Raw genomic sequence first — 112,323 nt, forward strand, 5'->3', positions numbered from 1 at the left:
ATGCGGCCAGTCGTTCGCGGTGACGACGGCGGCCGTGTGCGGGGCGTGACGCAGCGGGTTGTCCTCGCGATCCGAGCGGCCTTCCTCCACCGAGCGGATTTCGTCGCGGATCGCGATCATTGCCGCGATGAAACGGTCGAGTTCCTCCTGGGATTCCGATTCGGTCGGTTCGACCATCAGCGTGCCCGGTACCGGGAAGCTCATCGTCGGCGCGTGAAAGCCGTAGTCCATCAGGCGTTTCGCGACGTCGTCGACGCTGATGCCGCTGGTTTCCTTGAGCGGACGCAGATCGAGAATGCACTCGTGCGCGACCAGTCCGCCCGGGCCCGAATACAGCACCGGGTAGTGCGGGGCGAGGCGCTTCGCGATGTAGTTCGCGTTGAGGATCGCGGTTTCGGTCGCGGCGGTGAGGTTCTTCGCGCCCATCATCGCGATGTACATCCACGAGATCGGCAGGATCGACGCCGAGCCGTACGGCGCGGCCGAGACGGCGCCGATGCCGGCTTCGTCGCGCTGGTAGCCGGTCGAGCGCTGGTTCGGCAGGAATTTCGCGAGATGCGCGCCGACCGCGACCGGGCCGACGCCCGGGCCGCCGCCGCCGTGCGGGATGCAGAAGGTCTTGTGCAGGTTCAGGTGCGACACGTCGCCGCCGAACTGGCCGGGCGCCGTGAGGCCGACCATCGCGTTCATGTTCGCGCCGTCGACATATACCTGGCCGCCGTGCGCGTGGACGATCTCGCAGATCTCGCGGACGTTCTGCTCGAACACGCCGTGGGTCGACGGGTAGGTGATCATGATCGCGGCGAGGTTCGCCGCGTGCTGCTCGGCCTTCGCCTTCAGGTCGGCGATGTCGACGTTGCCCTGCTCGTCGCACGCGACCACCACGACCTGCATGCCGGCCATGTGCGCGGACGCGGGGTTCGTGCCGTGCGCGGAGGCGGGGATCAGGCAGACGTTGCGATGCCCTTCGCCGCGCGACTCGTGGTACGCGTGGATGATCAGCAGGCCCGCGTACTCGCCCTGCGAGCCGGCGTTCGGCTGCAGCGACACCGCCGCGTAACCGGTTGCCGCGACCAGCATCTGTTCCAGCTGGTCGATCATCGTGCGGTAGCCGGCGGTCTGTTCGGCCGGTGCGAACGGGTGGATCTGGCCGAATTCGGGCCACGTGACGGGCAGCATTTCCGACGTCGCGTTGAGCTTCATCGTGCACGAGCCGAGCGGGATCATCGAGCGGTCGAGCGCGAGGTCCTTGTCCGACAGGCTGCGCAGGTAGCGCAGCATTTCCGTTTCCGAGTGATGGCGGTTGAACACCGGGTGCGTCAGGTAAGCGCTTTCGCGCTGCAGGCCGGCGGGCAGTGCGGGCGTGCCGGGCAGGCCCGCGTCGAGTGCGTCGATGTCGGGTGCGCCCGCGCCCGCCGACTGCGCGAACAGCGCGAGCAGGTCGGCGAGATCGCCGCGGGTGGTGGTTTCGTCGATCGAAATGCCGACCCGGTTGGCGCCGACGCGGCGCAGGTTGATGCGGCGGGCCGCGGCGAAATCGTGCAGTTCGGCCGTGCGGGCGCCGGTTTCGACGGTCAGCGTATCGAAGAAGGTGTCGTTGGCGAGCGCATAGCCGAGCTGCTTCACGCCGGACGCGAGCAGCGCCGCGATGCGGTTCACGCGCAGCGCGATCGTCTTGAGGCCGTGCGGGCCGTGATAGACCGCGTACATGCTGGCCATGATCGCGAGCAGCGCCTGCGCGGTGCAGACGTTGGACGTCGCTTTTTCGCGGCGGATGTGCTGTTCGCGCGTTTGCAGCGCGAGGCGCAGCGCGGGCTTGCCTTGCGCGTCGACGGTCACGCCGACGAGCCGGCCCGGCATCTGGCGCTTGAATTCGTCGCGCACCGCGAGGTACGCGGCATGCGGGCCGCCGAAGCCGACCGGCACGCCGAAGCGCTGGGTATTGCCGATCGCGACGTCCGCGCCCCACTCGCCCGGGGGCGTGAGCACGGTGAGCGCGAGCAGGTCGGCGGCGACGACCACGTGGCCGCCTGCCGCGTGGATCGCGTCGGCGAGCGCGCGGTAGTCGCGCACGTCGCCGTTGACGCCCGGATACTGGAGCAGCACGCCGAACGCGTTCGCGCCGGCGGCTTCCGAGGCGGGGCCGGTCTTCACGTCGATGCCGACCGGCGTCGCGCGGGTGCGGATCACTTCGAGCGTTTGCGGCAGCACGTCGTCGGCGACGTAGAACACGTTCGACGTCGGCCGGCCGGTGCGCTGCAGCAGCGTCATCGCCTCGGCGGCGGCGGTGGCCTCGTCGAGCAGCGATGCGTTCGAGATCGCGAGGCCCGTCAGGTCGGCGACCATCTGCTGGAAGTTCAGCAGCGCCTCGAGGCGGCCCTGCGAGATTTCCGGCTGGTACGGCGTGTATGCGGTGTACCACGCCGGATTTTCGAGTACGTTGCGCAGAATCACGGCGGGCGTATGCGCGTTGTAGTAGCCCTGGCCGATGTACGAGCGGAACACCTGGTTCTGGTCCGCGAGCGCGCGCAGCGCGGCGAGCGCTTCCGCCTCGCTCTTCGGCTGCACGAACGGGCCGAGCGGCAGCGTGTCGTCGCGGCGGATCGAGGCCGGGATCACGGCGTCGATCAGCGCGGCGCGCGACGCGAAGCCGAGCGTGTCGAGCATGGCCTGCTGGCTGGCGGCGTCGGGGCCGATGTGGCGTTCGGCGAACGCGTCATGCGTTTCGAGCGCGGCGAGCGAGAGGGGCGTGCGGTTCATCAGACGATCCGGGTGTTCGAGCTTCATGGCAATCCTGCGGGCGCGGGGCGCGGCCCAGACGGCTGGGCCGGCGCGCGCCGCGCGGTTCGTGAGTGAAAGTTAGTCGATCAGCTTCGTGTAGGCGGCTGCGTCGATCAGCGCGGAGGTCGAGGCGCCGGCCGCGAGCTTGATCTTGAAGAGCCAGGCGTCATAGGCGTCGCTGTTCACTTCCTCGGGGGTATCGACCACGTCCGAGTTGATGGCGATCACCTCGCCCGTCACGGGCGAATAGATGTCCGACGCCGCCTTCACCGATTCGACGACGCCGATCGCGTCGCCCGCCTTCACCTGCGTGCCGACTGCCGGGAGTTCGAGGAAGACGATGTCGCCGAGCGTGGTTTGGGCGTGATCGGTGATGCCGATCGTCAGCGTGCCGTCCGCCTCGGTGCGGATCCATTCATGTTCGTCGGTGTATTTCAGATTAGCCGGGACGTTGCTCATCGGGTGCTCCTGGTTTTGAATTCGTTAAGTTAGGGTCGGGCGCCGCGGACGGCCGTCAGACGGCCAGCACCTTGCCGTTGCGCACGAACGGCAGTTTTACCACGCGCGCGGGAAGCTGTTTGTCCCGGATCCGGACGTGCACCGTGTCGCCGATCGCGACGCCCGTCGGCACGCGCGCGAACGCGATCGACTCCTGCATCGACGGCGAGAACGTGCCGCTCGTGATTTCGCCGTCGCCGTGCGGCGTGACGACCTTCTGATGCGCGCGGAGCACGCCGCCCGCCTTGCCGTTTTCCTTCTGCAGGATCAGCCCGACGAACGCGGCGCGCGTGCCGTTCGCCTCGAGCGCGTCGCGGCCGACGAACGCGCGCGGCGCGCTCAGATCGACGGTCCACGCGAGGCCCGCGTCGAGGGGCGACACCGTGTCGTCCATATCCTGCCCGTACAGGTTCATGCCGGCTTCGAGGCGCAGCGTGTCGCGCGCGCCGAGGCCGCAGGGGCGTACGCCGTTGCGCTGCAGCGCGTTCCACAGCGCTTCCACCTGATCCGCGGGGACGATGATCTCGAAACCGTCTTCGCCGGTGTAGCCGGTTCGCGCAACGGTGAGGTCGCCGAACGGCGTGCCCGCGACTTGCGCGGCATTGAACGGCTTGAGTTCGCTGGTGGCGGCGCGTGCGGCGGGCACCGTGTCCCACGCCTTCGCGCGGGCGTTCGGACCTTGCACCGCGACGATCGCGAGATCGGTGCGCGGCGTGATCGCGAGGCCGTGGCCGCCTTCGGCGTTGAGCTGCGCGAACCACGCGAGATCCTTGTCGGCCGTGCCGGCGTTGACGACGACGCGGAAGAAATCCTCGGTGAAGTAGTAGACGATCAGGTCGTCGATCACGCCGCCCTGCGGGTTCAGCAGGCACGAATAGAGCGCCTTGCCGGGGGTCTGCAGCTTCGCGATGTTATTCGCGATCGCGTGCTCGAAGAAGGCGCGCACGCGGCTGCCGGTGAAGTCGACGATGCGCATGTGCGACACGTCGAACATGCCGGCGTCGGTGCGCACGGCCTGATGTTCTTCGATCTGCGAGCCGTAGTTGACAGGCATGTCCCAGCCGCCGAAGTCGACCATGCGGGCATTGAGCGCGCAATGCGCGGCGTGGAGCGGGGTGTGTTTGAGTGCGGTCATCGAGGCCTCGGGCAGTGCGCCGGCGCGTGCGGCGCGGGCGCTGGAACAAAACGGCGATGCGGTGAAGCGCCGGGGCGAGATGCCCCCTTGCGATTCGTTGCATGCCCCTCTGTCCTCGATACCTGAGAGATTGCGCCGCGGCGATGAGCCGGCGGGCGCGCGCCCCTTCGGTGGGCAGCTTGCGGGACGTTCAGGTCCGGCTACTGCCGCTCTCCAGAGTGCGAAAAACAGCGCCTGAGCCTATTGCGGACAAGCGGGTTTTTCGACGCGGTCGGTCCTTTTGCCTGAGAGTTTGCGGGTATGCCCCTTCGGCGGCGCGACCGGCCGGAAACCGGCGATCACGCGCTCTCCCGACGCGTGCGGGCGAATGTACGCGAGCGCGTGAGGGTTGTCAATTTGAGCAAATAAATGTCGTGTGGCGACAAGCGGCGGCGCTTTGCGCCGCCGCTTGTCCGGGCCGGAAGACGCCGCCCGGCGCGGTGCGCCGCTTACTCGCCGATCGCGCGCGCGGCGGTGTCGAGTTCCTGGTTCAGCACGCGCTGTTCGTCGCCGGACAGGCCGCCGCCGTGCTGCGCGGACATGTCGCTGGCTTCCTGGCGGATCACGTCGAGGCGGCGGTGCAGCGCGCTGCCCTGCGGCGGCGGATAGTAGCCGGCATTCACGCGGGCATCGATGCGATGGCTCAGGTTGTCGATGCGGCCCTGGATCTGCTGCAGGCGCTCATTGGCGACCACCTGCGGATTCGGGCGCGGAGGCGGCGGGGCCGGACGGGGCGGCGGGGCGACCACGCACGCCGCGAGCGAGGAAGCCAGGACGCAGCACGCCGCCGCGCGAATCAACCGTTGCATTGCATTCTCCTATTGTCGGTATGTCGGTGCCGGATGGGCTGTACGAAGAACGCGCCAGAGCGGATTCGAGATGACCGGTGCGCCGCAATTGTTTGTAACGGAGTATTGAAGCTGACAAATCGTCAGCCTGCGGCGCGCGGCGCTTTCGAATCGCTTGTGAACGAGGCGGATCAGACCGCCGCGCGGACGAACGGCACGCGGCGGCCTTCGCGCTCGCTTTGCTCCGCGAGTTCGATGATCGTCATCACGTCGACGGCGTCCTGCGCGGCGACCGGGAACGGCGCGCCGTCGTGGATCGACGCGGCCAGCGCGCGGTAGAACTCCGCGTACTGGCCGTCGAGCGTCGGCACCGGGCGTTCGGTCTCGATTTCACCGTCGAGACCGCGCAGCACGCCCGGCGGATTGCCGCCGCCGAATTCGACGTCGCCGGGCGTGAGGCCCGCCTTGAGCTGGTCTTCCTGGGTGTCGAGGCCGTGCTTCTGATAGCCGCCGCCGGTGCCGAGCACCGTGAAGCGGGCCGGCTCGATCGCGGCGAGCGCGCTTGCGTGCAGCACCACGTCCTTGTCGGGGTAGCCGAGCTGGAGGTGGACGAAATCGGGGGCGCCGCCGTCGTCGCGGCGGGTCTTCACCGTGGCATTCACCGTATCGGGCGCGCCGAACAGCGCGAGCGCCTGATCGATCAGGTGCGGGCCGAGGTCGAACAGCAGGCCGCCGCCGCGCTGCGCGTCCTCGCGCCAGCGGTTGCGCACGTGCGGGCGGAAGCGGTCGAAGTGCGATTCGAAATAGGTGATTCGGCCGAGTTCGCCGCTGTCGACGAGCGCGCGCACGGTCAGGAAATCGCCGTCCCAGCGGCGGTTGTGGAACGGCGCGAACACGCGGCCGCGCTCGGCGGCGAGGCGGGCGAGGGTGCGCGCGTCGTCGGCGCTCAGGGTGACGGGCTTGTCGACCACCACGTGCCGGCCTGCGTCGAGCACGCGTTGCGCCAGCTCGAAATGGGTGTCGTTGGGCGTCGCGATCACGATGCATTCGACGTCGGGCAGCGCAAGCAGCGCTTCGAGGTCGGGCACCACGGCGGCGTCGGGATAGGCCGCCCGCGCGCGTTCCGGCTGGCCGGTGGCGATCGCGGCGACTTGCGCGCGGCCGCATTGCGCGATCACGGGCGCGTGGAAGGTCGCGCCGGCGAAACCGAAACCCATCAAACCAATCTTGAGCAATGACGACATGAGCAATCCAATCCTGTCAGCGGGGGATACGGAGGGACGGCCGCGGCCGGACAGCCGGCGGCGAACGGCTATTGTGGCACGGACGGATGCGCGGCGAAGGGCGCATCTGAGGCGTTGGCCGCCCGGACAAGGCAGGGCGGGACGTGCGACCGGGCGCGCGCGCGTCTCTCGCGCGTCCCTTAACGCGGCGTTCGCGCGTGGCTCGCGTCGGCCCGCCGCCGGATCGCCGCCGCGATCTGCTCCGCCCACATCGCGCATGCCCGTTCCCCCGGATGAAAACCGTCCGACGCCATCGCGTGAGGTTCCAGCGGGAACCCGAACGGCAGGAATTCGCACGCCGGATGCTGCCCGGCCCACTCGGCGAGCACGGCGTTGAGCCGCTTCGCCCGCATCCCGAGATACCAGCGCAGCGGCTGCGGCAGCGCGGGGAAGCGGTGCATCGGCGGCACCGCGGACAGGATCACGTGCGAAGCGCCGAAGCGCGTCGTCAGCAGTCGCACGAGCGCCGCCTGCCGATGCAGCCAGCGTGCGGGCGGGACGCCGTCGGTCACGTCGTTGACGCCGAGCGACGTGACGACCGTGTCGACACGGCGCGCCGGTTCGGCGGCCAGCCAGTCGAGCAGATCCTGGGTGGTGGCGCCGGTGCGCGCGAGCAGGGTCCAGGTCACGCGGCGGGACGACGACAGCGCGCCCACCAGTTGACCGGTGAGTGCGTGCCGCTGGGTCGGCACACCGACGCCCGCGGCCGCGGAGTCGCCGAGCACCAGGAGACGCAGCGGCGGACCGTCGCCGTCGACGCCGTCGCGGGGGCCGTCGGCTTCCGCCAGACGCGGCGTGACCCGCCGGACGTGACGCCCCTGAACCAGCAGCAGCGGGCCGAGTGCGGCGGTAGCGAATTGATATCCCATGCATCCTCTTCGATGAAATCCGTGCGGGCCGGCGCGGCACCGCGCATTCGGGCGCGGCGGCGCTCGCGTCGCCGGAGCCGCCGCCCGCCGGACCTCGCCTGATCGCGTGACGCCGGCGGCTTCCCCGTTTCACATTCCTGCAAGAATCGTCCGTCGCCGCCGTGTTAACATGCGCCCTCCCGCGAGTGCCCGCACATCGGCGTGCGCTCCCGCTCGCGGCACCTCTTCGGCTTCGCCGCCGTCCACCGTACCACCATCCGCAACCATGTCCGCAGGTCTGAATCCCGCTCAAAACGAAGCGGTGCGCTATCTCGACGGTCCCTGCCTCGTGCTCGCCGGCGCGGGCAGCGGCAAGACGCGCGTCATCACGCAGAAGATCGCGCACCTGATCGAGGCCAAGGGCTTCGAGCCGCGCCATATCGCCGCCGTCACGTTCACCAACAAGGCCGCCGCCGAAATGCGCGAACGCGTGTCGAAGCTGCTGGAAGGCAAGACGCTGACGACGCCCGGCAAGGAAGGGCGCAAGGTGCCCGTCAACCAGCTGACAGTGTGCACGTTTCACTCGCTCGGCGTGCAGATCCTGCGGCAGGAGGCGGAACACGTCGGTCTGAAGCCGCAGTTCTCGATCATGGATTCCGACGACTGCTTCGGGATGATCCAGGAACAGATCGGCACCACCGACAAGGGCCTGATCCGCAAGATCCAAAGCATCATTTCGCTATGGAAGAACGGCCTCATCATGCCCGACGAGGCGGCGACGATCGCGGCCAACGAGGACGAGCATCAGGCGGCGCTCGTCTACCGCAACTACGTCGCGACGCTGCACGCCTATCAGGCGGTGGATTTCGACGACCTGATCCGGCTGCCCGCCGAACTGTTCGCGAGCAACGAGCAGGTGCGCGACCGCTGGCAGAACAAGCTGCGCTATCTGCTGATCGACGAGTACCAGGACACCAACGCGTGCCAGTACGAGCTGCTGAAGCAGCTCGCCGGGCCGCGCGCGGCGTTTACCGCGGTGGGCGACGACGACCAGGCGATCTACGGCTGGCGCGGCGCGACGCTCGAGAACCTCGCGCAGCTCGGCAAGGATTTTCCGAGGCTGCACGTGATCAAGCTCGAACAGAATTACCGTTCGACGGTGCGGATCCTGACCGCCGCCAACAACGTGATCGCGAACAATCCGAAGCTGTTCGAGAAGAAGCTGTGGTCCGAACACGGGATGGGCGACTCGATCACCGTGACGCCGTGCAACGACGAGGAGCACGAAGCCGAATCCGTGGTGTTCCGGCTGTCCGCCCACAAGTTCGAGCGGCGCACGCAGTTCCGCGATTACGCGATCCTGTATCGCGGCAATTTCCAGGCGCGGATCTTCGAGCAGGTGCTGCGGCGCGAACGGATTCCGTACGTGCTGTCGGGCGGCCAGTCGTTCTTCGACAAGGCCGAGATCAAGGATCTGTGCGCGTACCTGCGGCTGATCGCGAACGCCGACGACGATCCCGCGTTCATCCGCGCGGTCACCACGCCGCGCCGCGGCATCGGCAACACGACGCTCGAGGCGCTCGGCTCGTTTGCCGGGCAGGCGAAGGTGTCGCTGTTCGAGGCGGTGTACATGGGCGGCATCGAGGCGCGCCTGTCCGCGCGGCAGGTCGAGCCGCTCAGGATGTTCTGCGATTTCATCCAGCGCCTCACCGATCGGGCCGACAAGGAGCCCGCCACCACCGTGCTCGACGACATGATGGAGGCGATCCACTACGAGGCTTATCTGTACGACGCGTTCGACGAGCGGCAGGCGCAGTCGAAATGGCAGAACGTGCTGGAGTTCCTCGAATGGCTGAAGCGCAAGGGGACGAAGCCCGAGCCCGATCAGGCGGTGGATGGCGAGGCGACCGGCTTCGACAATGCCGACGGCCTCGCCGATACCGGCAAGAACCTGCTGGGCCTGATCCAGACCGTCGCGCTGATGTCGATGCTCGAAGGCAAGGAGGAGGACCCGGACGCAGTGCGGCTGTCGACCGTGCATGCGTCGAAGGGGCTCGAGTATCCGCACGTGTTTCTGGTCGGCGTCGAGGAGGGCATCATGCCGCATCGCGGCGGCAGCGACGACGGTCCGATCGACGACGAGCGCATCGAGGAGGAACGCCGGCTGATGTACGTGGCGATCACGCGCGCGCAGCGCAGCCTGCATCTGAATTGGTGCAAGAAGCGCAAGCGGGCGCGCGAGACCGTGGTGTGCGACGTGTCGCGGTTCGTCAGCGAGATGGGGCTCGACGAAGCGCCGCCGCCGACGCCCGAGGAGGCGCCGATGTCGCCGAAGGACCGGCTCGCGAGCTTGAAGGCGCTGCTGCAGAAGTGAGCGCCGGCTAGCGGCCGGCGGCCGGTGCCGCCAATGAGAAACCCCGCGTCTGCGTCGCGCAGCGCGGGGTTTCTGTTTTCCGGCGGGGGATCGGAGCGGCTTACTTCGCCGCCTTCACCATGTAGTCGACGGCGGCCTTCACGTCGGCGTCCGAGGCGGTCGAACCGCCCTTCGGCGGCATTGCGCCCTTGCCGTGCAGCGCGTAGTTGTAGACCGTGTCCATCGAATCCTTGAGGCGAGGCGCCCAGTCGTCCTTGTTGCCGAACTTCGGAGCGTTCAGCACGCCGGTGGCGTGGCAGGCCTGGCAGGTCGAGTCGTACAGCGCCTTGCCGGCCGATGCATCCGCGCTGGTCGCGACGGGGGCTGCGCCGGGCTTGGGCAGGGCTGCGATCGCGGCCATCGCGGCGGCGGCCTGGACATTGGCGGCCGCGGCGGCGTCCGGGACGCCGGAGGCGGGCGCCGCGCCGGCGGCACCCGATGCGGCGGCCGGTGCGGCGCTGGCGGCGGATTCGACCGGGTCGGCGAACTTGGCGCCGTCGTTGTTTGCCATGTAGACCACGGCGCGGGCGATTTCGAAGTCGCTGTAGTCGTCGGGACTCGTGCCGCCGCGCGGCGGCATTGCGCCCTTGCCGGTGAGTGCGACGTGGAGCAGCGTGTCGTAGCCTTGCGAGATGCGCGGTGCCCAGTCGGCGGCATTGCCGAACTTCGGCGCACCGGCAGCGCCGGTGCCGTGGCAGGTCACGCAGACCGCCTTGTAGACTTCCTCGCCGGTTTTATTCACGCGCGGCGCATTGGCATCCTTCACGTCGACCTGCGCGAGCGGTGCGATGCGCTGGGCGACGGCTTCGTCGGTGAGGCCATCGGTGCCTGCGCCGATCCGGAACGCGTGGTTCGCGTAATTGGCGAGCAGGATGATGATCACGATCGGGATCGCGAATGAGGCGATGACAACTGCGATGAGTTGTCCGGGCGTTTTGATAGGGGCTTCGTGGGGTGCTTCGCTCATGCTTGCCTCGTCTCCGTGATTAGGAATTTTGAGCGGTACGGCAATGGCAGAATGGCTGTTCAGTGAAGCACGGACGATTATAGACGGAACGTTTACATGACGGGGAACGATCGAATGGCGCGTGTTTACCCGCACGGAGGCAGGCTGGGCGGGGACTAGCGGCGAGCGGTGGACGGTCTGGGTGAAACACGGTATTCTCTCGTTCTTGCCAGCGCTGGGTCATTTTATTAGGGCCGCAGCACTGCGCCGCAAGCGCCCGTAGCTCAATGGATAGAGTACTGCCCTCCGAAGGCAGGGGTTGCTGGTTCGATCCCAGCCGGGCGCGCCAACTGCTTGTTTTTCTTGGGCTTTCTCAGCCGCATCTGCCGGTTTCGAGGTCAAGCTCACTACGGCGGTGGCGCCGAGCACCACGGTTGCCGCTACACCCGCCGCACGCAAATTTCCCAAAGCACGTTGCCAAACTGACGCACGTTCGCTGTTGATCTGGCTTTCGATCTCCGCCAGCGTCTCGAACGCCGGCAGGCCGGCCATTTCGGCCAGCAGCATGATTTCGGTCGCGTCGGGCTTATACCGTCCCGACCGCCAATGCGACAGCTTGGTGTAGTGGTAGCCCAGCTTCTCCGCGACCGCGGCGTTTGAGCCCTGTTTCCGCTTCGCGGCATCCAACAGTTCAGCGATATCCATACTTTTTCCTTGACGCATGTGGCGTTTTCTCCATATCATTTGATCGTGGAGAAAACGCCACTTTCGTGGAGTTAACGAAGTCTATCAGCCCGTGGGGAAAGGTAAACCCCGTACTAACGGGGCCGGATTGCAACCAAGCAGGGGCGTAGTGATGGAAAGAGCGAAATTTAGCCGGCTGGTGACGCTGACGTATCGCCAGCCGGTGACGGACGGAGTTCGTGCGGAATGCGATTGCCTTGCGTTCCGTAGTGAGTTGGAACGGCAAGGGCTTGCGTCGGCGGGGTGGCTGAGGCGTCATCAAAGCGGCGGGTTGAGCCTGCATTTCGTTGCGAATGGCCGTGTTGACCGGCGAGCGTCCCGGGCGTACTGGCTAGGCTTGGTTGATGGCGGTGTGCATGTACTGCGTGTGCGGAATCCGTCGATGATCGAGTCGTACCTAGCTGATGATGTTCGCGTGTATTAATCGTCGTAGAGCCCGATGAGGTCCAAGTAGTCTTGGAGATGGCCGGGAGACTGGGGGAATGTTGAGAAGCTCCAAATTTCTCCGAATACACGGTTGTCGTCATCTTCGATCGCTATCGCGACCTCATCCTCGTGTTTGCGCAGTTCGGTGTCGAGGAAATGCCAAGCCTGCTCGATGTCATTTTGATGTTCATCGATGTCGAGTCCGGCGGTGCCGACGAAGATGCGGGCAATGGTGGCCTGTGTCATCTCGGAATGTCGAATAGTTGTTGAAGTCGTCACTATAGCGCGGACGGATCACGCTTCTTTTCGAGGCAAACCAAACGGGGGTAGGTGGTGCCGAAATATCAAGTCCATGCCTACACGCAGTGCGGTCATAACCGCGTTGCTGTCATCGATGTGAGTGCCCGGAGTGCCGATGGTGCTCGCGAAAAAGCCCGCGCCAAGCTGTTGTGGGAAGGCCGCAATCCGGACATGTGCACGTTGGTCCCGGTCGAAGTCTCAGCGGCCCGCAACCCGTTTCCCCTGTAGTCCGCCGCGCCAACATTCACCCTCGGATGGCGCGGTGTTTTGTGGACGGCTGATCAAGCGTCCACCTTTTTATTCGTAGCGCGTTCGCCGCGCATCGTGTCGGAGCCTGACGGCTCTATTCATTGTAAATAGCAGTCCTAAATCAAAGGAACAGTAATGAACAAGCAAAAGTTGACCATTCTCCAAGTGATCGAACGCAGCGGCACGTCGAAGCGCACCGGGTTGCCCTGGAAAATGCACACCGCTCAATGCGTGATGGAGCAAGAGGGTAAGGACGGTAAGGAAATCCTCGTCGGCACGATCAACCTTCCCAAGGAGCTGAGCGAGTCTCCCGCTGGCGACTATCTTGCCGAGTTCTCGCTTGCCCAGTCGATGGAGGGCAAGCTCGAGCCTCGCATCGTGTCTCTTCTGCCGTATGGTCGGCCGACCGCCAAGCCTGCGGCGAACGCTTCGTAACCCGTCAAGGAAACCGGGTCGTTCGAAGCTGGCCCATGCGAACGGCTCTCTACAACCGGGCCTGAACCTGAGAGAGAAAACATGAAGAAACTGTTTGCAGCAGCAATGGGCGTGACGAGCGCGGGCGCATTCGCAGCGGACACCATTCCGACGATGGATGTCACCCAGGTCGTGACGGCCATCAATGCGGTGGGGCCTCAGATCGTTCTTGTCGGCACGGCGGTGCTCGCCGTCACGGTCGTGACGTTCGGCTACCGTGCGGTGAAAAGCTTCATCGGTCGCTGATCGGATGTGACCTCTGGCCCCCGGACTGTCTGAGTGCACCGGGGGCCTTTTTCATGCGTCTAGCGTAAGGGGCAACGGCATGAAGTGGCTGTTGTATGTCGCGCTGATCTGCGGCGCTGTTGACGCGAATGCAGCGCAAGGAATCGACGTTGTCGTGTGCGGCGCGAAATCCGAGACAACGGTGGATGCTCAGCAAGTGCCGTGCAAGCTTTCGGATGGATCGACAGGCGTGCAGCAAGTGGCACACCTCACGCTTGTCAACGGCGGGGTAGCCAGTGAAACCCCGATCAATGGCGGCGTTGACGCGGGCGCTGCGGTCGGCAGTGCCGTGTTTCTGGTGCTCGCGATCGCGTTCGGGCTGCGGTCACTGCGACGCTTCATTGAATCAGCCTCGGAGAGTTAATCATGCTCTGGTACTGCATCGAGTTCGCGGTGGTCGTCGTGACCATGTATTCGGCCGCCATGATCGTGCTGTCATGAAGAGGCTCGCACGTCTCGTCATCGTGACTCTGCTGGTCGTCTCGTTGACGACGGCCCGCGCTGCGCCACCGGTGAAACCAGCACCTGCTCCCGTTCATCTCGATCCGCGTGGAAACATCGTTGTCGAGCCCGGGGTAACGGCGAAGCCTGCTGGCCTATTCGATCGCGTTGTGCAGGGAACCGAAGCGACGCCGCCGCTTGACCGGGTTGTCGCTGCGACCGAATCACGGGCATCGATGCAGCTTGCGGGCGTGATTGCTGCGACGGAGGCGAAGCGCGGTTACGAGGTGGCCGGTGCCCAGGCTGAGGCGACGGCGGCGGGAATCAATGCAATTACCGGGGCGGTAGGGTCGGTCGTCGGCGGCATGGCGACTGGTATGTGTACATTGGGGAGTGGATTTCTCGGGGTGGCTGTTTGCTATGCGATTGGTGCGGTCATTGGCGTGGGCGTGCAGGTCGCGCTGGATGGCATTGCGCGCTGGCTATTTCCGTCGAAACCGTCAGTTTCCCTGGATGATGTTGTGACCGCGACGGAAAGACAGTGTCCGACGCATGGCATGGTTACGTGGCGGTACAGTTGCGTCAGCGAACATCCACGAACGGGCTGCCATTACGATCCGAACGGGTATGCGAGCTATGACGTTCAGGTAGAAGAGTTGCCCAAGTATCTGCAATTTGAGGTTGGCAAATCAACGCTAATTTCGATGTCCGATATATTTCCCGCCTGTGCTGGCAGCGGAAAAATCAGCACCGGTGACGCGTTCCAGAAGCTGCCGACAGAGGATCTGAAAAAGCCGGTGAACCCCGCAATCGTTGCAGCGCTGGCTAATGCGCTGTGGCAGCAGGCGAGCAGCGAGCCCGGTTATAAAGGGGTGCCGTTCGATCCGACGAATCCCATTGGCGCAGACGATGTGAGCGCGTGGAACCGCCAAAATCCCGATTGGGTTCCGAATGTGCAGGAGTTCGGCACGGTTAGCCCGGGCGACGGCTCGATGGGGTTTCCTCGGCCGAACGGCAACCCCGGCGGAAGCCCAGGAACCAACCCGGGCACGAATCCTGGGGGCAACCCGGGCACGAATCCCGGGACCAATCCAGGTACGAACCCGGGCGACAACCCGGGCACGAATCCCGGCACTAACCCCGGAACCAATCCGGGCACCAACCCCGGGGGCAACCCAGGTACGAATCCAGGAACCAACCCGGGAACCGGTCCGGGCACGAACCCGGGAACCGGCCCCGGTACGAGCCCGGGTGATACTGGCAAACCGCAACCTGCCCCGGACGTGTGCGCGCAGCACCCTGACATTTCCGCGTGCGCGAAATTGGGGAGTGCGGATAGCGTTGATGTGAACCGCGACACGAAAGGTGTCTCGATCACGCCCATCTCGGTTGGCCTGAAAAACGGTGTTTGCCCTGCGCCTTACGTGGCCGAAGTGTTCGGCCAGCCGCTCCGATTCAGTTTCGATCCGATCTGCCAATTTGCAGAGAAGCTGCGACCGCTCGTGGTGGCGCTTGCAGCGCTTCTTTCGCTGATCATCTTCGTGACGGGGTTAGCCGCATGACATGGGCAAGCTTGCTGGTTTCGCTGGTGGGACCGATCGTGACGCGTGTCCTCGTCGCGCTCGGCATCGGCTTCTTGACCGTGACCGGGTTGGATCTCGTGATGACGCAAGTCACGCAATGGATGGCCACCGCGATAGGCGGTCTCGGTGCTGATATCGCCAATGTGCTGGCGCTCGGTGGCATCGGTGACGGTATCGCGCTGGTGCTCGGCGGTTTGTCGGCCCGCGTGTCGTTCTACATGCTCACGTCGGCTACGAGGATGGTGTTCAAATGATCACGCTCATTACTGGGGTGCCGGGGAGCGGCAAGACGTTGTATGCGGTCTGGCTTCTGACGAAGTTGAGGGGGCGGCGGGTATTGGTCGACGGCATTCGCGACCTTGCTATCGAGCACGTCGAGATTGACGAACCCTGGTTGCGGCAGTGGCACGAAAACGCCCAGGCGCAAGACTTGATTGTCATCGACGAAGTGCAACGGATCTATCCGCCGACGACGGCGAGCCAGAAACCGACGCCCGATGTTGAGAAGCTGCACGTGCACCGGCACATGGGCGTCGATTTCATCATCATCACGCAGCACCCTCAACGGATCAGCAAGACGGTGCGTGACCTCGTTGGCCGCCATGTCCACGTGCGCAACCTGTTCGGCCTCAAGCGGGCGATGCTGTACGAGTGGGATCACTGTCACAACCCCAGCAGCCTTAAGGATGCGGTCAAGACGATGTGGGCGTATCCGCGCGACGTGTTCAAGCTCTATACCAGCGCCGAAGTGCATACGAAGAAACAGGCTGTCGTTCCAAAGGCACTGTTCATCCTGCCGATCGCCTTGATCGTGCTCGTCGTGCTGGCGGTGAAGATCTATCACAAGACTCGCGAGGGGTTCGGCGTGGTGCCGGAGCACCCGGTCGAATCAGCGGCGACGCCTTCGGCCACGCCTGCGACACGCCGGGCTGACACGGCTACGTCATCCGAATGGCGGGTAGCGGGGCGTTACGCGGTGTCCGGGGCGGGATATGTCGTGCTCGCCGCGGCTGACGGACGGTTGCGAGTGGTTCCGTCGTCCGAGTTTCGCGGCGAAGGCGTGCGGCTGGCGGGCGATGTGGACGGAAAGACGGTGAGCGGATGGACCGGTACGAAAGCCGGAAAAACAGAACAAATCGGGGGTGTGCGATGACGCGGAGTGCTGCGCTGGCGGGACTGTTGATGCTGTCGAGCGGATGGGCTGCAGCGGCGGGTGCGATTCCGCCGATTCCGACGTTGCCCGTTGAGGCGAGCATGGCCGGGGCGACTGCGCCGGCGACACCGCTACCGATCTCGCCGGCGGCACCGGTGCTGATGCCGTTGAAACATGTGCGCGGCACGGCGTTTGACCTGCGATTCGTGACGGTCGCGCAAGTGGTGGATCTGATCTATCAGGACGCGATGCGCACGCCCTATGTGCTCGGTCCCGACGTGCTGACAGACACCCGCCTCGTATCGTTCCGCCTTGACGATCAGAGCCGCGATGTCCGCGACGTGATGGTCGATTTCCTCGACTCGCTCGGCTTCCAGGTGGTGACGAAAAACGGCGTCGATTACGTGACGAGGAAGCCGGGCGCGGTGCTCGCGAAAGTAGATCGCGACGTGTTCGTCTACAAACCGAGATACCGGAAAGCCAGCGATCTGCGGGAACTGATCGAGCCGCTGATTGGTGCGCGTTCGATGCTACCGCCCGCGCCCGTTGTGCCGGCGATCAGCGAGTCGACAGGCGCGGTACAGGTGCCAGGCGCGCCGATTTCCACGTCGAATAGCGCGCCCGTCGTTCCGCCGGTTGCCGGTGGTGTTCAGGCGCGCGGCGGTGAGCTGGTGATCGTCGGTTCGCGCGATGAGGTTGCCATGCTGCGCAAGGTGGTTCCCGAGCTGGATACGGCGCCCGGTGAGGTGGTGGTGCGCGGATGGGCGTATGAGGTGACGAACAGTGATTCGACCAATTCGGCTTGGAGCATTGCCGCGAAGGTGCTCGGCGGCCAGCTCCGCATCGCGAGCGGGGACACGTCGTCCGATAAGAGCGCGATTCGCTTCACGGGGCCGGGCGTCGATGCGGCGATTTCGGCGCTCAACGCCGATTCCCGGTTCAAGGTCATCAGTTCGCCACATGTGCGGATCGTGTCGGGCGAGAAAGTGCGGTTGAACGTCGGCCAACAGGTTCCCACGCAGTCGAGCGTGAGCTACCAGGGCGCGAGCGGCACGCCGGTTCAGTCGATCACGTATCAGGACGCCGGGCTGATCTTCGATGTCGAGCCTATCGTGATGCGCGACGCGATCGAGCTGCGCGTGCATGAGGAGATCTCGGATTTCGTGGCGACGAAAACCGGTGTCGACGCATCGCCGACGAAGAACACCCGCCAGTTGCAGACCGTGACGCGGATGAAAGACGGTGAAGTCGTCGTGCTCGGCGGGCTGATCCAGGATCGCAACACGTCGGCGCGCAGCGGCTATGCGTGGCTTCCCAGCTTTCTCGACGGCCGGTCCAGTTCGAAGCAGCGCACCGAGGTTCTGCTCGTTCTCCAGGTGCAGCGGATATGAATCAGCTTGTGCTTTCGCTCTTCCCTGGTATCGATTTGTTCGGCCGAGGTTTCGAGGAAGAGGGGTTCTGTGTTGTCCGGGGCCCGGATCTGATATTCGGTGGTGACGTGGTGCGGTTCAACGCGCCTGCCGGGCGCTTCGATGGCGTCATAGGTGGCTCGCCATGCCCGGATTTTTCGCGCGCTCGACGTGGCGTACCGTCAGGCGACGGTATTCGCATGTTGGGCGAGTTCAGACGTGTGGTCGAGCAAGCGCGGCCCGCATGGTGGTTGTTGGAGAACGTACCGGGTTGCCCGGATCTACGGATCGATGGGTATGGATATCAGCGCATCGACCTGGACGCGCGGGACGTGGGCATGCGGCAGCGTCGCTTGCGTCACTTCCAGTTCGGGCACGTCGACGGTGTACCGCTTGTTCTGCCCCGCACGTCGTCGGCTCGGACTGGTGGGGAAGCGACCTGCGTTGCGGTTGAGGCGGGCAAGTCGGATCGCCGGGATTGGTCGACGTTTTGCGAGCTGCAAGGTTTGCCGCGCTCGTTTGAGCTGCCGTCGTTCACCCTTTCCGCTCGGTATCGAGCTGTAGGCAATGGTGTGCCGGTGCCGATGGCGTGTTTTCTTGCGCGTGCGGTGCTTGGGCTGGGAGCGACGCCCGAAGTCCGGTTATGCGAGTGTGGTTGCGCGCGCCCGGTCGATGGGCGGGCTATGTACGCGGGCGTGTCGTGCCGGAAGCGTGCGCAACGGAAGCGTGACGGTGCCGGCGTAACCGGCGGCAGCTCGGTCACGGTGACCGACCTGGTGTGACCCAGCTGCGCGATGTCACGTGGATTGCGTCACGACGCGCTGTGACTGACCTGGCGTGACTCGCCGGCGCCGGGCCACGATCGCCGGGTCACGGCTGCGACTAGCGTCAGGAGTGTCCGGCCGGTGAACGCAGCGACGTAGAGCGGCGGCCGTGATGCGGAGTCGTGGCGGTTGTCGCGCGGCTCAGCGCGGCTTGCCGGACCGAGTAGCGGGTATTCGCGATGACGTGCAGCGCAGGCAGGGCATGGAAACACCCTCCCCCTGCAAGCCCGCTGCGGCGGATGGGGTCCAGGCGCGGCAGGAAAGCACGTGGGCGGTTGCGAGCTGAGGGGTAGGGGGTTGACTGCGTGCGGCTCGCCCAGCGCAGCAGAGCGCGCCGGGCGGGCCGCGCGCAGCGCGGCCCCTAAACTTGTATCAGGGACACTTAACGGAAGGAGCTAGTGATGGACGTAAGAGCAGGGTCAGGAGTCGAGCGTGACCAAGACGCGTTGTTTGTAGGATTCGCGAATTTTGCCCACACCAGTGGCTGCAAGAGTGTCTTTGCCTTTTCTGCAAAATGCTCCGTTATCGGAGACCCGCGTGATTTCGAGTTCAATGAGAGGCTATTTTTCTATGAGATGGATTCGCAGGAGCGCAAGTCGTTTGATCTCCACCTCGGCGGTGCGTGCGTCGATGGTTGGTTCAAGTGGGTAGGTGTTAAAGACGAGTTCGACTCGCATATCGTTGCTGAGGCGACGACGTGGCTTCTTGAGGAGCGAGGATGCTATGTGACGAGAGTTAGTCTGCCGCTAAGCGGTTGAGACGCCCAAGAAAAAAAAAGCCCTGAACGCTGGCACGGTCAGGGCTTGGTACAACAGCGCATGCAAAGGTGATTGCGATGCACAACGAGAGTATAGGCGATTACTCGCCGTTCCGTAGAGAGTGGGTGATCCGTGGCCGGAATTTCGGCGATGGACAGGTCGAGGTGACGGCGACGCGTTTTGATCGGTACATGGGCGCCCTGTCGCTGAACGCGATGCCCAAGGCGAAGCGCGGCGAGTCGGAAAACAGTGAGTCGAACCTGATGGACGCAGCCAAGCGTGCCAAGCAACAGGTACGGCTCCGCTGTAAAGCGATTGGAGCGGACAGGATGATTACGTTGACGTATCGGGAGAACATGCAGGACAAGGCCCGTCTCAAGCGCGATTTCGATGCGTTGCGCCGCCGTCTGTCAAAGCTGTCCAGCTTTCAGTACGTCGCGACGCCGGAACGACAGAAGCGGGGCGCGTGGCACCTACACGTCGCCGTCAAGGGGCGGCAGAACTATCGCGTGCTGCGTTCGATCTGGCAAAGCATCGTGGGCGCGGGTAACGGTCAGGTCAATGTGCGGAACCCGTTCAAGGAAAAGGGGCTCCGGCACAAGTTGGCGGCCTATCTTGCGAAGTACATCACCAAGGATTTCGCGGAGCACGCGCTCAACGAAAAGCGGTACTGGACGAGCCGAGGCGTGGTGGTGCCGGAGGTAATGCCGATCGACCACATCCTCTCGGATGATCCTGCCGAGGCGTTGAAGGTGGCATTCAAGGCGGCGTTACGTGTTGGCGCGACGCTCGACCGGTGCCAATCGTATTGGCGGCAGGAGCTGGGCGTGTTCTGGTTATCGACACGGGAGAGTTGAGCGTGGAGATTTGTAACGAGATTTAAGCGGAAGGAGGGGGTGCCGATATTCGCGGGATTCAACAGCGCTAAGGGCGTGACGAATGACTTTCGATGAGGTAATCAGTACGTATCTGTCGGCAAAAAATCATCGCAGCAAAGAGCGAGACCTCTACTCGCTTAAACGGCTTCAACCATATTTCGGTGGCCGAATTGTATCAACACTGAAACGAATGGATGTTCGCAAGTATGTGACTGTCCGTCTCGCAGACGGTGTTCAAGAATCAACGGTCAAGCGTGAGCTGAAGTTCTTCTCGGCGGCGATCAATTTCGTTCGTTTGGAGTGCGACTGCGTCGAGTTGTTGAACCCGGTGCAAAGTCTCGGCCTGGATGGTGGCGAGCATCGAATTCGCTGGATCTCACGCAAAGAAGCGTCTGAGCTGGTCCTGTCGGCTGGGGCCTACGCGAAGCGGCCGCACCTGCCGAATTTCGTTCGCTTGGCGCTTAGTACGGGTTGTCGGAAGAACGAATTGCTCGGCCTGGATTGGGCGCGGGTGGACTTCGAGCGTGCGACGCTGACGTTGGAGGCCAAGCATACGAAGAACGGCAAACGGCGTATCGTTCCGTTAGGTAGTGGTGCGCTTTCGGCGCTGCGTGATCAGCAAGATTGGGGGCAGCGGCACTGTCAGGGTTCCGTGTGGGTGTTTCCTTCCTGGACCGGCGAGCGGCGTATCGGTACCTTGCAGAAGGGCTTTGATGCGGCGTGCGAGCGGGCCGGGATCGAAGACTTCCGCATCCATGACCTGCGGCATACATTCGCTTCGTGGCTGGTGATGGAAGGCGTATCGCTCTACGTGCTCAAAGACCTGTTGGGGCATTCGTCGATTACGGTAACGGAGCGGTATGCGCATCTGTCGCCTGACCAAGGTCGTGATGCTTTGCGGAGATTGCCGCTGTTTTGAGTTGTAACGGACCGACACAATCAGTGCTGCACGAACCTTGGAATGGTTCGTGCAGGTGTCGTATCGACAGTGCTATCTGCCCCTCATCTTCATCGTTACTGCAGCGGCGGAAAACATGATGACTGAAAATATCAATACGCTGACAAGCCAGCGACTGATCGTTACTTCGCCGTTGTTAATGAGTCGAAGAAGAATGGGGAAAAGCACTGCAAAAATAATGCTGGAGATTAATGCTTTTCCGTAATTTAAGCGATTTAACATAGGTCCACTCACTGTTAAATTGGTCGATAATATTACTTGCCCGGCGGAAACTTGGGCGTAGTGATTTGCAGGCCGCCTGCAATGCAACCGCCAACGGCACCAATGGTAGCTCCGATGACCCCCCCGGGACTCCCTGCGATCGCTCCACCAATCGCGCCGGCGTCGCAGCCGCCGACACTCCAGCCTACACTATAACCGCCGCCGCCGCCGCCGGAAGAGGTGGGCGGGGCAACTTGATCTTCGATGCCACCGCCGACTTGAAGAATTTCGTGTGCATTCAGTTCTTGTGCTTTATGAATCTGCATACGGTGCTCCAAAATGGAATCGTTTGTATTTCGTAAGATTCCCACGAAGTCGCGATGATGGCGGTTGGATCAGGGTTGATCGCTTGCGCGATCTAATCGCTGTTCGAGGGATCGTAACGAAGTGGTTTTTGCTGGGCCAGCTAATGAGACTCTCGGATAGCCCGGCGAGCCAAGAATGGCGGAGATAGAAATATTTGGCAACACAATTTATAATCCTTTCAATGCTGAAATAATATGTTGGATGTTAGAAAGAAATTTCGATGTCGAAATAATAAAGCAGGTGCTTATAATTCGTAGAAAATTGATTGATTATCGATTGACGGAGCTGTGTTGAGGGAGTGGCCTGTCAGATTTGGCAGGTCATTAAAATGGTGAATATGGGCTCTATTTCTCGATGGTTTCCTCTGCATTGGTATATCGAAAATAGACGTGCATCGGATTTATTTGGATGGGGTTGGATGTTTGTTAGAGCAGTTACTCCGTAATCTGGAAATTGTGTACGCGGCGCGTCGTCCAGGCGTTACGTTAAGTCGGTGAGCCAGTGAACCCTTACTTGGTTGCCAAGTAGTAGATGTTTGGTAGAATGTCGGGTAGATGATTGGCAACCGGGAGAACCCGTCATGGCAAGCTCGCTCGACACGATCGATCAACACACCCTCGAACAACTGGTGCAGGCCAACAGCGTGCGCGGCGCGAACGTGGTCGCTCAGGCTGGCGGTTGGGGCGTCGTGATCCAGTACGGCATGACCGAGCGGGTCCTGGCGGTGCGGCGCGGCAACGTGCGTATCTGGCCGAGGCTCGACACGCTGGTGGCCTTTCTGCATCGCATCGGGATCGCGCGTTTTCAGGTCGACGCGACCAGCTTCGACATGTCCGCCAAACCTGTCCGTGCTCGCGTCGATGCGTCCGAACGGTTGCGTCATGCGCATGAAGCCGCTGCCTATGACCGCTGGTTCCGTGAGCAGGTGCAGGAGTCACTGGACGACCCGCGCCCCAATGTTCCGCATGCCCAGGTGCAACAGGAGATGGCCGTTAAAAAGGCCGCGCTGCGCAAGCGACTGGCACGAGCCGGGAGCTAAGTTTTGATCGTTGAATGGCGTGAGATCGCGCGTGAAGAACGTATCAATGTGTTCGACTACATTGCGGTAGACAATCCAAGCGCCGCGCTCGACCTGGACGATAAGATAGAACGATTGACCGACGCCTTGCCGAAGCATCCGGAGTTGTACAGGGCCGGCCGTGTGCGAGGTACGCGTGAGATGGTTCTGACGCCCGGCTATGTGCTGGTTTATCGGGTCAGAAAGGCGGTGGGGGTAATCGAAATCGTGAGGATTATCGGTGCTCGACAGAATTATCCCGGCGACCGGTAAGCATTTATGCGTGGGCAGGGGCAACGGCGCGAGGAACTGCGAAGCGTAGCGCGGATGCGGCAGCGTTTTGGAGCCAATGAATCACTGTTGAGAACACTGCTCTCCGAAGGCAGGGGTTGCTGGTTCGATCCCAGCCGGGCGCGCCAAGTCTTTGTTTTCTTGAGCTTTCTCAGCCGCATCTGCCGGTTTCGAGGTCAAGCTCACTACGGCGGTGGCGCCGAGCACCACGGTTGCCGCTACACCCGCCGCACGCAAATTTCCCAAAGCACGTATCCAAACTGACGATCGGTCGGATTCCAGCGTCGTTTCGATGGCCGCAAGCGTCTCGAACACCGGCATTCCCGCCAGTTCAGCGAGTTCAGCGATATGGGTGGCGTCGGGCTTGTATCTACCCTTCCGCCATTCAGACAGCTTGGACGGCGGCACTCCCAATTTCTCCGCTACTGCCGTCAGGCTTCCTTGAGCTCGCTTCGCGGCGTCCAGCAGTTCTGCAATCGTCATAACTTTTCCTGGGCTGATTTACCAATTTCCTAGGTGCTGGAAATTAGGGAATTGGTAAAAATTTGGCTTATTCCTAAAATCGCAGTCTAGCAGGCTCCGGGGGAAGGCAAAATCTGGCTCCTATTTATGGTTCAACGTGGACGACGGAACTGTTTTGGATCGTAAGTCGCCTTGTTGATGGGATCTCGGCTTCCGCCCCGGTCCCAATCGGAATTCGGTTCGTAGTCGCGGTCGTCGTCACGTTGCTTGCGAAGCTTTGTGCTCCGGTAAGCGGCGTGAGCAAAGAGAAGTGCGATGACGACAGCAAGTGCAATCAGGATTTGAACGTCGGTCGGAAGGGAAGTCCAGGCGAGCGAGATTCGCTCGGAAAGATCATTAGCAGTTCGGTCGTTGTGCATTGGCCCGTTGTTATTCATGTCGTATAGGGCAATTTTCTAACACATTAATCGGGGGTGACCTACGGCACACTTTCGCGTCCTGGTTAGTCATGGAAGGTGTGTCCTTGTACGTTGTGAAAGATCTATTGGGGCACTCTTCGATTACGGTGACCGAGCGCTATGCACACCTATCGCCGGATCAAGGGCGTGCGGCTGTGCAGAGACTTCTACCGCTTTAATTATGATTTGAAATCAAAGCGATCATGAGAATAGTCTGAGTCTCTTTGGCCTTGCCTCTAAAAAATGCAGCAGGCTGGAAAATTTGATAAACCTAGAGATTGAGGTGTGCTTTGTGCACTATTTCTTGAGCAATTTCAATTATCCGCATAGTCCTTTGATACGTCGGGTCTATTGTCTGCTTTTCATCCGCATGAGTATTGATATGAAGAGATATTGATGCTCGCCGGGCAAACATTCCTCGTTGCATCTCATTTCTCATCATGATGTTTTGCTACGGTGGTAGGATTGATATAGCTTCCGGGGAGTACCGGGGGCTTCCATACGTTTGATTGGAAGCTGTACGGGGACGAAGAGACTAACTACATTGGAGAGAAAATGTCGCGCAAATCACTCGTTGATAATGCTGACTGCGCGTCGGATATTACGTCTGAGGCTGATTTTTCGACGTTCAGTGCTTATCAGGCGATGGTCGAAAGAACAAATGAGCGGCCATCTAGAGCCGTTTCATTAATGGGGCTTGTCGGGGAGGTGGGTGATCTTCATAGCATGATGAAGAAGCTTCTTCTCCAGAAAGGTAATCCATTGTTTCGAACGGAGCTTCGAGAGGAATTTGGGGATCTTTTATGGTACCTGACTAGCCTAGCGTCTCTTTATGAAATCCCGTTGGAGGAAATTGCTAAGGCTAATGCTGAAAAAGCAGAATCGCTATATTCCAAGGGGAGTGTGAATATTTTCGACTTCGAATTTCCCGATGATGAAAGGCTTCCTCGTCGATTTGTTGTTAATTTTTATGAAAAACCGCTTGAGCCCAGTTTGTATGTAAAGGTCTCAGTCGGTGGAGTCGTTATTGGAGATGCTCTAACAGACAATTCTCATGAAGATGATGGCTATCGATATCATGATGTCTTCCATCTCGCTTATGCAGCGGTCTTAGGGTGGTCTCCAGTATGTCGAGCGTTGTTGAAGCGGAAGCGGAAATCTAAGCCGAAAATTGACGAGGTAGAAGACGGTGCGAGGGCTGCGGTTATCGAAGAAGCCATTTCGGTGCTGATCTTTAATCAAGCTGAGGAACGGACTTGGTACTCCGATCGAAGTTCGGTTGATATTTCTTTGTTGAAAACAATTAGAAGAATGGCGACGGGTTTAGAGGTTCGGGCTTGTACTGCGAAGCAATGGCAGGATGCAATATTTCAAGGCTATGCCGCATTCAGGGAATTGAAAAAAAACCGCGGAGGGGATGTGGTTGTGGATCTGGATAAGCAAAAACTAACTTATCGAACCACTTCATCTGGAAAAGGACGGCGCACATGAGTATTTCAGAGGCGTGGGGAGAGACCGCACTCGACGCATGGCGTATTGGCTGCCAATTGCTGTTGGATGCATCAGGAGGGGTGAGTAATCTAATCACGACGATTAACCAACCCTGTCATGTATTTGATCATTGGTTTGCGCAATATTCGCCATCTGGCATTAAAGCTGGGGGTAACGATATCAGGGACGTAGCAAATACACTATTTCCTCAAAATACCTTCGAGAGATCATCGGGAAGAAGTGATTTCTACGAACGCTACTTGCGAGTTCACGATCGCGCACGCACGTGGCAACGAGGACGTCATGCGTGGGGTACCTACTTTGAGCGCTTGGTGCGCTTCCCACCAGATGGTGTTAATCAATTAGAACGCGCTATCGAGAAGCTAAACAACTGGCCGCAACGTAACACCACAGGGTTAGTCTTTCATCTTTCTTCGCCAGCCATAGATGCTCCGAGGACTCGGGGTGGGCCCTGCTGGCAGTTCGCCGAAATATTGTGGAATGCTGATGACGTGTTGGATCTTGTTGTGGTATACCGCAATCACGATTTCTTCAACAAGGTGCTGGGCAATTTCATTGGTCTCGGGCGGCTGCTTGATTTTATTTGTACCGCATCGAACAAGCGGCCAGGAAAGCTCATATGCCATTCCGTCCATGCATATTTTGACTGCTCCCAGCAGCAGCTTCGGGCACTAATTCAATGATCTCCAGCAGTAAGCAAGATAATTTTCGCGACTTGGTTACGCGTGTTCAGGCGTGTAGAAAATGCCCGAGAATGGCTGAAAGTGCGCGAGTTCTTGGGCCGGGGTGCGGCCCTATTGAGGCTCCGCTTATGTTTGTAGGCGAGGCGCCCGGGCGCTTGGGGGCAGATGGATCTCATTTACCTTTTCATGGAGATAAATCGGGACATAATTTTGAAAAACTTATTGAGCAAGTCGGGATTAGTCGTTACGAAGTGTTCGTAACGAATGCCGTGCTTTGTAATCCAAAGGACGAGAAGGGAAATAATGCGACACCGACCACGGTTGAAGTAACGAACTGTGCGCCATTTTTACGGGAAACCATAGAGATACTTGATCCCTCTATTGTTGTAACCCTTGGTTCTGTGGCACTCAAGGCATGTAATGTGCTGGAGCCACATTTGCTTCTGCTACGCGATCACGTAAGAACGAGTCATTCATGGATGCGGCGGTCTTTAATCCCTATGTATCATCCCGGACAGCGGGCTATGGTCCATCGGAGTTTTGCAAATCAGTTGAGTGATTATCAATTTGTTGCCGAAAATTTACGTAGATTAAAAAAACCAAAGAAAAGAGCGGCAAGCAAAAAGTCACGCCCTGATGCGATGAAATTGAGTGAGGTTGCCGGTCGAATTTTGAGAAATAATCCTGATGGGTTAAGTTATTTTGCATTGCATAAACTGTGCTTTTTGGCTGAACTCGCCTCAATTGACTTGACTGGCGAGCGCTTGACAAATGCATATGTGGTTCGCCAAAAAGATGGTCCATATTTTGTTGATCTTCATTTGACTAAATTACAGCATCTTATGCCTGAGATTAAGATTCGGGTCGCTAATGGAAAGGTGATACTGCTGCTTTCTAGTCAACTAAATTTTCTGGAGGTTGAGTCGAAAGATGCGCTGCTTTCTGGAAAGGATAGATCTGTCATTGATCGAGTTTTGAGTAAATACGGAAATATGCGCGATGAGGATCTCAAGAGGGTGGTTTATTTGAGTAAATACATGAGAAATATGCTAAGAAAAGAAAAGGCGAAAGGTGCCAATCTTTATAATGCAGCGGCTTTGCCGTTTGCTACTAAGGATTAGTTTTTGATGTGATGAAAATTCTCATCAAAAATATATTTCTACCTGTTTTTAATTAAGTGGCGACATGAAAAATTATTGAATTTGCTGATCGCGGAATGCTAGCTAAATGATTCCGACCGAAGATATGGAGGCTTGTCAGGAAGATCGCTGACGTTATCGAGTTGGTACGAATTTGGGTACTCGGAAGATCGGCCCGAAAGCCGGTAGTCGCTTAGGCACGGGAAGGTCTAGTACCGGATGTCGGGGCAAATTGCAGCACGACCGCGATCATATTTCTGAGCCAGGAAGCCACCGTCCTGGCTTTCTGCCCTCCGAAGCCAGCAACATGGGAGCTCAGAAGCGTTACGTCAAGCCGACTAGTTACCGCGCGGTAGCCAGTCAATAGATGTTTGGTAAAGTGTCGAGTAGATGATTGGCAACCGGGAGAACCCGCCATGGCACACTCACTCGATACCATCGACCAACACACCCTCGAACAACTGGTGCAGGCCAACAGTGTGCGCGGCGCGAACGTGGTCGCCCAGGCTGGTGGTTGGGGCGTCGTGATCCAGTACGGCATGACCGAGCGGGTCCTGCCGGCGCGGCGCGGCAACGTGCGTATCTGGCCGAAGCTCGACACGCTGGTGGCCTTTCTGCATCGCATCGGAATCGCGCGTTTTCAGGTCGACGCGACCCGCTTCGACATGTTCGCCAAACCTGTCCGTGCTCGCGTCGATGCGTCCGAACGGTTGCGTCATGCACATGAAGCCGCTGCCTATGACCGCTGGTTCCGTGAGCAGGTGCAGGAGTCACTGGACGACCCGCGCCCCAATGTTCCGCATGCCCAAGTGCAACAGGAGATGGCCGTTAAAAAGGCCGCGTTGCGCAAGCGACTGGCACGAGCAGGGAGCTAAGTTTTGTCGTTGAATGGCGTGAGGTCGCGCGTGAAGAACGTATCAATGTGTTCGACTATATCGCGGTAGACAATCCAAGCGCCGCGCTCGACCTGGACGATAAGATAGAACGATTGACCGACGCCTTGCCGAAGCACCCGGAGTTGTACCGGGCCGGCCGTGCGCGAGGTACGCGTGAAATGGTTCTGACGCGCGGCTATGTGTTGGTCTATCGGGTCAGAAAGACGGTGGGGTAATCGAAATCGTGAGGATTATCGATGCTCGACAGAATTATCCCGGCGACCGGTAAGCATTTATGCGTGGGCAGGGGCAACGGCGCGAGGAACTGCGAAGCGTAGCGCGGATGCAGCAGCATTTGGGAGCCAATGAATCACTGTTGGATATTGCTCTCCGAAGGACATTGATTACGAATCGCCAACGATCATTTCGCCGGAGTTGAGATTGTGTGAGTATGGTTCCTGATATTCTGCAGCAGGATCGATGGATTTCCACTTCGTTATCAGGAATTACTTACATGATTATGCATACCGGCAGTGGGTACGAAGAATTATCATTCTCGTCGATCGTGGATGGTGCCGAAATATTCCTCCGCAAATGGACTCCGCCGGCGGGGACCGATCCTCGGGCCGTTGTCCAGATAACGCACGGAATCTGTGAGCACGGCGGGCGATATGAGCGGTTCGGCCGATACCTCAGTGCGCGAGGCTACGTTGTCTATGCACTCGATTTGCGTGGTCATGGCCGGACGGCCGGCGCGGCCGGCTTGGGACAAGCGGGGCTGACTTGCTGGGCAGACATGACGAGCGACATTGCCCAGCTTTCGAGGCTGGCGAAATCCGAATATGCCGACCTGCCTTTGGTCGCGTTCGGCCATAGCATGGGTTCTGCGCTCACCCAGTCTCACATCCAGAATCACGGCGACTTGCTAGCGGCTGCCGTGCTGTGCGGCACGCTAGGCGCGTTGCCGGAGGTCGACGACGCAGAGGTGACGGCGCTCGAGAGCGTGGCGCATTCCGCCGATGGCGATCTGCCCTCGGAACTCTTCGGGAAAGTCCTGCATTCGCTCAACGCACCATTCGTCCAGGATGGTCAACCTGTGACCGGCTGCGAATGGATGGCAACAGACCCGGCTGAAATCCAGCGTTTCCTGAGCGATGATCTTTGCGGGAAGCCGTTTTCCAACAGCATGCTTTACTCGGTGCTGGATGGATTCCGTAGTCTGTGGATCCCGGAAAACGAAACCAGAATTCCGAAAAGCCTCCCTATCCTTGTGGTGGCCGGCACCCTGGATCTTGTCGGCGGGAACACGGTCTCGATACAGTCCTTGATTACCCGCTACATGCACCAAGGACATCTCGCACTGGCGTATCGTTTCTACCCGGGGGATCGTCACGAGATATTGAACGGGTTCAACAAGGACATCGTTCAACGTGACGTGGGTGCGTGGCTGGATGATGTGCTTGCGCGTTCGGCGTGAGCCGACGGCGGGCTCAGATTTCCCGAGCGGAGAGGATGGGGCGGATGAACGGCTGTTTGATTGCTTGAAGAAACGCTGTGAGGGCGCGACGTGCCAACTGCCTTCCAAAGGCAGGGGTTGCTGGTTCGATCCCAGCCGGGCGCGCCAAGCCTTTGTTTTCTTGAGCTTTCTCAGCCGTATCTGCCGGTTTCGGGGTCAAGCTCACCACGCCTCGCACATTCCCCAAAGCACCGTAGCCGGACTGAGCGGCGCTCCGTCTTCGTCCAGATCCCTTTGCTTTCCATCGACGTTTGAACGACGACCATGCCGCGGTGCATGACCTCGTCTGCGCAGGGTCCCCGACATCGCCCATGCCCTGCGGAAACCTACGGCGCCTCCCAAGCCTCCCCCCGCCCCACCTCCCCGCGTTATATTCCCATTCGTGACATTTCCGTGACAATGCGATCCACTGCACCGGTTCGCGTCATATGCTCACACACCCCCGCAGCGTCCCAGCGTCGCCGCTTCCGCAGCAACATTTCCAATCAGGCCAGACCGAGGAGAACCCGTGACCGACATCCCCCAACTGCCCGACGACACCCCCGAAGATCCCGACCGCCGCCGCGTGCTCGGCGGCATCGCGGCCATCGGCGCGAGCTTTGCGCTCGCCGGCTGCGAGACGAATCCGCTCGCCGACGCCGCCCCCCGCTCGGCCGCCGACCTCCGTCTAGACCAGGCGCTGCGCACCCAGGTACGCAACATCGTCGTGATCTATGCGGAGAATCGCAGCTTCGCGAACCTCTACGGCAATTTCCCCGGCGTGCAGTACCCGTTGAGCGCGGTGCCGCCCCAGCAGGCGCTGCAGTTCGACCGCGACGGCAAGACGCCGCTGCCGACCCTGCCCAACATCTGGGGCGGCCTCGTGCCGCAAGCTCAGGAAATCGACGGCCGGCGCTACATGATCGCCGAGCGCGACATCCAGAAGCTGCCCAACGCGCCGTTCCTGATCCGCGATGCACAAGGCAAGCCGCTGCCGAACAGCGTGATCACCCGCGATCTGTGGCACCGCTTCTATCAGAACCAGATGCAGATCAACGCCGGCCGCAACAACCAGTTCGCCGCGTGGGCGGATTCGGGCGGCCTCGTGATGGGGCATTACCGCAACTCGGCCGACACGCTGCGCCTCTGGAATCTCGCGCAGCAATTCACCCTCTGCGACAATTTTTTCATGGCCGCCTTTGGCGGCTCGTGGCTGAACCACATCTTCCTGATCTCCGCGCAGGCGCCGTTGTATCCGGACGTGCGCAAGAGCGCGGCGAAGCACATGGTGTCGGTGGTGGAAGGCGACGATCCGACCGGCACGCGGCTCAAGCAGGCGTCCGACTCGCCCGCATCGGCACTCGACGGCCCGCCGAAGTTCGAGAACGACGGCGCGTTCACGCCCGACGGCTACGCGGTGAACACGATGGCCCCGCCGTATCAGCCGAGCTATGTGCATCCGCTGCCGGACGGCAATCCCGCCTATGCCGATCCGACCAACCCGCGCGTGCTGCCGCCGCAAAGCTACGCGACGATCGGCGAGCGCCTGTCGGAAAAAGGCGTCGACTGGGCGTGGTACGGCGGCGCGTGGCAGTACGCGCTCGACCATCGCGACACCGGCGAGGTGCCCGACTTCCAGTACCACCATCAACCGTTCAACTACTTCGTCAACTACGCGCCGGGCACCGACGCGCGCCGCAGGCATCTGCGCGACGCGGGCCTCGGCGACGATCCGTCGACCAACCACCTGCTTGCCGACATCGACGCGGGCCGCCTGCCCGCCGTCACGTTCTACAAGCCGCAGGGCAACCTGAACATGCACGCGGGTTATGCGGATATCGAATCGGGCGACCGTCACATCGCGACCGTGATCGAGCATATCCAGCGCGGCCCGCAATGGGCGAACACGGTGATCGTCATGACGCACGACGAGAACGGCGGCTGGTGGGATCCGGTGGCGCCGCCGCTGGGCGACCGCTGGGGGCCGGGTTCGCGGATTCCGGCGCTGGTGATCGCGCCGTTCGCGAAAAAGGGCTATGTCGACCACACGCTGTACGACACGAACTCGATCCTGCGCTTCATCAGCCGCGTGCACGGCCTCGCGCCACTCGACGGCGTGACGGCGCGCAACAAGGCGTTCGCCGCGCGCGGCCAGACGCCGCCGGGCGATCTCACCAACGCGCTCGACCTCGGTTGAGGCAGCGTTGAAGCGACGAACCCGGCGATGCGAGGTGCCGGGTTCGTCGATCCATAACGCACCTCACACCGCGGCTACCTCACCGTCACGCGTGCGACATCCTGAGCGTCAGCGCCCCCGCGCCGATCAGCACCGCTCCGCCGCCATAACCAAACCGGCGCTGCGCGGCTTCCCCCGTCAACCGAGCGGCCGCGAAGCGGGCGAGCCGCGCATAGCAGGCGGCGTTGAGCGCCGCGAGGCAGACGAAGGTCGGCAGCAGCACCGCGCATTGCGTGGCGAAGGTCTGGTGCGGCGAGATGAACTGCGGAACGAACGCGACGAAGAACACGATGCTCTTCGGATTGAGCGCGGTGACCGCCCACGCTGACACGAAACGCCGCCCCGCCGACTTGCCGCGCACCGCGATGTCGAGCGCGCCGCTGCGCCGCGCGTTCCGGATCGATTTGATGCCGAGATAGATCAGGTAGCCGCCGCCGATCAGCTTGAGCACGGTGAACGCGGTCGCGGAGACCGCGAGCAGCGCCCCCGCGCCGGCGAGCGACACGGCCATCGCGGTGGAATCGCCCGCCGCGACGCCCGCGACGGTGCTCCACGACGAGCGGTTCCGGTTGGCAAGCGAGTCGCCGATCACGAGCAGGATCGTGGGGCCGGGGATCAGCAGCAGGATGATGCTCGCGCCGATGAACGCGAGCCAAGTCTGGAGAGTCATGGGAAGCTCCGGTCGACAGGGGATTCCGGCAGTGATCCACATGGCTCGCTACGCTGTCAAGCGCGACACAATCGGCCGGCTCCGGCATATCGTGAAATACCCGCTTAGACGGACAAGGCATCGCCCGGCACAACCCGAAAACACCGGAAAATCCCCGAACGGAGCACGCGAAGCGACACGCCGCGCGCGCCGAATCAGGCCACGGCCGCCCGGGGCACGTCGACGAACGCGCGGCAACTGCGTCGAAAATGATCGATCTTCGCTTCCTCGGCCGACGCGAACCGCAGCGGCTCCATCGACCAGCTGTCGCGCGGCATCCGCTTGCAGATCGCATGATCCTCGTCGAAGACCTGCCGGTTCACGCGAATCGTCGAGTCGAAGAACGACGTCAACAGGCGCGCGGCCCGATCGTCGGCGGCATGCGCCGCATAGAGCCGGCTCGTGAAATGCGTGCGCTCGGCGGCACCCGCCACCGGGAGGAAATGCTGCAGCGAATACGAGTACCCGTAAGTCGACGAAATCATCGTGAACGGAAACAGATAGACGCTCAGGTAACCGTCGTACTGGTAATCGAGCGTGAAGAAGCGCCGCAGCTTCGCCAACTGGGCATTCAACCGGCTCGCGCCGAGCGGCGCGTACCACGCGGAGTTCACGCCGTCGAAGCGGTTGTCTCCGGCTTCGAGCTGCAGCGTCGCGAGCGTCTCCGGATGGACCGCATCGATGTGATACGGCTCCAGCGCGTTCTCGATCGCGAGCGGCCAGTAGCACTCGTAGTCGTATCGGTTCAGGTCGAGCCGGCCGCCGATGTTGAACGAGAGGTTCTCCAGCAACTCGGCGAATCCCCCGAGCTGGGCCGAGAGATCGGTACGCGGCCGGTTCGCGAAGAACAGAAAATCGCCGCACCAGTCGATCCGGTAGCGGCGCAGATCCGCCCGGGCGAGTTGGCACGCGTCGAAGCGCTCGCGCCCCGGCACGATCAGCCTGCCTTGCCGGTAGGTCCAGCCGTGGTAGGCGCAGCTCGCGGGCTGGTTGCCGTCGTCGCCGGTGTAGATCCGCGCGCCGCGATGCGGGCAGCGGTTGTCGAATGCGACCAGCTCGCCCGCATCGTTGAACAGCACGATCTCGCCCGCCGCGCTGTCGAAGCGGAGATAGTCGCCGTCGGCGGGCAACTCGCGCCGGTGGCAGCCGAGATGCCAGTAACTGTCGATGAGCGCGCGGTCGAAATCCATGCGTGCGCCCGTCAAAGCCGTTTCGCGGGCATCGCGTACATCACGGCCCGTTCCGGTACGGAGCGCATCACCGTTGCACCGGCGCCGATCTTCGCGCCGGCGCCGATCTTCACCTTCGGCAGCACGCGCGCCCCCGAGCCGAAAAACGCGGCCTCGCCGACCTCGACATGGCCGGTCAGATCGACATGCGAGCTGAGCGTCGAGTACGCGCCCACTCTCACGTCGTGCCCGATGCTCGACTGCACGTTGACGGCGACGAAGTCGCCGACATGCGCGTCCGCCGAGACGATCGAGTACGGGCACAGCACCACGCCCGCGCCGAGCGCGGCGGTGCGCGCAATGACGGCGCTTGGGTGGCGCAGGCTGCCGAATACCGCACCCCGCGCGCGCAGCCGTGCGACCACGTCGCGCTTCGCGGCCGGATCGCCGATCGCGACCAGCACTTCCTCTCCCGCCCGCGGCACGTAGGCGTCGATGTCGCCCAACCATTCGGCCCGATAGGCGAACCCGGAGAGCGCGTCCGGATCGGCATCGAGAAATCCGCTGATCGGCAAGCCCGTGCCGTGCGCGGCCGCGTCGTCCGCCCAGTTGATCAGTTCGCGGGCAAAGGCGCCGCAGCCCGCTACCACCAGTCGCTTGTCCATCAGCGCACCCGGTAGCCGCCGTCGACGGCGAGCACGGTGCCGGTGATCCAGCGGCTCGCGCCGCTCAGCAGGAACAGCGCGGCGTTCGCGACATCGTCCGCTTCGCCGAAGCCGAGCAGATGGCTCTGTTCGTAGGCGGCGACGGCATCGTCGGGGCTGCCTTGCGTCAGGCGCGCGTGCATCGCGGTCTTGACGGCGCCGGCCGCGATCGAATTGACCCGGATGCGCCGCGCGGCCAGTTCGCACGCGAGCGAGCGGACGAGGCCGTCGATGCCCGCCTTCGCGGCGGAATACGCGGTCATGCCGACCTGGCCGGTCGATCCGGCGACCGACGACATCAGCACGACGGAGCCGCCGTCGGCGAGCACGTTCTTCCTGCTGACGGCGCGCGCGATGCCGAACGCCGCATAAAGGCTGCTGCCGAATACGTGGTCGAGCTGCGCTTGACGGGTCATCCGCGCGGGCCGGATCAACTCGGCGCCCGCCGCGTGAAACACGCCCGCGAACGCGCCGTGCCGTTCGGCGAGCTGGCCCGCCCAGTCGGCCGCCATGTCGGCGTCGTTCAGCTCGGCCGTGCTGGCCGCGTGTCCGTCGCCGGGCAGCGCCGCGACGACGGCGGCGAGCCGGTCCGCATCGCGGCCGCCCGCGACGATCCGGCCGCCGGCGCGCGCGATCGCCGTCGCGGCGGCCTGCCCGATGCCCGACGATGCGCCGGTGACGAGATAGATGCCGCCCGCGAGGCAGCGCTCGGAAAAGTGTGTCATAGGGTAAGGGTGTCGATGACGCGCAGCGGCCCGACGGCGAGCGACGCGGAAGCCCACGAATAGCCGACGCCGAAGCCGAACATCGCGAGGTCGAGCGCGCGCTCGGCCAGCGCCGCCGGCAGTTCGGTCGTCATCAGCAGCGGAATCGATGCGCAGCTGGTGTTGCCGTATCGGCCGATGTTCGACGGCACCCGCCCGGCCGGCAGCCCGGCCTTTTTCGCGAGGTGCTTCAGCATGAACTGGTTCGCCTGATGGAACAGGAAGGCGTCGTACCCGTCGGTCGTCCTGCCGGCGTACGCGAGCGTGCGCGCGACGAGCGGCGCAATGCCCTGCAGCGTGAAATTGAAGATCTCGCCGCCGTCCATGAACAGATGCGTCGCGGACTTGCCGGCCATCCGCGGGTCCGCCGCGGTGTCGTAGTCCTTGCACGCGCCGGACGGCACGATCAGGTTGTGCGCGCCGTGTCCGTTCGCGCCGATGATGAAGCGCGCCACGTCGTCGGGGCCGCCGGCTTCCAGCGCCGTCACGGTACCGGCATCGCCGAACAGCAGGCTCGTCGCGCGATCGTCCGGATCGACCAGCTTGCTGATCGTGTCGCCCACCGCGAGCAGCACGCGCCGGGCCGCGCCGCTCTGGATCAGGTTCATGCCGAGCCACAGCGCCTGCGGATAGCCGGAGCAGCCGAGGTTGACGTCGAGCGCGATGCACGCGGACGGCAGTCCCCAGTCGCGCTGCAGCACGAAGGCGGTGCCGGGCAGCCGGTAGTCCGGCGTCTGCGAGACGAACAGCAGCGCGTCGACGCTGTCGGGCCGCCAGCCCAGGCCGTCCAGCAAACGCCGGCCGGCGGCGCGGCACAGGTCGCCCGTGGTCTGCTGCGCGCCGGCCCAGCGGCGGCGTTCGACGCCGATCATCTTGACGACGTCGCGCACCGGATCGGCGCCGAAGCGCGCGACGAACGCGTCGTTGCCGATTTCGCGCTCGGGCACCGCGGAGACGATACCCGCGATCCGCGCCCCGCGCGTCAGCAGCTCGCGCCCGGCGCCGGCGTCCTGCCCGCTCATGCTCAGCCCTTCTGCGCTGCGATCAGCGCTTCGAGATCGGCGACCGTCCTGCAGTTGCCGAGCGCCTGCCCGTTCAGCAGCACGCCGAAGCAGTCGTCGGCCAGCGCGATCGTCGACACGATCGCGAGCGAATCCCAGTTGTGCGCGACGAGGTCGAATTCGGGCGCGATCTCGGCCGCGTCGATTTCGAATACTTCGGCGAGGCCTTCGTAGAAGGCCTTCACGTCGACGAGACTTTCGTAAGCTGCGTTCATGTTTCGCTCCTGCTAAATCCTGCTAATAATTCAAAAGACAGCCGGCCCACGAATAGCCGACGCCGAACCCCAGCAGCATCACGCGGCTGCCGCGCACGAGCGCGCCGTCGTCGCGCATTCGTTCGAGCGCGAGCGGAATGGTCGACGAAACCGTATTGCCGCAGTGCTCCATCAGGATGGGGAATTTCGTTTCGGGGATTTTCATCTTCTTGCGCAGCGCTTCGAGCATGAAGCGGTTCGCCTGATGCAGCACGAAGAAATCGATGTCGTCCCGGGTCGCGCCGGACTGCTCGAACAGGCGCTCGGCGGCGCGCGGCACTTCCGTGAGCGAGAACGCCATCACATCGGCGCCGTTCATGTACAGATGTTCGTCGGTACGCAGATTGCCGGAGGCATCCTCGTGCTCGCGCGCGGTCTCGGCGTTTTTCGGTGAACGAAACAGCCCGGCCTTCACGATCAGGTTCGGGGCGCCGCGTCCGTCGGTACCGAACACGAACGGTCCGATCGCATCCGCGTCGCCCGGCTCGCCGACGATCGCGGTCGCGGTCGCGCCGTCGCCGAACAACGTACGGACGCTCTTGTCGAGCGGGTGGATGTACTTCGAGTAGGTGTCGGCCGTCAGCAGCAGCACGCAGCGGGCGGCGCCCGTTTCGACCAGCCCCTTCGCGATCGACAGGCCGTACACGTAGCCCGAGCAGCCGAGGTTGACGTCGAACGCGCCGGCGCGGGTCGGGATGCCCAGCCGATGCTGGAGCACGCACGCGGACGACGGCAGCACGTAGTCGGGTGCCTGCGTGCAGAGAATCACGAAATCGATATCGTCCGGCGCAACCGCGCCCCGCGCGAACAGCCGTTCGGCCGCCGCGCACGCGAGATCCGCCGCCGTCTCGTCGGGCGCGGCGATGTGCCGGACGTGGATACCGGTCTTCGCGAGAATCTTGTCGGCCGGCCACTCCGGGTAGAGCGCCGCCAGTTCGTCGTTGGCCAGCGTCCGCGCGGGCAGATGGCCGGCGAAGTCGCGCAGCGTCGCGCGAAGCGGATGGCCGGCGGTGTTCATCGTCCGGTCTCCGCCCCGGCGCGCAGCCGAGCGTGCGCGGCGCGGCGCGGGCTTGCCGCCGTGCCGGTCCGGCCCGGGCGCAGCGGGCCCGTCATGGGCGGCCGTCCGCGATCAGGTCGATGATCCGCGCGATCGATGCATCGGTGAGCGCCGGGTAGATCGGCAGGCACAGCACGCGCTCGGCGGTCGCGCGCGCAACCGGCAGGTTGTCGACGCGCGACGACGGCAGGCCGCGATAGTTCGGGAAATCCGAGATCAGCGGGTAGAAGTAGCGGCGCGCGTAGATGCCGTGGTCGCGCAGCTTCTGATAGAGCGCGTCGCGGCTCAGCGGGTAATCGTCGCCGACCAGGATCGGGAAGTACGCGTAGTTGCCGACCTTCGCGGCGACGGGCGGCAGCGGGCGGATGCCGGTCACGTCGCGCAGCTGCTCGCGGTAGACGGCGTCGATGCGCGCGCGCCGCGCGAGCGCATCGCCGATGTGCTTGAGCTGCAGCAGACCGAACGCCGCGTTGATTTCGCTCATCTTGCCGTTGATGCCGGCGGCGACTACCGTGACCTCGTCGACGAATCCGAAGTTCTTCAGGTGATCGATATGCTGCTTGGACTTCGCATCGCGGCAGATGATCGCGCCGCCTTCGAAGGTGTTGAACACCTTGGTCGCGTGAAAGCTCAGGATCGACATGTCGCCGTGCTCCAGCACGCTGCCTTGCTCCATCTGGACGCCGAACGCGTGCGCGGCGTCGTAGATCACCTTCAGGTTGTAATTGTCGGCGATTCGCTGGATCGCGGCGACGTCGCACGGCCGTCCGTAGCAGTGCACCGGCATGATCGCCATCGTCTGCGGCGTGATCGCGGCCTCGATCTTCGACGGATCGAGATTGAGCGTGACCGGATCGATGTCGACGAACACCGGCTTGATGCCGTTCCACAGCAGCGAATGCGCGGTCGCGACGAACGAATACGGCGTCGTGATCACTTCGCCCGTCACGCGCAGCGCCTGCAGCGCGGTGACGAGCGCGAGCGTGCCGTTGGTGAACAGCGACAGGTGACGCACGCCGAGGTAGTCGCACAGTGCCTGCTCCAGCTGCTGGTGGAACGGTCCGCCGTTCGTCAGCACCTTGCTTTCCCAGATTTCCTCCAGGTACGGCAGGAATTCCGCCAGCGGCGCGAGATGGGGCTGGGTGACGTAGATCGGCTCGTCGGTCTGCGGCTCGATCTTGCGCATCGGAAGAGCGTTCACGAAGGTTCTCCGTCGGAGCTGTCGCGCGGTGGCACGGTGAAGCTGGCGGGCGGCTGGCCGTCGCACCAGCGGCGCCACATGATCCGGAATGCATCGGCGAGGCCGTGCGCGATGACGTCGGGCTTGAATGCAGGCGTTGCCGCGCAGCGGCCGCGCAATTCGGTGCGGATGCGCGCCAGCGCGTCGAGGTCGCTCGCGGCGGCGATGCCCTTGGCGACGAAATCGTCGAGGTCGCGCGCGACGAATGCTTCCAGCCCGACGTGCGACATCCACGTCGAGCCGGCGCGGCTCGGTAGCGTCTCGCCCGCGATCGTCAAGGTCGGCACGCCCATCCACAACGAATGGAGAACGGTGGTCGAGCCGGTGTAGGGGAACGTGTCGAGACAGATGTCCACCTGGTGATGCTGCTGCAGGTAGACCGCCGTGGCCGAGCGTGGCAGGAACGTCAGGCGCTCGCGGGCGATGCCGGCCTGCTCGAACCAGCCGATCAGCGTTTCTTCTCCGCCCTGCGGGGGGATCGCGCCGAGCGCGATGCGGGCGGTCGGAAGCGCGTGCAGGAGGCGAGCCCAGGTCGCGATCACATCGGGGCGCAGCTTGTTGAGCCGGTTGAAGCTGCCGAACGTCAGGTAGCCGTTGTGCTGCGCGGGCAGGATGTTGACGGGCGGCGCGTTGCGCTCGGGCTCGAACGTCGCCGAGGCCGGCAGGTGCACGATCTTTTCCGTGAACTGCTGCTCCAGCGGGCCGAACGGCAGGGCGAAGCGGTCGGCGAAGTAGTAGTCGACGGCGTCGAGCCCGGTCGTCGCCGGGTAGCCGATGTGGCTGATCTGCACCGGCGCCGGCTTGCGGGCCAGCGCGAGCAGTCGGTTGCGCCCCGTATGGCCGGACAGGTCGAGCAGGATGTCGATCCGGTCGCTGCGGATCTGGTTGCACAGCTGCTCGTCGTCGAGGTTGGTCACGATCCGCCATTCGTCCGCGTACGCGCGCAACTTCAGGGTGACGTGATCCTCGATGACGTGGTTGTGATAGAAGTGCAGCGACAGCCCCGGGTCCTTCGATAGGTGGACGAGCAGCGGCAGCAGGTACGACGCGACCGCGTGCTGGAACAGGTCGCCCGACACGAAGCCGATCCTCAGCTTGCGATCGGGGTCGCGGCGGTTCGCATGGCGCGGCCAGCGCGCGCGCAGCGGCGCTGCGTGCCGTTGCGCGAAGTCGCGATGCGCGTCGACGAGCGTTGCGACGTCGATGCCGATCTTGTGCGTCAGCGAGAACAGCAGATTGCTGTGGGTCGGCGCATCTTTCGGATTCAGCTCGATCGCGCGGCGGAAATGCGCTTCGGACTCGCCGGCGAGCCCGCCTTCGAACATCGTCACCGCCAGCGTGCTGTGCATGTCGGCGACGTGGGGCGCGAGTTCGATGGCACGCCGACCGTGCCGGATGGCCTCGTCGAGCCGTCCGAGGCCGCCGAGCGTGATGCACAGCACGCGGTGGGTGCCCGCGTGGTCCGGCGCGAGCGCGAGCGTCTGCCGGCATTGCGCCTCCGCTTCGGGCAGCCGGTTCGACACGCGCAATGTGTCGGCCAGCAGCATCCGGCATTCGAGATCGTCGGGCAGCAGCGCGACGGTGCGGGTCAGCGCATCGAGCGCCTGCCCGTATTCGCCGCCGCAGAACAGTGCCACGCTCAGCAGCCGCCAGCCCATGCCGTAGGCCGGATAGCGCTGCGTGAGGAGCCGGGCCGCCTTGGCGGCCTCGACGTAGCGCTGCTTGCTGGCGAGCGTCGCGATGCGGTTCACTTCCTGCGGGCTCGGCCGGCGCGTGTCCGCTTGGGCGGGGGCGGCACCGTCGCCGTCGTCGACCGCGGGCGAGGCGGCAGGAGCAGCCGTCGACGCCACCTCCACGAATTGCAGCGGCGACGGCCGGCCTTCGGCCGAATTCGACAAACGCGCGATCATCAGATTGAGCGCCTGCCCGGCGACGCCGCGCTGCTGGGCCAGCGTCACCGCCGTCCAGGCGGCCGCGATCTGGCCGTCGTCGGTCAGCGTGTTGATGTAGTTGATCCAGTACCCCGGATGATTCGGGGCGAGGCCGAGCGCGATTTCGAAATGCGCGATCGCTTCGGCCGGCGCACCCGCCTGGACCTTCAGCGTGCCGAGACGGTAGCGGGCGTCCGAATGATCGGGTTGCGCGTCGAGGATGGCCTCGTACAGCGCCTGAGCGTCGCCGAGCGCGCCCTGCTGCTGCTGCTCGATCGCGCTTTGCAGCACCAGCGCGATGTCGGCGGCTTGCTGCTGCTCCGGCGTCAGCGGGGCGGAAGTCGGTTCGGGCAAGAAGGACATGGTCACGGCGGAATGAGCGAGTTCAGCAAATTATCCCGGCCGCCCGAGCGGTTCGAAGCGCGGAGCTAACCCCAAAACCCGTGCCAATTTGCGGCATGGGCCGGCGTCGTACAACCCTGTCCCCAAAATAAAAAAAGCCCGCTCAGGGCGGGCGCGGAGGCGAACGAGCACGCGTTCAAACGCGTGAGTTATTGTTGTCGGGGATCGCCGCGCGTCAGAAACGCGCGGCGGCTTGTTGGTATGCGCTGGCCGCGTTCAGGCGCTCCATCGCGGCGCGATATTCGGCCTGCAGTTCGGTCCGCGTGACCTGCGCGTTGGCGACCACGGCCGCGTCGATCGCCTGGATCTGGTGTACCAGCGCGAGCGCGGCGGGCGTCTGCTCCGGCGAAATCGACATCAGGAGCGGCGAGCGCTCTTCGGTGAGGCGAGCCGCCTCGGACCAGTCGGCCATCTGGGCCGCATGATCGATGGCTTGCGTGATCGCCAATACCTGTTCGACCAACGACGTCTGATTCATCTTCCGGCTTCTCCGTCTGTGAGTGCGTGAGGCGACAGCTTACTTGTTGCTGGCCAGCGCGCCCGCGCTGTTCGTACCGCCGAACAGCTGGGTCAGGTAGTTCGAATTCGAGTTCATCTGCGCCATCAGCGTGTTCAGCGCCGTGAACTGCGCGTTGTACTGGGACGTGAGCTGCGACGAATAGTCGCTCAGTGCCGACTGCTGCTGCGCGATGCTCTTCAGATCCTGGTTCAGCGCGCTCGAGCGGATGTCGAAGACGCCGCCCGTCTGCACGAAATTCTGGATCGTGGTGTTGAGCTGCGCGCCGATGCCGTTGGTGCCGTTGAACAGCGTCGAGGCGGCCGCCGGATTGTTCTGCAGCGTGGTCGTGAGCTGGTTCTTGTCGAGGATCAGCGTGCCGTCCGCCTGGTTCGACGTGCTGCTGTCGGCGATCGTGATGCCGAGCGCCGCGAGCGTGACGGTGCTGCCGCCGCCCTCGACCCCGCTGCCGATGATGCGGGCGAGCGAGTTGTTGATCGTGTTGAGCGTCGAGTCGCCGAGCAGCGGGCCGGCCGTCGTCGAGCTGGTGCCCGCCCCGCTCAGCGACGACAGCGTCTGCATCGTCGTCACGACGGTGTTGTACAGCGACACGAAGTTGCTGACCGCGTTGACCTGCGAGGCCGTGTCCTGCGTGACGGTGAGCGTTTGCGGCGTGGTGCTGACCGCCGCCTGCGTGAGATTCAGCGTGACGCCCGCGATCGCGTTCGTCACCGCATTGGAGGCGCTGCTGCCGGCAATGCCGCCGATCGAGAATTCCGCATCCTGCGCGACCGTCGACTGCGACCACGCGATGCTGCCGCCCGACGCGATCGTCGACTGGCCGCCTGTCGTGCTCGGCGTCGACGTGACGGCGAGGCTCGACAGCCCGTTGTCGCCGGACAGGTTGCTGACGCCGACGTTGATCGTGTTGGCCGCGCCCGGCGACGACGAGCGCAGCACCAGGTGCGCGCCGTCGGTGCCCGTCACGATGGTGGCGGTCACGCCGGGATTGTTGGGGGCCGAGTTGATCGCGGAAGCGATCCCGGACAGCGTGTTGTTGGTCGAATCGATCGAGATCGACGTCGACTGGCCGCCCACCGAGACGGTCAGCGTGCCGGTGCCGAGCTGTTGCGTCGCATTGAATGCGCCGGACGACAGCGTTTGCGACGTCGCGATCTGGCTGACCAGCACCGAGTAGCTGCCCGCCACCGCGCCCGCGCCGGTCGTTGCGGTGAGGCCGGTGCCGCTCGTGGTGGTGGTGAGCGCCTGATTGAAGGTGCCGTCGGCGAGGGAGCCGAGCCCGCTCTGGAGTGCCGCCAGGGCCGCTTTCAGCGTGCCGAGCGCGGTGAGCTGGGTCTGGTCGGCCGCGGTTGCGGTCGACAGTTGCGCGGTCTGGCCGGCCGTCTTGCTGTTGACGAGCGCGGTCACGAGCGAATTCACGTCGAGCGACGAATTGCCGGTCGAGCCGCTGATGATCGACTGCGCCGCTTCCTGCAGCGCCTGATTGGTCTGCTGCTGCGTGGTGGTCGTGGTGCTCGACGAAATGGGCGTGGACATCGCTTAACTCCGTGCGTCGTCAGAGACGGCAGGGGAACATTCGGGACATCGGGTGCATCGGGTGAAAAAGGGTGCGGCGGCCACGAGGAATTGCACCGCCGCACAAGACGGGCCGCCTCACTGCGCGGCCCATCGTTCGGTTACGCGTTACTGCAGGAGCTTCAGCACTTGCTGCGGGTTCGAGTTCGCTTGCGCCAGCACCGAGATACCGGCTTGCTGCAGCACTTGAGCGCGCGACAGGTTGGCCGTTTCCTGCGCGAAGTCCGCGCTCTGGATCTGCGATTGCGCCGACGACAGGTTCGTCGAGGTGGCTTGCTGCGTGGTGGCGATCGCGCTGAAGCGGTTTTGCGCCGCGCCGAGCGTTGCCTGCAGGTTGTTCACCGTCTGGATCGCGTTGTCGATCGACACCATCGCCTGGTTCGCACCCGTGGTGGTGCTGATGTCGAGGTTCGAGACCGTCGGGGGCTGGTTCACCGCGTTGATCTGCGACACCATGTTGTTGGCCGCCGTGACTTGTGCCGCGCTCATGTTGCTCGTCACGCCCGTCGCGAACGTCAGGTTGGTGACGGCCGTGCCCGTGCCGGCTGCCGTGCCCGAGCTGAAGATTGCCGACAGCGTCGTGCCGGTGATCGCCGTGTTGTTCTGGTCGGTGAACGTGAAGCCGCCCTGGCCGTCGGCCGTGACGTTGACCGACGTGATCGCCGGCGACGTCGTCGTCGGCGCGCCTGCCGAGTTGAGGCTCAGGCCGGTGATCGTGCCGACCACGCTGCCCTTTTGCACCAGCCCGCCGCCGATCTGCGCCGCCGACATGCTCTGGCTCAGATCCATGCTGATCGTCTGACCGACGTTCGCGCCCACTTGGAACGACAGGATGCCGGCCGAACCGTCGAGGATGTTCTTGCCGTTGTAGTTCGTTTGCGAAGCGATCCGGTTCACTTCAGCGATCTGCTGCGACACTTCCTTTTGCAGCGAGGCCTGGTCGGACGGCGACAGCGTGCCGGTCGACGCTTGCACGGCCAGCGTGCGGATACGTTGCAGGCTGGTCGTGAGCGAGCTCAGGGCGCTCGACGCCGTTTGAATCATCGACACGCCGTCGTTCGCATTCGACACGCCTTGGTTCAGGCCGTTGATCTGCGTTTGCATCCGGGTCGAGATCGCGAGACCTGCCGCATCATCCGCCGCGCTGTTGATGCGCTTGCCCGACGACAGGCGGGTGATCGCTTGCGACAGCGCGCTTTGCGAGCCGTTCAGGTTTTGCTGAGCGACCAGCGAGTTGATATTGCTGTTAATTCCGAGCATGGAAAAATCTCCTAAGTGAGCCGAAAGCCCTTAAAAGCCACTATTGGCATCGGCGGAAGCACTCGTTCTTTGCTGGCCGCCTCAGAGCAGGATTTCGGCCTTTGCAAACAAAACTTGAGGGGGATTAACAGATTCGGCCCGATTTTTAATGGGCGGCGCACCGGCGCGTATGCGGGGTGAAAGGGAACCGTCTCCGGCATGCCGCGTCGCGCGGGGCCTGGATCCGGGCGGAAAAGTGGTAAACCGGTGGTCGAAGCCGGATTTCCCTGTTATGATGGCGGGCTGAATTGAGATTTCTGTCAAGCCTTGGCCGTTTACGGCATGTCTGCTGGCAGTCGAACGCGGCGCCTGGTGTGGGTTGCCAAGCGTGTCGCGGTGCATTCCGCCTCTCATTTCCGGCCTCCGAGGCCGCATTGCCGCTCGTTTCGCCTGTTGTGGAAACGCCGGAAGGCCGGTGCGTGGCGCTTGGCCGCTACGTTTTTGACCGTATCAAGCAATTTAGGAACGACATGACGACGATTCTTCTGAAAGAAAACGAGCCGTTCGAAGTGGCGATTCGCCGCTTTCGCCGTGCTATCGAAAAAAATGGCCTGATCGCTGAACTGCGCGAGCGCCAGTCCTACGAAAAGCCGACGGCCGTGCGCAAGCGCAAGAAGGCCGCTGCTGTGAAGCGCCTGCACAAGCGCCTGCGCAGCCAGATGCTGCCGAAGAAGCTCCACTAAGCTTCGCCGGTCCGCATTGAAACGGCGGTGCGTGCTTCGAAAGAAGCCGTATCGCCGTTTTGCTTTGGGCGGCCGGATAACGTCGCCCGGTGCGCGATTGTCCTGCTCGCCGAATCGGCTGCCCCGAGCCGGAAAACAAACAGCCCGCCCGGCGTGCGCCGGGCGGGCTGTCATGAAGCGGCTCCGCCACCCTGCAAGCGTCGCGCTGCGGGGTGTTTTTCATGGGGCGCGGGCTGGATCGCCCGCGCCGTCGCGGCTCAGAAGTCGATCTTCGCGTTGAGGCTCAGCGTGCGCGGATCGCCCGGCTTCACGAAGTCGGCGTACTGGAATTCCCAGTAACGGCGGTTCGTGAGATTGTCGATCGCCGCGCGGAGCGTGACGTCATGTCCGCCGACGCGGGTCAGGTAACTCGCGCCGACGCTCATCAGCAGATAGCCCGGTGCGCTCAGGTTGCCCGACGCCCGCACCGGGGTATTGCCGGTGAACTTCGCGTTGACGCCGAGCTTCAGGCCCGGCACCGCCGGGACCGCATACGCGAGCTTGCCCGCCGCGACGAACGACGGCGCGCCCGCCACGCGGTTGCCGTTGTTGGCCGCGCCCTTCGCGTACCAGGTGTCGAGCACCATCACGCTGCCCGCCGTCTCCCACCGGGTGCCGAGCTTCGCGCTCGCGGCCAGTTCGATGCCCTGGTAGATCGATTTGCCGTCCTGGACGTAGACGTTCGCGCTGTTCGCATACGCGGCGCCGCGTTCGATCCGGAATAGCGCGGCCGTCGCGCTCCAGCGCGCGTGCTCGCTCTTGATCCCGGCTTCGTACTGCTTGCTGCGCAGCGCTTTCAGCAGTTCGCCGTTGTTCGCATAGGTGATGCCGACACGCTGGCCCGGCTCGAGCGATTCGACGTAGCTCGCATAGACGGTGGTGGACGGCGCCAGCTTGTACATCACCGCGAAGGTCGGCGTCACCACGCCGTTTTCGCTGTAGGTCGACAGCGTCGCGCCCGCCGGGCTGTACGAGTTCTGCGCGTAGTTCACGTAGCGCAAGCCGGCGATCACCGACCAGCGCTCGGTCAGCTTCACCGTATCGCTGACGAACAGCGCCTTCTGCGTGATGTCGTTGTCGCGGTACTTCGTGAAGCCGCCCGGACCGTAGAGCGTGTAGGGATTCGGCGCGTACAGGTTGCCCGAGCCGAAGGCGCGGTAGAGATCGTTGCTCGAATAGTCGCCTTTCTCCTTCTGCCATGCCGCGCCGAACACCAGCTGATGGCTGAACGGGCCCGTGCGCACCTTGCCCTCCACCATCGCCTGCCATTGGCTGAAGCTCTGGTCCTGGTTGCCCGCGTAGCGCTGGTCGTTGTAGTTGCCGGCGCCGTTCAGCAGATACAGCGTGCTTTCGTTGCGCTCACGGCTCACCGTGCTGTAGCTGTACGTCGCGCTGGCCACCCAGTCCGGCGCGATCTGATACTGCACGCCCGCGGTGTAGAGCTGCAGCTCGGTGTTCAGGTACTGGTCGCGGCCGCCGAGATTGGATGTGCCGCCGCTGATAGCCGTGGGCAGACTCGCCCCGGTGTAGCTGCCCGTATAGATCGACGGCGTCTGGCCGGTGGTGCGGCGGTTCTGGTACAGCATGCCGAAGTTGACCGACAGGTCGCGCGTCAAGTTGGCGTCGAGCGCCAGCGACACGGCGTCGCGCCGGATGTTGCCGCCGTTGTAGGTCCGGCCCTCTTCGTGCGTGGCGTTCAGGCGGGCGCCGAACATCTTGTCCGGTCCGAAGCGGCCGCCGAGATCGACGTGCTCGGTCCAGACATTGGTGCTCCGATAGCCGACGTCGACGCTGCGCACCGGCGTGGCGGTCGGCTTTTTCGTCACGTAGTTGACGACGCCGCCGGGCGCCGCGAAACCGTACATGAAGCCGCCCAGGCCCTTCAGCAGCTCGACGCGCTCGAGCTGCTCGTATGGCATCGTGATCCCGTATGCGACGAACGGCAGGCCGTCGATCTTGAAGCCGTTCTGCCAGTCGAGCTGCATGCCGCGTACCGACAGATAGCTGGCCCACGCGCCGTACGCGCCGCTGTTGTCCGACACCGACGCATCGCCCGCGAACACGTCGCCGAGCTTGTATGCCTGCCGCTCCTCCAGTTCCTCCGTGGTGACGACGGTGGTCGAGAACGGCGTGTCCAGCTGCGAGCGCGAGCCGAGCGCGCCGTTGCTGACCTCTTCGCGCAAGTGTTGCGGCGAATCGTGGCCGGCCGTGACGCGCACGGCGGGCAGCGCGTTTTCCTGCGGCGCGCTGTCCGCCGGCGCGGCGGCATGCGCGATCGCGCTGGCGCAGAAGGTCAGTAGCGCGGCGATGCGAAGCGGCCGGACGACGGGACGGGCGGTTGGGCGAGCGGCGGGCGAATTCATGAAATAGTGAACAATAGTACGAATCATTCGTATTTGATAGAATGGCGCGCATGCTACCAAAGATCGGATGGAGTCCGAAATCTTTTGAACGAGACGTCGTATTTGTCTCGGGCGTACAACCTGTCAAGGAGCGCCAACTTGCCGGCTCGGTGGCATCCCTGATAAAATGAGAACGATTCTTATTCAATGATTCCTGCAGTGATCCCGGTCGTCATTTCCTTCCAGGGCGTTTTCGCGGCCCATCCCATCCCGTTTCGCCGGCTACCCGCATGAGGCCGTGGTTCGTTCGCCTGCACCGCTGGTTCGGTATCGGCACCGCGCTGTTCCTGTTTCTCGCCGGGTTGACGGGCGCGATCATCGCGTGGGATCACGAGCTGGATGCGCTGATCAATCCCGAGTTCTTCCACGCCCGCAGCGACGGCGCGCCGCTCGCGCCGATCGAGCTCGCGAACCGGATCGAGCGCGCCGATCCCCGTGTCCAGGTAACGTATCTGCCGCTCGCGATCGAGCCGGGCCACACGCTGCAGGTCGGTCTGCTGCCGCGCACCGATCCGGGCACGGGCGCGCCCTTTGCGCTCGACTTCAACCAGTTGGCGATCGATCCGGGCACGGGCGACGTACAGGCTCGTCGTGAATGGGGCGCGGTATCCGTCGCGCCCCTCGAGCTGATTCCGTTCATCTACCGCCTTCATTACTCGCTGCACCTGCCCATGACGGGCGGGGTCGATCTCGGCATCTGGGTGATGGGGATCGTCAGCATCATCTGGCTGGTCGACAGCGTGATCGCGTTGGTGCTCGCGTTTCCCAGCCTGAAAAGCTGGCGCAAGTCGTTCGGGTTCCGGGTGGCGCGCGGAGGCTATGCGCTCGTGTTCGATCTGCACCGATCGGGCGGCGTATGGGTGTGGGGGCTGCTGATCGTGGTGGCGTTCACGTCGGTGTCGATGAACCTCGGCAATCCGGTCGTGAGGCCGCTCGTCGGCATGATGTCGCCACTGGCGGCGACGCCGTTCACCAATCCGGAGCGCTACGCGCCCGCCCGCCCGGGCGTCGCGCCGATAACCCGCGAGCGGATGCTGGCGATTGCGACCGAGGCGGCGCGCGCCGAGGGAATCGAGGCGCCGGCGGGCGGAATGTTCTATTCGCCCGCGCTCAATGTCTATGCGGTGGGTTTCTTCCGTCCGGGCAACGATCACGGCGACGTCGGCCTCGGCAACCCGTGGCTGTACTGGGATGCGACCACCGGCCGGCGCGTTGCATCGATGGTGCCCGGCCGCGGTTCGGCCGGCGACATCTTCATGCAAGCCCAGTTTCCGCTTCACTCGGGGCGCATTGCCGGACTCCCGGGACGGGTGCTCGTGAGCGCGCTCGGCGTCGTGATCGCGATGCTCAGCGTCACCGGGCTGTGGATCTGGCTCAAGAAGCGGCATGCCCGCAGGCGTCCGGCTTCCGTGCCGGCGAAGGCAGGCGGCCGCGAGCGCGCCGCGTCGTGATCAGCGCGCATCGGCTTTGGCGCCGGTGCGGCATGATCCCGCGGCTGCACCGCTAAGCCGGGTTCTTGCGCCCTGCAACTCGCGGCTTGGCGCCGCCCTCCGCTTCCGCCGCGTACGCTCGGGCACCCACCTCTTTCCCGAGTGCCGCGCAGCGCGCATGGCACGGACAGGTCTGTTCGTGGTCGTTGACCATGCCGGTCGCCTGCATCAGCGCGTAGCAGATCGTCGACCCGACGAACTTGCAGCCGTAGCGCTTGAGCGCCTTGCTGAGCGCATCGGATGCGTCGGTCGACGCCGGAGCGTCGCGATACGAATCCCAGCGGTTCTGGATCGGCACGCCGTGGACGAACGACCACAGGAAGTTGGCCAGCGAGCCGTGCTCGGCGCGGATCTGCTGGACCGCACGGGCGTTGACGACCGCCGATTCGATTTTCGCGCGGTTGCGCACGATGCCCGGATCGAGCACCAGCTTGTCGATGCGCGCCGGCGTGAAGCGCGCGACCTTGTCCACGTCGAAGCCGGCGAAGGCGGCGCGATAACCGTCACGCTTGTTGAGGATGGTCGACCACGACAGGCCGGCCTGCGCGCCTTCCAGGATCAGCATCTCGAACAGATGCCGGTCGTCGTGCGACGGCACGCCCCACTCGGTGTCGTGATAGTGCGCATCGGCGTCGGTCCTCACCCAGTTGCAGCGTTCTCCCATCGATCCCTCTCGTGTCGTCCCTGATTCGATCGCCTCAGCATAGCGGAACGGCCGGCCGCTGCAACTTCGGCCGTTCGGCCGATGGGCGCGGACGGCGGTTGCGGTTAAGCTCTCGCAACGATGAAAGTACGGAAGCAACGCAATGAGCAATGACCTTTTCCTGATCGGCGTCGACGGCGGCGGTACCGGTACCCGCGCGGTGCTGGCCGATGCGCTAGGGCGCGAGCTGGGCCAAGGCGCGGGCGGCCCGTCGGGGCTCGCGCTGGGCATCGAAGCCGCATGGCGTTCGATCGAGGCCGCGTGCGAGGCCGCGTTCGCGGCGGCCGGCCTCGGGTTCGACTGGCGCCGATGCGTGCTCGGCTGCGGGCTCGCCGGCGTCAACAATCCGGCGTGGCTGGCCGCGTTCCTGGCTCGGGCGCCGCTCGTCGCGCTGGCGGTCGAAAGCGACGCCTACACGACGGTGCTGGGCGCGCACGGCGGCGGCCCGGGGGTGATCGTCGCGCTGGGCACGGGCAGCATCGCCGCCGCGCTCGACGACGCCGGTACCTGCCGGCTGGCGGGCGGCTTCGGCTTTCCATCCGGCGACGAGGCGAGCGGCGCCTGGTTCGGTCTGCGCGCGCTCGCTCACGCGCAGCAGGCGCTCGACGGCCGGGTATCCGTCGATCCGTTCGCGCGAGCGCTGCTCGACGAGACGGGCGCCGCCGATCGCGACAGCCTGGTGGTCTGGTCCTGCGAAGCCAACCAGACGGCTTATGCGCGCCTTGCCCCGATCGTGTTTGCCCACCGCGCGCATCCGGTCGCGGCGGGCCTGATTGCGCAGGCGGGCGCCGATATCGGCGCGATGATCGATGCGCTCGATCCGGCGGCGGCATGGCCCGTCGCGCTGTGCGGCGGGCTTGCCGGCGCGCTCGCACCCGCCGTGCCCGCGCGCAGCCAGGCCCGGCTGCGCGCGCCGCTCGCCGATTCCGCTCATGGTGCGCTGCGGCTGGCGCAGCGGGAAGCGGCGCGCCGTGCGGCCCCTTGAGCGGAGTCGCACGGCAAGTGACCTGCGGCGTTTCCGGCGCAGCGCTAAAATGAGCGATTGTGCCGCTTTCCGCCGCCTTTCCTCCCCGCCTGCCGCCCTTATGTATAAAGTCATCGCCACCGATCTCGACGGAACCCTGCTGAACAGCGAACATCAACTCGATCCGTACACGATCGATACGGTGCGGCGGCTGTCGGACGACGGCCTCAACTTCGTGATCGCGACCGGGCGCCACTACGCCGATGTCGCGGGTATTCGCGACGTGCTCGGCATCCGGCCGTACCTGATCACGTCGAACGGCGCGCGCGTGCATGCGCCGGACGATACGCGGATCCATGCGCAGGATCTGCCGGCGGCCGCGGTGCGGCGGCTGGTGCGGCCGGACCTGGTCGGCACGCACGGGCGGGTGATCGTCAACCTGTTCACGAACGACGGCTGGCTGATCGATCGCGACGCGCCGCATCTGCTCGAGTTTCATCAGGATTCGGGCTTCAACTACCGGATCGTCGACATGCTGTCCCACGACGGCGCGGATATCGCGAAGGTGCTCTATATCGGCGAACCGGGGGATCTGGCCGTCGTGTCCGCCAATCTCGCCCGCGCGTTCGGCGACGCGCTGTACGTCACGTACTCGCTGCCGGACTGCCTCGAGGTGATGACGGCCAACGTGTCGAAGGGGCGCGCGCTGCGCGTCGTGCTGGATCGTCTGGGCATGGATCCCGCCCACTGCGTTGCGTTTGGCGACAACATGAACGACGTCGATCTGCTTGAGACCGCCGGACACCCGTTCATGATGAACAACGCGAACCCGGATCTCGTGACGCTGCTGCCGCAGGTGCCGCGCATCGGCAACAATTTCGACGCGGGCGTCGCCCGCCACCTGCGCACGCTGTTCGCGCTCGAAGACGGCGTCGCGCGCTAGTCTGGTCCGGCCCCGCCGGTCGGGCCGCCGGAGCCTCGCCATGATGAAAAACGGGCGCCGTAGCGCCCGTCGAAACTGCATTGCCTCTATGTTGTTCAGCAGCGAGAGGCTCGCTGTTTCTCCTCGTGCCACTGGGAGGAAACCGGGTGTCGCCACCCGGCATGATCCGATTCAGCTTTCGTCGCGACCCGCGATCAGCGGATAGACGATGCCGGCGATCGCGGCGCCGATGATCGGTGCAACCCAGAACAACCACAGCTGGCCGATCGCTTCGCCACCGACGAACAGCGCCGGGCCCGTCGAGCGTGCCGGGTTGACCGACGTGTTGGTCACCGGGATCGAGATCAGGTGGATCAGCGTCAGGCACAGGCCGATCGCGATCGGCGCAAAGCCGGCCGGCGCACGCTTGTCGGTGGCGCCGAGGATCACGAACAGGAAGAAGCCCGTCATCACCACTTCGCAGATGAACGCCGCCGCGAGCGTGTAGTGGCCGGGCGAGCGCGCATCGTAGCCGTTCGTGGCGAAGCCGCTGCCGACCAGATCGAACCCGGGCTTGCCGGATGCAATCAGATAAAGGACGAAGGCGCCGAGCGTCGCGCCGACCACCTGCGCGACGATGTAAGGCACGAGATCGCGAGCCGGAAAGCGGCCTGCCACCGTCAGGCCGACGCTGACCGCCGGGTTCAAATGGCACCCCGAGATATGGCCGATCGCGAAGGCCATCGTCAGCACCGTCAGGCCGAAGGCCAGCGCCACACCCGCGAAACCGATGCCGAGACCGGGGAACGCAGCGGCGAGGACGGCCGCGCCGCAACCGCCGAGCACGAGCCAGAACGTACCGAACATTTCTGCCGCGAGACGTTGGGGTAGTTTCATTTGGATTGGATTCCTGATAAAGGACAGTCAGAACATGGATCGCGACCGATGAATTGGCCCGCGTCCCGGGAATTGGTCTGGATTATAGGAAATTACACGGATCCCGAACGGTCAACGATTGTTAAATTTGAATTGGCCAACACGGATTTTTATTAGAATAAGGCTCTATTGGCAATATATTGTCGTTGCGCATAAAAATTTATCAGACAAATTTATTAAGTCGGGTACCGGAGCAGTGCTGATTGCGCAATAGATCCTTTGTGTCTAGGCTGGAAATGCCGAGCGGGTCATGAAATAGGGAGTCGAAATGTCTCAATACGCAAAAATCAAGGCGCAGATCGTCGAATTGCAAGCTCAGGCCGACGATGCCCGCAGAAAGGAAATCGAGGCCGTGATCGCGGACGTGCAAGGCAAGATTGCCGAGTACGGGCTGACCGCGCAGGATCTGGGCTTCGCCGAGCGCGCGCGGCGCGGTCGCCCGCCGAAGAAGGGGCCGTTGCCCCCGAAATACCGCGACCCGAAAAGCGGTGCAACCTGGAGCGGTCGGGGCAAGCCGCCCAATTGGATCGTCGGCAAGAATCGCGAGCGTTTTCTGATTGAATAAGCGATTAGCGCCCGGCACAAAAAAGCCGCATTTTATATGCGGCTTTTGTAATTTTTCGAACTGTAATTATTCGGGTTGCACCGGATAGCGGCTTACCCGGCAGCCACCCGGCGCCATTGCGGCTGTTTAGCCGCATCGCAGAGCGTTTCGTAGGTGTCGACATAGCGCCGCGCCATCGCTTTTGCGCTGAAGCGCCGTTCGAATTGTGCGCGAATTGCGTCGCGCGACAGCGTGTCGATCCGGTGCAGCGCGCCGACCGCGCCGTGAACGTCCTCGACGATGAAACCCGTTACGCCGTCGTCGATCACTTCCGGCACGGAACCGCGGTTGAACGCGATCACCGGGGTGCCGCAGGCCATCGCCTCGATCATCACGAGGCCGAACGGCTCCGGCCAGTCGATCGGGAACAGCAGCGCCTTGGCGCCCGACAGGAACGCCGGCTTTTGCGCCTCGTTGATTTCACCGATGAACTCGACATGCGCCTGACCGAGCAGCGGCGCGATTTCGGTGTCGAAGTATTCCTCATCGACCTTGTCGACCTTCGCGGCGATCTTGAGCGGCAAGCCGCTCTGGGCCGCGATCCGGATCGCGGTGTCGACGCGTTTTTCCGGGCAGATGCGGCCGAGGAACGCCAGGTATTCGGGTTTGACCTGCGGCTGCGGCGTGAGCAGCGTGGCCGGCAGGCCGTGATACACGGTGCCGGCCCAGCCGGCCTGCGGCAGCGGCGCCCGTTGCGCGTCCGAGATCGAGACCACCGGCGCATCCGGGAATGCGCCGAACACCGGCTGCAGTTCGGGCAGATCGAGGCGGCCGTGCAGCGTAGTCACGAACGGGGTGTCGAGGCGCGACATCAGCGGGAACGGCAGATAGTCGAGATGGAAGTGCAGCACGTCGAACTCGTGAGCCGAGCGCGCGACCCGTTCGAGCAGTCGCATATGGGGCGCGATCGGATCGCGAATCGACGGATCGAGCCGCAGCGCGCGCGGCCAGGCGGCTTCCAGCCGGGCGGAGGTGACGGAATCGCCGCTCGCGAACAGCGTCACGTCATGGCCGAGCTCGACGAGGGCTTCGGTCAGGTAGGACACGACCCGCTCCGTGCCGCCATAGAGTTTCGGCGGAACGGCTTCGTAGAGCGGGGCGATTTGAGCGATGCGCATGAGCGATCTCCTGTGCGGATGGGGCTGGGCTCACCGGGGGCTTCGCGAGATTCGGCTCCCGATTGGGCCGTGGAGCGCCCAGGTGGCAAGCGAGAGGGGCGGCGCGGGCAGGGGAGGCTGCCGCGGCCGACCATGGGAATCATTATCGGGATCGCTCGCGCGGGATCGAGCGATTTTTCAAACGCTTAACCCTTGTTACAGGATGAAATACGGAAAATCCGCAGAAACCGCCGCGAACGAACAGAAAACGAGATGGCCGGCGCGATTGTTGCGGCATCATGAAATCGATCTATAATTTCCGTCTGAAAAGCTGGTTGAATCCTTTCCTCAGCCTTATCTGGCGGGGCTCTCCGGCCTCCCGATCCAATCCACCCTGTCAATTTTGACTGTCAGAAAAACTCCTACACCGTTTACAGATAAATCCTGCACGGAGGAGTCCTCTTTGCTGATACCCGCTTAAAAACCGTTTGGCCAAAATGCCTGTAAGACTATAAACGGGCCGACCCCCTTCGCAGGAAGGCGGTCGAGCAAACGTTTTCATAAGCACGAACGGCCAAGATTTCTACGGGGGAATCATGAGCGCTACCAGCGAAATGCTCACTGAGATCAAAGAAGTCAACCTGTCCTACCTGTTGCTCGCGCAGCGTCTGCTGCGTGAAGACAAGGCCATGGGCATGTTCCGGATGGGGATCTCTGAGGAATTGGCGAATGTGCTCGCGAATCTCTCGCTAGCCCAGACCGTGAAGCTCGCCGCATCGAACCAGATGCTCTGCCGTTTTCGTTTCGACGATCACGCGCTCCTCTCATCGCTCGCCGACAAGGGCCGCAGTGCCGCGGTCGCGCACGCGCATTCGGCCATCCTGATGGCCGGCCAGCCGGTCGAAAGCTTCCGCTAGACGCATGCCGTCAGTCATTCCGGCGCGGGGGCGCCGGTGACGGCCTGCGCACGCGGATGCGCCTAACTATCAAAAAAGCGGGTGAACGAGGATGGCTACCAAAAGTGTGGTGGTCGAGGTCAGGGAAATCACCCTGGCCATCGAATTGATCGAACTGGGCGCGCGGCTGCAGCTGCTGGAAGCCGAAACGAGCCTGTCGCGGGACCGGCTGATCAAGCTCTACAAAGAGCTGAAAGGCGTGTCGCCGCCGAAGGGGATGCTGCCGTTCTCGACTGACTGGTTCATGACCTGGCAGCCGAACATCCATTCGTCGCTGTTCTACAACGTCTACCGCTTCATGCAGGATCACGGCGGCTGCGACACGATCCAGTCGATCGTGAAGAGCTACCGGCTCTACCTGGAGCACGTGAACCTCTCCGGGGACGAGCCGGCGCTGAGCCTGACGCGCGCCTGGACGCTGGTGCGCTTCTTCGATTCGGGGATGCTGCAGATGACGCCGTGCACGCGTTGCGGCGGACATTTCGTCGCGCACGCGCACGACCCGCGGCACGGCTTCGTCTGCGGCCTGTGCCAGCCGCCGTCGCGCGCGGGCAAGACCCGCAAGGCCGCGGCACGAGCCCAGCAGACCGCGCTCGCGGTCTGATCCGGCGGACGGCGGCGCGCCTGCCCGGCGCCGCGTCCGGCACGTTGAATCCGGGGCGCAATCATCGGCGAATCACTGGTTTACACCGGTCGCCGCGCCCGGCGCGCACGCCAAAGTTTTCGTTCCGACTGCCGTAAACCACTTAACGGCGGCCTCCCCGCCGCTTACTCGTGAGGGACAGGCAGTGCTGATTTTCGTGGGAACTCTCGTGACGCTGTTGTCCGTGTTCGGCGGTTATGCGCTGGCGGGCGGGCATCTGGGTGCCTTGCTGCAGCCCGTCGAGATCTTGATGATCGGCGGCGCGGGCGTGGGCGCCTTCATCCTCGGCAACGGCATCAAGACCATCAAGGGGACGCTGCGCGTGCTGCCCACGCTGTTCAAGGGCTCGAAGTACAACAAGGACGTCTACATGGAGCTGATGGCGCTCCTGTACGTGCTGCTCGCGAAGGCGCGCAAGGAGGGCACGCTGACGCTCGAGGCCGACATCGACGATCCCGAGAAGAGCCCGATCTTCACCCAGTACCCGAAGATCCTCGCCGACAAGCACATCGTCGAATTCCTGACCGACTACCTGCGCCTGATGGTGGGCGGCAACATGAACGCGTTCGAGATCGAGAGCCTGATGGACGAGGAGATCGAGACGCATCATTCCGAGGGCGAAGGCCCCGCGCACGCGCTGATGCGCGTCGGCGACGCGATGCCGGCGTTCGGCATCGTCGCGGCGGTGATGGGCGTGGTTCACACGATGGCCTCCGCCGACAAGCCGCCCGCCGTGCTCGGCGCGATGATCGCGCAGGCGCTGGTCGGCACGTTCCTCGGCATCCTGCTGTCGTACGGCCTGATCGGCCCGCTCGCGAGCCTCGCGGAACAGCGGGTCGCCGAATCGACCAAGATGTTCCAGTGCATCAAGGTGACGATCCTCGCGAGCCTGAACGGCTACGCGCCCGCGATCGCGGTGGAGTTCGGCCGCAAGGTGCTGTACTCGACCGAGCGCCCGTCGTTCACGGAGCTCGAGGAGCACGTGCGCCGGGTCAAGGCGAAGTAAGCGCGGAGCCCGGGCTATGAGCAAAGGAAAAGACCGCGCCATCATCGTCAAGCGTGTGGCCCCGCAGAAGAAGGGGCATCACGGCGGCGCGTGGAAGCTCGCCTATGCGGACTTCATGACCGCGATGATGGCGTTCTTCCTGTTGATGTGGCTGCTGAGTTCGGTGACGCCGGTGCAGCTGAAGGGCATCGCCGACTATTTCAACACGCCGCTGCGGGCCGCGATGTTCGGCAGCGGCGATCGCAGCGCCGACGATTCGAGCATCGTGAAGGGCGGCGGCCGCGACATCTCCACCATCGAGGCCGGCACGACGCGCCGGACCGACGGCACGACGAGCCTCGCCGACCGGGTCGCGAAGCAGAACGACGACGATGCGCTCGCGCAGGCGCAAGGCGCGCTGGAGCGCCGCGAGCAGGTTCGGCTGCACGACCTGCAGGTCAAGCTGATGGCCGCGATCGAAGCGAATCCGACGCTGCGCCAGTTCAAGCAGCAGATCCGGATCGACTCGACCCTGATGGGCCTGCGCATCGAAATCGTCGACAGCCAGAAGCGGCCGATGTTCGCGATGTCGAGCGACAACGTCGAGCCGTACATGCGCGACATCCTGCGCGAGATCGGCAAGACCCTGAACGACGTGCCGAACCGCATCATCGTGCAGGGCCATACCGACGCGGTGCCCTACGCGGGCGGCGAGAAAGGCTACAGCAACTGGGAGCTGTCGGCGGACCGCGCGAACGCGTCGCGCCGCGAGCTGGTCTCGGGCGGCATGGACGAGGTGAAGGTGCTCCGCGTGCTGGGTCTCGCGTCCACGCAGAATCTGAACAAGGCCGATCCGCTCGACCCGGAAAACCGGCGAATCAGCATCATCGTGCTCAATCGCAAATCGGAGCAGGCATTGATGCGTGACGATACGACGACGACCACGCTGTCGTCCGACGCCGCCGGCTCGAAGCAGCTCGCGCAGCAGATCGCAGCGCCGGGACCGGCCGCCGCGAGCACGCCCAAACCTTGAGGCCCACGAGACACACCATGATCCGAAGCATTCTCGCCATCGACGATTCCGCCACCATGCGTGCGCTGCTGCACGCCACGCTCACGGAGGCGGGCTATGACGTGACGGTCGCGTCGGACGGCGAGATCGGCCTGGAAGTGGCGACGGTGGTCGGCTTCGACCTGGTGCTGACCGACCACCACATGCCGAAGAAGAACGGACTGGAGGTGATCGCGGCGCTGCGCGAACGCGCGGCGTACGAATCGACGCCGATCCTGGTCCTGACGACGGAGGACGGCGATGCGTTCAAGGCCGCGGCGCGCGAAGCGGGCGCGACGGGCTGGATCGAAAAGCCGCTCGACCCCGACACGCTGATCGAGCTGGTGGCGGCGCTCGCCGCGCCGAGCCATCCGTGACATGAACTTGATGCTTTTATGCGGTGACCCGGCATGACTCTCGATATCACTCAGTTCTACCAGACGTTCTTCGACGAAGCCGACGAGCTGCTCGCGCAGATGGAGCAGCTGCTGCTCAACCTCGACGTCGCCTCGCCCGACCCCGAGGACCTGGCCGCGATCTTCCGTGCCGCGCACTCGATCAAGGGCGGCGCGGCGACGTTCGGCTTCACCGCGCTGACCGAAACGACCCACATCCTCGAATCGCTGCTCGACCGCGCGCGCAATCATGAGCTGACGCTGACCAAGGAGATGGTCGACGCGTTTCTCGAAACGAAGGACGTGCTGTCCGACCAGCTCGCCGACTACCGGGCGAGCGCCGAACCCGATACCGCCGCCGCGGCCGCGATCTGCGCGAAGCTCGAGAAGCTGAAGGCCGCCAGCGGTGCCGCCCAGCCGGCTCCGGCCGCCGCCGCGCCGGTGGAGGCGCCGGCGCAGTCCGCGTCCGGCGCGCCCGAGCACGTGGTCGAACAGGCGTTCGAGGCCGCGCATCCGGCCACGGGCGAGACGGACGCCGCCGACGGGCCGCATCTCAAGATCACGCTCACGGGCGTCGACGACAAGGACCAGGAACTGCTGGCCGAGGAGCTGGGCAATCTCGGCCAGGTCGTCGGCCGCGCGAAGGCGGGCGAGACGCTCACCCTGTGGCTCGACACCGACGTGACGTCGGACGACATCATCGCCGTGTGCTGCTTCGTGATCGACGAGAGCCAGATCCGCATCGAGCGCGGTAGCGCGCCGGACGCGCAGGCACCGGTTGCCGCCGCGATCCAGCCGGCCGCGCAACCGGTCGAGCAGGCCGCGGTGGCGCCGCCTCCCCCGGCCGCCGCCGCGCCCGAAGCCGCGCCGGTGCAACCCGCGCAACCGGCTCCGGCCGCCGCCTCGGCCCCCGCCGAGCCGGAGAAACCCGCCGCCCACGCGGACGACAAAAAGCACCGGCCGGCCGCCGCCGCGGCGAGCGCGGAAGGCAGCTCGATCCGGGTCGGCGTCGAGAAGGTCGACCAGCTGATCAACCTGGTCGGCGAACTGGTGATCACCCAGGCGATGCTCGCGGAGACCACCAGCACCTTCGATCCGGCGCTGCACGACCGGCTCTTCAACGGGATGGCGCAGCTCGAACGCAACGCGCGCGACCTGCAGGAAGCGGTGATGTCGATCCGCATGATGCCGATGGACTACGTGTTCAGCCGCTTCCCGCGCCTCGTGCGCGATCTGGCCGGCAAGCTCGGCAAGGAAGTGGAGCTCGTCACGTTCGGTCAGGCGACGGAACTCGACAAGAGCCTGATCGAACGGATCATCGATCCGCTCACCCACCTCGTGCGCAACAGTCTCGACCACGGCATCGAAACGGTCGACAAGCGCCGCGCGGCGGGCAAGGACGCGGTCGGCCAGCTGGTGCTGTCGGCCGCGCATCACGGCGGCAACATCGTGATCGAGGTGAGCGACGACGGCGCGGGCCTGAACCGCGAGCGGATTCTCGCCAAGGCCGCCAAGCAGGGCATGCAGATCCCCGAGTCCATCAGCGACGAGGAAGTCTGGAACCTGATCTTCGCACCGGGCTTCTCGACCGCCGAGGTGGTGACGGACGTGTCCGGGCGCGGCGTCGGGATGGACGTCGTGAAGCGCAACATCCAGTCGATGGGCGGTCACGTCGAGATCGCGTCGTACGCGGGCAAGGGCACCACGACACGCATCGTGCTGCCGCTCACGCTCGCGATCCTCGACGGGATGTCGGTGAAGGTCGGCGGCGAGATCTTCATCCTGCCGCTCAACTTCGTGATGGAGTCGCTGCAGCCGGCCGCCGACGATATCTATACGGTCGGCAACGGCGAGCGGGTGGTGCGGGTGCGCGGCGAATATCTGCCGCTCGTCGCGCTGCACGAGGTGTTCTCGGTGGTCGACGCGCGTACCGACCCGACCCAGGGCATCGTCACGATCATGCAGACGGAAGGCCGCCGCTTCGCGATGCTGATCGACGAGCTGGTGGGCCAGCAGCAGGTGGTCGTGAAGAACCTCGAAACGAATTACCGGAAGGTGCACGGCATTTCCGCCGCGACGATCCTCGGCGACGGCAGCGTCGCGCTGATCGTCGATGTCGCGGCGCTCAATCGCGAAACCCGCGCGTCGCATGCCGCCCATGCCGGCGCCGCGCTGGCCGTTTCCTAACTCACGCATTTAATCGACCTGGGGGCTAACGTGTCCGAAGTCCAAACGAACAACCCGGCTGCCGCGAGTGCAGCCGTCCACCGCCGCGATACCCAGCAGGGCGACGCGGCCGGCCAGGAATTCCTCGTCTTCACGCTCGGCGACGAAGAATACGGCATCGACATCCTGAAGGTGCAGGAGATCCGCGGCTACGACAGCGTGACCCGGATCGCGAACGCGCCCGATTTCATCAAGGGCGTGATCAACCTGCGCGGCATCATCGTGCCGATCGTCGACATGCGGATCAAGTTTCATCTCGGCCGCGTCGAGTACGACCACCAGACCGTGGTGATCATCCTGAACGTCGCGCATCGCGTGGTCGGGATGGTGGTCGACGGCGTGTCCGACGTGCTGACGCTGTCGACGGAGCAGATCATGCCGGCGCCGGAATTCGGCGCGACGCTCACGACCGAGTACCTGACGGGCCTCGGCACGGTCGACGGCCGCATGCTGATCCTGATGGACATCGAGAAGCTGATGACGAGCAGGGAAATGGCGCTGATCGAAACGCTCAGCGCATAACGGGGCGGCACGGAAATACGGGGAGTCTGACGATGCTGCACAACTGGTCGATCCGCACGACACTGACGGCGGTCGGGTTAACGCTGGTTCTTCTGGCCGCGGCGGTCGGCGGGCTTGGCCTGTACGCGCTGCACCACGCGAGCCGCTCGCTCGATGCGATCGCGCACGGCGACCTGCCGGCGATCCACACGCTCGACGATACGTCGTCATACCTGCTGCGCTCGCGCGTCGCGCTCGATCGCTTCAAGACGCTGACCGAGGCGGGCAACGCCGACGAAGCGCAGAAGGTGCTCGCGCGCGCGCAGGAGCTGTACGCGAAATCGGTGCAGAACTGGCAGGCGTACCAGGCCACCTCGAAGGACGGCGTCGATCAGGCGCTGTCGGACGAGCTGTCGGCGCGCTACGCGGCGGTGACGAAGGACGGCGTCGAGCCGGAGTTCGCCGCCGCGCGCGCCGGCGACATGGCGGCCTATCACGCGGTCGCGGACACGAAAATCAGCCCGATGTTCGTCGCCTACGACCAGGCCGCCGCCGCGTTGATCGCCGTCTACCAGAAGCGCGCCGAAGCGCGGCAGGACGCGACCCAGGCGCGCATCTCGCTGATGATCACGCTGATCACCGTCGGCATCGTGCTGGCGTTCCTGGTGGTGATCGCGATCCGCATCGCGTTGCGCGGGCTGATCGTGCAGCCGCTCAACGATGCGATCGCCCAGTTCGAGCGGATCTCGGCCGGCGATCTCACGCAGCCGGTTCACGTCTACAGCAAGAACGAAATCGGCCGGCTGTTCCTCGGCATCAAGCGGATGCAGGACGCCGTCACCGCGATGGTGAAGGCCGTGCATCGCGGCACCGAATCGATCGACGTCGGCGCGCACGAAATTTCGAGCGGCAATACCGATCTGTCGCAGCGCACCGAGCAGCAGGCGGCGTCGCTGCAGGAGACGGCGTCGAGCATGGAGCAGCTGACCGGCACGGTGCGCCAGAACGCGGAGAACGCGCGGCAGGCGAGCCAGCTCGCGGTGAACGCGTCCGACATCGCGACCCAGGGCGGCGAGGTGGTCGGCCAGGTGGTGGTGACGATGCAGGACATCGCGACCAGTTCGAGCAAGGTCGTCGACATCATCGGCACGATCGAGGGCATCGCGTTCCAGACCAACATCCTCGCGCTGAACGCGGCGGTCGAGGCGGCGCGCGCCGGGGAGCAGGGCCGCGGCTTCGCGGTGGTGGCGGGCGAGGTGCGTTCGCTCGCGCAGCGCAGCGCGACGGCCGCGAAGGAAATCAAGCAACTGATCGGCGATTCGACGGACAAGGTGCAAAGCGGCTCGGCGCTCGTCGAGCGCGCCGGCGCGACCATGAGCGAGATCGTCCAGGCGGTGCGCCGCGTGACCGACATCATGGGCGAGATCAGCGCGGCGTCCGAGGAGCAGTCGACGGGCATCGAGCAGGTCAATCGCGCGGTCGGCCAGATGGATGCCGTCACGCAGCAGAACGCCGCGCTGGTCGAGCAGGCGGCCGCGGCCGCGGCGTCGCTCGAGGAACAGACGCGGCAACTGAAGAGCGTGGTGCTCGCCTGGCGCGTCGAGGGTGGCATCGCGTCCGCCGCTGTGCCGGCTGCGCCGGCACTGACGAGGCCGGCGCCCGCGCTTGCCGCGCCCGCCGCCGCGCTGCCGCGCCCGCCGGCGCCGCCCCGGCCGGCGAAACCCGCCGCGCTGCCGGCCGCCGAACCGAAGGCGCCGTCCGCCTATGCGCCGAAGCTCGCGAAGGCTGCGCCGGCTCCCGCGCCTCGCGCGAGCGCCGCGAAGGCGGCGGCCCCCGCGCCGGCGAAATCCGCGCTGAAGCGCCCGGCGCTGTCGGGCGATCCCAAGCCGGCGCTCGCCGTCGCGGCGTCGTCCGACGACGACTGGGAGACCTTCTAAGCCATGACGCCCGCGCGCGCCGCTCTCCGTGTCGATGTCCCCGAACCGCCGCAGCGGGCGGGAGACCCCGGACGCGATTTCGATTTCACGGCCGCCGACTTTTCGCGCATCCGTGCGCTGATCCATCGCCGAGCCGGGATCTCGTTGTCCGAACACAAGCGCGACATGGCGTACAGCCGTCTCGCGCGCCGTCTGCGCGCCCGCGGCCTCGACAGTTTCCGGCATTACCTCGACCTGCTCGAGCAGGAGGACGATCCGCTCGAGTGGGAAGCGTTCACCAACGCGCTCACCACCAACCTGACCGCGTTCTTTCGCGAGGCGCACCACTTCCCGATCCTGGCCGACTTCGTCAGGCAGCGCGACACGCCGGTGTCGGTCTGGTGTTCGGCCGCGTCGACCGGCGAGGAGCCCTACTCGATCGCGATGACGCTGATCGAGGCGCTCGGCGATTCGGCCGCGCGCTCGGCCAGCGTGCTCGCGACCGATCTCGACACCCAGGTGCTCGCGCGGGCGGAAGCGGGCATCTACACCTTCGACCAGGTGAAGCACCTGGCGCCGGAGCGGTTGAAGCGCTTCTTCCTGAAAGGCACGGGCGCGCAGGCGGGCCGCGTGAAGGTGCGACCCGAGCTGCGCGCGATGATCCGCTTCGAACAGCTGAACCTGACCGATGCCGATTACGGAATCGGCAAGCCGTTCGACGCGATCTTCTGCCGCAACGTGATGATCTATTTCGACAAGCCGACCCAGGCGCAGGTGCTCGCGCGTTTCGAGCCGCTCGTGAAGCCGGGCGGCCTGCTGTTCGCCGGCCATTCGGAGAACTTCACCTACGTGACCCAGGCGTTCCGGCTGCGCGGGCAGACGGTCTACGCGTTGACGCGCGACGCCGCCCTCGCGGCGCCGAAGTCGCGCGCACGCGCCGCCGCCGCGCCGGCCCGGGAGGCGGTCAGATGAGCGGCCTGCCGATCGCGACCAATCTGTACTTCGACAGCCACTTCCGCCGCCAGGGCGTGAAGCTGCTGCCGAACGAGGTCTACACGACCCGCGACGACATGGTGCTCGTGACCGTGCTCGGTTCGTGCGTGGCGGCGTGCCTGCACGATCCGTTCGCGGGCCTCGGCGGAATGAATCATTTCATGCTGCCCGACGACGGCGCGGACGCGGCGGCGGCCGCATCGGAATCGATGCGCTACGGCGCGTACGCGATGGAAGTGCTGATCAACGAGCTGATCAAGGCGGGCGGCCGCCGCGAGCGCTTCGAGGCGAAGGTGTTCGGCGGCGCGGCGGTGCTCGCCGGCATGACCACCATCAACATCGGCGACCGCAACGCCGATTTCGTGCGCCGCTACCTGGCGCTCGAACGGATTCGCATCACCGCGGAGGATCTGCAGGGTGTCCATCCGCGCAAGGTCGCGTTCATGCCGCACACCGGCCAGGCGATGGTGAAGAAGCTGCGTCTGCAGGTGCCGGGCGTCACCGAGCGCGAGGCCGCGCTGGCCCGTTCGGCCGCCGACGCCCGCGCGGCGCGGGCCGCCCGGGCGCGCACGCACATGGAGCTGTTCGCGCCGCCCGGCAAGCCCGCCGCGAAGCCGCGCATCGAGTTGTTCGGCGCGCAGTCCGCCGTTCAGAACGTATCGAAAAAGCAGGAGGCATGAACGCAGTGCAGAAAATCAAAGTATTGTGCGTCGACGATTCGGCATTGATCCGCAGCCTGATGACGGAGATCATCAACAGCCAGCCCGACATGACGGTGTGCGCGACCGCGCCCGACCCGCTGGTGGCGCGCGAACTCATCAAGCAGCACAACCCGGACGTGCTGACGCTGGACGTCGAAATGCCGCGCATGGACGGCCTCGATTTTCTCGAGAAGCTGATGCGCCTGCGGCCGATGCCGGTGGTGATGGTGTCGTCGCTGACCGAGCGCGGATCGGAAATCACGCTGCGCGCGCTCGAGCTGGGCGCGGTCGATTTCGTGACGAAGCCGCGGGTCGGGATCCGCGACGGCATGCTCGACTACGCCGAGAAACTCGCCGACAAGATCCGCGCGGCGTCGCGCGCCCGGGTCCGGCAGGCGCCGCAGCCGCATGCGGCCGCCGCCGTGCAGGGCCAGGCGGGCAGCGCGGCCGCGCCGCTCTTCAACAATCCGCTCGTCAGTACCGAGAAGCTGATCATCGTCGGCGCGTCGACGGGCGGCACCGAGGCGATCCGCGAGGTGCTGACGCCGCTGCCCCCCGATGCGCCCGCGGTGCTGATCGCGCAGCACATGCCGCCCGGTTTCACGAAATCGTTCGCGCAGCGGCTCAACGGCCTGTGCCGGATCGCGGTGAAGGAAGCGGAGCACGGCGAGCGCGTGCTGCCGGGCCATGCGTACATCGCGCCCGGCCACGCGCACCTGCTGCTTGCACGCAGCGGCGCGAACTACATCGCGCACCTGTCGGAGGAGCCGCCCGTCAATCGCCATCGTCCGTCGGTCGACGTGCTGTTCCGGTCGGCCGCGCTGCACGCGGGCAAGAACGCGGTCGGCGTGATCCTCACGGGGATGGGCCGCGACGGCGCGGCCGGATTGCTGGAAATGAAACGCTCGGGCGCTTACACGTTCGCGCAGGACGAGGCGAGCTGCGTGGTGTTCGGGATGCCGCGCGAGGCGATCGCGCTCGGCGGCGCCGACGATATTGCACCGCTCGCCGACATGAGCCGCCGTATCATGGCGCGTCTCGCGTCGATGGGCGACCGGGTGCAGCGCGTCTAGGACAGGCGAAGGCGCGCGCGGCGCAGACCGGACGCGCGCCGGCTACGAATTTGCAAAGGAACAAACGATGGACAAGAGCATGAAGATTCTGGTGGTGGACGATTTTCCGACGATGCGACGGATCGTCCGCAACCTGCTGAAGGAGCTGGGCTATTCGAACGTCGACGAAGCGGAAGACGGCGTCGCGGGCCTGTCGCGCCTGCGCAGCGGCGCGTACGACTTCGTGATTTCCGACTGGAACATGCCGAACCTCGACGGCCTCGCGATGCTGAAGGAAATCCGCGCCGACGCGGCGCTGACTCATCTGCCGGTGCTGATGGTGACGGCGGAGTCGAAGAAGGAAAACATCATCGCGGCCGCGCAGGCCGGCGCGAGCGGCTATGTGGTGAAGCCGTTCACGGCGGCGACGCTCGACGAAAAGGTGAACAAGATCCTCGAAAAGATGGCCAAAGCCGGGAGCTGACGTGAACGAGCCGATCAACGCGGCGCTCGCCGAGGCGGGTTTCGCCGAGGACTGCCACGCCGACGCCGCCGATCTGGCGAGCGACCGGATTCTTGCCCGCATCGGCCAGCTGACCCGCACGCTGCGCGATTCGATGCGCGAGCTGGGGCTCGACAAGCATGTCGAGAAGGCGGCCGAGGTGGTGCCCGACGCCCGCGACCGGCTGCGCTACGTGGTCGCGATGACCGAGCAGGCGGCGGAGCGCGTGCTCACCGCGATCGAAATCGCGAAACCGGTTCAGACCCAGCTGCAGGGCGAGGCCGAGGCGCTCGATGCGCGCTGGGCGAAGTGGTACGAAACGCCGATCGAGCGCGCGGAAGTCCGCGAGCTGATGGACGACACCCGCGCGTTCCTGCGCGCGCTGCCGAAGGCGACGGGCGCGACCAACGAGCAACTGCTCGAGATCATGCTGGCGCAGGACTTTCAGGATCTGACCGGGCAGGTGATCAAGAAGATCATGGAAATGGTGTACTTGATCGAACAGCAACTGCTCGGCGTGCTGATCGAGAACATCGCGCCCGAGCGCCGCGAGCAGTTCGCGGCGACGGCCGCCGCGCTGGCGGCCGAGCAGGGCATGAGCAGCACCGGCAGCCCCGAGGCGCTGCTGAACGGTCCCCAAATCAATCCGGAAGGCAAGACGGACGTGGTGCAGGATCAGGCACAGGTCGACGACCTGCTCGCCAGTCTCGGTTTCTGAATTGTTACGGTTTGAAACGGGTGCGCGCGATGCCGGTTGGTTTTTGGCATCTGCCCCAGGCATACTACGCATCCGGATGAGCAGTTGATTCGATAGCTTTCTTTTTGCTTTCAATATGCATCGGCGGAGACTCAGGCACGCGGTTGCCCGCCGTTGGAACATGGCCTGAATTCGAGGGGGATGTCGTGAAATCGATTCGACTTGGCCGGATCGCCGCGTTCGCGGCGGCCGGCATGCTGGGCGCGTGGTGCGCCGGACCGGCGCAAGCGGCCCTCGGCGGCACGCCGATGGGCGCGCCCGCCACGGATACCGTCAAGCAAGTGCGCACGCTGCAGCGTTCGATGCAAAGCAGCCAGCGGCTGGCAGGCGGCGCGGCCCCCGCCGCCGCCAACTACACGGTGCGCGAAACCACGCTCGGCTCGGGCACGGTGGTGCGCGAGTATCTGTCGAGCGCGGGCACGGTGTTCGCGATCTCCTGGCGCGGTCCGGTGGTGCCCGATCTCTCCGATCTGCTCGGTACCTATTTCCCGCAGTACGTCGCCGGCGTCCAGGCGACCCATCTGGTCCATGGCGTGCGCGCCCCGGTCGCCGTCGATGCGGACAACCTCGTCGTGCACACGGGTGGCCACATGGGTTCGTTCTCCGGGCAGGCGTGGCTTCCGCAGGCGCTGCCGGCGGGCTTCACCGACGATGACATCCAGTGACAGCGGGAGACCCACTTTGCGCCTCAATCACACTCTGACCCGCTGGCTCGGCACGCTGGGCCTGGCGGTCGCCACGACGGTTCTCGTCGCGGCCTGCGGCGGCGGCGACGGCAACAGCCCGAGCGCCACGATCAACACCGGCACCGGCACCGGCGACACCTCGATGGGCGGCGGCAACGGCAGCGCCGGCGGCAACGGCTCGAACCAGGTTGCGATCTCCGTCAACGCGGGCATCGCGAACGTCGTCAACATGCCGACCGTCAGCGTGACGCTCTGCGCGCCCGGTTCGTCCACCTGCCAGACGATTCCCAACGTGCTGGTCGATACCGCGTCGTACGGGGTGCGGATCGTCGCATCGGCGGCCGGTGGCGTGGTGGGCAACCTGCCCACGACCTCCGCGAACAACGGCGGCCAGCTCGCCGAATGCGGCAAGTTCGTGTCGAGCTATACGTGGGGTTCCGTGCGCACCGCCGACGTGAAGATCGGCGGCCAGGTGGCCAGTTCGCTGCCGATCCAGCTGATCGGCGACCTCGGCACCGGCAACGTGCCGTCGAACTGCACGAACAACGGCAGCCTGAGCTCGGCGAGCACCGCGCAGGCGCTCGGCGCCAACGGCATTCTCGGCATCGGGCCGGCGCCCTACGACTGCGGCGCGAGCTGCGTGGCGTCCACCGCGTTCGGCAGCTACTACTCCTGCCCGAACGGCAATGCCTCGTGCCAGGCCACGACGGTGACGCTCGCGCAGCAAGTCGCGAATCCGGTGCCGCAGTTCCCGACCAACAACAACGGCGTGATCGTCGCGATGGGCACGCCGTCGGGCGGGACCGCGAGCGGCACGCTCACCTTCGGGATCAGCAGTTCCGCGCTCGGCGGGTTGACGGTGCTCCAGTCGACCACGGCGGGCGACGTAACGGGTACCCTCAACGGCCGCACGATGAGCACGGCGTTCTTCGATACCGGGTCGAACGCGTACTTCTTCGGCTCGTCGTCGAGCCCCACGCTGCCGATCTGCAGCGGCAACGCGTCGTTCTACTGCCCGTCGGGCACCACGTCGATGACGGCCACCGTCACCGGGTTGAACAACACGCAGGCGACCTTGCCGATCACGGTCGCGAACGCCAACGCGCTGTTCAACGGCGGCGGCTACGCGCTCGCCAATCTCGCCGGACCGTTCGGCAACACGCGCACGCTCGATTTCGGTCTGCCGCACTTCTATGGGCGGACCCTGTACTTCGGGATGGACCTGACGAGCACCGCCAACGGACAGACGCCCTACGTAGCGTTCTGACGCTTCGGCGTCCGGTCCGACCCGGCAAGGGCGCGAGAAATCGCGCCCTTTTTCGTTGGCGCAGCCGGGCGACTGAAATCAGGCCCGCCGGGACACTGTGACCCGCCTCGGCCACCGGCCGCCGCGGCTTGGCGCCGCCCGGTTTTCCGCGCGCCGCACCGCGCTCTCGTCCGGTGTCCCGCCAACGCCGCATCCTCGCGCGCCTCCCTTCCCGCAGTGCGCCCGGCCGTTGGCCGCGCCGTCCGTCCGATTCCCAGAAATACCCCCCTTTCCCCGCTTTCCTCGACCGATCGCCGCTTGACCCCTCCGGGAATAATCGGTGTCACTGGAAAGCGGCATCCCGCCGCGTCCGACCGGAGGTGCCGTGGCAGAGGAGAGCGATCTCGAGAAGACCGAAGCCGCCACTCCCAGGCGCCGCGAAAAGGCGCGCGAGGAGGGGCAGGTCGCGCGTTCGCGCGAGCTGGCTTCGTTCGCTCTGCTCTCGGCGGGCTTCTACGGCGCCTGGATGATGGCGGGGCCGATCGGCGAGCACCTGCAGACGATGCTGCGCGCGTCGTTCACGTTCAACCGGGCGAGTGCGTTCGACACGCACCGGATGCTGTCCGGCGCCGGCCAGGCGAGCCTGGAAGGTTTCTACGCGCTGGCGCCCGTGCTGGCGCTGACGGGTCTGGCCGCGCTGCTCGCGCCGATGGCGCTCGGCGGCTGGCTCGTGTCGTCGAAGACGCTCGAACTGAAGTTCGACCGCCTGAATCCGCTGACCGGGCTCGGCCGGATGTTCTCGATCCAGGGCCCGATCCAGCTCGGCATGTCGCTCGCCAAGACGCTGGTCGTCGGCGGGATCGGCGGCGTCGCGATCTGGCGCAGCAAGGACGAACTGCTCGGCCTCGCGATCCAGCCGCTCGACGTCGCGCTTGCCGACGCGCTGCATCTCATCGCGGTGTGCTGCGGGATGACGGTGGCCGGGATGCTGGTCGTCGCCGGGCTCGACGTGCCGTACCAACTCTGGCAGTACAACAAGAAGCTGCGCATGACGAAGGAAGAAGTGAAGCGCGAACACCGCGAAAACGAAGGCGATCCGCACGTGAAGGGGCGGATCCGCGCGCAGCAGCGTGCGCTCGCGCGGCGCCGGATGATGTCGAGCGTGCCGACGGCCGACGTGGTCGTCACGAACCCGACCCATTTCGCGGTCGCGCTCAAGTACACCGACGGCGAGATGCGCGCCCCGAAGGTGGTCGCGAAGGGGGTGAACCTCGTCGCCGCCCGCATCCGCGAACTGGCGGCCGAGCACCACGTGCCGCTGCTCGAGGCGCCGCCGCTCGCGCGGGCGCTGTATCACAACGTCGATCTCGAACGCGAGATCCCCGGTCCGCTGTATTCGGCGGTCGCGGAAGTGCTGGCGTGGGTGTACCAGCTGAAGCGCTTCCAGGAAGAAGGCGGGGTCGCGCCGGAGGCGCCGGTCGACCTCGAGGTGCCCGCGGAGCTCGACAAGGGCGCCGGCGTGGCGCCGGACGCCGAGCGCGAGGAAGCCGCCGACGCGCTCGGCGTCCGTGACAGCCGGGGGGCCGCAGCATGAACATGCCCGCCGGTCTGCTCGGAAAACGCGCGCAGATGTTCGACAGCGCGAACCTGCGCGCGCTCGCCGGTCCGATCCTGATCTGCATGATCCTCGGCATGATGATCCTGCCGTTGCCGCCGCTGCTGCTGGATCTGCTGTTCACGTTCAACATCGCCTTGTCCGTGATGGTGCTGCTCGTCAGCATGTACACGATGAAGCCGCTCGATTTCGCCGCGTTCCCGAGCGTGCTGCTGTTCTCGACGCTGCTGCGGCTGTCGCTGAACGTCGCGTCGACCCGGGTCGTGCTGCTCGAAGGCCACACCGGCCCCGACGCGGCGGGCCAGGTGATCGAGGCGTTCGGCCACTTCCTGGTCGGCGGCAACTTCGCGGTCGGGATCGTCGTGTTCGTGATCCTGATGATCATCAACTTCATGGTGATCACGAAGGGCGCGGGACGGATCGCCGAAGTGTCCGCGCGCTTCACGCTCGACGCGATGCCCGGCAAGCAGATGGCGATCGACGCCGACCTGAACGCGGGCCTCATCAACGAGGAACAGGCGCGCAAGCGCCGCACCGCGGTCGCGCAGGAAGCCGAGTTCTACGGCTCGATGGACGGCGCGTCGAAGTTCGTGCGCGGCGACGCGATCGCGGGCCTCATCATCATGGCGATCAACGTGATCGGCGGCCTGATCGTCGGGATGCTCCAGCACGACATGAGCTTCGCGGCGGCCGGCAAGAACTACACGCTGCTCACGATCGGCGACGGGCTCGTCGCGCAGATCCCGTCGCTCGTGATCTCGACGGCGGCGGGCGTGATCGTGTCGCGCGTCGCGACCGACGAGGACATCGGCACGCAGATCACCGGCCAGCTGTTCACGAACCCGCGCGTGCTGATGATCACCGGCACGATCATCGGGATGATCGGGCTGATCCCGAACATGCCGCACTTCGCGTTCCTGCTGCTCGGCGGCGCGTCGATCTGGCTGTCGCGCACGATGAGCCGGCGCGAGGCCGCGCGCAAGGCGGCCGGCATCGTCACCGAGATCGCGCCGCCCGCCGCGCTGCCGGCGGACAGCCACGAGGCGACCTGGGAAGACGTGACGCTGATCGACACGCTCGGGCTCGAAGTCGGCTACCGGCTGATCCCGCTGGTCGACAAGAACTCCGACGGCGAGCTGCTCAAGCGCATCAAGAGCATCCGCAAGAAATTCGCGCAGGAAATCGGCTTCCTGCCGCCCGTGATCCATATCCGCGACAACCTCGAACTGCGGCCGAACAATTACCGGATCGCGCTCAAGGGCGTCGAGGTCGGGATCGGCGAGGCGTATCCGGGCCAGTGGCTCGCGATCAACCCGGGCCAGGTGACGGCCGCGCTGCCGGGCACGCCGACCCAGGATCCCGCATTCGGCCTGCCCGCGATCTGGATCGACACCACGCTGCGCGAGCAGGCGCAGGTGTACGGCTACACGGTGGTCGACGCGAGCACCGTGGTCGCGACGCATCTGAACCACCTGGTCGTTCAGCATGCGGCCGAACTGCTCGGCCGCCAGGAAGTGCAGGCGCTGCTGGAGCGCACCGGCAAGGATGCGCCGTCGCTCATCGAGGATCTGGTGCCGAAGACCCTCTCGATCACGACGCTGCAGAAAGTCCTGCAGAACCTGCTCGACGAAGGGGTGCCGATCCGCGATATGCGCACCATCATCGAGGCCGTCTCGGAACAGGCCGGCCGTCTCACCGACGCGTACGACCTGACCGCCGCCGTGCGGCTCGCGCTCGGCCGCGCGATTACCCAGCAGTGGTTCCCGGGCTCCGGCGAAATGCAGGTGATGGGGCTCGACGCGAATCTCGAACGGGTGCTGTCGCAGGCGCTCGCGACGGGCGCGAATCCGGGCCTCGAGCCGGGCCTCGCGCACACGCTGCTCGTCGGCACGCAGGAAGCGATGCTGCGTCAACAGAATCTGGGGCTGCCGCCCGTGCTGCTCGTGCAGCATGCGCTGCGCGCGATGCTCGCGCGCTTCCTGCGGCGCAGCCTTCCGCAATTGAAAGTGCTGTCCTACGCCGAAGTGCCGGACACCCGCACGATCAAGGTCGTCAATGTCATCGGGGGTAACGCTTGAACATCCGCAAATTCACCGGGCCTACGAGCCGCGACGCGCTGCGCCTGGTGCGCGAGGCGCTGGGCGCCGACGCCGTCGTGCTGTCGAATCGCACGCTCGACGACGGCAGCGTGGAGATCGTCGCGCTCGCGGATGCCGAACTGGCGGCCATCGCGCCGCCGGCCGCCGCGCAGGGGGCGACGGGCGGCGACGCCGCGCGCCCGGTCGCGAATCCGTACGCGAACGGCGGGATGCCCGATGTGTTTTCGTCGGTGTTCGGCGCGAGCGTCGAAGCCGAACCGGCGGCCGCGTCGGAACCCGCGCCGTGGCTCGTCGAGCATGCGAAGCGCCTCACGAAGCAGCACGACGAGTTGGTCGCGCGCCCGCGCGCGGCGCCCGTCGCCGAACCCGCCGCCTCGCCGTCGCCCGAATGGGCGCGCGACATCGTGCGCAACGTCGCTCGCCGGGTGCCGGATGCCGCCGCGTCGCGCGGCGCGGCCGAACCGCCGCGCAAGCCGGCCGTCCGGCCGGCGGACGACACGGCGGCGGCGGTGGCCGACGCGGTGAAGGCGCGCATCGAGCGGATCGTCAACGAAACCGTGATGCATGAGCTGAGCGCGCTGCGCGGCATGATGGAAGAGCAGTTCGCCGGGCTGATGTGGAACGACCGGCAGCGCCGCAATCCCGTGCACGGCGCGCTGACCAAGCACCTGTTCGCGGCGGGTTTCTCCGCGCAGCTGGTGCGGATGATCGTCGACAACCTGCCCGAGGACGGCGCGGGCGAGCGCTTCGACGCGGCGGCCGACTGGGCGCAGACGGTGCTCGCGTCGAACCTGCCGGTGCTCGAGAGCGAGGACGCGCTGATGGAGCGCGGCGGCGTGTTCGCGCTGATGGGCCCGACGGGCGTCGGCAAGACCACCACCACCGCGAAGCTGGCGGCGCGCTGCGTGATGCGCTTCGGCGCGAGCAAGGTGGCGCTCCTCACGACCGACAGCTACCGGATCGGCGGCCACGAGCAGCTGCGCATCTTCGGCAAGATCCTCGGCGTGCCGGTGCACGCGGTGAAGGACGGCGGCGACCTGCAGCTCGCGCTGACCGAGCTGCGCAACAAGCACATCGTGCTGATCGACACGATCGGCATGAGCCAGCGCGACCGCACGGTATCCGACCAGATCGCGATGCTGCACGGCGCCGATACGCCGGTGCAGCGCCTGCTGCTGCTGAATGCGACGAGCCACGGCGACACGCTGAACGAAGTCGTGCAGGCGTACCGCAGCGCCGCGGGCCAGCCCGATCTGGCCGGCTGCATCCTGACCAAGCTGGACGAGGCGACCAACCTGGGCGGCGTGCTCGACACCGTGATCCGCTACAAGCTGCCGGTCCACTACGTGTCGACCGGCCAGAAGGTGCCGGAGAACCTGTACGTCGCCACCCGCAAATTCCTGCTGAAGAGCGCGTTCTGCGTACCGCGCGACGGCTCGCCCTTCGTGCCGCACGACGAAGACCTGCCGGCGCTGCTGTCCGCGCTGACCGCACGCTCGAGCGCCGAGCTGCATGAGGTTCGATTTGGATAAACGCATAACCGATCAGGCTGAAGGCTTGCGGCGTCTGCTCGCCGGCCGCTCGTCGCGCGTCGTCGCGGTGACGGGCGGCCCGGCGGGGGTCGGCTGCACATCGTCGGTAGTGAACCTGGCCGCCGCGCTCGCGGCGCTCGGCAAGGACGTGCTCGTGGTCGACGAGCGCGCCGACGTCCATTCGGTGGCCGCGACCTGGTGCGGCGCCTGGCTGCGCGAGGGCGAGGCGGTGCGCCACGACCTCGGTTTCTCGGTGCTGGCGGCATCGCGGCTCGCGCGCTCGGGCTATCGCGACGTCGCGCCCGCCGCGCTGCTCGACGGCGTCGCGGACATCGTGCTGGTCGATACGCAGCTCGATTCGCACGGGGCGTTTTCGCCGCTCGCGCGCGACGCGCACGACGTGCTGATCGTCACGCGGGTGGCCGCGCAGGCGATCACCGAGGCCTATGCGTGCATGAAGCGGCTGCACTATGCGCACGCGCTCGGACAGTTCCGGGTGCTGATGAACCACGTGCAGAACCGCGCGGATGCGAAAGCCGCCTACGACAACCTCGCGGGGGTCGCGAGCCGCTACCTGACGGTGTCGCTGTCGGAGGCCGGCTGCGTGACGGTCGATCCGCTGATCGAGCATGCGCGCGAGCTGGTGCGCACCGTGGTGGACGCGTTTCCGTCGGCGGCGGCGGCGCGGGATTACCGGCAGATCGCCGCCGATCTGCTGTATTGGCCGTTGCGTCCGGGTCCGGGCGCGGGCCGGGCCCGAACAGGAAGTTCGGCGTTTGAACGGGGTGCGGCGCAAGCCGCCTGAACGCCAAGGGTCTGCTTCCACGTGGAAACAGATCCCAGCTAAGAGAGGGCACGATGTACAACGCTCAAGGAAAGATCTCCCAGGACGAGGTGCTGGCGCAGTACGCGCCGCTGGTGCGCCGGCTGGGGCTGCAGCTCGTCGCCAAGATGCCGGCGAGCGTGGATCTCGACGACCTGATCCAGGCCGGCATGATCGGCCTGCTCGACGCGGCGGGCCGCTACAAGGAAGACCAGGGGGCGCAGTTCGAAACCTATGCGACCCAGCGGATCCGGGGCGCGATGCTCGACGAACTGCGCAGCAACGACTGGCTGCCGCGCAGCCTGCGCAAGACGTCGCGCGAGGTCGAGCATGCGGTTCACCAGATCGAGCAGCAGCTCGGCCGCCCGGCGAGCGAAACCGAAATCGCCACGCACATGCAGATGCCGCTCGACGAATACCAGTCGATGCTGCAGGACCTGCACGGCAGCCAACTGATCTATTACGAGGATTTCGACCGCTCGGCCGACGACGAACCGTTCCTCGACCGCTACCGCGTCGATCATTCCGATCCGCTGTCGGCGCTGCTCGACGATCACCTGCGCAACGCGCTGATCGAGGCGATCGAGCGGCTGCCGGAGCGCGAGAAACTGCTGATGTCGCTGTACTACGAAAGGGGTCTGAATCTTCGAGAGATCGGCGCGGTGCTCGAGGTCAGCGAGTCGCGGGTCTGCCAGTTGCACAGCCAGGCGGTGGCGCGACTGCGGGCGCGGCTGCGCGAGCAGGCCTGGGTCGGCGCGGAGCACTGAGCGGCCGGGCCCCGGGCGAATCGTTGCCCGATACAGTCAGGAAATCTTCGCTTCTATTTGCTACAATCCACCCTTCGTTTCCGAGGAGCGTTGCGACGGGCTCAGTCCCGCCAGGCTCGGAAGCTTTCAATGAGCGGCCGCGCGGGCCCCGGGGCACGAACCCGAGTGCGCGCACCGGCCGCTTTCTGAACGGCGCTCACGTCACATTTCTAGAACTTTTTTAGAAAGGAGGGCGTGATGAACGCCGCAGTCATCGATTCCATTTCCTCGCAAGATTACGTTGTCGCCGACCTGGCGCTGGCCGCCTGGGGCCGCAAGGAACTGAACATCGCCGAGACCGAAATGCCCGGCCTCGTGCAGATCCGCGACGAATACAAGGCGCAGCAGCCGCTGAAGGGCGCGCGCATTGCCGGTTCGCTCCACATGACGATCCAGACGGGCGTCCTGATCGAAACGCTGAAGGCGCTCGGCGCCGACGTGCGTTGGGCGTCGTGCAACATCTTCTCGACGCAGGATCACGCGGCCGCCGCGATCGTCGAAGCCGGCACGCCGGTGTTCGCGTTCAAGGGCGAGTCGCTCGACGAGTACTGGGAATTCTCGCACCGCATCTTCGAATGGCCGAACGGCGAGTTCGCCAACATGATCCTCGACGACGGCGGCGATGCCACGCTGCTGCTGATCCTGGGCGCGAAGGCCGAGAAGGACCGCTCGGTGATCGCCAAGCCGGCCAACGAAGAAGAAGTGGCGCTCTACAAGGCGATCGCCCGCCACCTCGAGATCGACGGCAGCTGGTACTCGAAGCGTCTCGCGCACATCAAGGGCGTGACGGAAGAAACCACGACGGGCGTGCACCGCCTGTACCAGATGGAAAAGGACGGCCGCCTGCCGTTCCCGGCGTTCAACGTCAACGATTCGGTCACGAAGTCGAAGTTCGACAACCTGTACGGCTGCCGCGAATCGCTCGTCGACGGCATCAAGCGCGCGACCGACGTGATGATCGCGGGCAAGGTGGCGGTGGTTGCCGGCTACGGCGACGTGGGCAAGGGTTGCGCGCAGTCGCTGCGCGGCCTGGGCGCGACGGTGTGGGTCACCGAAATCGATCCGATCTGCGCGCTGCAGGCGGCGATGGAAGGCTACCGCGTCGTGACGATGGAGTACGCGGCCGACAAGGCCGACATCTTCGTGTCGGCGACCGGCAACTACCACGTGATCAACCATGACCACATGAAGGCGATGCGCAACAACGCGATCGTCTGCAACATCGGTCACTTCGACTCCGAAATCGACGTCGCGTCCACCCGCCAGTACCAGTGGGAAAACATCAAGCCGCAGGTTGACCACATCATCTTCCCGGACGGCAAGCGCGTGATCCTGCTGGCGGAAGGGCGCCTCGTGAACCTCGGCTGCGCGACCGGCCACCCGTCGTTCGTGATGTCGAACTCGTTCGCGAACCAGACGCTCGCCCAGATCGAACTGTTCGTGCGCGGCAATCAGTACGAGAACAAGGTGTACGTGCTGCCGAAGCATCTGGACGAGAAGGTTGCCCGCCTGCACCTCGAGCGCATCGGCGTGCAGCTGTCGGTGCTGTCGACCGAACAGGCCGACTACATCGGCGTGTCGAAGGACGGTCCGTTCAAGCCGGATCACTATCGCTATTAATCAGGTAGCGTCCGGCGCGCGGGCGCCGGGCGGCTTTGCCGCGGCAGACCGGGTTCGCCCGGCCGCGCGGCGGGCCGCCCGTGCGCCCGCGCGCCGCTTGCCGCCAGGGCGGCCGTGCGCGGCCTGAGCCTCAACCGCACTAGGAGCTTTTCATGACCGTCATCCTGAGCTGGATCGTCAATGCGCTGGCATTGCTCATCATCACGTACCTGGTGCCGTCGATTCACATCAAGAGTTTCGGCACCGCGCTGATCGTCGCGGTCGTGCTCGGCCTGATCAACACGATCATCCGGCCGGTGCTGATCCTGCTGACGCTGCCCGTGACGATCGTCACGCTCGGGCTGTTCATTCTGGTCGTGAATGCGCTGTGCTTCTGGTTTGCCTCGTCGCTGCTGAAAGGCTTCGAGGTATCGGGATTCTGGTCCGCGTTCTTCGGCTCGATTCTGTACAGCATCGTGTCGTGGCTGCTGTCCGCCCTGATTTTCGGCCAACGCAATCTCGGCTGAACAGGATCTTCCCGAATCATGAATCCGATCGAACTTTCCTTTGAATTCTTTCCGCCCAAGACGGCGGACGGCGTCGACAAGCTGCGCGCGACGCGGGCGCAGCTGCTGACGCTGAAGCCGAAGTTCTTCTCCGTGACGTTCGGCGCGGGCGGCTCGACGCAGCAGGGCACGCTCGACACGGTGCTCGACATGCAGAAGAGCGGTCTCGAAGCGGCGCCTCACCTGTCGTGCGTGGGCTCGTCGAAGGACAGCCTGCGGGCGATTCTCGACCAATACCGTTCGCACGGCATCCGCCATATCGTCGCGCTGCGCGGCGACCTGCCGTCCGGGATGGGCGAGGTGGGCGAGCTGCGCTATGCGTCGGAACTCGTCGCCTTCATCCGCGCCGAGCACGGCGACTGGTTCCGGATCGAAGTGGCCGCGTACCCGGAATACCACCCGCAGGCACGTTCGCCGAAACACGATCTGGAGAACTTCGCGCGCAAGGTGAAGGCGGGGGCGAATTCGGCGATCACGCAGTATTTCTTCAATGCGGATGCGTATTTCCGCTTCGTCGACGACGCGAAGAAGCTCGGCGTCGACGTACCGATCGTGCCGGGCATCATGCCGATCACGAATTTCTCGCAGCTGATGCGCTTCTCGGAGATGTGCGGTGCGGAAGTGCCGCGCTGGGTGGCGCGCCGGCTCGAAAGCTTCGGCGACGACAAGGACTCGATCCGCGCGTTCGGCGCCGATGTCGTGACCGGGCTGTGCCGGCGCCTGATCGACGCGGGCGTGCCGGGGCTGCACTTCTACACGCTGAACAGCGCGGTGGCGACCAAGGCCGTGTGCGAACGGCTGGGTGTGTAGCGACCGACGCGGCCCCGGGGCGGCCCCGGTCCGCACGATGCCGCAACGAGGCGAGCCTGGCTCGCCTTTTTTTTCGCGCGTGCCTGATGCGCGCGACGTGGGGCGGGACGAGAGGAGCCCGATCGCGCTTGTATTCCCGGGCCGTGGCGGAGGGCGCGTCAGCCCGGCGACGGCGATTCGGATTCGATGATCCCCGATGCCGGACTTCGGCGTGCTCTCCCGGACGGCATCTCCAGGGTGCCCTGGCCTTGTCGGAACGGGGGGCGCGCCGGACGGACGGGGCATGCCGATTGCGCCGGATCAACCGGGCACATCGAACCCGGACGTCTTTCTCTTGTTGGGCGCATCGATTCGCGTCACCCCTGTGCCCGCGCAAGCGGCGGCCGCTTATCGAACCACGGTCGAGCCAGTTCGAATTGCCGCGCAAGCTGCAGCAGCAGCGCGTCGTCGCCGTGGCGCGCGACGAACTGCGTGCCGATCGGCAGGCCGCGCGGCGTCCAGTACAGCGGCACCGACATCGCCGGCTGCCCCGTCAGATTGAACAGTTCGGTGCAGCCCGCCCACGCGAACGCCTTCTTCGACGATTTCGCCAGCATTTCCTTCAGCAGCGGCTTGATGGGCAGGGCCGAGAGCATCTTCATCTGCATGTTCTCGAACGGCGTCGGGCGCATTTCGCCGATCTTGATCGGCGGCGCCGCGAGCGACGCGCACAGGATCACGTCGCAATGCGACAGCGCGCTCGCGACCGCGACGGTGATCTGGCGCTGCAGCTCCAACGTGTCGGGCAGGCGCGCGCGGGCGAGCCGGCGGCCGACCTCGGCCATGGTCCACGACGCCAGTTCGAATTCGCCGCGCCGAGGCTTTCGGCCGGTGAACTGCTGCGCGCCAAGCACCACGTCTTCGGCGATGGTCGCCCAGATCGTCAGGAAAACCTCGGCGGCCTGCGCGAAATCGATCCGCAGCGCGACAGGCTCCACCTGATGGCCGAGCGATGCGGCGAGCGCGGCGGCATCGTCGAGCGCGGCGAGCACGTCGGCGGACAGCGCCGGCGCGAACATCGGATCCGTCACGTAGCCGATTCGCAGCGGCCGCGGCGGCGCGTCGAGTGCGCCGAGATAGGTGTCCGGCGCGCCGGTCCCGCCCGCGCGGCCGGTCGTGATGTCGAGCAGCAGCGCGCTGTCGCGCACGCTGCGCGATACGGCGTGCTCGACCACCAGTTCGCCGGCATGCGGAATGGATGCGAGCGCCGGGTTGCGCGACGGCTTCAGTCCGAAAATGCCGCAGCACGAGGCCGGAATGCGGATCGATCCGCCGCCGTCGGACGCATGCGCGAGCGGCACGATCCCGGCGGCGACTGCGGCCGCGGCGCCGCCGCTCGATCCGCCCGGCGTGTGGTCGAGATTCCACGGGTTGCGGCAGGCGCCGAACAGTTCGGGTTCGGTGTAGGGCATCTGCCCGAATTCCGACGTGTTGGTCTTGCCGAAGAGGTTGAGGCCGGCGGCGCGGGACAGGGCGATCACGGGCGAATCGGCAGCCGGCACGTAATCGCGGTAGTGACGGCTGCCCATCGACAGCGGCAATCCGGCCACGGCCGCGCCGAGATCCTTCGCGAGATACGGAACTCCGGCGAACGGTCCTTCCAGCGCGCCGTCGCGCACGCGCTCGCGCGCCGCCTCGTAGTCGTTCAGCACGATCGCGTTGAGTGCGGGATTGAGCGCTTCGGCGCGGCCGATCGCCGCGTCGAGCAGTTCGCGCGCGCTGGCCTTGCGGTGGGCGACAAGCTCGGCGAGCCCGATCGCATCGTGAGCCGGATAATCGGATTGCACCGTCTGTTACCCCCGTTGGTGACGTTGGGTGATGGATCAGGCAGGGCGGCCCGGCCCGCCGCGCGGCGCGGGCCGGCGGGTCGAGCTTACAGGTGTTCGGCGAGGAAAGTCAGCGTGCGGCCGTGCGCGAGCGCGGCGGCGTGCTGGTTGTACGACGCGCGGTCGGTGCAGTTGAAGCCGTGCTCCGCGTCCGCGTACAGGTGGAATCCGGCGTTGGCGCGACCGGCGAATGCGGCCTTCACCTGGGCGACCGCGTCGGCCGGGATGGCGTGGTCATGGCCGGCGTAATGGAACAGGATCGGCTGCGCGATCCGGTCCGCGACGTCGACGCGGTTCTGGATGCCGCCGCCGTAATAGGCGACCGCGGCATCGACCGATCCCGCCGCCGCCGCGAGATACGCGAGGCGGCCGCCGAAGCAGTAGCCGATCGCGGCGATCTTGCCGCCGACCTCGGGCCGCGCGCGCAGTGCCGCCGCAGCCGCGCCGAGGTCGGCCACCGCCTGCTCGACGTTGGTCTTCTGCATCAACTCGATGCCCTTGTCGCGATCCGCGCCTTCATAGGTGAGTTCGACTCGCGGCTGCGTGCGCCAGAACACGTCGGGCGCGAGCGCGACGTAGCCGTCCGCCGCGTACTGGTCGGCGACCGCGCGGATGTGGCTGTTCACGCCGAAAATTTCCTGAACGACGATGATGCCCGGCCCCTTGCCGCGCTTCGGCAGCGCGAGGTAGCCGCCGAAGGTGTCGGGGCCGGCGGGAATGTCGATCCATTGCGAAGCCATGCAGATCTCCTGGCAAGCGAAGCCGCCCGGTGCGACGGCGGCTTCGACGGTGAAAGGGCGGGTCAGTGTGCCATCAATCGATGCGGCGTGCAGTCCGGCGGCGCAAGCCTTCTCGCCGTGCGATCGTTTCGATCTGGATTATTCATTTTTCATCGGCTCCGCGCTTCGGTACAGTCGATTCACCGTTCGATTGACAAAGCGCTTTCGCGGCGCACGTCCCGAGGATCCCGTGATGACTGCCCGTTTCGTATCGTCTCCGTTCGCCGAACGTTTCGATCTGCGCCTGCCGCTCGTGCAGGCGCCGATGGTCGGCGCGACCACGCCCGCGCTCGTCGCGGCCGCGTCCAATGCCGGCGCGCTGGGCAGCCTCGGCGGTGCGTCGTTCGCGCCGGAGAAACTTGCGGCCGAGGTGTCGGCGGTGCGGGCGGCCACGCGCCGGCCGTTTGCCGTCAATCTGTTCGCGTTGCCCGATGCGCAGCCCGACGACGCCACCGTGCGCCGCGCGCTCGCCGCGATCGATCCGCTGCGCGCCGTGTTCGGCCTGCCGCCGGGCGTGCCGCCCGCGCGCTATGCGCCGGACTTCCGCGCGCAGCTCGACACCTTGATCGAACTGCGCGTGCCGGTCGCGAGCTTCACGTTCGGCGTGCTGGCCCGCGAGGATGTCGCGCGCTTGAAGGCCGCGGGCATCTATGTGATCGGCACGGCGACGCATGTCGCGGAAGGGCTCGCCTGGCTGGCAGCCGGCGCGGATGCGATTTCCGCGCAGGGCGCGGAAGCGGGCGGCCATCGCGGCACCTTCATCGGCGCGGCCGAGGATGCGCTGATCGGCACGATGGCGCTGGTGCCGCAGCTCGTCGATGCGACCGGGCTGCCGGTGCTCGCGGCGGGCGGCATCATGGACGGCCGCGGCATCGCGGCGGCGCTGGCGCTCGGCGCGCAGGGCGCGCAGCTCGGCACCGCGTTCCTCGCCTGCGTGGAGAGCGCGATCGCGCCGGACTGGAAAGCGCGGCTGCTGGCGAGCGGCGACACGGCGACCGCCGTCACCCGCGCGATCACCGGACGCCATGCGCGCGGGATCCGCAATACCTTGATGGCGCGGCTCGGCGCGCAGCTCGATACGGTCGCGCCGTACCCGGTCCAGAATGCGCTGACGCAGGAATTGCGGCAGGCCGCGGCGCGCGCGAACGACGGCGAGTATCTGTCGCTGTGGTCGGGCCAGGGCGCACCGCTCGGGCGGGTACGCGGCGATCGCACTACGACCGCCGGGCTGATCGATGCGCTCGACGCCGAGTGGCGCGCGGCAGCATCGCGCACGGGTGCCGCCGCAGGCTGAAAAACCGTCGCGCCCGCGCGGTTCGACGCGCGCCGTCCGCGCCCCGCGGCGGCCGCGTCTCAGTGAATTCTTTCAGCCCGAAGGCCTTGATTCAAAACATTATCGGCCGCCCGCAATCCACCATTAATTCTGCCTTTCATTTCCGATCCTAATTAGCGGAAACCCTTATCCCGTGGGGGTTTCGAGCGATCCGGAACGCGATCGTCTCGAATGCGATATTGGTAGTCGTCCCACTTTCCCAAAAAGATCCCACAAATTAATTTGATCACCTACACTTGCGCGCAAGTACGCGGAGGCGCCCGCTAAAAGCGGGCGTGTCGCGTGCTTGAGGCCAAGTGCATGAACGATGCATCCGGCGATTCGTCCAGTGACAAGTCATCATGAAGCACGGGGATGGAGCGGGGCACGGGCGATGGCGTTTTTTGGGACCGAAACTGGAGACTTATATGAATATCAAGATGCAAAGGCTGTTGCCGATTAGCGCGGCAGCGATGCTGTTTGCCGCAGCCGCGACGAATGCGGCGGCCGATCAAGTCGTCAAGATCGGTCACGTCGCACCGTTGACGGGGGGGATCGCCCACCTGGGCAAGGACAACGAAAACGGCGCGCGCCTCGCGGTCGAGGAGATCAACGCGAAGGGCCTCACGATCGGCGGCGAAAAGATCACGCTCCAGCTCGACGCGCAGGACGATGCGGCCGACCCGCGCACGGCGACGCAGGTGGCGCAGAAGCTCGTCGACGACAAGGTCGTCGCGGTCGTCGGTCACTTGAACTCCGGCACGTCGATCCCGGCATCGAAGATCTACAGCGATGCGGGCATCGTGCAGATCTCGCCGTCGGCAACCAATCCGGCTTACACGCAGCAGGGCTTCAAGACGACCTATCGCGTCGTTGCAACCGACGCGCAGCAAGGTCCGGCGCTCGCGAACTACGCGCAGTCGAAGGGCATCAAGAGCGTTGCCGTGGTCGACGACTCGACCGCCTACGGCCAGGGTCTCGCGAACGAATTCGAGAAGAGGGCGAAGGCGCTCGGCCTGAAGGTGATGTCGCACGACGCGACCAACGACAAGGCGGTCGACTTCCGCGCGATTCTGACCAAGATCAAGGGCGAGAATCCGGACGCGATCATGTACGGCGGCATGGATGCGACGGGCGGCCCGTTCGCGAAACAGGCGAAGCAGCTCGGCCTGCGCGCGAAGATCCTTGCGGGCGACGGCGTGTGTACCGAGCAGCTGTCGGACCTGGCCGGCGACGCGGTCGAGAACGTGGTGTGCTCGCAGGCGGGGGCGGCGCTCGAGAAGATGCCGGGCGGCTCGGCGTTCCAGGCGAAGTACCAGAAGCGTTTCGGCCAGCCGATCCAGATCTATTCGCCGTTCACGTATGACGCGGTGTACATCATCGTCGATGCGATGAAGCGCGCGAATTCGACCGATCCGGCGAAGATTCTCGCGGTGATGCCGACGACGGACTACAAGGGCGTGATCGGTGAAACGGTGTTCGACTCGAAGGGCGACCTGAAGCACGGCGTCATTTCGCTGTACGACTACAAGGGCGGCAAGAAGTCGTTCCTCGACCAGGTGAAGATGTAATTATTCAGCGGCGAACGGAGGGGTCGAAGCGCGCATGCCGACAGGCATGCGCGCTTTGTTTTTTGGGCGGTGCGTTGACGACGGTTTTTTCGACGTGCGCGTTTTCGACATGCGCGTGTGCGACGTATGCCGCGCAGACAAGCGCGCCGGCGGCAGCATGTGCGATGCGCGCCGCGCGTTACACCTTGAGGCGGCCCAGCACTTTCGGCGCGACGAGCGCAACCAGCGCCGAGCAGAGCGCGACGACGGACAGGCCGGCCGGGAGGCTGACCGCTTGCGTGACGGCGCCGATCACGACCGGCCCGAAGAGCAGGCCGAAGTAGGCCAGGCCCGCGACGTGCGCGAGCCCTTCGGCCGCGTGGATTCCCTCGACGCGCGCGGCGGCGGCGAACAACACGGGCATCATGTTCGCGAGACCCAGGCCCATCAGCGTGAAGCCGAACAGCGCGACGGCCGGATGCGGCAGCAGCAATGCGGCAATCATCCCGGCGCACGCGAGCGATGCGCTGGCGAACACGAGCTGCGGTGCGCCGAAACGGGCACGGACCGCGTCGCCCGCGAAGCGGGCCGCCGCCATTCCTCCGCAGAACGCCGCATAGGCGGCACTCGCGAGCGCGGGTGACGCGGCGACGACGTCGCGCATGTAGACCGTCGCCCAGTCATACATCGCCCCCTCGGCGATCAAGGCGACCAGCGCGATCGCGCCGAGCATCCACAACGCCGACGAACGCCAGCGGCTCGCGCCGCCGCCGTGCGCGGGATCGGTGTGCGGTACGTGGGGCAGGACTGACGGACAGGCCGCCAGCAAGACCCCCGCGCCGACGAGCGCCGCGAGCGCCAGGTGGACGGCGGGCGCCATGCCGGCCGACAGCAGCGCGCCGCCTGCGGCGGCCCCCGCCATGCCGCCGACGCTGAACATCCCGTGCAGCATCGACATGATCGGTTGACCCGCCGCGTTCTCGACCGCGCTGGCTTCGGCGTTCATCGCGACGTCGAACGTCGCCATCGAGAAGCCGAACAGCGCGAGCACCGCCAGCAGCAGCGGATAGGACGGCACGATCAGGATCAGCGCCGCGCAGGCCGACATCGCAACGCCACCGGCGAGGCACGCGGTGCGGGTGCCGACGCGCGCAATCCAGCGCGCGTTGGTCGTCATCGCGGCGATCGAGCCGAGCGCCACCGCGAGCAGCGCGAAAGACAGCAGCGCCGGGCTCAGCGCGAAGCGATCGCGCACGGTCGGCACGTGCACGCCCCACGATGCATAGATCATCCCCGCGACGAAGAACAGCGCCATCGTCGCGATCCGCGACCGCTTCCTCGCCGTGGCGGACAGATCGCGGTGAGCGGCGGGCAGCGAAGCGAAATCGGGGGAGGATGGATCTGACACGGGAAACTCGTGGAGAAACGTGGAAATGGCGGTATGCGAGCGGCGAAGCTGACGATGCGCGGTCGGAGACCAGCGCCCGATTCTAGCCGAGCGATCCGGCGCGCGCTTGCGGGCGCGCGCGAAGCGGGCGATCCTGTCCGCTTCGCGCCAGATCCCGTCGCCGGGTATCGCGCGCTATTGTTATTGTCTTTCGATGCAAGGATCACGCCGTTGAATATTCCCGCCGATTTGCCGCTACACCTGCTGCACCGCAACGGGCTCGGTACGCTCGCGACACACGCGCGTTCGCCCGAGGGGTTCCCGTATCCGACCGTCATGCCGTTTGCGCTCGATGCACGGCACCGGCCGGTGATACTCGTGAGCGGGCTCGCCGAGCACACGCGCAATCTGGCCGCCGATCCGCGTGCCGGGTTCCTGGTGGTGGACGAGCCGGACAGCGTCGCGTCCGGCGGCGCGGAGCCGGAAGGCGGCGTGCTGAATGCCGCGCGCGTGACGCTGGTCGGCCGCTTCGAGCGGATCGACGACGATCCATCCCTGACCCAGCGCTATCTGCGCTATCACCCGGACGCCGCGCGCTATGTCGCGCTCGGCGATTTCTCGTTCTGGGCGCTGGTCTGCCAGCGGATGCGCTATATCGGCGGATTCGGCCAGATGGGCTGGCTCGACGCGGACGCGCTCGATCCGCTGCCGCCGCTGTCGTTCGACGAAGAGCAGGCACTGTGGGCCGCCGCCGACCGGCCGCCGTTGCACCGCGCCGGACTCGCTCTGCTGGGCGTCGACCGCTACGGCGCGGACTGGCGCCGGGACGGCCGCCGGGTACGCACGCCGTTCGATGCGCCGAAAACCGACCCGGCCGCCGTCGCGGCGGCGCTTCAAACCGTCGCACCCTCCCTGTCCCTGCCGACGCGCACGTAAGCGTTGTCCGCGGGGGGTTATAACGGGCGTGCTGCGTTTATTTAACAAGATAAGACGGGGCGCCACACGAGAATCGAGGGCAAACCTTTCGTTTGATGAAAACTTCCATTTAAGTCGCACGCCCCAATTGCGCATTCTGAAAGCTTAAAATATGCACTGAAATAGCCTAATGTTCGCTCCTGGTAAGCGATAATTGAAAATGAAGCGCTTGCTGGTCAAATTGAACAATCAAATCACAAAAGACAACATTTATTTTCTGTCTCATCGCATTCGCCGATTTCTTTTTTGTGCTAATCTCTGCCCTCATTATCCGAGGCATTGTTATAGTTAAATGGCGAGCCGGCTCCAGATCGGTGTCATTTGGTCAGATAAAAAGGGAATTTATGTCTTCTTACAAAGATCTTCTTGCGCAGCGTGAGAAGCTGGAGAAGCAAATCGAAGAAGCAAAGTCGCGTGAATACGCGGAAGTGCTGAATGATGTGAAGCAGAAGATCGCCGACTACGGCTTTACGCTCGCCGAACTCGGTCTTGGCCGCGGCAAGGGCGGCAAGGTCGGTCGTCCGCGCGCGGGCGTGGCGGCGAAATATCGCGATCCGGAAAGCGGCGCGACGTGGTCGGGCCGCGGCAAGCCGCCGCGCTGGATCGCCGGCAAAAACCGCGAACAATTCGCGATCTGACGGCTGTTCCGCTGTTTGGCGCAAAGGCTACGCCCCCTGCAGGGGTGCGTGGCCTTTTGTGTTTTATCCGCCGGCGGGATGGGCGGAATATCTCCCGGAAGCGCCGCCTCGCCGGGTAAATGAAAACGCTACGCATTTTCATAAGCGGTTGATTTTGCAGGTTTTTCTTTGCGTCGGCGCACCGTTTGCCGCCCGCGCTTGATAGAATCCGGATATCCGTTCCAGATATCTGGTATTTCATGTCCACATTTTCCAAAGACGATCCGAGTTCGGAAAAACACGCGGTTGCGCGCAAGAGTACATTCGTCAGTATTGTGGTCAATGTGGTCCTGGCCACACTGCAGATCCTGATCGGTGTTATTGCCCATTCACAGGCATTGATTGCGGACGGCGTCCACTCGTTATCGGATTTGGTATCCGATTTCATTGTGCTGATCGCCAACCGGCATAGCGGAGCGAAACCTGATGCCGACCATAATTACGGTCATAGCCGCTACGAAACCGTCGGGTCCTTATTTCTTGGCGCGATCCTGATTACGGTCGGGATCGGCATGTTGTGGCGGGCGGGAGACCGGATCGTCCATCTCGACGAGATTCCCGACGTGCACGCGATTGCGCTGGCGGTCGCCGTTATCGTCCTGTTCTCGAAGGAAGCGCTGTTTCGCTACATGCTGCGCGAGGCGCAGCGCGTGCGGTCGGCCCTGCTGGTCGCCAATGCGTGGCACGCCCGCTCGGACGCGGCGTCGTCGCTGGTGGTCGCGATCGGCATCATCGGCAGCCTGGCCGGCGTGAAGCTGCTCGATCCGATCGCGGCGGCCATCGTCGGTTTCATGGTGGCGCGCATGGGCTGGACGTTCGGCTGGGACGCCCTGCAGGATCTGTCCGACCGGGCGCTCGACGAAGAGGCGTCCGCCGAGATCCGCGCCCTGCTGGCGGCGACCCCCGGCGTGCTCGACGTGCATGACCTGCGCACTCGCAAGATGGGCGATTCGGCGCTCGTCGACGCGCATATCCTGGTCGATCCGATGATTTCCGTGTCCGAAGGGCATTTCATCGCCGAATCGGCGCGGGCGCGGGCGCTGACCGACAAACGCGTGCTCGACGCGCTGATCCACGTTGATCCGGAAAACGACGCCGCGCGGCGTCCGGCGCTGGGGCTGCCGCCGCGCAGCCAGGTGGCGGCGCGGATCGAGGCCGAGCTGGCGAGCCGGGGTCTGCGGCCGTCGGCGGTCAACCTGCATTACCTCAGTACCGGGCTCGAAATCGACATCACGCTCGCGCCCGACGCCCGCAATGGCGCCCCGGATCCGGCCGGACAGCTCGATCCGGACGCGCTGAAGCGGGCATTCGGCGCGCGGCGGGTCGGCATCGCCCGCGCGCTGGCCGCCGATCCGCATCCGGCGGGTTCCGGGCTATCGGCGTAGGCCGGCCGTCGCGGCCGGTTCAGAGCGGCAGTTGGGTATCGAACTTGATTTCGCGCAGCACGACGCTCGTCCGGACCTGCGAGACCGCCGGGATCTTGAAGATGCGTTCGTGCAGGAACACATCGTAGGCCTTGATGTCGGGCGCGACGATCTTGAGGATGTAATCGGCTTCGCCGGTCGTGCTGTAGCACTCGGTGACTTCGGGACAGGTCGCGATTTCGCGCTCGAACTGCTCGACGCCGCCCTCATTGTGGCGGGTCAGGTGGACGTGCGCGAGCGCGCAGACGTGCAGGCCGAGCTTTTCCCGATCGAGCAGCGCGGTGTAGCGCTGGATCACGCCCGACTGCTCCATATCCTTGATGCGGCGCCAGCAAGGCGTGCTGGAGAGACCGACCTGATCGGAAATCTCCTGCACGGAACGGCGCGCGTCGAGCTGCAACAGGCGAAGGATTTTTTGCGAAAAGGTATCGAGAGTCACCTGTGCCTCCAAGGCGGGTACACCATTTCCGAATGGTAGAGGCCGGCGAAAAGAAACGCAATCCAGGGTGGTCAAAGCGAGCGATATTCGCTAGCCCGCCGGTTCATCCGTAGCATTTTGTACTGTATCGGCCGCATCGTTGCGCAACGGATGCTGCGCTTGCTGCACTCGCAGCTCGGCCAGCATGTTGCAGAACAGCGCGCCTTGCTCGATCGCATCGTCGAGCGCGACATGGGTGTGCGGATGGTCGTCGAACCAGCGCTTGGGGAAGCGCGGCTTGATCGCCTTGCGGTACGGCAGGCCGGTCATCGCGAACGCGAGCGTCTTGATGTCGAGCGCCGACCACGAGAACGGACAGCGTCCGGCGAAGCGCATCATGTACCAGAACATATAGGTGAAGTCGAAGCCCGCCGGCATCGCGACGAATACCGGCTTGCCGGGCAGCGCCTCCACCCATTCGACATAGGCGTTCAGCGCGGCCTCCGGCTGCTGCAGATCCTTCCGGCACGCGGCCCACGCGTCCGGCTGGGTTTTCCACCACGCCTCCTGGACCGGATGCGCGGTCGCGCCGGGCAGCGTCTCGAGGTTCGCGGAGAAGGTGGCGATCAGTTGCTTGTCTTCCGTGTAGGCGGCGGACGCGAAGCTCAGCATGGAGTGCGGGCCGGGAATCGGACCGTCCGCCTCGACATCGGTGCTGACGTAGATTTCCTGGCTCATCCTGCCACTCCGTCCGCGACGAACGGATTCGTCCTGCGCTCGTCGCCGAACGTCGATACCGGGCCGTGGCCCGGCACGAACGTGATGTCGTCGCCGAGCGGCCAGAGCTTGGTGCGGATCGAGCGGATCAGGTCCGCATGATTGCCGCGCGGGAAGTCGGTGCGGCCGATCGAGCCCGCGAACAGCACGTCGCCGACGATCGCGAGCCGGTGCGCGCGGCTGAAGAACACGACGTGCCCGGGCGTGTGGCCGGGGCAGTGATAGACCTCGAGCGTCTCGGCGCCGAACGTGACGGTCTCGCCGTCGTTCAGCCAGCGGTCCGGCTCGAATGCGTCCGCGGCGGGAAAGCCGAAGCGTTCGCTCTGCGCCGGCAGCTTCTCGATCCAGAAACGCTCGTCTTCCTGCGGTCCCTCGATCTGCACGCCGTAGTGCGCGGCCAGCGTTTTCGCGCCTGCGCAGTGATCGATGTGGCCGTGCGTGAGCAGCACTTTCTCGACCTGCACGTTCTGCCGCGCGACTTCCTGCTGGATAACGTCGAGGTCGCCGCCGGGGTCGACGACGGCGGCTCGTCCCGTGGTTTCGCAGACGAGCAGCGAGCAGTTCTGCTGGAACGGCGTGACGGGAATGAGTGTGACTTTCATGAGCGATGCGCCGGCTAAAAGCATCGATTGTACTGGTCGCGCGGGAGGCCCGTCCGTCGTCCGCCGCGGCTGCACCGGTGCAAATGAATCAAATATCGATTGTTACGCCCAGAGTGAGAATCAATGGTCGAACCCGGCCGTTTTTGAGGCGGCCATTTCGGTTATGTATAATGCGGCCCATTGTGCGTGGAAGACCACGCAATCAACAGGCGTTCCGGCACCGTATAAACGGTGCTTGGCGCGCTGTCAATGCACTAGCCGCCGGAATCTCGGCGGTGCATCTTGGTACCGATTCGTTCGGTACTCACGTCTTGTCCGGCCGGGCGCCACGCGCCCGCTGCGGCCTTGCTGCCGCGACGCCGGATGAGGCCTGTGCCGCCGTTCCTGTGCGTCTGAGTCTGCGACGCGCGCGAACGTGGAAGCCATGTTCGATGGCGGCATGTGGGGTCTGGTCAGGCTGCCGGGGACAGGTTGCGCCAGACGTGAAAGCTAATCAGGACGGTAGCGGCAGTACGTCAGCCGCACCAGTGCAAGCGCCTGCTCGTCCGAGCGGGGCGTGCGCGCATATCCGTCCGGGCCGCATCGGCAGTATGGCGGCCCGCACCAGTAGGCGACACGTCGATGAAATTTCGATTACCGAGACACTTCGGGACACTAGCGGTATTTTTTGCACTGACAGGCTGCGCGATGCCGCCTGGCGCGCCCGAGCAAACGGGCAGCGCGAAACCGAAAGACGCGTTGCGCACGGCTTCCGACACCACGGACTCGGGCACGCAGCTGAACTTCGACACGGCGCTGGCCTCGATGCCCGCCGTCGATACGGCGGACGCCGCGCGCGCATCGCTCGCCGATGCGCAGCCGCTCGATGCGGCGGATGTGTCCGACTTCCGCCAGGCCGGCAGGGCCTCGTGGTACGGCAAGGGCTTCCACGGCCGCCGCACCGCGAACGGCGAACGCTTCAACATGAATGCGCTGACCGCCGCGCATCGCACGCTGCCGCTTGCGTCGTACATCCGCGTGACGAATCAGGCGAACGGCAAATCGGTGGTCGTGAAGGTCAACGACCGGGGGCCGTTCTCGCGCGGACGGGTGCTCGATCTGTCGTATGCCGCCGCGAAGGTAATCGGTCTCGTGCATTCCGGCACCGGCCGGGTGAAGATCCAGGGCCTTTCGCCGCAGGAAGCGCGGGTTGCGCGCGACGAGATGCTCGCGTCGACCGCCGCGAAGTAAGCGCGCCGCTTTCCGTTTCGTTTCACCCGTCGTTCAGCCAGGGGCCGCTTTGCGCGGCCCTTGTGCTTTTTGAGCTCCGCCGCTCTGTTTCAGGCGTCCTTGAGCGTCAGCGCCCGCGCGTACAGCGTATTGCGCGACGCCCCCGTCAGCGCCGCCGCCAGCTTCGCCGCGCTTTTCACCGGGACCTCTTCCAACAGCAGCTTCAGCAGATCGTCGTGGGCGCTTTCGTCCCCATCGTCGTCCTGCTGGGGGGCGCCTTCGACCACCAGCACGAATTCGCCGCGCTGCCGGTTCGCATCCGCTTCCAGCCACGTTGGCCCTTCGGCCAGGGTTCCCTGGAACAGGTCCTCGTGTAATTTCGTGAGTTCACGCGCAATCAACAGGCGGCGGGCGCCGCCGAGCGTGTCGGCCAGCGCCGCGACCGTCTCGACGATGCGGTGCGGCGCTTCGTAGAACACGAGGGCGTAGGGGTGCGCCTTCAACTGCTGCAAGGCGCCGGCGCGTTGTTTGGCCTTGGGCGGCAGGAAGCCCGCAAAAGTGAACGGGCCGGCCCAGTCGCCCGCGACGCTGAGCGCCGCGGCGGCTGCGTTGGCGCCGGGCAGCGGAATCACCCCGAAGCCGGCCGCGCGCACCGCATCCACCAGTTTCGCGCCCGGATCGGAAATGCCCGGTGTGCCCGCGTCGGAGACGTACGCGATCCGCTCGCCCGCGCGCAAATGGTCGATCAGCTTCACGGCGGCGGCGCGCTCGTTGTGTTCGTGCACGGCCACGAGCGGTTTCGAGATGCCGTAGCGCGCCAGCAGTTGGCCGGTGTTGCGCGTGTCTTCGGCGGCGATGCGGTCGACCAGCGCCAGCACGTGCAGCGCGCGCAGCGTGATGTCGGCGGTATTGCCGATCGGCGTTGCGACCACATAGAGCGTGCTGTCCGGGTAGTGCTGCGCTTGCGCGAGTTCGAGGAGGGGCGTCATGACACAAAAGGCGCGGAGCGGCGGCGCAGGCAGAAGAAGCTCCGCATTGTGCCACGCGGATGCGGCGCCGGAGACGGCCGGGCGGGAACGCGGGCGGGCCGCGGCGCGCGACAACTTTTCGGCGGCGGCGGAGTCCAAGCGCGTCGGAGCGGCGTTCGAGCAGCGGGCGCGAGGGTTCCTCGAACGCGCGCATCTGGTGTTCGTCGCGGCCAATGTGGTCGTGCGCGGCGGCGAGATCGATCTCGTGATGCGCGATCGAGACGGCACGCTGGTATTCGTCGAGGTGCGCGCCCGCGCCAGCGGACGCTACGGCGGCGCGGCCGCGAGCGTCGGCAGGCGCAAGCAGCAGCGCATCGTGCATGCGGCGCAGGCGGTCTGGGCGCGCGACGGCGGCGGCCGGGCATGCCGCTTCGATGTGGTCGCGTTCGAGGGCGGCCGGCTCGTCTGGTTGCGTGATGCGTTTCGCGCGGACGAAGTCTAGGGACGGGATGCGATGACGACAGCGCCTTGCGGCGACCGGTGCGGGAGAGGCGGTTTTTGGGAACGAGCGTCGTTGGCCGGATTGCGGCGTCGATCGGTGCGCGTCCGTTCGCGCACATGCGGTCGCGCGCTTCGCGAGCCCGCGATCGGCGTGAACCGGCCCAGGTTGTGTCGAGATGTAAACAGATGCGGCGAACGGCCCGGTGACGTGCTCGGAGTACGGTAAACTCGCGGCACTCACGATGCCGCGCGACTCGGATCGCGCGTAGTACCCGATAGGAATCGATGTCAGTCGAACGTATTCAGCAACATATCCGCGACAGCGCGACGCTCACGCTCGAGGCATTGGACGCGCTGTCCCTGCCGATCGCGGCGGCCGTCGACGCGATGTTCATGGCGCTCGCGAACGGCAACAAGATCGTCGCGTGCGGCGACGGCCCGTCCGCCGCTGCGGCGGCACGGCTCGCCGGCGCGCTGATCGGCGGTTTCGAGCGCGAGCGGCCGGGGCTGCCCGGTCTGGCGCTTGCCACCGATGCGAGCCAGACCGGCACCTTCGTCGGCGGCGAGGCCGCCGACCAGATTTTCGCGCAGCAGGTGCGTGCCTTCGGCCAGATGGGCGACGTGCTGCTGGCGCTCGACCCGCTCGGCGAATCGGTGCGCGTGCTTGCCGCCGTCGACGAGGCGCGCGAGCGCGAGATGACCGTCGTTGCGCTGACCGGCAGCGGCGGCGGACGCCTGGGCGCCACGCTGGCCGATATCGATATTCATATCTGCGTGCCGTCCAACCGGACGATGCGTATTCAGGAAGTCCATCTGCTGACCATCCATTGCCTGTGCGACGGCATCGACGCGATGCTGCTGGGCGAGGATTGATTCCAAGGAGAGCTGTCGATGAGTACAAGCCGCGTCAGACAGACGCTAGTCAGGACCACACTCGTGGTCGGCCTGTCGGCCGGCCTGGCCGCCACGCTGCAGGGTTGCGTGCTGGCCGTCGCGGGAGCGGCGGCGGGCGGCGGCGCGCTGGTCGCGACCGATCGCCGGACGCTCGGCGCGCAGACCGAGGATCGCGAGATCCAGGTGAAGGCGCTCACGCAGATCAACAACGGGCTGCCGAGTCAGTCGCACGTCAACGTGACGGTGTTCAACCGCCGCGTGCTGCTGACGGGCGAAGTGCCGGACGATGCGGCGAAGCAGCGTGCGGAGCAGATCGTGCGTGGCATCAACAACGTCAATGCGATCGTGAACGAACTGTCGGTGGGGGCGGCGAGCACGCTGTCGTCGCGGGCCAACGATTCGTATCTCGAAGGCCGCGTGAAAACCGCGATGATCGCCGAGAAGGGCATTTCCGCGAATGACTTCAAGGTCGTGTGCGAACGCGGCAACGTGTACCTGCTGGGGCTCGTGACCCGGGACGAGGGCGATCGCGGTGCCGATGTGGCGAGCCGGGTGTCGGGCGTCGCGCAGGTCGTGAAGGTGTTCCAGTACGTCAAGCCGCAGGAAGCGCAGGCGCTGTCGGCGGCGGCGCCCGCGAGCGGCGCGTCGGCTGCGTCGGCGGCCGTGCCGGCTTCCGACGGCGCGACGGTGGGCGCGGTGCCGGATGCGACTGTCACGTCGACGCCGCTGCAGGCGCCGGCGCCGATTTCCAATTCGAACAGCGTGCATCCGGGCAATCCGAAGGCGGTGGGCCCATGAAGGTGAAGGGTTGGGCTGCGGGCGCCGCGGCAGCGGCGCTCGTCGCGGGTGTCGTGAGCGCGCCGGTGCGAGCCGACGTGGGCGACGGGCTGAAGATCGCGCGCGGCAATGCCTGCATGGGTTGCCACGCGGTGGATCGCAAACTGGTCGGGCCGTCGTTCAAGGAAATCGCCGCGCGCTACAAGGCGGATCCGCAGGCGGTGCCGAAGCTCGCGAAGAAGGTGAAGGAAGGCGGTGCGGGGGTATGGGGCGCGATTCCGATGCCTGCTCACCCCCGGATGAGCGACGCCGATGCGCAGTCGGTGGTGCAGTGGGTGCTGGCCGGCGCACCGTCGAAATGACGGCGCGCAAGATCGCTTTGGGATCTTTTGGCGATCTTGCCAAGCATTCGCGAATTTGTGTATGATCGTCGGCTGTTGGGGCGGTAGCTCAGCTGGGAGAGCGTCGCGTTCGCAATGCGAAGGTCGGGAGTTCGATCCTCCTCCGCTCCACCAATAGACAATTCTGGAAGTTCCGCTGTTTTCCGCGAACCCCGCGCGCCGTAAGGCTCGCGGGGTTTTTGTTTGCGTGCCGTGGCTTTTTCGGTTGTCCATTCCGACTATCTCGCCAGCACTTGCGGGATTCGTGTCCCTGTTCTCGAACGGCATGCCGAGAACTTCCGCCAACGCCATCCGGAAACAGCGCGGCCATCCTTTGCACAACGGCGTCGCTCGCGGCATCTCGCGCCCATGCCTCGAGAACGCCTGCGTAGACAGGCATGCAAGGTCCGGCATCTCGGCGGAATCGACGCGTCACTATCCCAAAAGCAGGTTCCGGGATCGATCATCGAGAAGACAGGACGCCGCCTTGTCTCTGTGCCGTCTTGTTTTTCCGCTGGATGGATGTGTCGCTACAGCAACCACAGCCGGCGTCACCCTGACCCCAGGCAAGTTATCCACTCGCGGCAGGGAAGATCCTCGGGATAACTCGTCGGCTTGCCTGTGGACCGATTCTTGATAAGTCGCTCACAGCGCCTGTGGCCTCGAAGTTGTTCGGGGTTCGCTGGGGATATTCACGCACAGTACTGTGGATTCAAGGTTCGATATCGCGTTGACCCGCCTCGACATTTCGGGATTGTCCACAGGCAGATGCGTCCCTTGTTAACTATTCCTATGTATACGTATACATAAACCAAACACCATGGGGAAAACGGGCCGTGACGCGAACAGGCACACGGCAAGGGTCCACAGGCTTGCAGAGCGTGTGGACGGCAGACGCTGCCGACATCGGCAGGCCAACCGGCGATCCGCCGGTATCTCCACAAGGTCGGGTGATAGGTTCGAGAAAAACCGGCCCGTGAGCCGGCTTGGTTGCGGATGCGGGATGCGGGATGCGGGATGCGGGATGCGGGATGCGATGAAGCGTGGCTGCTTTCGCGTCGGCATGTCTTAGTCGTGCCCCCTGCATGCAGAACTCGGCCAGACATTCCCGTTGCAAGAGAGGAAACGACGCATCGAACCGCCCCATGTCAACGAAACCTCCTGCGATCCGCACGCATGGCGACAACCGTCGGCCGGGCGATTCATCGACAAACCGCGATTGAGCGTCGCGACCGGCGACCAGTCGCCGTAACGCTCCGATCGCGGACTCCCCCTCAGCTGTCCGACATCAACTTCCCGCCCTTCGCCCACGCCTCTCGCGACACCTCGGTGATCACGATATCCACGCTCTCGGGCGGACAGGCCAGCGTTTCCGCTGCGACGCGGGTCGCTTCGCGGACGAACGCGCGCTTTTGTTCCAGGGTACGGCCGGGGTGCATTTCGAGGTGCAGCGTGGGCATGGCGATTCTCCGATGGGCGGCGCCGCGAGATGAAGCGCCGATGCATCGCAGTGTCACGGAAAAGCGCCGGTCGATAAACATGCGATGATTTGATTCATTCAGAACCTATAGGTTTGAAATCATGGACAAATTATCCAGCATGGCGATGTTCGTGCGGGTGGTGGAGTGCGGGAGCTTCAGCGCCGCGGCCGATGCGAGCCGGGTGTCGCCGACCATGGCGGCCAAGCACATCAGGACGATCGAGCAGCGGCTCGGCGCGCGTCTGCTTCACCGCACGACGCGTCGCCAGCAGCTGACCGAGGTCGGCCGGCTCTACTACGAGCGCTGCAAGCACGTGCTGGCGGAAGTCGAGCTGGCCGAGGCGAGCGCGTCGGAGTTGCAGGCGAGCCCGCGCGGCCATCTGAGGGTGATCGCGCCGGTCAGTTTCGGCAGTCACAGCCTCGTGCCCGCGTTGACCGACTATATGACCCGCTACCCGGAAGTCAGCATCGAACTGACGCTGGATAATCGCGTACCGGATCTGATCGACGAAGGGTACGAACTGGGTATCCAGATCGGTGAAGTCGATGCGGCCGGGTTGGTCGCACGGCCGCTTCAGCCGTATCGCCGCTTGCTGGCGGCCGCGCCGGCCTATCTGAACGTGCATGGCAATCCCGGACATCCGGAGCAACTGAGCGGCCACGCCTGCCTCGGTCTCGCGTACTGGCGACGGCGCGATCGCTGGCGGCTGATCGGCCCCGGCGGCGAAATCTGCGAAGTTCCGGTGACGAGCCGCTTCACCGCGAATCAGGGCAACGCGCTGCGCATCGCCGCGCTGCGGGGCGCGGGGGTCGTGCTGCTACCCGAAGCGTTGCTGGCCGACGATCTCGCCGCCGGTCGGCTGCTGCCGGTGCTGCCCGCGTGGTCGTACCTGCCGACGCCGATGTATCTGATCTACGCGCAGGATCGTCGGCCGACCGCGAAGCTGCGCAGCGTGATCGATTTCCTGCTGGCGCGTTTCGGCGGCGATGGCGGCGGCGAAGGTATCGCCGAGCCCGATCGCGTCACCCGAGACGCCACGGGTAGTCGGCGAGCAGCTTGACGCCGAGCACAAGCATCGAGATGCCGACGGCGATGTCGAGTCCCTGCCAGGTCCGGCGATTCTGGAACAGCGGCGCGGCCAGCCGCGAGCCGATCGTCAGAAAAGTGAACCATACGAACGACGCGATCATCGCACCGCCTGCAAAGGCCAGCTTCGCGGCGCCGAGCTTGGTTGCGCTGATCGCGCCGATGACCAGGACGGTGTCGAGCCACGCGTACGGCGTCAGCAGCGAATGGAACAACGCGCCTTTCACCACCTGCGCGTTCGAGGCGGCGGGCACCTCGTCGGCGGGGTCGTCGAGCACGTCGTCGAATTCCGCATAGGCCGAGCGGAAGGCTTGCAGGCTGAAGAACAGCAGGTAACCCGCGCTGAGGACCATCGAGGTCACCATCAGCCACCGGCTCGAACTGATCGCCGCGCCGAGTCCCGCGACGCCGAGGGCGATCAACAGCGCGTCGGAGATCGCGCAGATCGCCACCAGCGTCAGTGCGCTGTGCCCGTTCAGGCTGTGCTTGATCACGAACGTGTCTTTGGGGCCCAGCGCGATCAATAACCCCAGGCCCAGCAGAAAACCTTCAGCAAACGGTAGAGACGGCACGTCATTTCCATGGGAGGAGAAGTCCGTTTCGGACCTCGTGCTGCGATGGGGGCAAAAGATCGTCGCAATGCCGAATCAACGAGATATCGCGCGAAGGCGCGAAGGCTTTCGTCGGCCAGACCCGTTATGTTGATTGGCTGCTCGCCGGGTCACGATGCGTATTGCCGGGACAATTCGGAAATCACGGGGTCACGCCGTGATTTTCCCGACCGGGGAATCATGGATTAACGGGTGGCATGATACATCGGCAATAGTCGGCTAGTTGAAAGTCATCCTTCGTTCGGGCGGGATGCGGCCGACGCTGCGCGATCCCCGCATTGGCGCGTATTTCGGAATATCCCGATCCGCACGGCAGCGCCGCGAGATCGCTGTCGAATCCCGTTCCCGATGGCCTGCGCCGGCCGTGATTGCCGATGCTGTTCAATCGGCGGTCGATGACTCGACGGGATTCCCCGTTGACGATCGCTCGACCTGATTCCGTGAGAAAACCGGATGATCTTTTCGATTTGATGAAATGGCAGATGCGGGATTGATTTCACGAAAATGAAATGCACCACTCGCCGATTTTCGAATACCGCGACATTCGGTGCGAAAGGCGCGTGATCGACGTCATGCCGACAGGGTCGGCGGATTCAACATCTTTCGTCCGGTTGCAGGCCGCGCCGGCTGCGTCATATCGCGCAGCGCGCGATATGAAACCGAAGCTCCGACTCTTCCGGATCGCCGCTGCCGCTGCGCGGCCGGTAGACGCCGATCGTCGTGCCGTTCGCGCCGATCGGCGCGAGCGTCACGGTCCAGTCGTCGCTCGGCGACGACGGACCGACCAGCAGCGTCGTTGCATCGCTGCGCTGCGCGACGCGCGCTTGCGGCACCCGGTCGATCAGGCATTGTTCGACCGCGGATGCCGGGCGCGTGGACGATACGTAGATCAGCGGGGTATCGGCATTGCCTTGCACGCTGCCGCCGGAGGAGGAGGGCGAGCCCGCGCATCCGGCCATCACGGTGACAGCGCCGGCCAACAGGCAACGTACAAACATCTCGGAGGATTTCATGGGTCGGTTCAATTCTCGTTCGGCGCAAACGCGTGCGCGCTGCGGACGCGTTTAGGTTCGAAAAGGAGCGGTGCGAAGCCATCCGCGCGGAGCGTCGCGGTGCGGACACGACAGGATGGCTGACCTCCGCCGGTGCCTCGCAGCCTACCAAGGTGTGCGCGGCGAGGGTGTGAGAAATTGTACGACGGTGAACTGTCCGCAAGGGCACGCGTCATCCGCTCACCGCTCACCGCTCACCGCTCACCGCTCACCGCTCACCGCTCACCGCTCACCGCTCACCGCTCACCGCTCACCGCTCACCGCTCACCGCTCACCGCTCACCGCTCACCGCTCACCGCTCACCGCTCACCGCTCACCGCTCACCGCTCACCGCTCACCGCTCACCGCTCACCGCTCACCGCTCACCGCTCACCGCTCACCGCTCACCGCTCACCGCTCACCGCTCACCGCTCACCGCTCACCGCTCACCGCTCACCGCTCACCGCTCACCGCTCACCGCTCAGGGCCCACCGAACCCGATGCCCGCATTCCAAACCAGTCATTCCGCACCATGTTTTTGTGCGCGGATGCCGCGCTCGAGTTCAACGTCTTGCAGCCGCGCAACTTCGCATCCGAGCAAATCCTTATGTGTCGAAATCTCATATTGCGAACGAAATAAGTGCTGCCTATCGTTCGAACTTGCCATGACGATCAGGGTGGCGCGAACCCGTTGCGTCTCGAATATGAAGCGGCGCTGCATATCGCGCAGTCCGGCGAGCCGGCCGAGTCGATGGACTTGATCTGGCTCAAGTGGCGGCGTGCCGCGCCGTTAGCACAACAAGACTCGCAACGGAGATAACCATGAGTAGCATCACCGAGCCCGCCGGCCAGGCAGGCTCTTTCCCCTTCTTTTCCAAGGAAGCCACGGTCGCGCGACCCGGCTTTTCGCGCTGGATGGTGCCGCCCGCGGCGCTGGCGGTGCATCTGTGCATTGGACAAGCCTATGCGTTCTCGGTCTTCAACGGACCGCTGACCAAGGTGATCGGCATCACCGGGGCCGCGCCCGGCGACTGGTCGCTGACCACGCTCGGCTGGATTTTCTCGCTCGCGATCGTGTGCCTCGGGCTGTCGGCCGCGTTCGCGGGCAAGTGGCTCGAGCGGGTCGGCCCGCGCCGCACGATGTTCACCGCGGCGTGCTGTTTCGGCGGCGGCTTCCTGATCTCCGCGCTCGGCGTGTGGACCCACCAGATCGCGCTGCTGTATCTCGGCTACGGCGTGATCGGCGGGATCGGTCTCGGGCTCGGCTACGTCTCGCCGGTGTCGACGCTGATCCGCTGGTTCCCCGACCGGCGCGGCATGGCGACGGGCATGGCGATCATGGGCTTCGGCGGCGGCGCGATGATCGCCGCGCCGCTGTCGGTCGCGCTGATGAATCACTTCAAGAGCGCGACGAGCATCGGCGTCGCGGAAACGTTCGTCGTGCTCGGCATCGCCTACTTCATCTCGATGACGATCGGCGCGCTTGCGATCCGCGTGCCGCCCGCCGACTGGAAGCCGGCCGGCTGGACACCGCCGGCAACGTCGCGGAACAAGATGATCACGACGCAGCACGTGCATATCGACCAGGCGCTCAAGACCCCGCAGTTCTATCTGATCTGGCTCGTGCTGTTCCTCAACGTGACGGCGGGGATCGGCATTCTCGGCCAGGCGTCGGTGATGATCCAGGAAAGCTTCAAGGACACGGTGAGCGCGGCCGCGGCGGCCGGCTTCGTCGGGCTGCTGTCGCTGTTCAACATGGGCGGCCGGTTCGTCTGGGCGTCGGCGTCGGACTGGGTCGGCCGCAAGAACACCTATTTCATCTTCTTCGCGCTCGGTGCGGTGCTGTACTACTGCGTGCCGGGCTTCGCGTCATCCGGACAGATCGCGCTGTTCGTGCTCGCGTACTGCGTGATCCTGTCGATGTACGGCGGAGGCTTCGCGACCGTGCCGGCCTATCTGGCCGACATGTTCGGCACCGCGTTCGTCGGCGGTATCCACGGCCGCCTGCTGACCGCCTGGGCGGCCGCGGGGGTGGCGGGGCCGGTGCTCGTGAATTACATCCGCGCGTACGAAGTGGCGCACGGCGTCGCGAAGGCCGACGCGTACACGATGACGGTGCACATCATGGCCGTGCTGCTGGTGATCGGCTTCTTCTGCAATCTCTTTGTAAGGCGCGTCGACGATCGGCACTACATGAACGATGCGCAGCTCGCATCGGGCAAATAACGGAGGATCCCCATCATGAGCAATGCGATTCACGCATCCCATCCGACCCGCAAGGGCACGCTCGCCGTGTTCTGGCTATACGTATTGATTCCGCTCGCATGGGGCGTCGTCAATACGATCACGCAGGCATTGAAACTCTTTCACTGAATCCGTCGCCTTGGGTGAAGTTGTGTGCTGTTTTGTCTTTGACGGACGGCACGCAATGCCCGTTTTCCGTCACGGCGGGCGCGAAGCCGGCTCGGAAAAATCATCTGGAATGCACTGAAAATTCGCGGCGGCGCCGGTTATCCGGCCGTCGCGAAATCGGCTTCCCGCCGCTATCTCATTGATCTTTCGGGTGAAGTTTACGGTTCTGAAAAAGACGCATCGAAACTGTCAACGCAGCGTCGATTCGAGGCGTTATAGAGCCAGTGCGTTAGTACTCGGCCTGAAAAGATTCCTTACGTTTTGTTTCATGACAAGCGCGGGACCTTGGGCAATACTGGCGCCCGGTGCGGTTAAAGCATCGTTTTATCGGGTACTACCGTTTAGACATTCAAGGAAAAAACAATGAAGAAGATCATCGCTTCGCTGGCAACCGCCGCTCTCGCATTCGCATCGGCTTCCGTGTTCGCACAAGCTTCGGCACCGGCAGCTTCGGCACCGGCCGCAGCGTCGGCAGTCAAGCACGACAAGAGCAAGCCGAAGCACGAAATGAAGGAACACGGCACGGCGAAGGGCAAGGCGAAGGCCGCAGCCGCTTCGGCAGCCGGCACGAACGACAAGGGCGCAGCACAGTAAGTGCTTGCGCGGCGGCCGCGTGAGCGGCCGTCGTTGTCCACGTGACGCGAACCCCGCACGCTTCGGCATGCGGGGTTTGTTTTTTTGGGGTGGGGATACGTCGCGACGTGTCTCGATCGACCGTCACGAAGGCGTGTGCGGCGGCGCGCTCAGGCTGTCCAGCAGCGCGCGCATGCGCCGCCAGTGCGTCCCCTCCCAGAACACGCGTCGGCATACGTCGCAGGTCACGAAGCGCGTATGCCGCTGCAGCACGCCGGGCGGCGCGCGACCGATCGCATCGGACGGCTCGATCCGGCGCAGCGGTGCATTGCAGGCGAGGCACAGCCTGAACGGCTGCGCACTGCGCGCGAGATCGAGTCGCGCGAACAGTGCGCGCAGCTGCGCCTCGGGTTTCAGTTCGCGCACATAGCAGCCGTGCGTGATCGAGCCGCGCTTCAGCAGTTCGCGATCGCGGGTCAGCACGATCCTCGCGTCGCGCGCGGCGATCGTTTCGATCAGCGCATCGGGGTAGTGATTGTCGTAGAGCGTATCGAAGCCCGCGAGGCGCAGCAGCTGCGCGAGCCCGCCGAGATGCGCATCCGCGATGAAGCGCGTGACGCGCAGCGGTGCCGCCCGTACCCGCAGCAGAGGCTGGATGTCGAAGGTCTCGAAGCGTGGATAGACGGCGACGCGATCGCCGCTCGCGAGCACCCGCCCGAAGCTCGACGATTCGCCGTTGACCAGGATCAGCTCCACTTCGGTGTGCGGCACGCCGAGCGCTTCGATCGCATGCTTGACGGTTGCGTCGGGCGCGCACGTGCGCTCGAACTCGCGACGGCGCAGCGCTCGCGCGAGGAAATCGTTCAGCTCCTCATAGAAGCGGAAAGTGACGATGACCATCACGCCAGTATCGCACCGGCGCCGGCTTCGCGCGGAGCGGAACGCCGCGCCTGCAAACGTCACGCGCCTGTGCTTTACTCCGTGCTTGTCATGCACAAGGAGCAACGGATGGATATCGGATTTATCGGGCTGGGCGAGATGGGCGCCGCGATCGCGGCCAATCTGCTGAAGGCCGGGCACCGGGTGCGGGTCTGGAACCGTTCGCCGGAGCGCGTGGCGGCGCTCGCCGTGCAGGGCGCCGTGCAGGTCGCGACGCCCGCCGAAGCGATGACGGGCGATGCCGTGTTCTCGATGCTCGCCGACGACAAGGCGGTGCGCGGCGTATTCGACGCGGCACTCCTCGAACAGGCGCCGCGCGGCCTGATCCACGTCAACCTGGCGACGATCTCGGTCGCGCTCGCCGAATCGCTCGCGCATGCGCATGCCGAGCGCGGCATTCACTATGTCGCGGCGCCGGTGATGGGCCGCCCGCACGTGGCCGCCGCCGCGCAGCTGACGATCATCGCGGCGGGCCCGGCCGAGGCGATCGACCGCGTGCAGCCCGCATTCGATGCGATCGGCCAGAAAACCTGGCGGCTCGGCTCGCTGCCGCAGCAGGCCAACGCGGTGAAGATTGCCGCCAATTTCACGATTGCGTCGGCGATCGAGACAATGGGCGAAGCCGCCGCGCTGCTCGCCGCGCATGGCGTCGCGATGAACGACTATCTCGACGTGATCACCAACAGCGTGTTTCCCGGTCCGGTGTACCAGGGCTATGGCTCGATGATCGCCGACGCGCGCTACGAACCCGCGCTGTTCAAGGCGAGCCTCGGGCTGAAGGACGTACGGCTTGCGCTCGAAGCGGGCGATGCGGCGTCGGTGCCGATGCCCGTCGCGAGCGTCGTGCGCGACAGCCTGATCGAGGCGATCGCGCACGGAGACGGCGACAAGGATTTCGCGGTACTCGGTCAGGTGGCCGCGCGTCGCGCCGGGCGTTGAGCGGGTCGGCGGGCGCGGCGGCGGCGCGCGGGACTGACGCGCCGGCGGGTTCCCCGGCATAATCGCCGTTTCCCTTTTCACGGTTGGAAGCGAGGCGGCGATGAGTTTGCATACCTGGTGGCTGTTTGTGGCGACGGTATTCGTCGTTTCCGCGATTCCCGGCCCGAACATGCTGCTGGTGATGACGCACGGCGCGCGCCACGGGCTGCGCCGGTCGACCGCGACGATGGCGGGCTGCATGACGGCGCTCGTCTCGATGCTGTCGGTGTCGGCGGCCGGGCTGGGGGTGTTTCTCGAGGCGTGGCCCGCGATGTTCAATGTGCTGCGCTTCGCGGGCGCGGCCTATCTGATCTACCTCGGCGTCAAGGCCTGGCGCGCGCGCGTCGACGAAACGCCGGCCGCCGGGGATCTCGAACCGGACGCGGGCAGCCTGCGCGCCGCGGCGCAGGCATCGCACTGGACCCTGTTCCGCAACGGCTTTCTGGTCGCGGGCAGCAATCCGAAAGCCATCCTGTTCGCCGCTGCGCTGCTGCCCCAGTTCATCAATGCGTCGGCGCCCACGCTGCCGCAGTTCGGCATCCTCGTCGCGACGTTCGCGGTGATCGAGGTAAGCTGGTACGTCGTCTATGCATCGTTCGGCACGCGCATCGGCGCGACGCTCAAGAGCGCGAGCGTCGCCAGGGCGTTCAACCGGATGACGGGCGGACTGTTCGTCGGCTTCGGCGCGATGATGGCGCTGGTGCGCCACTAAGACTTCACCGGCGGCAGTCCGAACCCGCGCCCCGCGTTCCCGAGGAACGCGGGGCGTTTTTTTGGGGCGGCCGCTACCGGCTCGCGTCCGCGTGCGGCGCGACCGCGCCGAGCACGAGCGCCGCCGCCGCGAAAGTCAGTCCGACCGCGCACACCGCACCCCAGCCGGCCCACGCCCAGGCTACCCCGGCCAGCATCGCGCCGAGGGCGCCGCCGATGAAGAAGATCCCGACGAAGAGCCCGTTCAGCCGCCCGCGCGCGGCCGGATTCAGCAGATTGACGGCGCGGCGGCCGAGCGTCTGGTCGGCGACGACGCCCGCATCGAGCGTCGCCGCCGCGACGACCAGCAGCGCCACGGCCGGCACCGGGTGCGCGGTCGCGTCGAAGCCGCCCCAGCCCGCGCCCGCGACACCCATCACCGTCAGCGCGGCCAGCATCGCGAGATGCGCGCCGCGCGCGACGCGCCGATCCCAGCCCCGGTCGCCCGCCCGGCCGGCGAGCGGCGTGACGATCGCGCCGGTCGCGCCGGCGAGCGCGAAGAGGGCGATGCCGTGCAAGCTGAAATGGAACGGCGCCTGAGCGAGCCGCAGCCCGATCGCGGTCCAGAACGCGCTGAACGACGCCATCACGAGCGCGGCCGACAGCGCGTACCGCTGCAGCACGCGCTCGGTCGTCGCGAGTGTCCACAGCGAGCGCAGCAATGCGCCGTAGCGGGTCGAGACGGCAGGTGCGCGCGCCGGCAGCTGCGCGGCGAGGACCACGGCGATCAACAGGTTCGCGGCCGCGGCCGTTGCGTAGAACGCGCGCCAGCCCGCCGCGTCGGCAATCAAGCTGGCGATCGGCCGCGACAGCAGGATGCCGAGCATCAGGCCGCTCATCACATTGCCGACCGCGCGGCCGCGCTGCGCGTCCGGCGCCATCGACGCGGCGAGCGGCACCAGCATCTGGATCACGCTCGACGTGGCTCCGGCGACGAACGCCGCGCCGAGGAACAGCGCGCCGGAATGCGTGACGGCGGGGATCGCGAGCGTCGCCGCGCAGATCACGAGCGTCGTGACGATCAGGCGGCGGTTCTCCAGCAGGTCGATCAGCGGGACCAGCAGTACGAGGCCGGCCGCGTAGCCGAGCTGAGGCAGCATCGCGACCAGCCCGGTCAGGCCGGCGGGCAGGTGCAGTGCGGCGCTGATCGGGCCGGTGAGCGGCTGCGCGGCGAACAGGTTGATGATGATCACGCCGGTGGTCGCGGCGAAGAAGACGGTCAACGCCGGGGTCAGGGCGGGTGGCGATGGGTCGGCGGACGGCGCGGGGCACAGATCGGCAGGCTGGTTCATCGAAGGCACCGGATGAGGGGGTGGAAAGTCCTCATCGTAGAGAGCGACTCTTTATGCCACAATTGAAATATGTTTAATATGATTATGCGAGTTTGTTTTGAATACGCGTGACCTTCAGGCCTTCGTGGCCGTGGTGGACAGCGGTTCGATGGTCGCGGCCGCGACCCGGCTTCATCTGACGCAGCCGGGCCTCACGCGGCGGGTGCAGAACCTCGAGAACCTCTTGGCCGTATCGCTGCTCGACCGGCAAAGCAAGCCGCTCAAGCCTACGGCGGCGGGCCGCGAAGTGTATGCGCTGGCGCGCAAGGTGCTGAGTTCGGTGGACGACCTGCTGGCCGTCGCCGCGCCCGGCAGCGAACCGGCGGGCGAATTGCGGATCGGCGTGCCGCCGTTCCTGTCGGAGCTGGCGCTCGAGAGGCCGGTCGACCGGCTGCGCGACATGTTTCCGCGTCTGACCTTGCGTGTCACGGCGGGCTGGTCGCCCGCGCTGCTGCACGGTGTCGAGCGCGCGTCGCTCGATGTGGCGGCGGTGATGATGCCCGCCGGCTACGAGATGTCCGGCAGCCTGGTTTCGACGCTGCTGAGCGTCCAGCCGACTGTGCTGGTCGCGGCGCGCGATTTTCCGTTGCCGGCCGGGCGCCTGTCGCTCGACGCACTGTCGCGTTATCCATGGGTATTGAGCCAGGACGGCTGCGGGATGCGTTCGGCGCTGAGTCGCGCGTTCGGCGCGGCCGGCTTGCCATTCGATGTCGCGGTGGAGGCGTTCGGCTCGGAGCTGCAGTTGTCGATGGTCGCGCGCGGCGCAGGACTCGGCGTCGTGTCGACGCCGGCGCTGGCTCGCAGCCGCCATCGCGACGCACTGCGGGTCATCGATACCGCGGACCTGGAGCCGGGCGTCAACATCTGGCTGGTGCACGCGATGCTGCCCGGGCGGCTGATGCGGCCGGTCGCGCTGCTGCGGGACCAGCTGACGGACATCTTGAAGGCGGAAAACGGGGCGTGAGGAAGGCGCGAACCCGTCGTACCGCCAGGGGCCAGCCCGAATACCGCTCGGTTAGAGCCAGTATTCGAGGGAAAGTCCTTATTTTCGATACGGAAATGTTGCATTGCGTCAAACAAGGCGGTATAGTTCGAACCGTCTCCTCCATGTCTCCTCTGATATGGATTCAGCCCGCCTCTACAGGCGGGCTTTTTTTTGCCTTCGCGATCCCGCCGGTCAGAATTTGTACGACACCCCGACATAGCTGATGATCGGGTCGGCCTTCAGTTCCGACTTCGATTCCGCCAGCTCGGTGCCGTCCGCCGCCTTGATCGTCACCGTCGACGTGGTCTTGAGCGGGATGTACGTGACCGATGCGACAAGTCCCCAGTGATCGGTGATGTTGTACGTGAGCCCGGCGTTGAATACCGGTTGCCATGACGACGACGCCTTCGCCGACACCTGCGTCGTGCCCGATTTGCCCGCGCCCGCGGCCAGGATGGCGCCCAGGTTCTGCTGGGTCTGCAGCACGAAGTTCGGCTGCAGCTGCACGTCGCTGAACCAGTTGTACGACACCCCGACGCCGAGGAACGGCCGCAGCTTCGCGGTCGGCGCGCCGAAGTAGTACTGGAAGATCATCGCGGGGCTCCACTGCCGCACGCTTTTCACGATCGGGTTGACCGGGCCGATGCCGATGTTCTGCGAACCGAGCGCGCCCGCCGGGCCGGGAGGCTGGATCGTCCCCTGGCCGCTGATCTTGAACACGGGCGGCACGCCCGCCACGGACGTGACCGCGATGTGATCGGTCAGGAAGTGGCTGACCGTCAGCCCCACCGTATCCGCGCCGCTGGTCCGCGTTCCGGTGCCCTGCGAGGTGAACGACGCAGGCAGCCGCAGCGGCGTGTTGATCGGCGTCGGCGCGACGTAGGTGGTGAGCGGCGTGGTGCTCTGCTGCGGCATCACGTGGAACCAGCCGAGCGTCACCACGTTGCTGCCCGCGCTTTGCGCGTGCGCGGCGAACGGCGCCAGCGCGGCGGCGCTCGCCGCCGCGCACAGGATCTTTTTCATCGCAGGTTCCCTGTCGCGTTCACTGGACGAAGGCGCCGATCGTGAAATACGGCGACGACGCGTTGGACATGTCGAGGAAGCCGAACACGCCTCCGGTGAAGATGAACTTGCCGGTCGGCGCGGTGCTGCTCGCCCCGACGTGCGTCGACGTGACCGTGCCGGGAACCGTCTGCGTGTAGTCGAGATTCAGCGCGGTCGCGAGCGATGCCTGCGAGGCGTTGAACGGATCGAGCAGCGTCGCCTGGGTATTGGTGAGCGCAGTCGTCCGGTAATCGAACTGGCTGTCGACGCCGATGTACTCGCCGTTCTGCGAGCCGAGCGCGACCGACGTCTGGGGAGACAGGATCGAGATGCCCGATTCGTCGTCGGCGGTCAGCCCGGGTATGCCGTTCGCGTCCGGTGTCGGATTCGGATTGGCGACGCCCGTGCGAATCATGATCGGCACCAGTTGGTTGCGCAGCTTGCCGACGATGATGAAGCCCTTCGCTTCCGGCACCGTCGCGAGCGTCGGCTTGACCTGGCCCTGGTAGTGGTCGGTCTCGAAGGCGCCGCTGCCGTCCGCCGACTGCACGAGGTTCGTGCCGGGCTGCCGGCAGGTGCCCGCGTAGATGCCGGTCGTATCGCAGCGGGTCCACGAGCCGTCGGCGTTGATCGTCACCTGCGCGTCGATCGTCGTCGGCGTGAAGTTCTGCGACGGCACCTGGCCGTAGCCGAGCTGGCTGTAGGTGCCCGCGAGATTCGCGATGTTGGTTTCGAGCGTCGTGAAGCCGATGAACGGGTAGTACGGGAACGTGGTGTCGGGCACCGCGCCCTGGCCGAGCAGGCCCGCGTACGAAATTTCCTTGCCGGGTATCGTGCCGCCCGCCACCCCCATCCCGATGAACACGCGAGCGGGGCGCGTCGGGTCGAGGCTCGCGCCGTTCAGCCGGTACGCGCAGTTGTTCAGCTTCTGGGTCGGCAGCCCGGTTTCCTGCGTGATCGTGCCGCTTTGGGTCGTGCCGGCGCGCGTCGGCGCGACCGTGCCGGTGGTCTGCGGAATCGGCGACTCCACATAGGTGACCTGCCAGGTCATCTTGGTCGTGTCGATTTGCAGCTGGGCCAGCTCGCCGTCGCCGCCGCCGCCGGTGTAGACCGTGCTGTAGTCGAGCGACGACGGGCACAGGGCGGTTTCCACGAGCGGGGCCGGATTGTTGTTGTCGCCGCCCCCGCAGGCCGTCAGGATGGGCGCGGCAATGGCCAGCGCCAGAACGAGGTTCCGCTTCATATCGCATCTCCAAGATTGTCTTTATGCGGCGGCCGGCTCCCTGTCGGCCGCTTCTTGCTGCGCCCTGCCTTTGCTCTGCGCGCAGCGTCCCCAGCCGCTTACTTGCTGATCTGCGCGCCCACGCCGAAGTACGGCGCCGACGGGGTTTGCCCCGCGATCGCCGACGTCTGCGTGATCCCGCCGTTGACGGTGCCCTGGACCAGCGACGCGAACAGCCCGCCTGTCGCGATCGCGTAGCCGGATGCCGCCGGCTGGTTGGCCGCCGCGATCGTCGTGATGCCGATGAGCCCCGGCGTCGCCTGGCCGTAGTCCAGGTTGAAGCCGCTTTCGGCCGCCTGCGTGCTCGGATTGACGAAGGTGCCCGTGGTCCCCTTGATCACGGTCGCGGTGTACTTGAAGTTCGAATCCGCGCCCGCGTAACCGCCGTCGAAGCTGCCCGACGACAGCGCGGTCGCGCTACCGAGCACGGCGATGCCGGATTCGTCGTCGACCTGGGCGTCGGCGTGCAGCGGCGCGGTGCCGAGGTTGACGTAGCCGGTCCGGACGATCACGGGCACGGTCGCGCCGTTGAGCTGCCCGATCACCATGTGCGCGGTGCCCGATTTGCCCGTCGCGCCGATCAGCGGCAGCTTCGTCTGCGGCAGGATCTGCGGGGCGCTGGTGCTGTTGAAATAGCCGGTGCCGCTCGCTGCCCACGGGTTGCCCGTCGTCAGGCAGCCCGCCGAACTGGTCGACGTGCAGGCGCCGTTCGCGTCGAAGGTCTCGGTCGAATTCGTCCCCTCGGTCGCATAGTTGCCGGACGGCACGAGGTGATAGAGCAGCGCGTTGTACGTGCCGGGCAGCTTCGTGAGATCGGTCGTCGTGTTCGCGAAACCGAGGAACGGGTAGAAGTCGAAGTGACGGTTCGGCACCTGACCGACGTTCTGGTAGAGCGTGATCCCGGCAAGGCTGATGTCGAGCCCGGCAAACTGGATGGTCGCGCCCGGAATGCCGCCGCCGGCGACGCCGAAGCCGATCAGGATCATCGGCGGGTTCGCCTGGTTGAAGTCCGCCGCCGTCGAATAGGTGGTGTTGGTCAGTGGCGACGTGCCGCTGCCGGGCGTGAGGACGAACGCGCAGCGGGTCTGCTCGGCGGTCGGCAGCGTGCCCGTCGGCGGATGGATCACGTTGCCCGTGATCGTCGTGCCGGCCCGGCTCGGCGTGACCGTGCCGGTCGCGAGCGGGATCGGCGACTCGAGCCATTTGAGCGTGTACGTCATCGCCGTCGCGTTGATGTTCACGCTCACGATCTCACCGCTGCCGGCGCCGCCCAGATACGTGCTGCTGCCGATATCGGCGGTCGGGGGACATAGCGATGCGTTGCTCGGGGTCGACGTGGGCGGCCCCTGGGTGCCGCAACTGGACCCTGAGCATTGCGAAACATTGACGGGGGCGGGGGGCGCGCCGTCACCTCCTCCACAAGCGACCAGCAAAGGGGCGAGGGCAATGGCCGTTGCCACCCCTTTTGATAAGGCGTGCATCATGCCTCTGTCTCCAATCTGTTTAATTGTCCGGACTAATTTGGCCGCGCCGTTTTCCGCTGTCAATTGATGGAATCGTCTAAAAAAGACGATTTAAACAACGAGAATTGTCGGAAGCGAATCTCAGAGAGGGATAGCGGATGATATTGAAACGAAACGAGCGTTTAAAATCGGCTGGGGGGTGGTCTCGGAAAGGCGATTGGGTGTGGTTTTCCTGAATATTATGCAGGCTGACGGAACATTTTTATTACGAAATGTCGGGTGAATCCCTATTCGGGATTTTCAGTATTCGCGGGCAAATCATTGAGTATGATTTAGGTTTTGAAATTGAAAGCTTGTAAATATCTGTTAATGCGGTGACATTTCTTTAATAACTTTCATTTTTAAAGCTTCGAAAATAAAAAAGCCGGCCTGGAAGGCCGGCTTCGATGCGCGGGAAAGCGCGGCTCAGCGATTGAGCCCGCTATCCTCCTCCGCGCCGATGCTGAGGTTCATGCACTGGATCGCGGCACCCGACGCGCCCTTGCCGAGGTTGTCGAGCCGCGCGACCGTGACGAAGCGCTCCGCCGTGCCGAACACGAACAGATCGACGCGGTTGGTGTCGTTGTTCCCCTGCACGTCGAAGAAGCCGTCGTCGAGGTTGTCGGCGGCATCGAACGGCGCGACCCGCACGAATGCTTCGCCCGCATAGTGCTCGGCGAACACGCGCTGCACGTCCTGCGGCGTCGCACGCTTCGCGAGCTGGCTCGGCGTGAAGTACGTGGTGACCGCGAGCCCCTTGTAGAACGGCCCGACGATCGGCGTGAACAGCGGGGCGTTCGCGAGGCCGGTGTGGGCGGCCATCTCGGGCAGATGCTTGTGCGCGAGCGCGAGC

General features: G+C 65.1%; 111 protein-coding genes, 2 tRNA genes, 1 pseudogene and 3 riboswitches (2 of these 117 running past the window's edge). Of the genes and pseudogenes, 69 read left to right on the forward strand and 45 right to left on the reverse strand.

Annotation, left to right across the window (positions count from 1 at the left end; all coding sequences use genetic code 11):
- The 6 genes from gcvP to RZR99_RS08770 form a co-directional block, all read right to left on the reverse strand.
- A protein-coding gene (gene gcvP, locus RZR99_RS08745) for an aminomethyl-transferring glycine dehydrogenase (RefSeq protein WP_323119352.1) crosses the window boundary here: on the reverse strand, positions 1-2,787 show its 5' portion. The gene continues 141 nt to the left of window position 1, outside the view; 2,787 of the gene's 2,928 nt are visible here — the first part of the coding sequence; its start codon is at positions 2,785-2,787; the stop codon falls past the left edge of the window.
- A 72-nt stretch (positions 2,788-2,859) separates the two neighbouring features.
- Complete coding sequence (gcvH, locus tag RZR99_RS08750) at positions 2,860-3,240, reverse strand: glycine cleavage system protein GcvH (protein WP_323119353.1); 381 nt, start codon at positions 3,238-3,240, stop codon at positions 2,860-2,862.
- A gap of 55 nt (positions 3,241-3,295) precedes the next feature.
- Positions 3,296-4,414 (reverse strand): glycine cleavage system aminomethyltransferase GcvT, encoded by a 1,119-nt coding sequence (gene gcvT, locus RZR99_RS08755; RefSeq protein WP_323119354.1) that lies wholly within the window; start codon positions 4,412-4,414, stop codon positions 3,296-3,298.
- Between the two features lie 99 nt (positions 4,415-4,513).
- Positions 4,514-4,641: riboswitch (glycine riboswitch) on the reverse strand.
- A gap of 35 nt (positions 4,642-4,676) precedes the next feature.
- Positions 4,677-4,777: riboswitch (glycine riboswitch) on the reverse strand.
- A 125-nt stretch (positions 4,778-4,902) separates the two neighbouring features.
- Positions 4,903-5,262, reverse strand: a complete 360-nt coding sequence (locus RZR99_RS08760; protein WP_323119355.1) for a hypothetical protein — start codon at positions 5,260-5,262, stop codon at positions 4,903-4,905.
- 170 nt (positions 5,263-5,432) lie between these two features.
- Positions 5,433-6,485, reverse strand: a complete 1,053-nt coding sequence (locus RZR99_RS08765; RefSeq protein WP_323119356.1) for an oxidoreductase — start codon at positions 6,483-6,485, stop codon at positions 5,433-5,435.
- A gap of 179 nt (positions 6,486-6,664) precedes the next feature.
- Positions 6,665-7,393 carry an SGNH/GDSL hydrolase family protein gene (locus tag RZR99_RS08770; protein WP_323119357.1) on the reverse strand — a complete coding sequence of 243 codons (729 nt, stop codon included), beginning with the start codon at positions 7,391-7,393 and terminating at the stop codon, positions 6,665-6,667.
- A 265-nt stretch (positions 7,394-7,658) separates the two neighbouring features.
- Here RZR99_RS08770 and RZR99_RS08775 point away from each other — a divergent pair, with 265 nt between their 5' ends.
- Positions 7,659-9,746: a UvrD-helicase domain-containing protein gene (locus RZR99_RS08775; protein WP_323119358.1), complete on the forward strand. Its 2,088-nt coding sequence runs from the start codon at positions 7,659-7,661 to the stop codon at positions 9,744-9,746.
- Between the two features lie 100 nt (positions 9,747-9,846).
- Here RZR99_RS08775 and RZR99_RS08780 read toward each other — a convergent pair whose 3' ends face one another.
- A complete protein-coding gene (locus RZR99_RS08780) occupies positions 9,847-10,752 on the reverse strand; it encodes a c-type cytochrome (protein WP_323119359.1) in 906 nt (301 codons plus the stop codon).
- A gap of 252 nt (positions 10,753-11,004) precedes the next feature.
- On the opposite strand from RZR99_RS08780, the gene RZR99_RS08785 reads away from it, so the two are divergent.
- Positions 11,005-11,080, forward strand: a tRNA-Arg gene (locus RZR99_RS08785).
- Between the two features lie 815 nt (positions 11,081-11,895).
- Here the strand turns inward: RZR99_RS08785 and RZR99_RS08790 are convergent.
- Complete coding sequence (locus RZR99_RS08790; protein WP_323119360.1) at positions 11,896-12,147, reverse strand: hypothetical protein; 252 nt, start codon at positions 12,145-12,147, stop codon at positions 11,896-11,898.
- Between the two features lie 438 nt (positions 12,148-12,585).
- On the opposite strand from RZR99_RS08790, the gene RZR99_RS08795 reads away from it, so the two are divergent.
- The 11 genes from RZR99_RS08795 (at position 12,586) to RZR99_RS08845 (ending at position 21,174) form a co-directional block, all read left to right on the forward strand.
- Entirely contained in the window at positions 12,586-12,885 is a 300-nt protein-coding gene (locus RZR99_RS08795; protein WP_323119361.1) for a cellulose synthase, read from the forward strand.
- Between the two features lie 81 nt (positions 12,886-12,966).
- Complete coding sequence (locus RZR99_RS08800) at positions 12,967-13,170, forward strand: major capsid protein (protein ID WP_323119362.1); 204 nt, start codon at positions 12,967-12,969, stop codon at positions 13,168-13,170.
- A gap of 79 nt (positions 13,171-13,249) precedes the next feature.
- Positions 13,250-13,573 carry a hypothetical protein gene (locus RZR99_RS08805; protein WP_323119363.1) on the forward strand — a complete coding sequence of 108 codons (324 nt, stop codon included), beginning with the start codon at positions 13,250-13,252 and terminating at the stop codon, positions 13,571-13,573.
- Positions 13,574-13,646: 73 nt separating this feature from the next.
- Positions 13,647-15,212 carry an IgG-binding virulence factor TspB family protein gene (locus RZR99_RS08810; RefSeq protein ID WP_323119364.1) on the forward strand — a complete coding sequence of 522 codons (1,566 nt, stop codon included), beginning with the start codon at positions 13,647-13,649 and terminating at the stop codon, positions 15,210-15,212.
- Positions 15,209-15,487, forward strand: a complete 279-nt coding sequence (locus RZR99_RS08815) for a DUF2523 domain-containing protein (RefSeq protein ID WP_323119365.1) — start codon at positions 15,209-15,211, stop codon at positions 15,485-15,487. The genes RZR99_RS08810 and RZR99_RS08815 overlap by 4 nt, the downstream gene beginning before the upstream one ends.
- Positions 15,484-16,386, forward strand: coding sequence for a zonular occludens toxin domain-containing protein (locus RZR99_RS08820; protein ID WP_323119366.1), 903 nt, complete (start codon positions 15,484-15,486; stop codon positions 16,384-16,386). Before RZR99_RS08815 ends, RZR99_RS08820 begins: the two co-directional genes overlap by 4 nt.
- Positions 16,383-17,777, forward strand: coding sequence for a type II secretion system protein GspD (locus RZR99_RS08825; protein WP_323119478.1), 1,395 nt, complete (start codon positions 16,383-16,385; stop codon positions 17,775-17,777). Before RZR99_RS08820 ends, RZR99_RS08825 begins: the two co-directional genes overlap by 4 nt.
- Positions 17,774-18,577 (forward strand): DNA cytosine methyltransferase, encoded by an 804-nt coding sequence (locus tag RZR99_RS08830; protein WP_323119367.1) that lies wholly within the window; start codon positions 17,774-17,776, stop codon positions 18,575-18,577. The genes RZR99_RS08825 and RZR99_RS08830 overlap by 4 nt, the downstream gene beginning before the upstream one ends.
- A 443-nt stretch (positions 18,578-19,020) precedes the next feature.
- Positions 19,021-19,377 (forward strand): hypothetical protein, encoded by a 357-nt coding sequence (locus RZR99_RS08835; protein WP_323119368.1) that lies wholly within the window; start codon positions 19,021-19,023, stop codon positions 19,375-19,377.
- A gap of 77 nt (positions 19,378-19,454) precedes the next feature.
- Entirely contained in the window at positions 19,455-20,234 is a 780-nt protein-coding gene (locus tag RZR99_RS08840; protein WP_323119369.1) for a rolling circle replication-associated protein, read from the forward strand.
- Positions 20,235-20,316: 82 nt separating this feature from the next.
- Positions 20,317-21,174: a tyrosine-type recombinase/integrase gene (locus RZR99_RS08845; protein WP_323119370.1), complete on the forward strand. Its 858-nt coding sequence runs from the start codon at positions 20,317-20,319 to the stop codon at positions 21,172-21,174.
- 293 nt (positions 21,175-21,467) lie between these two features.
- Here RZR99_RS08845 and RZR99_RS08850 read toward each other — a convergent pair whose 3' ends face one another.
- Entirely contained in the window at positions 21,468-21,740 is a 273-nt protein-coding gene (locus tag RZR99_RS08850) for a hypothetical protein (RefSeq protein ID WP_323119371.1), read from the reverse strand.
- Positions 21,741-22,360: 620 nt separating this feature from the next.
- Between RZR99_RS08850 and relB (RZR99_RS08855) the strand changes: the two genes are divergently transcribed.
- Complete coding sequence (relB, locus tag RZR99_RS08855) at positions 22,361-22,819, forward strand: type II toxin-antitoxin system RelB family antitoxin (RefSeq protein ID WP_323119372.1); 459 nt, start codon at positions 22,361-22,363, stop codon at positions 22,817-22,819.
- A 3-nt stretch (positions 22,820-22,822) separates the two neighbouring features.
- Complete coding sequence (locus RZR99_RS08860; protein ID WP_323119373.1) at positions 22,823-23,110, forward strand: type II toxin-antitoxin system RelE/ParE family toxin; 288 nt, start codon at positions 22,823-22,825, stop codon at positions 23,108-23,110.
- Positions 23,111-23,191: 81 nt separating this feature from the next.
- Here the strand turns inward: RZR99_RS08860 and RZR99_RS08865 are convergent, their stop codons facing one another.
- Positions 23,192-23,611 (reverse strand): helix-turn-helix domain-containing protein, encoded by a 420-nt coding sequence (locus RZR99_RS08865; protein WP_323119374.1) that lies wholly within the window; start codon positions 23,609-23,611, stop codon positions 23,192-23,194.
- A 131-nt stretch (positions 23,612-23,742) separates the two neighbouring features.
- Positions 23,743-24,009 (reverse strand): hypothetical protein, encoded by a 267-nt coding sequence (locus tag RZR99_RS08870; RefSeq protein WP_323119375.1) that lies wholly within the window; start codon positions 24,007-24,009, stop codon positions 23,743-23,745.
- Between RZR99_RS08870 and RZR99_RS08875 the strand changes: the two genes are divergently transcribed.
- The 7 genes from RZR99_RS08875 to RZR99_RS08905 all read left to right on the forward strand — a co-directional run bounded on the left by RZR99_RS08875 (position 24,009) and on the right by RZR99_RS08905 (position 29,734).
- Positions 24,009-24,227 (forward strand): tyrosine-type recombinase/integrase, encoded by a 219-nt coding sequence (locus tag RZR99_RS08875; RefSeq protein ID WP_323119376.1) that lies wholly within the window; start codon positions 24,009-24,011, stop codon positions 24,225-24,227. The two genes, RZR99_RS08870 and RZR99_RS08875, sit on opposite strands and share 1 nt — an antisense overlap.
- 376 nt (positions 24,228-24,603) lie before the next feature.
- Complete coding sequence (locus RZR99_RS08880; protein WP_323119377.1) at positions 24,604-25,539, forward strand: nucleoside triphosphate pyrophosphohydrolase family protein; 936 nt, start codon at positions 24,604-24,606, stop codon at positions 25,537-25,539.
- Positions 25,536-26,243, forward strand: coding sequence for a thymidylate synthase family protein (locus tag RZR99_RS08885; protein WP_323119378.1), 708 nt, complete (start codon positions 25,536-25,538; stop codon positions 26,241-26,243). The genes RZR99_RS08880 and RZR99_RS08885 overlap by 4 nt, the downstream gene beginning before the upstream one ends.
- Positions 26,240-27,364 carry a uracil-DNA glycosylase family protein gene (locus RZR99_RS08890; protein WP_323119379.1) on the forward strand — a complete coding sequence of 375 codons (1,125 nt, stop codon included), beginning with the start codon at positions 26,240-26,242 and terminating at the stop codon, positions 27,362-27,364. Before RZR99_RS08885 ends, RZR99_RS08890 begins: the two co-directional genes overlap by 4 nt.
- Positions 27,365-27,798: 434 nt before the next feature.
- Positions 27,799-28,257, forward strand: a complete 459-nt coding sequence (relB, locus tag RZR99_RS08895; RefSeq protein ID WP_323119380.1) for a type II toxin-antitoxin system RelB family antitoxin — start codon at positions 27,799-27,801, stop codon at positions 28,255-28,257.
- A gap of 47 nt (positions 28,258-28,304) precedes the next feature.
- A complete protein-coding gene (locus RZR99_RS08900) occupies positions 28,305-28,493 on the forward strand; it encodes a type II toxin-antitoxin system RelE/ParE family toxin (RefSeq protein ID WP_323119381.1) in 189 nt (62 codons plus the stop codon).
- Between the two features lie 278 nt (positions 28,494-28,771).
- On the forward strand, positions 28,772-29,734 hold the full coding sequence (locus RZR99_RS08905; RefSeq protein ID WP_323119382.1) for an alpha/beta hydrolase: 963 nt from the start codon (positions 28,772-28,774) through the stop codon (positions 29,732-29,734).
- A 13-nt stretch (positions 29,735-29,747) separates the two neighbouring features.
- Here RZR99_RS08905 and RZR99_RS08910 read toward each other — a convergent pair.
- Positions 29,748-29,999 (reverse strand): annotated as a pseudogene (locus tag RZR99_RS08910) (hypothetical protein); the annotation flags it as partial.
- Positions 30,000-30,281: 282 nt separating this feature from the next.
- On the opposite strand from RZR99_RS08910, the gene RZR99_RS08915 reads away from it, so the two are divergent.
- Positions 30,282-31,949 (forward strand): acid phosphatase, encoded by a 1,668-nt coding sequence (locus tag RZR99_RS08915; RefSeq protein ID WP_323119383.1) that lies wholly within the window; start codon positions 30,282-30,284, stop codon positions 31,947-31,949.
- 85 nt (positions 31,950-32,034) lie between these two features.
- Here the strand turns inward: RZR99_RS08915 and RZR99_RS08920 are convergent, their stop codons facing one another.
- From RZR99_RS08920 to RZR99_RS08975, 12 genes are all read right to left on the reverse strand, one after another.
- Positions 32,035-32,658: a LysE family translocator gene (locus RZR99_RS08920; RefSeq protein ID WP_323119384.1), complete on the reverse strand. Its 624-nt coding sequence runs from the start codon at positions 32,656-32,658 to the stop codon at positions 32,035-32,037.
- A 194-nt stretch (positions 32,659-32,852) separates the two neighbouring features.
- Positions 32,853-33,887 carry an aromatic ring-hydroxylating oxygenase subunit alpha gene (locus RZR99_RS08925; protein WP_323119385.1) on the reverse strand — a complete coding sequence of 345 codons (1,035 nt, stop codon included), beginning with the start codon at positions 33,885-33,887 and terminating at the stop codon, positions 32,853-32,855.
- An 11-nt stretch (positions 33,888-33,898) separates the two neighbouring features.
- On the reverse strand, positions 33,899-34,531 hold the full coding sequence (locus tag RZR99_RS08930; protein ID WP_323119386.1) for a NeuD/PglB/VioB family sugar acetyltransferase: 633 nt from the start codon (positions 34,529-34,531) through the stop codon (positions 33,899-33,901).
- The gene (locus RZR99_RS08935) at positions 34,531-35,295 is read right to left on the reverse strand and encodes an SDR family NAD(P)-dependent oxidoreductase (RefSeq protein WP_323119387.1); all 765 of its coding nucleotides are present in this window, start codon (positions 35,293-35,295) and stop codon (positions 34,531-34,533) included. The genes RZR99_RS08930 and RZR99_RS08935 overlap by 1 nt, the downstream gene beginning before the upstream one ends.
- Positions 35,292-36,356: a ketoacyl-ACP synthase III gene (locus RZR99_RS08940; protein ID WP_323119388.1), complete on the reverse strand. Its 1,065-nt coding sequence runs from the start codon at positions 36,354-36,356 to the stop codon at positions 35,292-35,294. Before RZR99_RS08940 ends, RZR99_RS08935 begins: the two co-directional genes overlap by 4 nt.
- A gap of 2 nt (positions 36,357-36,358) precedes the next feature.
- Entirely contained in the window at positions 36,359-36,580 is a 222-nt protein-coding gene (locus tag RZR99_RS08945) for an acyl carrier protein (RefSeq protein WP_323119479.1), read from the reverse strand.
- Positions 36,581-36,632: 52 nt separating this feature from the next.
- On the reverse strand, positions 36,633-37,667 hold the full coding sequence (locus tag RZR99_RS08950) for a ketoacyl-ACP synthase III (RefSeq protein ID WP_323119389.1): 1,035 nt from the start codon (positions 37,665-37,667) through the stop codon (positions 36,633-36,635).
- A gap of 91 nt (positions 37,668-37,758) precedes the next feature.
- Entirely contained in the window at positions 37,759-38,907 is a 1,149-nt protein-coding gene (vioA, locus tag RZR99_RS08955) for a dTDP-4-amino-4,6-dideoxy-D-glucose aminotransferase VioA (RefSeq protein WP_323119390.1), read from the reverse strand.
- Positions 38,904-41,240, reverse strand: a complete 2,337-nt coding sequence (locus RZR99_RS08960; RefSeq protein ID WP_323119391.1) for an O-linked N-acetylglucosamine transferase family protein — start codon at positions 41,238-41,240, stop codon at positions 38,904-38,906. Before RZR99_RS08960 ends, vioA begins: the two co-directional genes overlap by 4 nt.
- Positions 41,241-41,454: 214 nt before the next feature.
- Positions 41,455-41,757 (reverse strand): flagellar protein FliT, encoded by a 303-nt coding sequence (locus RZR99_RS08965; protein WP_323119392.1) that lies wholly within the window; start codon positions 41,755-41,757, stop codon positions 41,455-41,457.
- A gap of 39 nt (positions 41,758-41,796) precedes the next feature.
- A complete protein-coding gene (gene fliD / locus RZR99_RS08970; protein ID WP_323119393.1) occupies positions 41,797-43,332 on the reverse strand; it encodes a flagellar filament capping protein FliD in 1,536 nt (511 codons plus the stop codon).
- 147 nt (positions 43,333-43,479) lie between these two features.
- Positions 43,480-44,631 carry a flagellin gene (locus tag RZR99_RS08975; protein ID WP_323119394.1) on the reverse strand — a complete coding sequence of 384 codons (1,152 nt, stop codon included), beginning with the start codon at positions 44,629-44,631 and terminating at the stop codon, positions 43,480-43,482.
- A gap of 509 nt (positions 44,632-45,140) precedes the next feature.
- Here RZR99_RS08975 and rpsU point away from each other — a divergent pair.
- Positions 45,141-45,353 (forward strand): 30S ribosomal protein S21, encoded by a 213-nt coding sequence (gene rpsU, locus RZR99_RS08980; protein ID WP_006401410.1) that lies wholly within the window; start codon positions 45,141-45,143, stop codon positions 45,351-45,353.
- A gap of 257 nt (positions 45,354-45,610) precedes the next feature.
- On the opposite strand, the gene RZR99_RS08985 is transcribed toward rpsU, so the two are convergent.
- Positions 45,611-47,782: a TonB-dependent siderophore receptor gene (locus tag RZR99_RS08985; protein WP_407655421.1), complete on the reverse strand. Its 2,172-nt coding sequence runs from the start codon at positions 47,780-47,782 to the stop codon at positions 45,611-45,613.
- A gap of 242 nt (positions 47,783-48,024) precedes the next feature.
- Between RZR99_RS08985 and RZR99_RS08990 the strand changes: the two genes are divergently transcribed.
- Positions 48,025-49,245 (forward strand): PepSY-associated TM helix domain-containing protein, encoded by a 1,221-nt coding sequence (locus RZR99_RS08990; RefSeq protein WP_323119395.1) that lies wholly within the window; start codon positions 48,025-48,027, stop codon positions 49,243-49,245.
- A gap of 52 nt (positions 49,246-49,297) precedes the next feature.
- On the opposite strand, the gene RZR99_RS08995 is transcribed toward RZR99_RS08990, so the two are convergent.
- Entirely contained in the window at positions 49,298-49,948 is a 651-nt protein-coding gene (locus tag RZR99_RS08995) for a DNA-3-methyladenine glycosylase I (RefSeq protein WP_323119396.1), read from the reverse strand.
- 142 nt (positions 49,949-50,090) lie between these two features.
- On the opposite strand from RZR99_RS08995, the gene RZR99_RS09000 reads away from it, so the two are divergent.
- Together RZR99_RS09000 and RZR99_RS09005 are read left to right on the forward strand one after the other, a co-directional pair.
- Entirely contained in the window at positions 50,091-50,972 is an 882-nt protein-coding gene (locus tag RZR99_RS09000; protein WP_323119397.1) for a BadF/BadG/BcrA/BcrD ATPase family protein, read from the forward strand.
- A gap of 100 nt (positions 50,973-51,072) precedes the next feature.
- Positions 51,073-51,894: a Cof-type HAD-IIB family hydrolase gene (locus RZR99_RS09005; RefSeq protein WP_323119398.1), complete on the forward strand. Its 822-nt coding sequence runs from the start codon at positions 51,073-51,075 to the stop codon at positions 51,892-51,894.
- A gap of 171 nt (positions 51,895-52,065) precedes the next feature.
- Here the strand turns inward: RZR99_RS09005 and aqpZ are convergent, their stop codons facing one another.
- Entirely contained in the window at positions 52,066-52,770 is a 705-nt protein-coding gene (gene aqpZ / locus RZR99_RS09010) for an aquaporin Z (protein WP_323119399.1), read from the reverse strand.
- Between the two features lie 307 nt (positions 52,771-53,077).
- Between aqpZ and RZR99_RS09015 the strand changes: the two genes are divergently transcribed.
- Entirely contained in the window at positions 53,078-53,374 is a 297-nt protein-coding gene (locus RZR99_RS09015) for an H-NS histone family protein (RefSeq protein WP_323119400.1), read from the forward strand.
- Between the two features lie 92 nt (positions 53,375-53,466).
- Here RZR99_RS09015 and RZR99_RS09020 read toward each other — a convergent pair whose 3' ends face one another.
- Positions 53,467-54,531 carry a glycosyltransferase family 4 protein gene (locus RZR99_RS09020; protein WP_323119401.1) on the reverse strand — a complete coding sequence of 355 codons (1,065 nt, stop codon included), beginning with the start codon at positions 54,529-54,531 and terminating at the stop codon, positions 53,467-53,469.
- Between the two features lie 575 nt (positions 54,532-55,106).
- On the opposite strand from RZR99_RS09020, the gene flhD reads away from it, so the two are divergent.
- The 23 genes from flhD to metF all read left to right on the forward strand — a co-directional run bounded on the left by flhD (position 55,107) and on the right by metF (position 78,970).
- Positions 55,107-55,427 carry a flagellar transcriptional regulator FlhD gene (flhD, locus tag RZR99_RS09025; protein ID WP_323119402.1) on the forward strand — a complete coding sequence of 107 codons (321 nt, stop codon included), beginning with the start codon at positions 55,107-55,109 and terminating at the stop codon, positions 55,425-55,427.
- Between the two features lie 91 nt (positions 55,428-55,518).
- Positions 55,519-56,070 carry a flagellar transcriptional regulator FlhC gene (gene flhC, locus RZR99_RS09030; protein ID WP_323119403.1) on the forward strand — a complete coding sequence of 184 codons (552 nt, stop codon included), beginning with the start codon at positions 55,519-55,521 and terminating at the stop codon, positions 56,068-56,070.
- Positions 56,071-56,254: 184 nt separating this feature from the next.
- Positions 56,255-57,115, forward strand: a complete 861-nt coding sequence (gene motA / locus RZR99_RS09035) for a flagellar motor stator protein MotA (RefSeq protein ID WP_323119404.1) — start codon at positions 56,255-56,257, stop codon at positions 57,113-57,115.
- A 16-nt stretch (positions 57,116-57,131) separates the two neighbouring features.
- Positions 57,132-58,127: a flagellar motor protein MotB gene (gene motB / locus RZR99_RS09040; RefSeq protein ID WP_323119405.1), complete on the forward strand. Its 996-nt coding sequence runs from the start codon at positions 57,132-57,134 to the stop codon at positions 58,125-58,127.
- A 17-nt stretch (positions 58,128-58,144) separates the two neighbouring features.
- Positions 58,145-58,522 carry a response regulator gene (locus RZR99_RS09045; RefSeq protein ID WP_323119406.1) on the forward strand — a complete coding sequence of 126 codons (378 nt, stop codon included), beginning with the start codon at positions 58,145-58,147 and terminating at the stop codon, positions 58,520-58,522.
- Positions 58,523-58,555: 33 nt separating this feature from the next.
- Positions 58,556-60,727 carry a chemotaxis protein CheA gene (gene cheA, locus RZR99_RS09050; RefSeq protein WP_323119407.1) on the forward strand — a complete coding sequence of 724 codons (2,172 nt, stop codon included), beginning with the start codon at positions 58,556-58,558 and terminating at the stop codon, positions 60,725-60,727.
- Between the two features lie 30 nt (positions 60,728-60,757).
- On the forward strand, positions 60,758-61,288 hold the full coding sequence (cheW, locus tag RZR99_RS09055; protein WP_323119408.1) for a chemotaxis protein CheW: 531 nt from the start codon (positions 60,758-60,760) through the stop codon (positions 61,286-61,288).
- A 32-nt stretch (positions 61,289-61,320) separates the two neighbouring features.
- A complete protein-coding gene (locus RZR99_RS09060) occupies positions 61,321-63,204 on the forward strand; it encodes a methyl-accepting chemotaxis protein (protein ID WP_323119409.1) in 1,884 nt (627 codons plus the stop codon).
- 3 nt (positions 63,205-63,207) lie between these two features.
- Positions 63,208-64,155 carry a CheR family methyltransferase gene (locus tag RZR99_RS09065; protein WP_323119410.1) on the forward strand — a complete coding sequence of 316 codons (948 nt, stop codon included), beginning with the start codon at positions 63,208-63,210 and terminating at the stop codon, positions 64,153-64,155.
- Positions 64,152-64,856 (forward strand): chemoreceptor glutamine deamidase CheD, encoded by a 705-nt coding sequence (gene cheD, locus RZR99_RS09070; protein ID WP_323119411.1) that lies wholly within the window; start codon positions 64,152-64,154, stop codon positions 64,854-64,856. Before RZR99_RS09065 ends, cheD begins: the two co-directional genes overlap by 4 nt.
- Entirely contained in the window at positions 64,853-65,950 is a 1,098-nt protein-coding gene (locus RZR99_RS09075) for a protein-glutamate methylesterase/protein-glutamine glutaminase (RefSeq protein WP_323119412.1), read from the forward strand. The genes cheD and RZR99_RS09075 overlap by 4 nt, the downstream gene beginning before the upstream one ends.
- 67 nt (positions 65,951-66,017) lie before the next feature.
- Positions 66,018-66,413: a chemotaxis response regulator CheY gene (gene cheY, locus RZR99_RS09080; protein WP_323119413.1), complete on the forward strand. Its 396-nt coding sequence runs from the start codon at positions 66,018-66,020 to the stop codon at positions 66,411-66,413.
- Position 66,414: 1 nt separating this feature from the next.
- Positions 66,415-67,149 carry a protein phosphatase CheZ gene (gene cheZ, locus RZR99_RS09085; RefSeq protein WP_323119414.1) on the forward strand — a complete coding sequence of 245 codons (735 nt, stop codon included), beginning with the start codon at positions 66,415-66,417 and terminating at the stop codon, positions 67,147-67,149.
- Between the two features lie 233 nt (positions 67,150-67,382).
- Positions 67,383-67,853: a DUF2844 domain-containing protein gene (locus tag RZR99_RS09090; RefSeq protein ID WP_407655424.1), complete on the forward strand. Its 471-nt coding sequence runs from the start codon at positions 67,383-67,385 to the stop codon at positions 67,851-67,853.
- Between the two features lie 16 nt (positions 67,854-67,869).
- Positions 67,870-69,141, forward strand: coding sequence for a DUF3443 domain-containing protein (locus RZR99_RS09095; RefSeq protein ID WP_323119416.1), 1,272 nt, complete (start codon positions 67,870-67,872; stop codon positions 69,139-69,141).
- A gap of 364 nt (positions 69,142-69,505) precedes the next feature.
- Positions 69,506-70,714: a flagellar biosynthesis protein FlhB gene (gene flhB / locus RZR99_RS09100; protein ID WP_323119417.1), complete on the forward strand. Its 1,209-nt coding sequence runs from the start codon at positions 69,506-69,508 to the stop codon at positions 70,712-70,714.
- Positions 70,711-72,813, forward strand: a complete 2,103-nt coding sequence (gene flhA, locus RZR99_RS09105) for a flagellar biosynthesis protein FlhA (protein ID WP_323119418.1) — start codon at positions 70,711-70,713, stop codon at positions 72,811-72,813. The genes flhB and flhA overlap by 4 nt, the downstream gene beginning before the upstream one ends.
- Positions 72,810-74,366, forward strand: a complete 1,557-nt coding sequence (gene flhF, locus RZR99_RS09110; protein ID WP_323119419.1) for a flagellar biosynthesis protein FlhF — start codon at positions 72,810-72,812, stop codon at positions 74,364-74,366. Before flhA ends, flhF begins: the two co-directional genes overlap by 4 nt.
- Positions 74,359-75,171, forward strand: coding sequence for a MinD/ParA family ATP-binding protein (locus RZR99_RS09115; RefSeq protein ID WP_323119420.1), 813 nt, complete (start codon positions 74,359-74,361; stop codon positions 75,169-75,171). The genes flhF and RZR99_RS09115 overlap by 8 nt, the downstream gene beginning before the upstream one ends.
- Before the next feature lie 53 nt (positions 75,172-75,224).
- Positions 75,225-75,956, forward strand: a complete 732-nt coding sequence (locus RZR99_RS09120; protein ID WP_323119421.1) for an RNA polymerase sigma factor FliA — start codon at positions 75,225-75,227, stop codon at positions 75,954-75,956.
- Between the two features lie 76 nt (positions 75,957-76,032).
- Positions 76,033-76,161, forward strand: a riboswitch (S-adenosyl-L-homocysteine riboswitch).
- Between the two features lie 32 nt (positions 76,162-76,193).
- Positions 76,194-77,615, forward strand: a complete 1,422-nt coding sequence (gene ahcY / locus RZR99_RS09125; RefSeq protein ID WP_323119422.1) for an adenosylhomocysteinase — start codon at positions 76,194-76,196, stop codon at positions 77,613-77,615.
- Positions 77,616-77,767: 152 nt separating this feature from the next.
- The gene (locus RZR99_RS09130) at positions 77,768-78,121 is read left to right on the forward strand and encodes a phage holin family protein (protein WP_323119423.1); all 354 of its coding nucleotides are present in this window, start codon (positions 77,768-77,770) and stop codon (positions 78,119-78,121) included.
- Between the two features lie 18 nt (positions 78,122-78,139).
- On the forward strand, positions 78,140-78,970 hold the full coding sequence (gene metF / locus RZR99_RS09135; protein ID WP_323119424.1) for a methylenetetrahydrofolate reductase [NAD(P)H]: 831 nt from the start codon (positions 78,140-78,142) through the stop codon (positions 78,968-78,970).
- Between the two features lie 356 nt (positions 78,971-79,326).
- Here the strand turns inward: metF and RZR99_RS09140 are convergent, their stop codons facing one another.
- Together RZR99_RS09140 and RZR99_RS09145 are read right to left on the reverse strand one after the other, a co-directional pair.
- The gene (locus RZR99_RS09140; RefSeq protein WP_323119425.1) at positions 79,327-80,796 is read right to left on the reverse strand and encodes an amidase; all 1,470 of its coding nucleotides are present in this window, start codon (positions 80,794-80,796) and stop codon (positions 79,327-79,329) included.
- Between the two features lie 86 nt (positions 80,797-80,882).
- Positions 80,883-81,575, reverse strand: a complete 693-nt coding sequence (locus RZR99_RS09145; protein ID WP_323119426.1) for a dienelactone hydrolase family protein — start codon at positions 81,573-81,575, stop codon at positions 80,883-80,885.
- 232 nt (positions 81,576-81,807) lie between these two features.
- Between RZR99_RS09145 and RZR99_RS09150 the strand changes: the two genes are divergently transcribed.
- Entirely contained in the window at positions 81,808-82,908 is a 1,101-nt protein-coding gene (locus tag RZR99_RS09150) for an NAD(P)H-dependent flavin oxidoreductase (RefSeq protein ID WP_323119427.1), read from the forward strand.
- 446 nt (positions 82,909-83,354) lie between these two features.
- A complete protein-coding gene (locus RZR99_RS09155) occupies positions 83,355-84,497 on the forward strand; it encodes a branched-chain amino acid ABC transporter substrate-binding protein (RefSeq protein WP_323119428.1) in 1,143 nt (380 codons plus the stop codon).
- Between the two features lie 178 nt (positions 84,498-84,675).
- On the opposite strand, the gene RZR99_RS09160 is transcribed toward RZR99_RS09155, so the two are convergent.
- The gene (locus RZR99_RS09160; protein WP_323119429.1) at positions 84,676-85,884 is read right to left on the reverse strand and encodes an MFS transporter; all 1,209 of its coding nucleotides are present in this window, start codon (positions 85,882-85,884) and stop codon (positions 84,676-84,678) included.
- A gap of 210 nt (positions 85,885-86,094) precedes the next feature.
- Here RZR99_RS09160 and RZR99_RS09165 point away from each other — a divergent pair, with 210 nt between their 5' ends.
- The 3 genes from RZR99_RS09165 to RZR99_RS09175 all read left to right on the forward strand — a co-directional run bounded on the left by RZR99_RS09165 (position 86,095) and on the right by RZR99_RS09175 (position 88,900).
- Positions 86,095-86,799, forward strand: coding sequence for a HugZ family pyridoxamine 5'-phosphate oxidase (locus RZR99_RS09165; protein WP_323119430.1), 705 nt, complete (start codon positions 86,095-86,097; stop codon positions 86,797-86,799).
- 383 nt (positions 86,800-87,182) lie between these two features.
- The gene (locus tag RZR99_RS09170; protein ID WP_323119481.1) at positions 87,183-87,476 is read left to right on the forward strand and encodes an H-NS histone family protein; all 294 of its coding nucleotides are present in this window, start codon (positions 87,183-87,185) and stop codon (positions 87,474-87,476) included.
- Between the two features lie 239 nt (positions 87,477-87,715).
- A complete protein-coding gene (locus RZR99_RS09175; protein WP_323119482.1) occupies positions 87,716-88,900 on the forward strand; it encodes a cation diffusion facilitator family transporter in 1,185 nt (394 codons plus the stop codon).
- Between the two features lie 19 nt (positions 88,901-88,919).
- On the opposite strand, the gene RZR99_RS09180 is transcribed toward RZR99_RS09175, so the two are convergent.
- From RZR99_RS09180 to RZR99_RS09190, 3 genes are all read right to left on the reverse strand, one after another.
- On the reverse strand, positions 88,920-89,378 hold the full coding sequence (locus tag RZR99_RS09180) for an Lrp/AsnC family transcriptional regulator (protein ID WP_252981918.1): 459 nt from the start codon (positions 89,376-89,378) through the stop codon (positions 88,920-88,922).
- Positions 89,379-89,468: 90 nt separating this feature from the next.
- The gene (locus RZR99_RS09185) at positions 89,469-90,095 is read right to left on the reverse strand and encodes a 3'-5' exonuclease family protein (RefSeq protein ID WP_407655422.1); all 627 of its coding nucleotides are present in this window, start codon (positions 90,093-90,095) and stop codon (positions 89,469-89,471) included.
- Complete coding sequence (locus RZR99_RS09190) at positions 90,092-90,736, reverse strand: MBL fold metallo-hydrolase (RefSeq protein ID WP_323119431.1); 645 nt, start codon at positions 90,734-90,736, stop codon at positions 90,092-90,094. Before RZR99_RS09190 ends, RZR99_RS09185 begins: the two co-directional genes overlap by 4 nt.
- A 621-nt stretch (positions 90,737-91,357) precedes the next feature.
- Between RZR99_RS09190 and RZR99_RS09195 the strand changes: the two genes are divergently transcribed.
- The gene (locus tag RZR99_RS09195; RefSeq protein ID WP_323119432.1) at positions 91,358-91,966 is read left to right on the forward strand and encodes a septal ring lytic transglycosylase RlpA family protein; all 609 of its coding nucleotides are present in this window, start codon (positions 91,358-91,360) and stop codon (positions 91,964-91,966) included.
- A gap of 89 nt (positions 91,967-92,055) precedes the next feature.
- Here RZR99_RS09195 and rsmI read toward each other — a convergent pair whose 3' ends face one another.
- Complete coding sequence (rsmI, locus tag RZR99_RS09200) at positions 92,056-92,934, reverse strand: 16S rRNA (cytidine(1402)-2'-O)-methyltransferase (protein WP_323119433.1); 879 nt, start codon at positions 92,932-92,934, stop codon at positions 92,056-92,058.
- A 46-nt stretch (positions 92,935-92,980) separates the two neighbouring features.
- Between rsmI and RZR99_RS09205 the strand changes: the two genes are divergently transcribed.
- From RZR99_RS09205 to RZR99_RS09225, 5 genes are all read left to right on the forward strand, one after another.
- The gene (locus tag RZR99_RS09205) at positions 92,981-93,415 is read left to right on the forward strand and encodes a YraN family protein (RefSeq protein WP_407655425.1); all 435 of its coding nucleotides are present in this window, start codon (positions 92,981-92,983) and stop codon (positions 93,413-93,415) included.
- 284 nt (positions 93,416-93,699) lie between these two features.
- Positions 93,700-94,287 (forward strand): SIS domain-containing protein, encoded by a 588-nt coding sequence (locus RZR99_RS09210; RefSeq protein ID WP_323119435.1) that lies wholly within the window; start codon positions 93,700-93,702, stop codon positions 94,285-94,287.
- Positions 94,288-94,305: 18 nt separating this feature from the next.
- Positions 94,306-95,106, forward strand: coding sequence for a BON domain-containing protein (locus tag RZR99_RS09215; RefSeq protein ID WP_323119436.1), 801 nt, complete (start codon positions 94,306-94,308; stop codon positions 95,104-95,106).
- Positions 95,103-95,447 carry a c-type cytochrome gene (locus RZR99_RS09220; protein WP_323119437.1) on the forward strand — a complete coding sequence of 115 codons (345 nt, stop codon included), beginning with the start codon at positions 95,103-95,105 and terminating at the stop codon, positions 95,445-95,447. Before RZR99_RS09215 ends, RZR99_RS09220 begins: the two co-directional genes overlap by 4 nt.
- 77 nt (positions 95,448-95,524) lie before the next feature.
- Positions 95,525-95,600: transfer RNA gene (locus RZR99_RS09225), tRNA-Ala, on the forward strand.
- Between the two features lie 1,139 nt (positions 95,601-96,739).
- Here RZR99_RS09225 and RZR99_RS09230 read toward each other — a convergent pair.
- The gene (locus RZR99_RS09230; RefSeq protein WP_323119438.1) at positions 96,740-96,925 is read right to left on the reverse strand and encodes a 4-oxalocrotonate tautomerase; all 186 of its coding nucleotides are present in this window, start codon (positions 96,923-96,925) and stop codon (positions 96,740-96,742) included.
- Between the two features lie 121 nt (positions 96,926-97,046).
- Here RZR99_RS09230 and RZR99_RS09235 point away from each other — a divergent pair, with 121 nt between their 5' ends.
- Positions 97,047-98,006: a LysR family transcriptional regulator gene (locus RZR99_RS09235; protein WP_323119439.1), complete on the forward strand. Its 960-nt coding sequence runs from the start codon at positions 97,047-97,049 to the stop codon at positions 98,004-98,006.
- Here RZR99_RS09235 and RZR99_RS09240 read toward each other — a convergent pair.
- From RZR99_RS09240 to RZR99_RS09250, 3 genes are all read right to left on the reverse strand, one after another.
- The gene (locus RZR99_RS09240; protein WP_323119440.1) at positions 97,969-98,604 is read right to left on the reverse strand and encodes a LysE/ArgO family amino acid transporter; all 636 of its coding nucleotides are present in this window, start codon (positions 98,602-98,604) and stop codon (positions 97,969-97,971) included. The two genes, RZR99_RS09235 and RZR99_RS09240, sit on opposite strands and share 38 nt — an antisense overlap.
- A 671-nt stretch (positions 98,605-99,275) precedes the next feature.
- Entirely contained in the window at positions 99,276-99,656 is a 381-nt protein-coding gene (locus RZR99_RS09245) for a hypothetical protein (protein ID WP_323119441.1), read from the reverse strand.
- Positions 99,657-100,194: 538 nt separating this feature from the next.
- Positions 100,195-100,395, reverse strand: a complete 201-nt coding sequence (locus tag RZR99_RS09250; protein WP_323119442.1) for a hypothetical protein — start codon at positions 100,393-100,395, stop codon at positions 100,195-100,197.
- A 101-nt stretch (positions 100,396-100,496) separates the two neighbouring features.
- On the opposite strand from RZR99_RS09250, the gene RZR99_RS09255 reads away from it, so the two are divergent.
- The 3 genes from RZR99_RS09255 to RZR99_RS09265 all read left to right on the forward strand — a co-directional run bounded on the left by RZR99_RS09255 (position 100,497) and on the right by RZR99_RS09265 (position 102,680).
- Positions 100,497-101,900 carry an L-lactate MFS transporter gene (locus RZR99_RS09255; protein ID WP_323119443.1) on the forward strand — a complete coding sequence of 468 codons (1,404 nt, stop codon included), beginning with the start codon at positions 100,497-100,499 and terminating at the stop codon, positions 101,898-101,900.
- A 15-nt stretch (positions 101,901-101,915) separates the two neighbouring features.
- Complete coding sequence (locus RZR99_RS09260; protein ID WP_323119444.1) at positions 101,916-102,047, forward strand: MFS transporter small subunit; 132 nt, start codon at positions 101,916-101,918, stop codon at positions 102,045-102,047.
- Between the two features lie 402 nt (positions 102,048-102,449).
- On the forward strand, positions 102,450-102,680 hold the full coding sequence (locus RZR99_RS09265) for a hypothetical protein (RefSeq protein WP_323119445.1): 231 nt from the start codon (positions 102,450-102,452) through the stop codon (positions 102,678-102,680).
- A 123-nt stretch (positions 102,681-102,803) separates the two neighbouring features.
- On the opposite strand, the gene RZR99_RS09270 is transcribed toward RZR99_RS09265, so the two are convergent.
- Complete coding sequence (locus RZR99_RS09270; protein ID WP_323119446.1) at positions 102,804-103,559, reverse strand: Mut7-C RNAse domain-containing protein; 756 nt, start codon at positions 103,557-103,559, stop codon at positions 102,804-102,806.
- 90 nt (positions 103,560-103,649) lie between these two features.
- Here RZR99_RS09270 and RZR99_RS09275 point away from each other — a divergent pair, with 90 nt between their 5' ends.
- Positions 103,650-104,537 (forward strand): NAD(P)-dependent oxidoreductase, encoded by an 888-nt coding sequence (locus RZR99_RS09275; RefSeq protein WP_323119447.1) that lies wholly within the window; start codon positions 103,650-103,652, stop codon positions 104,535-104,537.
- A 100-nt stretch (positions 104,538-104,637) separates the two neighbouring features.
- Positions 104,638-105,288: a LysE family translocator gene (locus tag RZR99_RS09280; RefSeq protein WP_323119448.1), complete on the forward strand. Its 651-nt coding sequence runs from the start codon at positions 104,638-104,640 to the stop codon at positions 105,286-105,288.
- A 73-nt stretch (positions 105,289-105,361) separates the two neighbouring features.
- Here the strand turns inward: RZR99_RS09280 and RZR99_RS09285 are convergent, their stop codons facing one another.
- Positions 105,362-106,618, reverse strand: coding sequence for an MFS transporter (locus tag RZR99_RS09285; RefSeq protein ID WP_323119449.1), 1,257 nt, complete (start codon positions 106,616-106,618; stop codon positions 105,362-105,364).
- A gap of 97 nt (positions 106,619-106,715) precedes the next feature.
- Here RZR99_RS09285 and RZR99_RS09290 point away from each other — a divergent pair, with 97 nt between their 5' ends.
- On the forward strand, positions 106,716-107,621 hold the full coding sequence (locus tag RZR99_RS09290) for a LysR family transcriptional regulator (protein WP_323119450.1): 906 nt from the start codon (positions 106,716-106,718) through the stop codon (positions 107,619-107,621).
- A gap of 213 nt (positions 107,622-107,834) precedes the next feature.
- On the opposite strand, the gene RZR99_RS09295 is transcribed toward RZR99_RS09290, so the two are convergent.
- The 4 genes from RZR99_RS09295 to argC all read right to left on the reverse strand — a co-directional run.
- Positions 107,835-108,665: an OmpW/AlkL family protein gene (locus RZR99_RS09295; protein WP_323119451.1), complete on the reverse strand. Its 831-nt coding sequence runs from the start codon at positions 108,663-108,665 to the stop codon at positions 107,835-107,837.
- Between the two features lie 19 nt (positions 108,666-108,684).
- Positions 108,685-109,929 (reverse strand): DUF2957 domain-containing protein, encoded by a 1,245-nt coding sequence (locus tag RZR99_RS09300; protein WP_323119452.1) that lies wholly within the window; start codon positions 109,927-109,929, stop codon positions 108,685-108,687.
- Between the two features lie 98 nt (positions 109,930-110,027).
- The gene (locus RZR99_RS09305; protein ID WP_323119453.1) at positions 110,028-111,452 is read right to left on the reverse strand and encodes a DUF2957 domain-containing protein; all 1,425 of its coding nucleotides are present in this window, start codon (positions 111,450-111,452) and stop codon (positions 110,028-110,030) included.
- 444 nt (positions 111,453-111,896) lie between these two features.
- Positions 111,897-112,323, reverse strand: the 3' portion of a protein-coding gene (argC, locus tag RZR99_RS09310) for an N-acetyl-gamma-glutamyl-phosphate reductase (protein ID WP_323119454.1). Its footprint extends 521 nt past the window's final position; only the last 427 of its 948 coding nucleotides appear in the window; its start codon lies off the right edge, out of view; it ends in the stop codon at positions 111,897-111,899.

Source organism: Burkholderia alba (assembly GCF_034721475.1).
Lineage (GTDB): Bacteria > Pseudomonadota > Gammaproteobacteria > Burkholderiales > Burkholderiaceae > Burkholderia > Burkholderia alba.

Bases quoted from the DNA above. Each gene is read 5' to 3' on its own strand.
- gcvH (WP_323119353.1), bottom strand. From the start codon at position 3,240: ATGAGCAACGTCCCGGCTAATCTGAAATACACCGACGAACATGAATGG.
- gcvT (WP_323119354.1), bottom strand. From the start codon at position 4,414: ATGACCGCACTCAAACACACCCCGCTCCACGCCGCGCATTGCGCGCTC.
- RZR99_RS08760 (WP_323119355.1), bottom strand. From the start codon at position 5,262: ATGCAACGGTTGATTCGCGCGGCGGCGTGCTGCGTCCTGGCTTCCTCG.
- RZR99_RS08765 (WP_323119356.1), bottom strand. From the start codon at position 6,485: ATGTCGTCATTGCTCAAGATTGGTTTGATGGGTTTCGGTTTCGCCGGC.
- RZR99_RS08770 (WP_323119357.1), bottom strand. From the start codon at position 7,393: ATGGGATATCAATTCGCTACCGCCGCACTCGGCCCGCTGCTGCTGGTT.
- RZR99_RS08775 (WP_323119358.1), top strand. From the start codon at position 7,659: ATGTCCGCAGGTCTGAATCCCGCTCAAAACGAAGCGGTGCGCTATCTC.
- RZR99_RS08780 (WP_323119359.1), bottom strand. From the start codon at position 10,752: ATGAGCGAAGCACCCCACGAAGCCCCTATCAAAACGCCCGGACAACTC.
- RZR99_RS08790 (WP_323119360.1), bottom strand. From the start codon at position 12,147: ATGACACAGGCCACCATTGCCCGCATCTTCGTCGGCACCGCCGGACTC.
- RZR99_RS08795 (WP_323119361.1), top strand. From the start codon at position 12,586: ATGAACAAGCAAAAGTTGACCATTCTCCAAGTGATCGAACGCAGCGGC.
- RZR99_RS08800 (WP_323119362.1), top strand. From the start codon at position 12,967: ATGAAGAAACTGTTTGCAGCAGCAATGGGCGTGACGAGCGCGGGCGCA.
- RZR99_RS08805 (WP_323119363.1), top strand. From the start codon at position 13,250: ATGAAGTGGCTGTTGTATGTCGCGCTGATCTGCGGCGCTGTTGACGCG.
- RZR99_RS08810 (WP_323119364.1), top strand. From the start codon at position 13,647: ATGAAGAGGCTCGCACGTCTCGTCATCGTGACTCTGCTGGTCGTCTCG.
- RZR99_RS08815 (WP_323119365.1), top strand. From the start codon at position 15,209: ATGACATGGGCAAGCTTGCTGGTTTCGCTGGTGGGACCGATCGTGACG.
- RZR99_RS08820 (WP_323119366.1), top strand. From the start codon at position 15,484: ATGATCACGCTCATTACTGGGGTGCCGGGGAGCGGCAAGACGTTGTAT.
- RZR99_RS08825 (WP_323119478.1), top strand. From the start codon at position 16,383: ATGACGCGGAGTGCTGCGCTGGCGGGACTGTTGATGCTGTCGAGCGGA.
- RZR99_RS08830 (WP_323119367.1), top strand. From the start codon at position 17,774: ATGAATCAGCTTGTGCTTTCGCTCTTCCCTGGTATCGATTTGTTCGGC.
- RZR99_RS08835 (WP_323119368.1), top strand. From the start codon at position 19,021: ATGGACGTAAGAGCAGGGTCAGGAGTCGAGCGTGACCAAGACGCGTTG.
- RZR99_RS08840 (WP_323119369.1), top strand. From the start codon at position 19,455: ATGCACAACGAGAGTATAGGCGATTACTCGCCGTTCCGTAGAGAGTGG.
- RZR99_RS08845 (WP_323119370.1), top strand. From the start codon at position 20,317: ATGACTTTCGATGAGGTAATCAGTACGTATCTGTCGGCAAAAAATCAT.
- RZR99_RS08850 (WP_323119371.1), bottom strand. From the start codon at position 21,740: ATGCAGATTCATAAAGCACAAGAACTGAATGCACACGAAATTCTTCAA.
- relB (WP_323119372.1), top strand. From the start codon at position 22,361: ATGGCAAGCTCGCTCGACACGATCGATCAACACACCCTCGAACAACTG.
- RZR99_RS08865 (WP_323119374.1), bottom strand. From the start codon at position 23,611: ATGACGATTGCAGAACTGCTGGACGCCGCGAAGCGAGCTCAAGGAAGC.
- RZR99_RS08870 (WP_323119375.1), bottom strand. From the start codon at position 24,009: ATGCACAACGACCGAACTGCTAATGATCTTTCCGAGCGAATCTCGCTC.
- RZR99_RS08880 (WP_323119377.1), top strand. From the start codon at position 24,604: ATGTCGCGCAAATCACTCGTTGATAATGCTGACTGCGCGTCGGATATT.
- RZR99_RS08885 (WP_323119378.1), top strand. From the start codon at position 25,536: ATGAGTATTTCAGAGGCGTGGGGAGAGACCGCACTCGACGCATGGCGT.
- RZR99_RS08890 (WP_323119379.1), top strand. From the start codon at position 26,240: ATGATCTCCAGCAGTAAGCAAGATAATTTTCGCGACTTGGTTACGCGT.
- relB (WP_323119380.1), top strand. From the start codon at position 27,799: ATGGCACACTCACTCGATACCATCGACCAACACACCCTCGAACAACTG.
- RZR99_RS08905 (WP_323119382.1), top strand. From the start codon at position 28,772: ATGATTATGCATACCGGCAGTGGGTACGAAGAATTATCATTCTCGTCG.
- RZR99_RS08920 (WP_323119384.1), bottom strand. From the start codon at position 32,658: ATGACTCTCCAGACTTGGCTCGCGTTCATCGGCGCGAGCATCATCCTG.
- RZR99_RS08925 (WP_323119385.1), bottom strand. From the start codon at position 33,887: ATGGATTTCGACCGCGCGCTCATCGACAGTTACTGGCATCTCGGCTGC.
- RZR99_RS08930 (WP_323119386.1), bottom strand. From the start codon at position 34,531: ATGGACAAGCGACTGGTGGTAGCGGGCTGCGGCGCCTTTGCCCGCGAA.
- RZR99_RS08935 (WP_323119387.1), bottom strand. From the start codon at position 35,295: ATGACACACTTTTCCGAGCGCTGCCTCGCGGGCGGCATCTATCTCGTC.
- RZR99_RS08940 (WP_323119388.1), bottom strand. From the start codon at position 36,356: ATGAGCGGGCAGGACGCCGGCGCCGGGCGCGAGCTGCTGACGCGCGGG.
- RZR99_RS08950 (WP_323119389.1), bottom strand. From the start codon at position 37,667: ATGAACACCGCCGGCCATCCGCTTCGCGCGACGCTGCGCGACTTCGCC.
- RZR99_RS08960 (WP_323119391.1), bottom strand. From the start codon at position 41,240: ATGTCCTTCTTGCCCGAACCGACTTCCGCCCCGCTGACGCCGGAGCAG.
- RZR99_RS08965 (WP_323119392.1), bottom strand. From the start codon at position 41,757: ATGAATCAGACGTCGTTGGTCGAACAGGTATTGGCGATCACGCAAGCC.
- fliD (WP_323119393.1), bottom strand. From the start codon at position 43,332: ATGTCCACGCCCATTTCGTCGAGCACCACGACCACCACGCAGCAGCAG.
- RZR99_RS08975 (WP_323119394.1), bottom strand. From the start codon at position 44,631: ATGCTCGGAATTAACAGCAATATCAACTCGCTGGTCGCTCAGCAAAAC.
- rpsU (WP_006401410.1), top strand. From the start codon at position 45,141: ATGACGACGATTCTTCTGAAAGAAAACGAGCCGTTCGAAGTGGCGATT.
- RZR99_RS08985 (WP_407655421.1), bottom strand. From the start codon at position 47,782: ATGATTCGTACTATTGTTCACTATTTCATGAATTCGCCCGCCGCTCGC.
- RZR99_RS08990 (WP_323119395.1), top strand. From the start codon at position 48,025: ATGAGGCCGTGGTTCGTTCGCCTGCACCGCTGGTTCGGTATCGGCACC.
- RZR99_RS08995 (WP_323119396.1), bottom strand. From the start codon at position 49,948: ATGGGAGAACGCTGCAACTGGGTGAGGACCGACGCCGATGCGCACTAT.
- RZR99_RS09000 (WP_323119397.1), top strand. From the start codon at position 50,091: ATGAGCAATGACCTTTTCCTGATCGGCGTCGACGGCGGCGGTACCGGT.
- RZR99_RS09005 (WP_323119398.1), top strand. From the start codon at position 51,073: ATGTATAAAGTCATCGCCACCGATCTCGACGGAACCCTGCTGAACAGC.
- aqpZ (WP_323119399.1), bottom strand. From the start codon at position 52,770: ATGAAACTACCCCAACGTCTCGCGGCAGAAATGTTCGGTACGTTCTGG.
- RZR99_RS09015 (WP_323119400.1), top strand. From the start codon at position 53,078: ATGTCTCAATACGCAAAAATCAAGGCGCAGATCGTCGAATTGCAAGCT.
- RZR99_RS09020 (WP_323119401.1), bottom strand. From the start codon at position 54,531: ATGCGCATCGCTCAAATCGCCCCGCTCTACGAAGCCGTTCCGCCGAAA.
- flhD (WP_323119402.1), top strand. From the start codon at position 55,107: ATGAGCGCTACCAGCGAAATGCTCACTGAGATCAAAGAAGTCAACCTG.
- flhC (WP_323119403.1), top strand. From the start codon at position 55,519: ATGGCTACCAAAAGTGTGGTGGTCGAGGTCAGGGAAATCACCCTGGCC.
- motB (WP_323119405.1), top strand. From the start codon at position 57,132: ATGAGCAAAGGAAAAGACCGCGCCATCATCGTCAAGCGTGTGGCCCCG.
- RZR99_RS09045 (WP_323119406.1), top strand. From the start codon at position 58,145: ATGATCCGAAGCATTCTCGCCATCGACGATTCCGCCACCATGCGTGCG.
- cheA (WP_323119407.1), top strand. From the start codon at position 58,556: ATGACTCTCGATATCACTCAGTTCTACCAGACGTTCTTCGACGAAGCC.
- RZR99_RS09060 (WP_323119409.1), top strand. From the start codon at position 61,321: ATGCTGCACAACTGGTCGATCCGCACGACACTGACGGCGGTCGGGTTA.
- RZR99_RS09065 (WP_323119410.1), top strand. From the start codon at position 63,208: ATGACGCCCGCGCGCGCCGCTCTCCGTGTCGATGTCCCCGAACCGCCG.
- cheD (WP_323119411.1), top strand. From the start codon at position 64,152: ATGAGCGGCCTGCCGATCGCGACCAATCTGTACTTCGACAGCCACTTC.
- RZR99_RS09075 (WP_323119412.1), top strand. From the start codon at position 64,853: ATGAACGCAGTGCAGAAAATCAAAGTATTGTGCGTCGACGATTCGGCA.
- cheY (WP_323119413.1), top strand. From the start codon at position 66,018: ATGGACAAGAGCATGAAGATTCTGGTGGTGGACGATTTTCCGACGATG.
- RZR99_RS09090 (WP_407655424.1), top strand. From the start codon at position 67,383: ATGCTGGGCGCGTGGTGCGCCGGACCGGCGCAAGCGGCCCTCGGCGGC.
- flhA (WP_323119418.1), top strand. From the start codon at position 70,711: ATGAACATGCCCGCCGGTCTGCTCGGAAAACGCGCGCAGATGTTCGAC.
- RZR99_RS09120 (WP_323119421.1), top strand. From the start codon at position 75,225: ATGTACAACGCTCAAGGAAAGATCTCCCAGGACGAGGTGCTGGCGCAG.
- ahcY (WP_323119422.1), top strand. From the start codon at position 76,194: ATGAACGCCGCAGTCATCGATTCCATTTCCTCGCAAGATTACGTTGTC.
- RZR99_RS09130 (WP_323119423.1), top strand. From the start codon at position 77,768: ATGACCGTCATCCTGAGCTGGATCGTCAATGCGCTGGCATTGCTCATC.
- metF (WP_323119424.1), top strand. From the start codon at position 78,140: ATGAATCCGATCGAACTTTCCTTTGAATTCTTTCCGCCCAAGACGGCG.
- RZR99_RS09145 (WP_323119426.1), bottom strand. From the start codon at position 81,575: ATGGCTTCGCAATGGATCGACATTCCCGCCGGCCCCGACACCTTCGGC.
- RZR99_RS09150 (WP_323119427.1), top strand. From the start codon at position 81,808: ATGACTGCCCGTTTCGTATCGTCTCCGTTCGCCGAACGTTTCGATCTG.
- RZR99_RS09155 (WP_323119428.1), top strand. From the start codon at position 83,355: ATGAATATCAAGATGCAAAGGCTGTTGCCGATTAGCGCGGCAGCGATG.
- RZR99_RS09170 (WP_323119481.1), top strand. From the start codon at position 87,183: ATGTCTTCTTACAAAGATCTTCTTGCGCAGCGTGAGAAGCTGGAGAAG.
- RZR99_RS09175 (WP_323119482.1), top strand. From the start codon at position 87,716: ATGTCCACATTTTCCAAAGACGATCCGAGTTCGGAAAAACACGCGGTT.
- RZR99_RS09185 (WP_407655422.1), bottom strand. From the start codon at position 90,095: ATGAGCCAGGAAATCTACGTCAGCACCGATGTCGAGGCGGACGGTCCG.
- RZR99_RS09190 (WP_323119431.1), bottom strand. From the start codon at position 90,736: ATGAAAGTCACACTCATTCCCGTCACGCCGTTCCAGCAGAACTGCTCG.
- RZR99_RS09195 (WP_323119432.1), top strand. From the start codon at position 91,358: ATGAAATTTCGATTACCGAGACACTTCGGGACACTAGCGGTATTTTTT.
- rsmI (WP_323119433.1), bottom strand. From the start codon at position 92,934: ATGACGCCCCTCCTCGAACTCGCGCAAGCGCAGCACTACCCGGACAGC.
- RZR99_RS09210 (WP_323119435.1), top strand. From the start codon at position 93,700: ATGTCAGTCGAACGTATTCAGCAACATATCCGCGACAGCGCGACGCTC.
- RZR99_RS09215 (WP_323119436.1), top strand. From the start codon at position 94,306: ATGAGTACAAGCCGCGTCAGACAGACGCTAGTCAGGACCACACTCGTG.
- RZR99_RS09220 (WP_323119437.1), top strand. From the start codon at position 95,103: ATGAAGGTGAAGGGTTGGGCTGCGGGCGCCGCGGCAGCGGCGCTCGTC.
- RZR99_RS09230 (WP_323119438.1), bottom strand. From the start codon at position 96,925: ATGCCCACGCTGCACCTCGAAATGCACCCCGGCCGTACCCTGGAACAA.
- RZR99_RS09235 (WP_323119439.1), top strand. From the start codon at position 97,047: ATGGACAAATTATCCAGCATGGCGATGTTCGTGCGGGTGGTGGAGTGC.
- RZR99_RS09245 (WP_323119441.1), bottom strand. From the start codon at position 99,656: ATGAAATCCTCCGAGATGTTTGTACGTTGCCTGTTGGCCGGCGCTGTC.
- RZR99_RS09250 (WP_323119442.1), bottom strand. From the start codon at position 100,395: ATGCAGCGCCGCTTCATATTCGAGACGCAACGGGTTCGCGCCACCCTG.
- RZR99_RS09255 (WP_323119443.1), top strand. From the start codon at position 100,497: ATGAGTAGCATCACCGAGCCCGCCGGCCAGGCAGGCTCTTTCCCCTTC.
- RZR99_RS09260 (WP_323119444.1), top strand. From the start codon at position 101,916: ATGAGCAATGCGATTCACGCATCCCATCCGACCCGCAAGGGCACGCTC.
- RZR99_RS09265 (WP_323119445.1), top strand. From the start codon at position 102,450: ATGAAGAAGATCATCGCTTCGCTGGCAACCGCCGCTCTCGCATTCGCA.
- RZR99_RS09270 (WP_323119446.1), bottom strand. From the start codon at position 103,559: ATGGTCATCGTCACTTTCCGCTTCTATGAGGAGCTGAACGATTTCCTC.
- RZR99_RS09275 (WP_323119447.1), top strand. From the start codon at position 103,650: ATGCACAAGGAGCAACGGATGGATATCGGATTTATCGGGCTGGGCGAG.
- RZR99_RS09280 (WP_323119448.1), top strand. From the start codon at position 104,638: ATGAGTTTGCATACCTGGTGGCTGTTTGTGGCGACGGTATTCGTCGTT.
- RZR99_RS09285 (WP_323119449.1), bottom strand. From the start codon at position 106,618: ATGAACCAGCCTGCCGATCTGTGCCCCGCGCCGTCCGCCGACCCATCG.
- RZR99_RS09295 (WP_323119451.1), bottom strand. From the start codon at position 108,665: ATGAAAAAGATCCTGTGCGCGGCGGCGAGCGCCGCCGCGCTGGCGCCG.
- RZR99_RS09300 (WP_323119452.1), bottom strand. From the start codon at position 109,929: ATGAAGCGGAACCTCGTTCTGGCGCTGGCCATTGCCGCGCCCATCCTG.
- RZR99_RS09305 (WP_323119453.1), bottom strand. From the start codon at position 111,452: ATGATGCACGCCTTATCAAAAGGGGTGGCAACGGCCATTGCCCTCGCC.